A 113900-nucleotide genomic window follows, 5' to 3' on the forward strand; every position below is an offset into this window, starting at 1 on the left:
GGCATTACGACTACGCAAAAATGTTGTTTTATCAAGATGACGCCCGCACATTTGAACGCGTAATTACCTATTACCAATATGTTGCTAAAGCTCGTCAAAAAGAGATTGAAAGTTTTAGAAGCAATGTAGCAAGGCTTGAGGAAGTTAACGCTGAACTCGATGAAAAAGCGCAATCGCTTGCCGCTCTTAAAGAAGAGCAAGAAGGTCAGCGCGCGGTGCTCATAACGCGCCAAGCCGACCGTAAAAAAACACTCACAAAAATCAATAAAACTATAGCGTCGGAAAACCAAAGAATTGCTTCATTGCAGGCCGATGAAAAAGCCCTTAGAGATGCTATAGAGGCCGCGCGTATAGCCGCTGAACGAGCTGCAAGGAATGCGGAAGTATCTATGGACGGACTAGCGAAGCTCAAAGGAAAGTTAACGCCGCCAGTGAAAGGGAGAGTTCGAAAGCTATTTGGTAGCCGCCGCCAAGGGCAAGTATCTTGGAAAGGTATTATCATTGATGGTGCAGAAGGCGACCCTGTCAATAGCATCGCCCCTGGTAAAGTCCTCTACGCCGATTGGCTTCGTGGTTTCGGGTTGGTTGCTATTATTGACCATGGTAAAGGCTACATGAGCGTGTATGGGCACAATCAAGCTTTGCTTAAACAGGCTGGTGACGATGTTAGACGGGGCGAGCGAATAGCCCTTGTTGGGCGAAGTGGCGGTCAGGAATATCCTAACCTTTACTTTGAAATTCGCCACAAAGGTAAAGCCCTTAATCCAAGCTCGTGGCTAGACTGAGCGGTTGCCCAACCAGAGTGCGCGCGTGGGCTGGCGCTATTAAAATAACACTAAAGTCATCAGCAACGTTGAAACTGAACCAGTTGTTGGTATGCTAAGTTTGAGAGTTAAAAATAAAACACAGCTATGTGTATTGTGCGCTAAATAATAATGATGAAAAATGGATGTGATTTAGATGCTTTTGCGTCTGCTAACGCCTTGTATAATCTTTGTTTTATGCGGGCTTGTTAGCCCTTACGTCAAAGCAAAGTCAGACATAATAATAATTCTAGATGACCTGGGCTACAGGCCGTCCGATATCGCTGCTTTCTCTCTTCCTAAAGAAGTTACTTTTTCCATACTCCCACAAACGCCTTTGGCATCTGAAATAGCGCAGCGCGCTGAAAAAGAGGGCAGGGCGGTAATGCTGCATATGCCGATGCAGGCTCAAAATGGTAAAAATATGGGGCCCCTTGGGCTTTCAACTGATATGTACGCCGGTGCTATTACACACAATGTCCGCAGGGCAATGAAGAGCGTACCTAACGCGGTGGGTATCAACAACCATATGGGAAGTGCCTTTACCGGGCAGCGAGAGGCGATGGAAGCGTTACTTAAAGAGGTGAAGCGTCAGGGGCTATTCTTTGTCGACAGCCGAACGACAGTATTATCTAAAGGAAAGGAAATTGCCGAACAACTCGGTGTGCCTAACGCCAGTCGCCAAGTGTTCCTTGATCACCGCTTAGAGCCTGCGTTTTTATTACAGCAATTCAATGAGATGAAGCGTATTGCTAAGCGTGAAGGACGAGTTTTAGTTATAGGTCACCCTCATCCTGCCACCATAGACTTTTTGCAAACGCATTTACCACTACTTGAAAAAGAAGGCTTTAGCCTCGCCTCTGTGGCAGACTATTTTCCCGATGCACCGAAAGTGGCGAAGCAGTTTCCAAATGTGCATGAGCAAACCGCAGGGCTTTCACACCACATAATTGCCAGTAAAAACATTGCTGACAAAAATATTACTCTGAAAAATAATTTGGCTTTCACGAATAAAGTAAGTTCAGAAAACCTAGAGCACACTCGATATAGCACGCGAAAAGTGTCGCCAGAAATCACTGATGTTGCGCCAAAGGAATAGTTAACCCACTTACTTTCCCCCTTCATTAGTCTACTTTCGTCTCAATAAGATCAAAATTTAATGTGGGAACGTTTCGCATTTTTGCTAGTCTGTTATAATATAACGTCTCTGACAGTATTTTTGCGCACATATTCCGGCACGGTGGTATTTAGAGTAATGACTCCAATTGATGAGAATCCAACAAAACTAGACAAACTTGGCATTTGGGTGTCGAGCTTGTGTGCGTTGCATTGTCTCGCTCTACCTGTCTTGATCCCGCTATTACCTCTTGTAGGTTCAAGCTTTTTTGCGCAAGTGTGGTTCGAAAGAACCATTTTAACCTTCTCTTTAATTGTAGGCGCAGTGGCGTTGATTAGCGGTGCTGTCCGTTACCACGGTAAATACTACCCACTTATATTATTGTTCACAGGTGGCGCTATTTACTGGCATAAAGATATTTTTGGGCATCACTACGAACCATTTACCATCGCTCTCGGGGCAGCGCTTATCGTAGCCGGGCACTGGTTTAATATGCGTTTGTGCAGACAGTGTAAATGCTGCAAGAACACTGTATTTTCAGAGCATCTTTCTACCGAATTAAAATAAGCGTTACAACGTATTCAAAAAAACGAGCTCTGGGGTTAATTAAGACAGTGCCTTAAGGGCTGTATCGGGCACGTTAGTAAAGATACCTGTAACCCCCCATTCTCGTAGCATTAGCATATCCCTTGGTTCATCAACGGTATATACAAATACGTCAAACCCATCGCGTAGGGCCTCGTGTACAAAGCTCTTATCAACAGCATCTAAGGCAATATTAACCGAATAGGCGTTAAGTGCTCGGGCGCTGGCAGTACAGTCTAGTTCGTAACTTGCCGAGAGCGCTCCAATCTTAACCTTTGACCAGCGCTTTGCGATTGCATGAAGCCAATGGTGATTAAATGAGGATATAAGCAGCTTATCAACGTTAATACCGCTTTCTTGCACAGCCTGCTTTACGTCTTCAACCCAGCTATCGACATCGTTTAAGTGTTTAATTTCGATATTGCACCACTTATTATCAACAACACAATTTAGGGTTTCAGAAAGGGTTGGTATGCGCTCACCTTCGCCTATGTCCATTTCTCGAAGCGCTTGCCACGATGCATCTAACAGGTAACCCGGCTCGCGAGCACGACGTTTAAGGGTCCTGTCGTGGAAAACTACAATGCCGTCATCGTGCTGATAAGTGTCGAACTCAATACCATCTGCATGTTGCTCAAACGCTAACCTAAAGGCTTTAAGTGTATTTTCAGGTGCTGCTTTGCTGGCACCGCGGTGTGCAAAAATGAGCATAGGTACTAGCCCCTTCCATTATCAATACGCATTATTCATCGTTTGAACTGTGCAACTTATGGGTATTAAGCGTTTCATAAACTGACGCCGAGGTAATGAGTATGCCTCCTACTAGCGCACTCCAGCCAGGCGTTTCATTTAGCAAAATAATAGCGAGAAAAACGCCGTAAAGAGGCTGCATGCAGGCTATTAGAGAAAAAGTTTTTGCTCGTAAATGTCGCAGACTCGCTGCAATTAACGCATGGGGCAGGGCTGTAAATACGGTGCCTAATAGCAACAACATGAGCCATGAATTCGTTGAGGCAGAGGCAATGGCTTCACTTCCTACAGGCAGCATCAACACGCTAATAACTAAGGTTTGCCATGCCATCGCTTGTGCACCAGTATAATGCTTAAAGTGTTTGCGATGAATAAGGTTTCTAAACGAATACAAAATAGCAGAGGCAATGCCTATTAGAACGCCAAGCGTAATATCGTTCTCTAACGATGTTTCAGGCACAATTAGGTATACGCCAATGATCACCGTTAGCGTAGATAGGATATCCTGCCAAACCAGCCTTACTCGTTCGAAAAAAGGTTCGATAAGTACGGTAATTACAGGAAAGGTGAAAAGCGCAATCATGCCCACAGATACGCCGGCATACTGCATCGCCGCAAAGTAGGTAACCCAATGAAGCGCCATGAGTAAGCCTAAGCCAAGCGCAACGCCGTAATCTTTTCTGCTATTCAGCTTTATTTTATTTTTGGCCAGCTTTAGAAATGCAAATAGGGCAATGCATGCAAATACCGAGCGGACCAGGGTAATATCACTGGCACTAAGTGGTACAAGCCTAGAAAAAAGGGCCGTACCACCTAATAAAACAACCGTGAGGTGAAGCGAAATTAGGCTTTTTTTAACAGCATCCATAAATTAGCTGTCAGCGCCCTCTGAAGGTGTATCTTTCTTGGTTTCGCCAGCATTGTCATCAAACTCGTTGCTAGCTTGAACAGGAGTTTCGGTAGTTTGCTCTGGTGTAATAGCTTTTTGTGAAGACATTTTTGAAGCCATCGGCTCACCTAAGCGTGTCACCATGCCAGGGGCAATATCTTCGAAATCTATCATGTCTTTTTCGAAACAAACTACAATGGTTGAGCCTAGCTTAAAGCGCCCAAGTTCAGCCCCTTTTTCTAACTTAACCGCCGCTTCGCTATCAGTTTCATACGACCAGTGCTGGACCGTCTTACCTGTAGGTGGAGTCACCGTGCCAGCCCAAACCGTTTCGATACTCGCCACAATAGTAGCACCTACTAATACCATTGCCATTTTGCCCACCGGGGTGTCGAACAGCGCTACAACACGTTCGTTACGTGCGAAAAGGCCCGGAATATTTTGTGCAGTAAGCGGGTTGACCGAAAACAGTTCGCCCGGCACGTACAGCATGTCAGTTAGCGTACCTTCAATAGGCATATGGATTCTGTGATAGTCACGTGGCGCCAAGTAGACTGTTGCGAACTTGCCGTTTTTAAACGGTGCGGCAACATCAGGTTTTCCGCCTAGTAACGTGGTAAGGCTGAAGTCATGGCCTTTCGCTTGGAAAATGCTGTCGCTGCGGATATCGCCAAACTGGCTCACTGTGCCGTCAACAGCATGGATTAGCACATCGTCACTTTCATCGATAGTGCGCGCTTCTGGCTTAAGCGTACGAGTGAAGAATTTATTGAAGCTTCGGTAATGCTCGGGCTTTTCATGAAGAGCCTCGGTCATATCAACATTGTATTGCTTAATAAATAGCTTGATGAAAAAGGTTGTCACGCTACCCATCTCTGCTTCAGCGAGTTTACCCACAAGGCGAGAAAGCAAATGCTTAGGGGTAACGTATTGTAAATTAACTTTAAGCCAATCTAACACAAAATATCTCCGTTTCTTTTATGCAAACAATAACGCATTGCATAGATAGCGCTATTGTATAGTAAGTCGTAGTATTTAGAGCAACTTTAGGGTTATGAGTGCTTACACAAAAGCATAAGCACGGGTTTACTCTCGGTGAGTGTTATCGCGTTTTGTTTAAAACCGCTTATGCACCTGGGGGCTGACTATGGCTAGGACGCTGCTCTTCCATCGTGGTTAATATTCGGTGGTAGCTGTCAAAGCGTTCTGCACTGATTTTCCCTTCTTCAACCGCTTCTCTTAACAAGCAGCCCGGATCGTTTAAGTGCTTGCAGTCGCGAAATTTGCAGCCGCCTAAATAGTCTCTAAACTCAATAAAACCCCATGTGATACGCTCAACGGGAATATGCCACAGGCCAAACTCACGTACTCCTGGAGAATCAATTAAATCACCCCCAGCCGGTAAATGAAGCAGTTTAGCAGCGGTGGTGGTGTGTTGACCCAGCCCTGAGTTATCTGAGATATCACCGGTTAATTCATCGGCATCTGGCAGAACCTGGTTAATAAGGCTCGATTTACCAACGCCCGACTGCCCCACGAAAACGCTGATATTATCATTAAGGTATTCGTTAAGTGTATTAATACCCTCGCCAGTTTTACAGCTGGTAAACAGCACTTCGTAGCCTAGTTTTTCATAGGTTTTAAGCTGCTCTGTGACGGTTGCGCGTTCTTCATCGCTAAGCAGCTCTACTTTATTAAGTACAATAAGTGGCGTAATGCCAATATCTTCACAGGCCACCAAATAGCGGTCGATTATATTCAGTGAAAGAGAAGGTAAAATAGAGCTAACCACAATAATACGGTCGATATTCGCGGCAATGGGTTTGATACCGTCGTAATAATCGGGGCGAGTGAGCACGGAGTGCCTGTCTTTTACTATTTCGATAACACCTCTTACCCCCGACTCAGCATCATCCCCTTTGCTGAAAAAGACTTTGTCTCCGCACACTACAGAGTCGACTGTACGGCGAATATGGCAGCGGGAAACTTCGCCATTGGTATCTTCAACATCGGCATGTTTGCCGAAGCGGCCAATTACAGTACCGCTCTCTAACGCGCTTTCGTCCAGACTCGAAGCATCTTTAGCGCCGTGCTTTTCACGCAAGCGTTTGCTTCTGTTTGCTGCAACTTGTCGTTTCTGTCGTTGTGTAAGTTTTGGTTTTTTCGCCACGATTCTTTTCTAGTTTCACGTATACTATGTCAATAATACCGTTTGTAGGGCATGGTTGCCATGTCTGTAGCGCAAAGAGGAAAGTAATGAGTAAACACGACAGTAACCTTGTTTGGATAGACATGGAAATGACAGGGTTAGATCCTGAAACCTGCGTAGTTATGGAAATTGCCACCATAGTTACCGATGCACAGCTTAATATTTTGGCTGAAGGCCCCGTAATAGCGGTACATCAAAGTGATGACGTGTTAAACAACATGGACGAGTGGTGCACACGCGTTCACGGAGAAAGTGGGCTTACTGCGCGTTGCCGAGAGAGTAAAATAAGCGTAGAAGAAGCATCCGCACAGACTATTGCCTTTTTAGAGCAGTGGGTAGATGCAGGTAAATCACCACTGTGTGGAAACACCATTGGGCAAGACAGACGATTCATGGTTAAGTACATGCCCGAGCTTGAAGCTTACTTCCACTATAGAAATATTGATGTAAGTACAATAAAAGAGCTAACGCGCCGCTGGAAGCCTGAAGTTTTAGATGGTTTCGAAAAGAAAGGCGTACACTTAGCCTTAGATGATATTCGCGAGTCTATTGAAGAAATGCGCTATTATCGAGAGAAAGTGTTTACGATTTAAGCATTCGAGCATTGAGGTGCAAAAAAAGTAGAATTAAAGGTTGCGTTACCCCAAAATTTTTGTAAAATGCGCACCACTTCAAACGAAGTACCTCTTTTGTTGCGGGAATAGCTCAGTTGGTAGAGCACGACCTTGCCAAGGTCGGGGTCGCGAGTTCGAATCTCGTTTCCCGCTCCAAATTTTAAAAGCTGATAGTAAAATTTACTTTCAGTGGGCGTGAAAAGCGCGACCCCTAGTGGGCCCGCGACCGAGTGTCGGCCAGTTGGCAAATCTCGTTTCCCGCTCCAAATTCACTTACCATAGGTAAGTATCTATAAGATGCACAGCATCGACTCTATGCGGGAATAGCTCAGTTGGTAGAGCACGACCTTGCCAAGGTCGGGGTCGCGAGTTCGAATCTCGTTTCCCGCTCCAAATTTTTCAAACACCTCAAAAATTAAAACTTATCTAGTTTTTAAGTGCGACCACTTGATGGGCCCGCGACCGAGTGTCGGCCATTGCTTCGCAACGAGCTCAAATCTGTTTCCCGCTCCAAATTTTTTCTTCAGTATTCATATTTCATAATCGCATTTACTTTGTAAGTGAAAGCTATCTGAACTTTCTTCTTTGTTAATGCTCAACTACTAGGTGCTTTTATGGATGGATGCATTAATGGTAGACTCAAGGATTGATAGATATGAGCTTGAGAGGAGCAGTCTTACTCAAATAAGCCTGCCAAGCGCTTCTGATCTTCGTGCGCTTTTACTTTCACTTGGTATCAATGGGAGCTTGTTACTCGCGTTGGCATTCACCACAGAAAACGAGTCTATAAATCAGCAACACTTTCCACCTGTATTGCTAAAAGCAGTATTAGTAATGCCAACGAGTGCCCCTCAAAAGACCGACATTGATTCAGAACCAGTGAATGAGAAAGGTAGCGACCTAGAACATAGCGCTGCCATTGAAAAAACTAAAAAGGGTGAGAAAGTATCGAGCGCTAACAAAGTGGTTGGCAAAACTAAAGAACCACAGAAACTTTTGGTAAAAGAACCTTCACCACAATTTAAAGCAAGAACAAAAGAAACCAAGCTTAAAATTCGGGATGCCACACAAGATTATATCAATCGTTTGAACGCACAACGATTGCATGACATCGCTAATCAATCACCTTCAAACAAAACTCATTCGAATGTGAAAAGAAACCCTAAGCTTTCTAACTCCTCCAATACTGAAAACGAAGACTTTCTAAAAAGCATCGAAATAGTCCTTGATTGCAGTTCAATAAAAGGGAAGTTATTTAGCACCCTCAGTAAAAACAAGGGGGTTACTCTTAACGATCGTGACTTTCCCACGCTAGCGGGTGACGCAACTAAATCAGTTCAGGGTACCGTGAAGTGTCGAGACCACGGCAGTATTCAATTGCATATTGATAAGTATCTAAACAAGCTGCAATAGCTGTAATCTGCAAAATTATACCAAAGTATAAGTTTCTCGTTATGCCATTTTCCAGCACCGATTCTGTCTGCGTTCACGCACTATAATGAATCCTTATTCATCATTTTTTGCATCGTATTGGTGCGTAGCCGCCTAGATTTTAATCCGTATCTCGATAAACCTAGGACTTGTTGTGCCTTTTGCACGAAAATTGTGCAACTGGTAGCACTTTAATAAGTCTGTTTGAATATTAAATGGATTTTAGTGGGTAAATATGCATAATGCGCCGTTTTTTCGCGGTAGTTTCGCTAATTAGTCGCCTTTTGATAGGCACATAGTTTGCAGATCTACATGGTTTGCTAAACATAGTGTGTTAATTAAATAGGCTATGTAAAACGCATATCTCAGACATATAAAAAATAACCTTCGCTTTTAGACTCCTCAATAAGCGCCGGAAAGAGCGTACTGGAACGAAAAAGTATAATTGGAGAAACACACATGGCTTTTGGTTCATCAAAGCAAAACAATATTTCTGCACTAGCAATTGCAGTAGCATCTGCACTTACTGTTAGTGCATCTGCGGTTCAGGCTCAGGAAGAAGCCGCTGTTGAAGAGAAGGATGTCGAAAAAGTAGTTGTAACCGGTTCTCGCGTTGCCCAAGACTCCTCCCTGGAAGCAGCGAGCCCTGTTCTTGCCATTAATGCTGGTGATATCAAAACATCTGGTCAAATAGATTTAGGTGCCATGCTGCGTGAATCGCCTCAACTACAGGCGTCACTGCCGGGGTCTTTTTCTGCATTTAATGGAACCCCACTAGGAGCAAGCTTACTGGACTTACGTAATCTAGGTAGTGAGCGAACCTTGGTTATGGAGAACGGTCGACGACATGTTTCAGGTATTGAGGGTACGGGCTCTGTTGATGTAAATACCATCTCTACTGCTTTACTTAGAAACGTGGAAGTCCTCACTGGTGGTGCCTCAGCTGTTTACGGCGCTGATGCGGTAACCGGTGTTGTCAACTTTAATATGAGAAACGGAGCCTCGTTCGACGGGCTAGAGCTTCGCACTCAAACAGGTGTGACTGACGATGGTGATGCGAATGAATTCTTTTTATCATTGGCCAACGGCTTTTCTACAGATAAAGGTGATTTAGTATTCGCGGTTGAATACCAAGAAACCAGCCCAGTGTATGCTAGAGATAGAGACTTCGCAGGCTCTGGTCTATATACACAAGTAGCCAATACAGAGGCTACTCAGAGTGCATTTGGTATTGATTCACGCTTCAAGAATACTTGGGTGCCAGATTACAGACTTCCAATTTCAAGTGACAGAGGTGTAATTTCATTAACTGGCAGTGCGTTTGGGGATGTCGCTGGATCTGGCGGCGTGCTAGGTTGCGGCACTATCGGAACGTCCATGTTTCCAACGTGTCAGGTAGTGGGTGAAGACGGCACCTTACGTGCCTACAATCCCGGCGATGTTTATGCTGGACCTTTCGATGCGAGTGGTGGTGATGGTGTACCGGGTAGTCCCGACGCTGAACTTATCCTTCCAGAGTCTAAAAGAGTCTTAGTACAGGCAGTGTCAAATTACGAACTAAATGAATTCGTAAATTTCTTTGTAGATGCCAAATTCGTATTTAGCTCGACTAAAGAAACTAATCAGGTGAATGGTTTCAATGACGATATTCCAATCTCACTAGACAATCCGTATATTCCTGCAGCTCTACTGTCTCAAATTAATGAATTACAAGCAGAAGGTGAATCACCAAGCTTGGTAATGTCCCGCGATGTTCTTGATATAAACGCTAATTCAAACCCAGAAGCGGAACGTAAAACGTATCGTATTGTTACAGGCTTCGACGGTTATATCCCTAACACCGCTCTAGAGTACGAGGTTTTCTATAACTACGGTCGAACTGATGCCGACATTACTTCGAACTTGCGCATAGAAGACAGATACTTCGCCGCTATTGACGCTGTAACAGATCCAGCAACTGGCAATGTTGTTTGTCGCTCTGACCTAGACAGTTCTGCGCTTCCTCCTACGTCGCCGTTTCCATCTGCGAATGCGAATTTTGGATTCTTAACTTTCCAGCCTGGTGATGGTTCTTGTGTACCAGTGAATTTGTTTGGAAAGGATTCAATCAGCGCTGAAGCGGCTAACTTTATATTCCAACCTGGCACTGAGCAGAACGATATAACGCAAGAGAATTTCTTAGCAGTAGTATCGGGAGACTCTTCTGATTTATTCGAGCTTCCGGCAGGCCCTGTTATGTTTGCTCTTGGTTACGAATGGAGAAAAGAGTCAAGTACCTATACGCCAGATCCATACTCCGCAGCAGGCTTAACCTTTGGAACATTAGACTCTCGCAACGGCCCAACCAATCCTTCTGACGGTGAGTACGATGTTTCAGAATACTTTGTAGAAGCAACTATACCTTTACTAGAAGGTGTCGATTTCGCTGAGCGATTAGAGCTGCGCACTGCATACAGAAGCTCAGACTACGACCCATATGGTACGCATGACGCTTGGACGATAGGAACAGTATGGTCACCTGTTGATACATTTAGTATTCGAACGACCTTCTCTGAAGCGGTGCGGGTTCCCAACATTAATGAAGCCTTCGCACCTACATTTGCGGCTTCACTTGGTGCAGGAGATGACCCTTGTAACCAAAACTTAATTAGTGCGGGCTCTGAGTTCAGGGAGGCGAACTGTATTGCACTGATTGGCGACGCGGTAGCTGATGGCACTTATGATTCTACTAACTTCCTGTCAGCGTTTGTTTCTGGTTCAACGGGCGGTAACCCAGACCTTGATCCTGAAGAAGCAGAAACCATCACGATTGGTACAGTGTGGAGACCAGATACAGAGCTCGACGGTATGCTGGAAGGTTTAGTAGTGACACTAGACTACTATAATATTGAAATTGATGGCCTGATTGATAGCCTTACTGGTTTTGACATTGCATCTAACTGCGTAGACGCGCCAACAATCAACAACCAATTTTGTGACGCAATTGACCGTGATGCTACAAATGGATTTATCACAGATTTTCGTTCAGGGTTTATCAACCTTGCAGCGGTAGAGACATCTGGTATTGATTTCCGCGTAGATTATGGCTTTGAGTTGGCTAAATTAGTCGACACAGACGGAAGAATTGAATTCACAATCAACGGAACAAACTTCCTCAAAAATGATGAAGTAAGGGATGTGAGTGCACCTGACGAAGTCACTGATGTTCTTGGAACATTTGGGCGACCAGAGTGGATCGTAAACATGAGTGCAGACTATATAATTGGTGAACTCGTTGTTGGGTGGAGAGGACGCTACGAAGGAAGCCAGCTACTTCCAGGGCTAGAAAACCAGGATATCGAGAGTGATCCTGATTTTATCAGTCAAACTCACACTGGCTCTGCATTGGTGCATGATTTTTCTGTTTCATACACTTTTGAAGATAGCCTAGAAGTATATGGTGGTATCAACAACGCGTTTGAGGAAGATCCTTACCTTGGCACATTGTCGAGACCGGCAGGACCTAGAGGACGCTTCTTCTACCTAGGCGTAAATTACACAATGTAGCGTCTACACAGATATCAAAAGCAGCTTTTTTTAGCTGCTTTTTTTATATCTCTAAATAGGAATTTATTTGCATCACTACTTCGTTGAGATTATGTTAATGTAACTTCCTCTGGTCTAACCAGTGGCGCAGATTTAATAATCACTCGAAAGATAAAAAGCTCCCAACTATCAGCGTGAACAACTATGTCAAAGAATTACGTACTAAATACATATAACAAATTCCTTAAACTGCCCTTTGGCAAAAAGCTGTTTAGCTGGTATTCAGCCCGCAGAGCACCTTATTTCTCAACAGTTTCCCCCCTTATTACAGACATCAAACCTAACTACTGTGAAGTGCTTATTAAAAAGCGTAAAGGGGTAGAAAACCACATTGGTACGGTTCATGTCATTGCGATTTGTAATGGTTTAGAAATGGCCATGGGCTTTATGTGCGAAGCGTCAATCCCTAAAAACCTTAGGTGGATCCCAAAAGGTATGGAAGTAAAGTATCCGGCGAAAGCAGACTCAGATATTCGCTGTGTCGCCGAAGTGCCAGCAGATGCGTGGAAGCCTGGCGATTTACCCATTTCAGTTAAGGCGTATAACGCTGAAGGAACAGTGGTTGTAGATGGTACTATTACGGTTTGGGTAAGCGAAAAACGCTAAACTATGTCGCGTTATTTGAAGGTCGCTTTTGCGGCCTTTTTTTATGTCTGCTTTAAGGAGCAATATTAAGTTTTTACGACAGGCCTATTTCCAATTGACAGTATTCAAAAACACATCTAAGAATAACGTGGTAAGCGATTAAGGCGCTATATCGGAAGTCTATTTCATTCAACTATTAGCTGGCAGCCCTCTATTAATGTAACACGAGGGGCCGCAATGAAAGAGGTTAAGATGTCTGTAATCACAAAAGAAAAAATCACCAGAAAACCCTTCGCAGATAAGAAAAATTACCCTTACGGCTTTGCGCGTTCAGGAGATTTTTCAATTAACGAGAGCAAGCTTTTGCAAGGTTACGGAAGCTTGTTTGCTGCACTGGTTGACGGAAAGATCACGCCGGGAAACGACGAAGAACAAGCCTATCTAGCGTCGGCGCTTGGCCATCGCGAGCCCGCAACTTCTCAAGAAAAAGCGTGGTTAAAATACCAAGCGCGAATTAATAGACCAAAGACCGCTAGCATTTATGGCTCTAAGCGCCCATCTGCAGAAGAGGTTGACGATGATGAAGATATAAGCGATAACAGTGACATTGATATTAGCCTCGATGATTAAGGCTTTGCCTTCATTTACAAACGGTAGATAAAGGCGCTTTCTTTTCGCTCGTCATTTTTATTGTTCACACTGTTAATATTGTGTAAATAATTATCCTATTTTTTGTCAATTCAATACTGATGTCGAAATATTTATCCTAATTATTGCGAATATTGGGATATATATCTCACTTTTACGCAATTTGGTGTTTTATCTTCCTATTACCTTAGATATAGTCGGGGCATCGTCAACGTACGCTGACAAACCCCCCAACCCATTACAGGAGAAAGCACTGTGAAAATGATGTCGGGCGCAGCCATGGTGGTTGAAGCGCTAAAAGATGTAGGAGTGACACACGTGTTCGGTTACCCAGGTGGTGCCGTACTAGACATTTATGATGCGTTATTTGCGCAAGATGATGTCAAACACGTCCTCGTACGTCATGAACAGGCAGCCGCCCATATGGCGGATGGTTATGCACGTTCAACTGGCAAAACCGGCACAGTGCTCGTCACATCAGGTCCAGGTGCTACGAATACTATTACTGGTATCGCGACTGCCTATATGGACTCTATCCCGATGGTAATTTTATCGGGGCAGGTGCCTTCAAAGCATATTGGTGAAGATGCATTCCAAGAAACTGACATGGTAGGGTGTTCGCGTCCTATCGTTAAGCACAGTTTCTTGGTTAAGCGCGCGGTGGATATTCCAGAGGCGATTGCGAAAGCTTATTATATTGCCAATACAGGCCGTCCAGGGCCGGTGGTTGTAGATTTGCCAAAAGACATTGTTAACGTGGCTGAGGAACACCCTTATGTGTATCCTACCGACGTGACCATGCGCTCTTACAACCCAACCGAAAAGGGCCACCCTAAGCAGGTTAAGAAAGCGGTCGAGTCGCTACTTAAAGCAGAACGTCCAGTATTATATGTAGGTGGTGGTGCAGTAGCTTGCGACGCGTCAGAAAAAGTTATTGAGTTAGCTGAAAAGCTAAATTCTCCGGTAACTTGTACGCTGATGGGTCTTGGTGCTATGCCGGGAACACACAAGCAATTCATTGGTATGCTTGGTATGCATGGTACGCTTGAAGCGAACAAAACCATGCACAATGCCGACTGTATCATTGCGCTAGGTGCTCGTTTTGATGACCGTGTTACCAATAACGTTGATAAATTCTGCCCTCATGCAGATATTATCCATGTGGATATCGACCCTGCCTCAATCTCTAAAACCGTAAATGCACATATTCCAGTGGTGGGTTCGGTAGACAAAGTGCTTGATCAAATTTTAAGCCAGGTAAATAAGAAAGATTTATCTTCTCAAAGTGACAAGCTAGCCGACTGGTGGCAGCAAATTGAAACCTGGCGTTCTCGTGAATGCTTGAACTACGCGCAAGGCGAAGAGGTTATTAAGCCTCAGCGCGTTATCGAAGCCTTGTATAAGCATACCGACGGCAAGGCTTATGTAAGCTCAGATGTAGGTCAGCACCAAATGTTTGCTGCGCTTTATTACCCGTATGACAAACCGCGCCAGTGGATTAACTCTGGTGGTCTAGGCACCATGGGCTTTGGTTTGCCGGCGGCGATGGGCGTACAGTTTGCGCACCCAGGCTCAACGTCTGTGGTAGTAACAGGTGACGGCAGTATTCAAATGAATATCCAGGAGCTATCTACCTGTTTGCAATACAACTTGCCTATTAAAATTATCTCGTTGAATAACCGTGCGCTGGGTATGGTGCGTCAATGGCAAGATATGATTTATAAAGGGCGTCACTCACACTCTTACATGGATTCAATGCCAGACTTTGTAAAGTTAGCAGAAGCTTACGGGCACGTAGGCATTAAAGTAGACAAACTTGACGAGCTAGATGCGGCTATGGAGAAATGTTTCAGCTACACAGATCGCCTCGTGTTTATGGACATAGCAGTAGACCAAAACGAACACGTATATCCAATGCAAATTAAGTTTGGCGCAATGGATGACATGCGCTTAAGCAAGACGGAGCGAACCTGATGAAACGTATTATCTCAGTATTAATGGAAAACGCCCCAGGCGCACTATCACGTATCGTAGGGGTGTTCTCGCAACGTGGCTACAACGTAGATTCACTTTGTGTTGCACCCACTGATGACGAGAGCCTATCGCGCCTCACTATTATCACCCACGGCGACGACAAGGTTATCGAGCAAATCACTAAGCAAGTCAACAAGCTTATCGATGTGCTAAAAGTTGTTGATTTAACAGAAGGCACGCACATTGAACGTGAACTTATGTTGATTAAAGTGGCAACCCGCACTGAGTCTGTCAGAGCCGAGGTGAAGCGCAACGCAGATATTTTCCGTGCGCGCATTGTGGATGTGAACGTAAATAACTACACCATAGAGATCACGGGCACCTCTGATAAACTAGATGCGTTTGCCACCACTATGGGGCAATGCGCAGAAATTATCGAGTCATCGCGCACGGGCGTGTGTGGACTGGCACGAGGTGACAGGGCGCTGCGCCCCTAAGTTACACGGCGTTGCGGTAAAATGTTGAAAAAGCTGTCAATCTGACAGCTTTTTTTGTTATCGCCAATAAAAATGGTTACTGCAGTCTTATGCGCAGCTTTATCTAAATGAATAGATTATTGTTAAGGTAAGGATGGTGCTCTTAGCGCGTTTAGGTATCTTTCCCATAGTATGCCTCTACCCGAAGCGCTACGCCGTATGATGTTTTAAAGTCTTCGTTGCGCAGCCATAATACGAAAGGTTCCACTTCAAAAAATAGCCAATCGCGCAGCGTGTTGTTACGCCACCTAAAACCCGTGTATACCTCTTCTACGCGATAGTTAGGCTGACTAAGTCCTTCCACCAAAAAATGGGGAATAATGGCGTTATGTTGGTCTACAGAAAATAAATGGTGCACCTCGTGGCGCCACAGCCAGTCGTTCGTATCATCGCGGAAATAAAATCGGTTATTCTGTCTGACGAGGTGTTTTTTATTGATTTCGTATTGGAAGGCGACCCCAGCTTCTGCACCTAATCGGTCGCGAGTGTAATAGTAGAGCTCTGCATCATATAACATGGCCCACTGATTCGAAAAGGCAAGGGCATCTCTGTAACGTGTTTTTGCGTATAGCTGGTCCCGTCTACCTGCCCCAATTCTGTACGAGTAGTGTGAATCTTGCTCTGGTCTAAAGCGAAGCGCAATGGTGGTTCTGTCTCTATCGTTAGCATTAACATTACGCGCGGCACGAACAGTATTGTCTTGGTTCTCATCCTCATTATCACTAACTAATAAATCCACGCGTTCTTGGAGCGCAGGAAGCCTAACTCTTACGCGAAAGCGCAGATCCGTATCAGATAGCATTCCGCTTCTCGGCTCCCAAGCAAGCTGAATGCGGCCCTCTGCTCTGGCTTGTTTTTGCCCTTGCCCGTAGCTGTTGTCATCGCTCTCAAATAAACCGTCTAGCTGCTTTACCGTAAAGTCCATGGTATCAGTGAAGCTTCGCTGCCAAATATCGAACCAGGCGTTGGTGGGGGGAAGTGACGAAGGCGACAACGTTGTGTCGTCGGCAGACTTCTGACTTATTGCGCTTTCATACTCCCGATGTTGAATATTAAGTGCCGTGCTTTGTACACTGGTCGCATTTACGGGGGCGTTCACCGTGGGGGTACGGGGGACGGATGCTAGAGGGGTGGTGAGTAGCATATGGCAATAAGCCACAGTAAGGCATAGCATTACTCACTAACTCCTTGTAAAAATTAGAATAGTTGAATGTTTTAAGTATTCGTATTACGCATATACAGAGCATGGATTGTCACAGGCAAAACGTCAATCTTTATTCATTGACGTAAATATTCAGGTGAAAGCAATGGCCGGCAATGGCATACTGTCTCAATCGATGTTAGGGAGATTAATTTTATGGGTGGTATTAGTATTTGGCAGTTGCTGATTATATTGGTTATCGTAGTGCTTTTATTCGGTACTAAGCGACTTAAAGGCATCGGCACAGATTTAGGCGGTGCAATTAAAGGCTTCAAAAAAGCAGTCAGCGAAGAAGAAAAAGACGCAGACTTCGAACAAAAGAAGCAAGTTGAAGAAAAGTCAGCTGCAGAGCCTGTATCAACAGAGACGCAGAGCGACGTTAAAGAAAAATCCTAATGTTCGATATCGGCTTTTGGGAGCTATTGGTTGTTGGCGTATTGGCACTGCTTATTTTGGGGCCAGAAAGACTGCCAGGGGCCATGCGCTCAACCATCAATACAATTCGTAGTGTACGAAATGTAGCAACCGGCTTTAAGCAAGAAGTTGAGCATCAGTTGCGTGTGCACGAATTGCATGAGAATTTGAAAAAAGCAGAGCAACAAGGGCTTAAAGATCTTTCACCTGAACTTGAACAAAGTGTCGATGAGCTTAAAAAAGCTGCAGAGTCGGTTCAAGAACCTTACAAAAAGCAATAGATGTCTGACGCTAACAACCTAATTTCTCATTTAATTGAACTGCGCAGTCGTATTCTCAAAGCGCTTTTGAGTGTACTGGTTGTGTTTATTTGTCTAGCCGCATTTGCACAGGACCTTTACCAGCTATTAGCGATGCCGCTGCTTGAAACCCTGCCTGAAAATTCAAGTATGATTGCAACTGACGTTGCGTCACCTTTTTTCGCACCTTTCAAGCTAACGCTGGTGTTATCATTTTTTATTGCGATCCCCTATGTGCTGTACCAAGTGTGGGGCTTTGTGGCTCCCGGGTTATACCGCAATGAAAAGCGTCTAGTGGCACCGTTATTACTTTCAAGCACGCTACTTTTTTACGCAGGCATGGCTTTCGCCTATTTCGTGGTATTTCCGATAGCCTTTGCGTTTTTTACTAGTGTTGCGCCAGAGGGAGTAACGGTAAGTACGGACATCTCAAGCTATTTAAACTTCGTATTGAAACTGTTTTTCGCATTTGGGGTCTCATTCGAGATACCAATAGCCATTATTTTAATGTGTTGGACCGGGGTCACCGATGCTAAATCATTACGCGCCAAGCGCCCCTATGTGGTTGTTGGTGCTTTTGTTGTGGGTATGTTGCTAACCCCCCCTGATATTATCTCTCAAACACTATTAGCGATTCCCATGTGGCTGTTGTTCGAGGTTGGGGTCATTGTGGGTGGCTTTTACGCAGGCAAGAAACCTAGCGATGAAGTCTCAGAAGAGTCGCCTGACAACACATAAAAGTTATTAAAAGAAAGGAATAAAAATGAAAACACGACTACTTTCTCTTGCCACTTTATTGTGTGCTTTTAGCGCGTTTAACGCACATGCTGAATCAATCGGCGATGCAATGGAAACGTGCCGAAATACAGATAATAGTTTAAAGCGCTTAATGTGTTATGACCGGGTGGCTAAGTCACTCGATCAGTACGATGGTGTAAATGCACAAGTTAGTCAGGTGCAGGCCTACAAAGAGGCTAATCGCAATCAAGTTAGCCCTCGTCCTGGTGCAACCCCCGAGCGTGCTACGCCTCAACCAAAAAGTGAGTTTGGCTTAGAGCACAAGCGTGACTTAACCAAAGAAGCGTCTGAAATTGCGGTGAGTATTGACTCTCTTAAAAAGAACCTTCGCGATAAGTATGTCATTACATTTAGCGACGGTTCTGTATGGCAGCAAACTGATGATACCTATATGAAGCTTAAAGAAGGTCAACCCGTTGCGGTAGAGCGCGGATTGTTAGGTGCGTTCTTCTTAAGCGTAGAAGGGCTTAATAAGCGAATGAAAGTAAAACGCGTTAAGTAGATGCCTTGGTTCGATGCGGGTGTCAATTTGCTAGATAAGCGCTTTGACGCTGACGACATTATACAGCGGGCAAAAGATGCTGGCGTGGAAAAGCTCTGTATTATTACCACCCACCCTAATGAGTGGGACGTTGCCGTGTCTCTTTATAACCAATACCCCGATACGTGCTGTTACACAATTGGGGTACATCCTCACAACGCTAAAGACGCTACCCCGAACGACCTGGCACGGTTACGTGAGCTAGCCCAGCAAAAAGGGTGTGTAGCTATCGGTGAATGTGGGTTGGACTTTAATCGAAATTTCTCTCCCCAGCCTGTTCAGCTGTCGATTTTTGAAGCGCAGCTAAAAATAGCCGCAGATGTAAGCCTGCCAGTGTATCTGCATGAAAGAGACGCGTTTGACGAACAGCTGTCTCTTCTAACCCGATATATGCCAAATTTACAAGGCGGCATCGCTCACTGTTTCACCGGTAACGCCGAACAAGTAAAGCAGTATCTAGCCTTAGACCTATATATCGGTATTACGGGCTGGGTGTGTGATGAAAAACGGGGTGAAGCGTTACGAGAAGCCGTAAAGCACATTCCGCTTGAACGCCTTATATTAGAAACAGACGCGCCATATCTCTTTCCCAAAACATTGCGCCCGAGAAAGCGTAATAATGAACCCGCGTTTTTGCCTCACATTGCTAATCAATTAGGCGAATATCTGCAAGTTGAGACTGATAAATTGCGTATTAGCAGTTATGCTAATACTTGTGAGTTGTTTTCTCTCAGCTAACATAGGTTTATATGCAGACAAATTTGAAAGCGATGCGCAAATATGATGCGGGTCTCGTATTGATAACGATAGTCGCCGTTGTTGGCTTTATATCCGTGCTGCTTAACCTTTCTCCTTTTTCGAATACTACACCGAAATATTCACAGCTTACCTATTTGCAAGAAGGCGACGAGGAACCTCTAGATTTCGCGAATGTGTCGCAAAAGCCCATGAGTGATTGGCGCCCTGTTGCGTCCCCTGTTAATTTGGGAATGGACAGCAATGTACATTGGTTTTCAATGGTGGTTTCACCAACCCAAACCTCTGAAAGCCGTTTTTTGCTTCATATTGATTACCCATTATTAGATCACCTTGATGTTGCCGTATACAGCCAAATTGGCAGTAAACCTATAGTTACGTTTACTGGCGGTGACGCAATACCGTTTGTTAACCGCCCGGTTTCACACGTAAAACCATTGTTTCCGCTTCCTGAAAGTCTGCACTCCCAGCGAATTATCATTCGTGTTCAAACTTCCGGAACAATAAGGTTACCCATTCGGATATGGGAAGAAGCAGAATTTATTTCCTATACCTCAAGTAGAAATCTAGCGTTGGGAATCTTTTTTGGAATTCTCCTCGCAATGGGGGTCAGTAACGCTTTTTTAACGATTACGACGAGTAATACGTCCTTTCTATTTTACTCGGGTTATATTGTTAGTTTAGCGCTAACGTTGGCAACGCTTCACGGCTATGGTTTGGCCTATTTATGGCCAGACAGTACGTGGTTTCAGTCAAAAGCGATTATTGTTTTTGCTAATGCAACTATCATGTTCGCTACAATGTTTACGCGAAGGCTCTTGCCCATTACAACCTATAGTAAAAAGGCTGACAAAGTCGCTCAAACGATAAGTTGGGTTTGTGGTGTGAGTATCCTCGCGGGCCTAATTTTTCCCTATTCACTTATGGTGAAAGCGTTTTTACTGCTACTTACCCTTACCATAATTTTTACTATGTGGTTGGGCGTCTGGTTAACCCTGAAAGGGGTAGTGGTTGCCCGTTATTTTACTATCGCCTGGGGGTTTTTATTAGTTAGTGGTTTAAGTGCTAACTTAGATAACGTAAACATTATTCAGCTGCCTATTTCCTCAAACAACTTACTGATTATTGGCGGGGCTGTAGAGTCATTAATTTTGGCGCTCATTCTCGCGATTAATTACAGCCACAGTCGCGACGATTTAATAGACGCGCAGCAGTTTGCGCTTGAACAGGAAAAACAGGCTAGTACCGCGAAAGAAAGCCTGCTTGAAGTGCAAAAGCGCTACCAAGACGACTTGGAATATAAAGTTGAAGAGCGCACGCTAGAACTTGAAATTACGCTTCGAGAGCTTTCTGAAGTCAATCAAGAGCTTGAAAGACTCAATGCCATAGACCCGCTCACTGGGGCTCACAACCGCAGGCATTTTGATAAGCGCTTACGTTCAGAAGGTAGGCGCAGCCGTCGGGAACAAACACCACTGTCACTTGTTATTATCGACGTCGATCACTTCAAAAAAATCAATGACGAATATGGGCATGATGGGGGAGATGAGTGTTTAATTCATGTAACGAAAGTATTTCAACAACACATCCATCGCCCTACAGATGACTTGTGTCGCATAGGTGGTGAAGAGTTTGCCATTATCCTGCCTAATACCGATTTAGAAGGGGCTTTTCATGTTGCTGAAAACATGCGAAGCAGTCTTGAAGCATCGCCCCTTGAATACGAAAACGAAATGATTAACCTAACCGCCAGTGCCGGCGTATCTACCACAGTAATTGTGGGTGAAGATCACACGCAGCAATTGTTTAAGTTCACTGATGAGCTTTTATATGAAGCAAAAGCGGCAGGGCGTAATAAAGTAATACATAAACAATTACAGGAAAAATTATGACATCTTCACCTTTCCCTCATCGCCGAATGCGCAGACTTCGTGCTAAAGATGCATTGCGGGGGCTTGTGGCAGAGCATCACTTAACGAGTGATGATCTTATCTACCCTGTATTTGTGTTACCGGGAGACAATGCCCGTGAAGCAGTGCCTTCAATGCCGGGTGTGGAACGATTATCTGTCGACCTTCTTGTAGAGGAAGCGGCTAATTGGGTAAAGCTAGGCATCAAAACCCTTGCGCTATTTCCCGTTACCCCGATGAGCCTTAAAACAGAGTGCGCTAGCGAAGCCTTTAACCCACAAGGGCTTGCACAACAAGCAATAAGAGCGCTTAAAAAGGCGTATCCAGAGGTTATGTTGATGTCTGATATCGCGCTAGACCCATTTACTTCACACGGGCAAGATGGGCTGCTTGATGAAAGCGGCTATGTGATGAATGACGAAACCGTTGACGTGCTCATAAAACAGGCGCTCTCACATGCTGAAGCAGGAGCTGATATTGTGGCCCCATCAGATATGATGGACGGCCGAATAGGCAGTATTCGCAACGCGCTTGAGGAAGCAGGCCATATTAACACGTGTATCATGGCGTATTCTGCCAAGTATGCCTCTGCTTACTACGGGCCGTTTCGCGATGCGGTCGGTTCTGCAGCGAATATTAAAGGTGGCAATAAAAAGACCTATCAAATGGACCCTGCTAATACCAATGAAGCCTTGCATGAAATTGCACTAGATATTGAAGAAGGTGCAGACATGGTTATGGTAAAACCGGGTATGCCTTATTTAGACGTGGTTCGACGATGTAAAGATGAGTTCAAAGTGCCCACGTTCGCTTACCAAGTAAGCGGGGAATACGCTATGCACCAAGCGGCATTTGCCAATGGCTGGTTAAATGAGGACGCGGTTATTTTAGAATCGTTATTGGCGTTTAAGCGCGCAGGTGCAGACGGCATTCTAACGTACTTCGCGCCGCAAGCGGCAGCGTTACTTGCCAAGCAAAACGGTAATTAAAAGGGCTACTTGTAAGCCGAGTGCTAGACAGAAGACAAAAAGTAAAGGCGTGCTTAGCACGCCTTTATTGCAATTACCTTGATAGTAACTACTTACACACCAATTCGAAACCTGCTTTGTGTTGGAGCCAGCATTCGTTAGCGAGCTCAGCATTTATCAGAGGATGCGCTTTTAGCCAACCTTCAGGGAAAGTAAGTGTCCACTTATCTTCCTCGCATAATAAATTTACGTCGGGAATGTGTTTATTTTGACGGCGTAAACATAGCACCACGGCAATACGTAAAATTCGCAGTAACCCTTTTAGCATCGGGCGATAGTCAATGTGATATTTCTCGAAGGCGTCGATATCAACGGTTAATCGGTGCTGCGAAACTAAATCGCGAATAGCCGCTCTCTGAAGGCGAGTATAGCCGGGTAGGTCGATATGACTTAGGATGTATTCGCCGTGCTCGTGGTGACGTTTATACTCAATATGAAGGCCTATTTCATGTAGCTGTGCTGCGGCACCTAAAATAGTCTCAGTATCTAAATGACAAATGTTCTGTTGCGCGCAGAGCTGATGACACAGCGTTAGTGCTACATGACGAACCGAGTTAGCGTGGTTTTTATCAATGTGATAGCGGTGCTTCACCTGATTTAACGTTTGTTGGCGTCTATCGTTTTCAGTAACGTTATCCAACATACCGTAAATCAGGCCTTCGCGAAGTGCGCCACCAGAGATATTCATGTGCTTAATATGCAGCGCTTCAAATAAACTAATTAAAATTGCCAAACCAGAAGGAAATATGGCTTTTCTGTTTTCTTCTAGCCCTTCAATACTTAGGGTTTTGATGTCCCCGCACTCAATACACTGTTGTTCTAAGTGATACAAATAATCCAAGCGAATGGCATCACTAATCCCTTGTGCGACCAATATTTCAGTAATTGCTTGCGGCGTTCCAGACGCCCCTAAACAGTTTTCCCAGTCAAAGCATAAAAAAGTATCAGACACTTGGGCTATTAATGCATGAGCAGCTTTCTTGGCGTTTTCAAAATTGTTTTTGGTAATGGCACCGTCAGTGAAGTAACGCTCCATAAAGGTAACGCATCCCATATCCAGGCTCTTAAGGTGAATAGGCTGCATGTCATTACCAATAATGATCTCAGTGCTCGCGCCGCCAATATCAATAACTAAGCTATTGCCTTGGTTTGCCGAAGTGTAGGCCACGCCCAAATAAATTTGCCTTGCTTCTTCTTCGCCGCTAATTACTTCAAGCTTGTGATTGAGAATTTCTTCGGCTTTGCGAACAAATAAGTGTGCGTTAGTTGCAAGCCTAAGGGTGGCAGTTGCCACAATTTTGATGTTTGAAGGGGGGATATCCTGCAAGCGTTCCGAGAAGACTTGCAGGCACTGCCAGCCGCGTTCCATGCTCACGTCATCAAGTGCTAAATCATCGTCTAAGCCTGCGGCTAGACGCACTTTCTGTTTTATTTTCCCAATGATTTGAACACTGCCGTTAACGACATGGACAATCACCATGTGAAAACTATTAGAGCCTAAGTCTACGGCGGCATAATACTCGCCGTAGGTTTGTGCATCGTGCTGGAGTTCTGCCTGCATAAAATCTCGTTTCTTATTGGCTACCTTTACGCCTTGTTATTGCGCTCTGTTGTTGCGTTGCTGAGGCTTGCCACGCCCTCTACCGTTACCACGGCGCGCACTATTGCGATTGTTAGGCGTACGTCTTCTGCGTGGTTTAGGAGGGGTTACATCATCAAGAAGCGCGCTGCTGTCATAATCGGTGACAGGAATGGCATTTTGAATGTATTGCTCAATAGCAGGTAAGTTTAGTGCGTATTTTTCGCAAGCAAAACTAATTGCAATACCACTTTGTCCGGCACGACCAGTACGACCAATACGATGCACGTAGTCTTCCGCATCATCGGGTAGGTCATAATTGAACACGTGTGTCACCGCATCAATGTGTAGACCTCTAGCAGCAACGTCTGTCGCTACCAGAACATCTAACTTACCTTTGGTGAAGTCTTCTAAAATTCCAAGGCGTTTCTTTTGTGGTACATCGCCACTTAGTAAGCCAACGCGATGGCCGTCTGCGGTTAACCAATCAGTGACTTTCTCACAGCTGTGCTTGGTATTGGCGAAGACGATGGCTTTTTCAGGCCACTCTTCTTCAAGTAGCGTAAGAAGCAGCAGCATCTTGTCATCATCAGACGGATAGAAGAGCTCCTGAGAAACGCGTGTGGCAGTTGTTTGTTCGGGGGCTACCTGAACGTGGGTTGGATTATTCATGTGCTCATAGGCCAGTTCCTGAACGCGATAGCTCAGGGTTGCAGAGAACAACATGCTCAAACGCTCACCGGCAGGTGGCATACGGCGGAATAAAAAGCGGATATCTTTAATAAAGCCTAAGTCGAACATACGATCAGCTTCATCAAGTACGGCAACCTGAATATTTTTCAGGCTAAACACGTTCTGTTTGTAATAATCCAGAATGCGCCCCGTCGTACCAATTATAATATCCACCCCTTCTTCCAAAGTTTCACGTTGACTTTGGTATCCTTCGCCCCCATAAATCAAACCAAGCGACAATCCGGTATGCTCACTGAGCAGTTTGGCGTCGTTGTAAATTTGTACGGCGAGTTCTCTGGTTGGCGCCATGATAATAGCGCGTGGGCCATTTGATTTGCTGTTATCTGCATTTTCTGCTTTGCTTAGCAAATAGTGAAATGTAGCCACCAAAAAGGCAATGGTTTTACCGGTTCCAGTTTGAGCCTGACCTGCAATGTCGTGACCTTCCAATAAAGGAGGCAGTGCAAGTGCTTGAATTGGTGTACAATGTGAAAAATTAGCTGCCGCTAACGCGTCAACAACCTTGCCGTTAATCGGCAGGTCGGAAAAATGAGTATCAGTTAAGTGAGTAGGCATAGCTTATAGCTTATCAGTGCTTGCATTAAAAAACAGTTTCTATATAACACTTATGGTCGGGCTGAGACAAATCAGCGACAGACCAATAATGGAGAAAAGAATGAGCGACAAAATTATCCAGTTATCTGACGATAAATTCGAAGCAGATGTTATCAATGCTGAAGGTCCTGTACTGGTTGACTTCTGGGCCGAATGGTGTGGCCCGTGTAAAATGATCGCACCAATCTTAGAAGAAGTTGCGACCGAGTTTGATGGCAAGTTAACAGTTGGCAAGTTGAATGTCGATGAAAATAACGAAACTCCACCTAAATATGGTATTCGTGGTATTCCTACATTGCTACTTTTCAAAAACGGTAACGTTGCTGCAACGAAAGTTGGCGCGCTATCAAAAGCACAATTAACAGAGTTTCTTAACGAAAACCTTTAATTGATAGCAAATTGAAAGCCGGTGCTAATTATGCGCCGGTTTTTATTAACGCCACAGGTACTTACGTTTCATTTAAGAAGAGTAAGCAACAAATTATTTAACATTTCGGTGGTAAAACGCTGGACGTTGGTTAAATATAGTGCTAACTTTTCCTCAGCGCTCATCCGAGCAGCATTCTGCTTACACCCATATCCGGGTGATATCAAATCTAAACTAGAACAGAGTGACAATAAGTCCTGTAAGCGAAGTTCAAGCACAAAGACCCACCAGTATGAATTTAACTGAATTAAAGAACAAACCAATTAGCGAGTTGGTTAACCTGGCCGAGGAAATGGGCCTGGAAAACATGGCACGCGCCAGAAAACAAGACATCATTTTCTCGATCCTTAAGACGCACGCAAAAAGCGGTGAAGATATCTTTGGGGATGGGGTATTAGAAATTTTACAGGACGGTTTCGGCTTTTTACGCTCAGCTGATTCATCGTATCTAGCAGGCCCTGACGATATTTACGTATCGCCAAGCCAAATCCGACGCTTTAACCTGCGCACCGGTGATACGATTGCTGGAAAGATTCGTCCACCGAAAGACAGCGAACGTTATTTTGCGCTTCTAAAAATCCGCGAAGTTAACTTCGACAAGCCTGAAAACTCACGTAACAAAATCCTCTTTGAAAACCTTACACCGCTACACGCAGCAGATCGCTTGCGCATGGAGCGTGGTAACGGTTCGACCGAAGACATTACAGCACGTGTACTAGATTTGGCGTCACCTATCGGTAAAGGCCAACGTGGTCTTATCGTAGCGCCACCTAAAGCCGGTAAAACACTGCTTCTTCAAAATATTGCTCAGTCAATTGCTGCTAACCACCCCGATTGTGAGTTAATGGTATTGCTTATCGACGAGCGCCCGGAAGAAGTAACGGAGATGCACCGCCTTGTTCAAGGTGAAGTGGTTGCATCAACCTTCGATGAGCCAGCTAGCCGTCACGTACAAGTGGCAGAAATGGTTATCGAAAAAGCCAAACGTCTTGTTGAACACAAAAAAGACGTGGTTATTTTGCTCGACTCAATCACCCGTCTTGCGCGCGCATACAACACGGTTATTCCTTCATCGGGTAAAGTACTTACTGGTGGTGTTGACGCTAACGCGCTTCATAAACCAAAGCGTTTCTTCGGTGCTGCCCGTAACGTAGAAGAGGGCGGAAGTTTAACGATTATCGCCACTGCGCTTATCGATACCGGCTCTAAAATGGATGAAGTTATCTACGAAGAGTTTAAAGGTACAGGTAACATGGAACTACACCTTAACCGTAAGATTGCGGAAAAACGTGTATTCCCAGCTATCGACTTTAACCGCTCAGGTACCCGTCGAGAAGAGTTACTCACCGCGCAAGATGAACTACAAAAAATGTGGATCCTTCGCAAGATTGTTCACGAAATGTCTGAGATTGACGCGATGGACTTCCTTATTAGTAAGTTGTCGATGACCAAGACGAACAACGAGTTCTTCGACGCAATGCGCCGACAAAAGAGCTAGCTAATAAATTGATATACATTGAAAAGGCGCCTGTTGGCGCCTTTTTCGTTTCTTCTGTTTGTTATATGAGGCTCTTATACTTCCGTCTAATATCCACAGGCTGATTAATGGGGTACTTTCTGAGCGTATTAACCCATTAATTTATTCTCGCATTCGCTAGTACGGTGGTGTGTTCTTCCTCGAGATGATTTACTCTAACTAAAAAACATCAAAGGAAATATTTGTTATGTATCGGAAGTTACTATCGTTTGCTTTTTCAGGCCTTGTCTCTGTATCTGCTGCATGTGCTGCTCAAATCAATGTCGATAAGCTCGCGAATGACGTCGAACCTGATGTAATTAAATGGCGTCATCATTTCCATGAGTTTCCTGAACTGTCTAACCGAGAGTTCAAAACTGCTGAGTATGTTGCGAACTATCTCACTAGCTTGGGGTTAGACGTGCAAACTGGTGTTGCCAAAACCGGTGTAGTGGCTATCTTGGATTCTGGTAATCCTGGGCCCGTGGTAGCGTTACGTGCTGATATGGATGGGCTTCCAGTTAAAGAGCAAAATGATTTAGCCTACCGCTCACAGCAAATGGGTGAGTATAACGGCAAAGAAGTACCTGTAATGCATGCCTGTGGTCACGATACGCATATGGCTATGCTAATGGGGGCGGCGAAAATCCTTACCGGTATTAAAGGTGAGCTAAAAGGCAAAGTGAAATTCATTTTCCAGCCTGCTGAAGAAGGTGCGCCAGCTGGTGAAAAAGGCGGTGCTGAAGTGATGGTAGCGGAAGGGGTATTAAAGAACCCTGATGTTGATGCCATTTTCGGCCTTCACATTAACGCCAATACCGATGTGGGTAAAGTACGCTATAACGCGGGTGGTACTATGGCTGCTGTAGACCCGTTTAAAATTGTTATTCATGGTAAACAGGCGCATGGTGCTTATCCATGGAAAAGCGTAGATCCTGTCGTAACCGCTGCGCAAATGATCATGTCTATTCAAACCATAGTTAGTCGCGAATTAAAACTAATTGATGACGCCGCGGTGGTATCTATTGGTTCTATTCACGGTGGTAACCGCTCTAATATCATTCCAAATGAAGTGGAAATGGTAGGGACTATCCGCACGCTCAACAAAGCGGCCCGCGAGCATATATATGAGTCGCTGCCCCGCAAAGTAAACGCTATCGCTGAAAGCATGGGGGCGGAAGCTGAGCTTACGTTACCTTTAGATTACTCTTACCCAATTACCTATAACGACCCGGCGCTTACAAAAGCCATGCTGCCCACCATGCAGCGTACAGCAGGGGCGGAAAATACGCTGCTTTCTAAGCCGGTGACGGGCGCTGAAGACTTTTCATTCTTCCAAGAGCAAGTACCGGGTTTATATGTGTGGGTAGGAGGTAAACCATTAGATGTGTCTGAAGAAGCGAGTCCAGCACATCACACCCCTGAATTTTATGTTGATGATGAAGGTATGAAGTTAGGCGTAAAACTACTGACAAACTTCACGCTTGACTATATGGCTCAACACTAAGTGAAGCCGCCGGAGACATGCGTTGAAATTAGATAGTCTTTCGTTTTCCTTCTCATGGTCTCTGGCATTTCAAGTCGTTATAGCGTGCTTGCTGGGTGTTGGCCTCAACGCGCTTCAAGCACCTTTTGACAGTACAGGTATAGCGATTTTCGGGGTAGGTGTTGCGGTTTATTCTTCACTCCGATTTTCTCCATTTATCTCGGTACCTTTGGCACTGATTATTAGTGTTCCTCTGTGGCTTAATCACGGCAGCATTGTAGGTAAGGAAAGCCTAACGCTGTTGCCAATAGTGCTTAGCTTATTCGGTTACAATAAGTCCTTAAAGCAAGTGATAAGGGTAGGGGCCGGGTTCTGGTCGGTCGTTTTTTTACCTATTTTGCTTTTAGAGCATTCGCTCTACAACGGCGACAACATCAATATGTTGTTCTCTGGTGTCTTAGTGACTTGGGTGAGTGGGGTATTTGGTTTAATATCGGGCCACTTTGCATACTTGGCGATACACGGTCTTAGACGCCAAACTTCAAATAAATCAGAACGGGTTACTCTTCACTTTCTTTTTGGCTACTTTTTTTCTGGGTGTTTCTTTGTAGCATCTATGGCGGTGATCTATCTGTCAGTAACCTTATTTCAGCACCAGCAAGAACGACAAATTCACAGTTACATGGCGCAGCGTGTTGATGTGTTGGAGTTCCAACTTTCTAATTTTATCCGTCAGCATCAAAACGCGGTAACCAGCGCTGCGCAATTACTCTCTGGTGATGGTGGCGCGGTAAGTTTTGATAATGCGGCCACGACTAACCTAGCGGTATTAGCTTCACATAATCCCGAGTTTCTCACTTTTCTAATTGCCGATGAGAAGGGTGATATTACCCATGCTTATCCACCAAGTATGCTGGAAAAGGCCCGTGAAAGTGGCGTTCCGAATGTCGCTTATAGGCCATACTTTTATGAAGCCATGCAGTCAGGTAGCCCCTTTATTTCTAATGTGTTTCAAGGTAGAGGGTTTGGCAACGACCCAATTATTGCCTTATCTGCCCCCATTTTAGATAGCAAGGGAGTGCCTAAAGGAATCATTGAAGGGTCATTATCTTTAAAGAGTTTTTCTGCCATTGACAGTTTGAGCATAAATGGTTTTTTGATGCTAATAGAGGATCAAAAAGGTGAAGTTATTTATGCCTCTGAAGCGCTTGAAATAAAGCCATTAACAAAGGCGCCATTTTACCATTGTGAGCCCAATTGCGCCGTCGAAGTGGAAAATGGCCCTCAGAATAAGAATTGGCTAAGGTTCGCTGAAAACGTGTCCTTTGCCAATTGGAAGGTTAGCTATTACTTCGATAAGCGCCCGTTGCTGATGTCTATGAGCGGCTACTTGCTGAAAGACTTATTGCTGCTGTTAGCACTATCTGCATTTGGTACGTTTACTGGCTATGTGGTGGCAAAAATGGTGGGCGCCCCCATTCGTCGGCTTATTCGCTATATTGCTGCCTTTAACCCAGAGAAAAGAGGGGGTGAAAAAGCACCGCAACGTGCCCTGCATATACAAGAGTTATCTTCATTAAGCGATGAGTTTATGCATTTAGAATCTCGCTTACTCAATGCTTTTGAAGAGCTAAAAAGTGCCAAGGAAGTAGAGCAAGCACTCAATGTTGAGCTTGGCGAATTGAACCAGTCTTTAGAAGCCCGTATTGCCGAAAAAACCGATCATTTGGCAAAGGCGCTTAAAGAAGCCGAAGCAGCAAATGTGGCGAAAACACAGTTTTTAGCGAATATGAGCCACGAAATTAGAACGCCCATGAACGGCATTATCGGTTCTTGCGAATTAATGTTAGACAGCGAGTTGCCAGAGCATGTCGCAGCAAGAGCTAAAGTCATCTCCCGTTCGGCCGCCAACCTATTGATGATCCTTGACAGCATTTTAGATTATTCCAAAATCGAGTCGGGGAAAATGCGCATTGATATACAAAGCTGCGCCATTCGCGAGTTGCTTGAATCATCATGTGAACTTTATCGGCATTCTGCAAAGGCTAAAGAATATGACATTCATTTGAATGTGGATAGCGGTGTGCCAAAAGTCTTAGATATCGACGCAGGAAAGATTAGCCAGATAATTAATAACCTATTGAGCAACGCGGTGAAATTCACGAGCGAAGGAAGCGTTTCGGTTAACGTAAGCTATGCGCATCACGCCCTTAAGGTAGTGGTTTCCGATACGGGGGTAGGTATTGCGCCAGAAAAATTAGATCTAATCTTTGAACAGTTTGAGCAAGCCGACTCGACCACAACGCGACACTTTGGTGGTACCGGATTGGGCTTACCCATTTCAAAGGGCTTAATCGAATTGCTCGACGGACAACTTTTTGTGGAAAGCGAATTGGGTAAAGGTACGCGCTTTACGTTTCACATTCCTGCCGCTGTGGGCAAAGAAGAAGAGCATGAGCCGGACGTTGACATCGTTGACGTAAAGCCTAGTCTGCCAACTAACCTAAAAGTGCTGTTAGCTGAAGACAATGATATTAATGCAGAGATTGCCATGGATATGTTAAAGACGGCCAATATCAAGTGCATTAGAACGAAGAATGGGCTTGATACGATTAACGCGGAAAAGAAGTATGACTTTGATGTTATTTTAATGGATTGTCAGATGCCGGTAATGGACGGTTATGCAGCAACAACGCTTATTCGTAAAGAAGGGAAAAATAAAGATGCGATTATCATCGCACTTACTGCCAACGTGTTTGCAGAAGACAAAAATGCCTGCTTAGCAGCAGGCATGAATGCACATTTAAGTAAGCCTCTTAGTAAGCAGGCTTTATTTGACTGTATTGCCGGTGAGCTTGCTCGCGTTTGATGCTACATCGGTATCGTCAACAGGCGCGTCACTTACAAGTCGAAGCACTATGTAGCCGAGCAGTGCCGATACTAACGAACCTGATAATATACCCACTCGCTCATCGAATATCTGATTGATGCCTGTTTGCGCAAATGCGAGGCCGCCAATAAATAAACTCATCGTAAAGCCCACGCCGCACAGAAGTGCACAGCCATAGATGTGTTTAAAGTTGAGGTCTTTTGGTAATTTTGCCAGCTTGAGCTTAACCATGAGGTAGCAAAACCCAAAGACACCGATTTGTTTACCCACTACTAGGCCCAAAAATATGCCGAAAGTCACGGGGTGAAAAATACCTTCCGGGCTAATATTCCCAAAGCTAATACCTGCATTTGCAAACGCAAACAAGGGAAGGATTGCAAAGCTTACTAAGCCATTAAGCCCGTGCTCTAAGCGCGTAACGGGCGAATAAGATTCATCTTTTTCATCGCGCATGGGGATAAAGCCCGCAAGCACTACACCGGCGAGTGTCGCGTGCACGCCAGACTTAAGCATGGCGACCCACAATATCACGCCAACAAAGACATAAGCAGGTATATCTACCACGTTGCGTTTATTCATTTGCCACAGTAATAACAAACAACCAGCGGCAATGGCCAGCGCGCCTGTGGTAATGTTTTCGGTGTAAAACAGGGCAATTATCACAATGGCGCCAATGTCATCGATAATGGCAAGCGTGACCAAAAATACTTTAAGGCTTGTGGGTACGCGACTGCCTAACAGCGCTAAAATCCCCAAAGCAAACGCAATATCTGTGGCTGCAGGAATCGCCCACCCAGCAATAGCAACTGGGTTCTCCCAGTTAATGCCCACATAGATTAAAGCGGGTAATGCCATACCACCTATTGCGCCAGCGGCAGGCAGTATAATATCTTTGGGGTTGGCGAGTTCACCCTCGCACACTTCCCGTTTCAGCTCTAAGCCAACGTGAAAAAAGAACACAGCCATAAGGCCGTCATTAATCCACAGCAACAAGGGCTTATCGATTGCCCACGTACCCGCTGATATTTGAACGGGCATGCTTATCAACTGGTCGTAAATCACATCTAAGGGCGAGTTGGCAATGATAAGTGCCAGCAGAGTGGCACCCATAAGCAATATGCCGGGAGCTGCCTCACGATTTAGGAAGTCAGATACCACATCTTGTACCTCTTCTATTACCTCGTCGAGTACGTCAGGTTCATGTTTATCTGTCATCGATAACCTCTTACGCCTTGCTATTTAACTGCAAAATTTTGAACGCGCCTTGTGAAACGCAGAACATGCAATTCAGGCCAACATTTTTATGTAAATTAATTATCGTTAATACGGGCATTATTAACGGGATAGATCACCTCAAAGTGGTGTGGCGAAATTCAAAAGCTTAGCGATGAGTACTGTATTTGGCGGCATTTACGGTGGGATTTTGAACGGTTTTACGCTACAATCGCGGCCTTTCCAAAGTTGACCATTTTACCTACCCCGAGGATCTCTAGATGGCAAAAGTCGCGATTGTTATGGGTTCAACTTCAGACTGGCCTACTATGCAGCAGGCCGCAAAAATGCTGAAGTCGTTTGGTGTTGAATTTGAAGCGAAGGTGGTGTCGGCACATCGTACACCCAACTTGCTAGTAGAGTTTGCAGAGCATGCCGCTGATGAAGGTTTCAGCGCTATTATTGCTGGCGCAGGTGGTGCAGCGCACTTACCCGGTATGATTGCCGCGCATACACACTTACCTGTGTTCGGCTGCCCGGTTAAATCAAAAGCGTTAAACGGTTTAGATTCATTGCTTTCTATCGTTCAAATGCCTAAGGGCGTGGCGGTTGGAACATTGGCCATTGGTGAGGCCGGCGCGGCAAATGCGGGTCTTCTAGCTGCGCAGGTTGTTGCATTGCAAGATGAAAATGTTCGAGATGCAGTTATCGCCTTTAGAAAATCTCAAACCGATACAGTGCTGGCATCAAGTAACACATTGGAGCTAGATGAATGAGAGTAGTCGTTTACGGCGCAGGCCAACTTGCTCAAATGATGTACCTGGCGGGAAGCCCCTTAGGTATTGAGGTTCAAGCTGTGGACGTAAACAGCGATTCCGTTGTACATCCAGTCAGCAAATCAACGTTAGACACTACGCTTGCACAAGCGATCGAAGACGCAGACGCGTTGACAGTAGAATTTGAACACGTTCCTGAAAGGTTACTTGAAGAGGCGGCGAAGACGAATAAGTTGATGCCTAATATCGACAGTATCTTAGTAGGCGCTGACCGGGTTCGTGAGAAAAAACTGCTTGAAAGTATGCAGGTGGCTAACTGCGAGCACAAGATAGTGACGGATCTTTCACAGCTTGACGATTGCGTAAAGCAACTTGGCAGCAAGTTGATCTTAAAAGCAAGCCGCGATGGATACGATGGATACGGTCAGTGGCGTTTAACCGATGAGGCTGAATTACCGGCGCTTAAGCGTTCACTTCAGGGTCTAGACCTTGTAACCGTGCCTTTAGTGGTCGAAAAAATGGTAGCTTTTGACAGAGAGCTTTCTCTTATCGGTGTGCGCAATGCCGATGGCGACGTACGAACCTATCCGCTAGCAGAAAATTTACACCATCAAGGTCAACTGCATGTATCCGTTGCGCCAGCTACAAATGTCGACGACGCGTTGCAAGCTCAGGCTCACGATATTTTTGTGAAACTTGCCGACGGCATGGATTATGTTGGCGTATTAGCGGTAGAGCTGTTTCAAGTGGGAAACAAGCTATTAGTGAATGAACTTGCACCTCGGGTGCACAACTCTGGGCACTGGAGCCAGTCAGGCGCCGTAACCAGTCAGTTTGAAAATCACTTACGTGCCGTGTGTGGTTTACCCCTTGGCGATACATCAGCCATTGGCCCAAGCGCGATGGTTAACATCATAGGTTGCAGTAGTTTCTCACGCGACTTACTCAGCATTGATGGTAGTCATCTTCACTGGTACGGGAAATCTGTACGAGAAAAGCGCAAAATGGGCCACATTAATGTCACCACAAATAATTATGAAAGTTTAGGTGAAAAGCTCATGGCATTGAGTAATTATTTGCCGCTTGAGTACTTCCCGAAATTAGTTGGCGAAGCAACGCGATTAAAAGGTTGACACCCACGCGTTTATCGCTAGAATACGCATCCGCTGCTCAAGGCAGCGGGTTTTTAGTGTGCCGACTTAGCTCAGTTGGTAGAGCAACTGACTTGTAATCAGTAGGTCGCCAGTTCGATTCCGGCAGTCGGCACCATTTCCCTTTTTTCCCATGCCAATCCCACGTACACTAGTTCTGAACATTCATTCGGAGCGCACTGTATGTCATTTTTTTCCAAATCGCTAAAACCGTTATTTATCGTCACAGGCTTATTTTCTTTAAGCTTATCTGCGCTTTTTAGTGCTCATGCTAATGAACACGAAAACAAACATCAACATGACAAGCAGCATGTACACAATGAGCGCGCTGACGTAATGGTGATGAACGGTTACGCCAGAGCAACATTTGCCTTAGCAAAAACCGGTGCGGTGTACTTTACTTTGCATAACCAAAGCGACAGCGACAAAACCCTTGTTTCAGTGTCGGTGGCTAAAGAGGTCGCAGACGAAGCGCAAATTCACACGACCGTTATGGAAGGCGACATGATGAAAATGCGCGAGCTAACGGAAGGTGTAAAAATCAAGCCCGGTGAAATGGTGGCGTTTAAATCAGGCGGAAACCACATAATGCTACTAGGGTTAACAAAGGGATTGGCAGAAGGAAGTAATATTCCCATCACGTTATCGTTTGATAATGGGAGTGAACTCAAGCTGGTATTACCCGTCAAAAAAGACGAAGCAAAAGGGCATCACCACCATCATTAATAAAGCCGTCGATATAGAGGGCGAGTTACTCATCGATAATTGCGATGAGCACAATTAACTAAACCGTTAATCTAAATCAAAATTTCTGTAGTACTATTAAGTTATATTGTTTAGGTTCAAATATTGTACGGTCAACGAACTGGCCAATTCAAAACCTAAAAAGGTTTTAACGAAAAGGAGTGTGACATGAGCAAGATTGATATTGGTATTTCTGAGAGCGATCGTAACGCAGTAGCAGAAGGCCTTAAGAAGTTATTGGCTGATTCTTACACCTTATACTTGCAAACGCATAACTTTCACTGGAACGTAGAAGGTCCTCAGTTCCGTGAATTACACCTAATGTTTGAAGAGCATTATACTGAGCTTGCTGAAGCCGTGGATGAAATTGCAGAGCGTATTCGTACTTTAGGTGTTTCTGCACCAGGTACGTATAAGTCTTTTTCAGAGCTTAGCTCAATTGAAGAAGTAGAAGGTGTACCAGAAGCAACTGAAATGGTTCGCTTACTTACACATGCCCACGAGCAAGTTGTAAAAACCTGTCGCGAGTCATTAAAGCTAGCACAGGACGCAGACGATGAGTCATCAGCTGCTTTAATTGGCGACCGCATGCGAGTGCATGAAAAAACAGCTTGGATGCTTCGCGCGACACTGCCGAAATAACGTAAAAAGTAATTTTCGATCGTAGTTAATCGGGTTTATACGCTTATTTCTTGCTTAATCGCATGAAAGCGTGGATATAACACAAAGGGTACAGCAGCGCTGTGCCCTTTTTTGTATACTAGGCCGCTAAACAGAAACGCACGCTAAAAATAAAAACCGAATAAACACCGAGGCCCCAGCGATGAAATCATCAATTAGCGCGGTATTAAAGCGCAATCTAACGAGCACGTTAACCCGCTCTATTACCTTTGCATTAGCACTATCTGCAAGCCAGTCTCTTTTTGCTCACGAAGGCCATGAGCACGGTATCACCGACGAAAATATTACGGTAACCACCCTTGCTGAAGGGCTAGAACACCCCTGGGGGATGACCTTTCTGCCTAATGGCGACATGTTGGTCACAGAGCGCGCAGGGGGTATTCAGCGACTGACAAAAGACGGGAAGTTGTCAGGACGGTTAGCGAACGTGCCCAGGGTAGTAGCGCAAAATCAAGGCGGCATGCTTGATATCACTATCGACCCTGATTTTGCTAGCAACAACACCATTTACTTTTGTTTCAGCAAAGCCAGTGATGTAGAAGGTAAAACAGGTAGCAGCAGTAGTGTGGCAAAAGCCACGTTAACGAATACCGGGCTAGAAGATGTCAACGTGATATTTAGCGCCGATTCTATTGTTGATAACGGATTTCACTTTGGTTGTCGCCTAGAATTTGATGCCAATAAGTACCTATACGTTGCTATGGGCGATCGCTACAAATACATGAAGGAAGCGCAGAATACGGATAACCACTTTGGCAAAGTCGTGCGCATTAATCGCGATGGCAGCGCGGTAAAGGATAACCCGTTCACTGACGGCAACGCACCAGAAGTATTTAGCTATGGTCACCGCAATATCCAAGGCGTAACAATTCACCCTGACACCGGTGCTGTATGGGCAATGGAGCACGGTCCGAAAGGCGGTGACGAAATTAATATATTGGAAAATGGCGCGAACTACGGCTGGCCTGAAATTACCTATGGCATTGACTACAGCGGTGACATCATTAGTGATAAAACGCATATGGACGGCATGAAGCAGCCTTGGGTATATTGGGACCCATCCATAGCGCCAAGTGGATTAACTTTCTACCAAGGCGATATGTTTAAAGAGTGGAATGGTGATGTGCTGGTTGGTTCTTTGAAGTTCACTCACCTTCGCCGCATTCACGTAGCAGACGGTAAGCCGGGCGAGCAGTTTGAATATCTGCGCGACAACGGCGCACGTATTCGCGATGTGGAAGTTGGCCCTGAAGGTGCTATTTACCTGTTAACCGACGCACCAAATGGCAAAGTGTTGAAGCTCACTAAGTAGCTTTATACCGAAACCAATAAAGGCGCCCTTAGGCGCCTTTAAATGGTGAATGCACTATTTACCACCCTCATCTTTTTTATAGCGTTCAAACCACGCCATTATATTTCCTACTTTTTGTATTAAACGAGACGGACGGCTAGCAATACCGTGGGATGCACCAGGTATACGTACCATTGCCGCATCTATACCCTGCAGTTTCAACGCCTGATAATACTGTTCCGACTCACTTATCGGCGTTCGATAATCGGCTTCGCCGGTCAGTAGCATAGTTGGGGTAGTGACATTACCCACTAAGCTTAATGGGCTGCGTTTCCAAAGTTTATCAGCGATATTCCACGGCATATCCGCCATCCAGTATTGACTGAAAAACGGGTACGCGTCAGCGGTGAGTGCAAAGCTCACCCAATTGATAACGGGTTTAGCCACTACGGCAGCGCTGAAACGGTCGGTTTTACCAATAGACCAGGCTGTTAGCACACCGCCACCAGAGCCACCGGTAATAAATAGATTGTTAGCATCCACAAAGCCTTTATCAACGACTGCATCGACGACGTCCATAAGGTCGTTAAAGTCTTCCGAGGGATAGTTATGGTGAATAAGGTTCCCAAAGTCTTCACCGTAAGAGCTGCTGCCCCTTGGGTTCGACCAAACAACCACGTAACCCTGCGCTGCCATAAGCTGGATTTCCATCGCAAAATGAGGGCCATATGCGGCATGCGGTCCGCCGTGAATTTCTAAAATAAGCGGATACTTTTTACTACTATCAAAGCCGGGGGGTAAGGCCATCCATGCGTCAATAGGGCGCTCATCAACACTTGAAGCTACGGTGAGGTCTTGCACCTGCGCAAGCGCCTTATGACCCAAGGCGTCACTGTTCAAGTCGGTAAGTTTTGAGGCGCTTTTCCCTTTTCGATAAAGTGCTAAGTCGCCAGGCATGGTACGCGCTGCTGTGGTAAATACGATATCGCCTTTTTCGCTTAGGGCGAAGTCGCCAGAGGTATAAGGGCGGCCAAACGCTTGCCCACCAAGGGTAACCTCTAGCTTCTTAACCTTTCCTGTTAAGTTCACCGTTGCCAGCTTGGTTTCGCCATGATCAAGGTATGAAAACATCAGCCCTCGGCTGTCTTTACGCCACACAAACTTGCCCAAGCTTCTATCTAAAGATGAAGTAAGGCGCGTTATTTCACCGCTTTCTAGTTCAAGTACCAAAAGGTCACCGTTTTGATAAGAAAGCTTTCTATCATTTAGTTGGGTAAAAGCTAAATATTTACCATTTGGGCTTAACGTAGGTCTACTTTCAGGGCCCGCTATATCGGTAACCTGTTCAACCACTCCAGAGCTAACGTTGACCTTGTATATATCGCTAAACAGTGGGTTCAGCGCATAGTCTTCGCGCTGAGGTGAGGCAAAGTAAATCCAATCATTGTCTTTAGAAAAAGAAAGGGTACCGCCGCTAGGAAAGTGGCCTTTGGTCAACTGGCGCGGTGTACCACCATCAACAGGCAGCACATAGATTTGGTCGAAGCCTTCGCGCAAATAGCCTCTGCCATCGCCACGGTATTGAACGCTATCAATATACTTAGCGTTGTCTGCCCACTTTGCGCCCTTTGGCTTGCTCGGCATCGCGCTAAATAACGGCTTTTGTTTTTCTTCAGTAAATAACGTAAAGGCTAGGGCTTCACTGTCATGCGACCAGGTCAACTGACGAGGCGTTTCACTGGTGTTAGTTAAGCGCACCGACTGCATGGTATCTAAATAATAAAGATGTAGCTGAGCACGACCGTTTACCGATTTGGTATACGCCACCATTTTTCCATTTGGCGATAGCGTGGCTTGGGAAAGGTTTTCGTCTAAAGCGATAAACGGGCGGTGTTCACCTGTTTTTATGTTTACTTGCCACAGTCTGCTCTGCCGACTATCGGTCATAATATCCATGCTCTGGCGCGAATAAACCACGGTTTCTTTATCGATAAACTGCGGGCTGGCGACAAACTCTAGGTTGAATGTATCGTCGTAGGTGAGTGCATTAGCCGGTGAAGTATGGGTATCGGGTTGAGACCCTTGTAGTGCATTAGCTTGGCTAACACCCAAAAAGAGGAAAGATAATGCTGTTGAGGTTACCACCAGGCCTTTGCGAAAAGGGCGAGTGGAGAAACGTGACGCAAACATGACGGTTCCTTTATTATTGTTGTTGCGCGGGGCGCGATAGGTTAGGTATCTGTTACACTTAATTATTGAATTAATGGCATTGCCCTTCAACAGGGTACGCGACTAACCATATCGCTTTCGTTTCTTATATGTAAAGTATGTGCGGTAAAGCTTCCTATTTACATGTTAAAGCGAAATTTACGCTTTTGACTTACTCGCCCTTCAAACTGATTTTTCCAGTTAAGATGTCTTTAAACATCACCCAGTCGCCCATCAAGCTGTAAAGTGGGTGCTTGAACGTAGCGGGGCGGTTTTTTTCAAAAAAGAAGTGACCGACCCAAGCAAAGCCGTAACCTATAACAGGTATAAACCATAAAAGTGGCCAGTTAGCGGTATAAATTGCCAAAGCAATCACACCAATGACCAGCCATGAGCCAATAAAATGTAAGGTGCGGCAAGTTCCATCTTTATGTTCGTTTAAATAAAAAGGGTAAAACGCTTTAAATGAAGTGAAATGCGTGTTTTCGCTGGTTTGAGTCGTCATAAACCCCTCACGGAAAGGATGTGATATGTTAATTTTACATTAGGTTAACATTTTGTAGGGGTATTAATTGTCGCTAAAACGACAATGCGATGTTTCTATTCTGTCACAGTCAGTCTTATTCACTGACTACTAACCTTGTAATTTTAGCTCGACTGCCCCATATTCCTCACAATACAAGAAATTAAAGGCCTGCGTTATGGAAAATCTCGTTGCAAATAGCCAAGCAACTATTGTTGATATTACGGTAGAAAACTTTCAGCAAATCATAGTAGAGGCTTCTCAAGAGAAGCTGGTACTCATTGATTTTTGGGCTGACTGGTGTGAGTCGTGCAAAGATTTAATGCCTATTTTGGAAAAACTGGCCGGTGAATACAGCCAGCATCTAATATTGGCGAAAGTTGACTGTGAAGCGCAGCAAGAAGTAGCGGCGCAATTTGGTATCAGAAGCTTGCCTACAGTGATGGTAGTACAAAATGGTCAGCCAGTAGATGGCTTTGCTGGAGTGCAGCCTGAGCAGCAAATTCGAGAGATGCTAACAAAGTATCTGCCTAACCCTGAAGACGAGCTTCTCGCTACAGCAGGGAAAGCTATTCAGCAGGGAGAGTACGCCGAAGCATTGCCAGCAGCGAAAGAGGCACTTTCTCTTAATCCTGACAATGTAAACGCCAAGTACATGCTTATTGACTGCTACATTGAAACGGGGTCAATTGATACAGCAAAAGCACTGCTTGAGGATATTAAACTTGTTGACCAGGATTCACGGTATAAAAGCTTAGCGGGTAAAATTGAACTTGCAGAGCAAGCGGCAGATACGCCTGAAATTAGACAGCTTCAAGCTGCTGTTGAAGCAAACCCTGACGATCTTCAGCTTAAAATTGATTTAGCGATACAGCTACAGCAAGCGAATAAAGCACAAGACGCGCTAGCGCTGCTTTATAGCGTATTAAAAACAGAGTTAGGGTTTGGTGACGCTAGAAAGCTAATGATGGATATGATGAATGCGTTAGCAGATGGTGATCCGCTTAAATCCGAGTATCGCCGAAAAGTATATAGCCTGCTTTACTAAATAGACTTACTAATGCTTACAGCTATTGAATGCGCAACTGGCGACGTGAAAAGAACTAGGTGTTGGTAATAGGGGAAAACCCTTCTTTATGTAGCCAATTAAGCGCTTCAAAGTACTTTCGAAAGTATTCGCGCTCATAGTTTTTCCCTTTAAAATCGCGAGCCCTAGAAGGATGGGTTCGCTCTAACTGGGCGCGTTTTACCATTCCGCTATCTAAAACATACGCAGAGCGGGTTAAACCGTGTTCAATATTTACTTTGATTGAATCCGCTAAACGGGTTTGGCATTCAATGGTTGAGAGAACCCAGCGTCGTCCGTCCATCAAGGCTGCCCACGGTTCGCCATTGAAGCTACCGATAAGGTCGTGCATTTCTTCGATGAAGAACTCGGTGGTTTTCAAGTTCCACGCGCCTGTCGCAAACACTTCAAGCACATTACCTGAAATGTCCAGCGAGTAATTTCCGTATTTAGGGAAACGCATAAAATACCTTTTATGTTTGTCTTGGTGGTGTCGAGGATATCTACTCTCTCAAAAAACGACATCTACTTATAAGGTTATAGCAGAGTTATTTAAATTTGCACCCGGTCGGCAGCTATAAGAAATACCACTAAGCACACTAAATTGGGCAAAAGTATTTACACTTAATTTGTAAATAAATGTGATGGCCCGCTGCTAGATTCATGCGTAAAAAGCAGAAGTTTGATAGTGTTTAGTCGACTTTTATATTTGATACGGTTTTCACAGTGGTAATGACCATGGCATATCAGCAATTTTACTCAGGTTTTCTTAACGCGAACAAAAACAAACAACATTATGCTTGTCACAGTCATTATTTTTGGCCTGACTGCACACGCGACGCAATGCTAGCGTACTGGGATGATAGCGCTAAATACGTAGATGCAAAGTGGGGATATTTTTTTGAAACTCTAGTGCCAGAATTGCAGCAGCGCATAAGTCGTATTCTTAATACCGGCGCGCCTCAGCAAATTGTATTTGCGCCCAATACGCACGAGTTGCTCTATCGAATAATGAGTTGTATTGATAGTCGTACTCCATACAAAGTGGTCTCAACAGACAGTGAATTTCACAGCTTTCAACGTCAAGCTAGCCGAATGCAAGAGCAAGGTTTGATAGAGTTAGTGACGGTTCCGACTAAACCTTATGCTACGTTTACTTCACGCTTTAAAGCTGCCATAGCCGAGCACAATCCCGAAATTGTCTTTTTTAGTCAGGTTTTCTTTAACTCTGGATATGTGGTGGATGATGTTTCAGGCATTGTGAATAGCGTTTTAAATGACAACACCATCATAGTGGTCGATGGCTACCATGGCTTCATGGCGAAGCCTACTGACTTGGCTGACATCGCGCATCGTGCCTTTTATTTGTCCGGCAGTTATAAGTATGCACAGGCGGGAGAAGGCGCCTGCTTTGCTCATGTGCCTATTGTGTGTAATTTAAGGCCCGTTTACACAGGCTGGTTCGCTGAGTTTGGTGAACTGGACAAGCCTCGTAACACTGGGGGGCAAGAAAGCGTGCAGTACAGTGTAGATGGAATGCGTTTCGCCGGCGCAACCATGGACTTCACGTCATTATATAGGCTGAGAGCCGTGCTTCGCATGTTTGAAGAAAACGATATCAGCGTTGAGACAATTGACACCTATGTGATGGCAATGCAGCGTGCGTTTTTAGATAAACTTGCAGCGTGTAATCACCCGTTGCTTAACGAGCAGCATTTAGCCGTTAGCGATGCATCTAACAGGGGACATTTTCTTACTTTTGAACTCGATGACGCTAACATTACAAAGGCGCTGGCATTAACGCTTAAAGCTAACGATATTCTTACCGACTATCGCGGTAACCGTTTACGGTTTGGCTTTGGCCTTTACCACACTAGCGACTATATCGATTTGTCCGCCCTATCAAAAATGGCATAAAAACTTTGCTCACACACAATAGAGGATTGCTTCATGGAGTGGCTTTTACCCGCTTTTGCATTAGTGTTAATAATTGAGGGAATCGGCCCACTTCTTTTTCCTAACAAATGGCGCAACTATTTACTGCAAATAAGCCAGCAACCAAGTAATCAACTTCGCCAAATTGGAGGTGCGCTGGTCATCATTGGCGCGTTACTGCTGTTTTATTTTAGCTAAATGGCCGCTGCGTAACGTGGCGGTAAGCGGGTATTTTGCTGAAAATAATAGAGGCAATTGATAGACCGTTTGTTCAGGTTTTCAGTAGCACTGTAAATGGAATGCTTTATAAATTAGCATTTTAGACTGCTTTTTGAATTACGTTAAACACCAAGTAGCATTAGATTACGTTTACTGCATGTTATAAAACCTAGTGTACGTATCAAAAATAAAATTTAAATAGTCGCATTTTTGTTCGAGAAAAGGGGTGATCCTAGCCCTATAATTTTGTAGAATCCCCGCCTAATTTTCTTACACATATGATTCATGGCAAAGAACGTTGTGGTACTCGGCACTCAATGGGGTGACGAGGGTAAAGGCAAGGTCGTAGACCTACTCACTGATCGCGCAAAATATGTTGTTCGCTACCAAGGCGGGCACAATGCAGGTCACACTCTAGTAATCGACGGTGAAAAAACCGTACTTCACTTAATCCCATCAGGCATCCTACGCGATAATGTTACCTGTATTATTGGTAACGGTGTTGTGCTTAGCCCTGACGCACTAATGAAAGAAATGACTATGCTTGAAGAGCGTGGCGTTCCTGTGCGCGAGCGATTAAAGATTAGTGAAGCTTGTCCGCTTATTCTTCCTTATCACATTGCACTAGACGTAGCGCGCGAAAAAGCCCGTGGCGCAAAAGCAATTGGTACGACCGGTCGTGGTATCGGCCCGGCATATGAAGATAAAGTAGCCCGTCGCGGTTTGCGTGTTGGCGACTTATTTAACGCGGAAGACTTCGCAGCCAAGCTAAAAGAAGTACTAGACGTACATAACTTCACGCTTACGCAATACTATGGCGAAGAAGCTGTAGACTTCGAAGAAACCTTAAACGGTGCGATGGAAGTTGCTGACATTCTTAAAGCCATGGTGGTTGATGTCACCGACGAGCTAGATAAAGCGCATAAAGCTGGCCTTCCAATTATGTTTGAAGGTGCACAAGGTACGCTGCTAGACATCGATCACGGTACGTATCCTTATGTGACGTCTTCAAATACTACCGTGGGTGGCGTAGCAACAGGTGCAGGCTTCGGCCCACTTAAGCTAGATTACGTATTAGGTATTGTTAAAGCCTACACCACACGTGTGGGCTCAGGTCCTTTCCCCACTGAGCTTGATTGTGAAGTAGGTCAACATTTAGGTGTTAAAGGTCACGAGTTTGGCGCAACCACAGGCCGTAAACGCCGTACTGGTTGGTTCGATGCAGTCGCAATGAAGCGTGCAGTACAAATAAACTCTATCACCGGGTTCTGCCTAACTAAGCTTGACGTGCTAGACGGCCTTGAAAGCCTTCAAATTTGTGTTGGCTACAAAGACGCAGATGGTAACGTGAAAGACGTGCCTCCAATGGCCGCCGACGGTTACGATAAAGTAACGCCAGTTTATGAAGAAATGCCGGGCTGGACAGACAACACCTTTGGTGTAACTGAGTTTGAAGGGCTTCCACAAGCAGCGAAAAACTACATCAAGCGTCTTGAAGAGCTAACAGGTGTGCCAGTTGATATCGTTTCGACAGGCCCTGATAGAAACGAAACTATCGTTTTACGTAGCCCATACGACGCGTAATAGCGCCATCGTAATACCTTTAAAAGCCCAGTGTTCACTGGGCTTTTTTGATTCTCTTGGCTGCTTCTTTTGCGCTTTCCTATTCGCTATTCCTATCACTTCGCGTATGTGTTCGGCGCCTGCACTTTATATATAGAGATATGAATGTGCATGTGTCTTATTGCGCGTTGTGCACTTTCGCATTAAACATTAATTAACAATTTTGTTGCGTTGCTCGCGAACATCCCTATTAATATAAGATAGTATCAGTTAATAAATACGCTGCTATTCCTGCGAAAGAGTTTGATATGTGAATCAATCTTACGTGGGTTACGCTATTGGAGCCTTCTTATGCCAAATAGACCTTCTCTTCACGCCGTTGAATCAAGCGTATGCTTTGTTGACGTTGTTCACAAACTTAACGACAGTTTCGATACAGGGAAAACCCAGTCCCTTGAGTGGCGTAAAAGCCAGTTAAAGGCATTAGAAAATTTACTGAAAGACAATCAGCACGACATCTTACAGGCCCTTAAAAACGACTTGGGCAAATGTAAGACCGAAGCTATGGTGGCTGAACAAGGTTTCCTGCTTTCTGATATTAAGCATACGCTTAAGCACTTGGGCAAATGGGCCAAGCCTCGCAAGGTGTCTACACCCATGGTGGCATGGCCGGGTAAGAGCTTTCGAAAGCCTGAGCCCCTTGGTACTGTGCTTATTATAGGGGCGTGGAACTATCCACTACAGCTATTACTTGCCCCTTATATCGCCGCTATTGCAGCGGGTAACTGTGCGGTATTAAAACCTTCCGAACTGGCTGAAGAAACCTCGTCGCTGGTGGCTAAACTTATTCCTCAATATATGGATACTTCATGTGTAGCGGTTATTGAAGGCGGTAAAGACGAAGCCACGGCGCTGCTTGCGTGTAAATGGGATCATATTTTCTACACCGGTGGCGAAGCCGTAGGAAAAATAGTGATGAATGCTGCAGCTAGGCACCTCACTCCCGTTACATTAGAGCTTGGCGGTAAAAGCCCATGTTTTGTGGATAAAGATACTAACCTTACGGTTACGGCGCGTCGTTTAGTGTGGGGTAAATGGATGAATGCGGGGCAAACCTGTATTGCCCCTGACTATGTCATTGTAGAAAAAGACTTTGAGCAAAAGTTTATTGAAGCGGTTAAAAAAGAGCTTAAAAAGCAATATGGCAAAAAGCCGCTATTGTCACGAGATTACGGCAATATAATAAATCATCGTCACTTAAAGCGCCTAGAGAGCTATCTTGAAAATGTAAACGTGGTGTATGGCGGCGAGCTAGATGAAGCGCGCCCTGCGATGGCGCCCACCCTTGTACTAGAGCCATCGCTTGATAGCCCGTTGATGAAAGAAGAAATCTTTGGCCCAATTCTGCCTATCATCACGGTAGATAACATGGACGCGGGCATTAAGCTTGTTAACAGTAGGCCCAAGCCACTCGCGCTTTATGCCTTTAGCGACAAAGACAGTGTACTAGATAACATCATCAGTAAAACCAGTTCTGGTAGTGTATGTACTAACGACACTATGCTGTTTATGACTAACCCCGAGTTACCGTTTGGTGGTGTGGGTAATAGCGGCATGGGAAGCTACCATGGTCAAGCAGGGTTTGATACATTTAGCCATATCAAAACCATAATGAAGCGTTCTTTTGCGTTAGACGTGTTCTTTAGGTATGCGCCGTTTTCAAAGTTTAAGCTATCGTTGCTTAAGAAGTTTTTATAACAGGAGTTTTCATGGTCCAGCCCTTTCATCTTGCCATACCGGTCACTAATTTAACCGATGCAGAAGCGTTCTACGGTGAGTTGCTAGGTTGTGAAAAGGGCCGCAGTGATAGCCAGTGGATAGACTGGAATTTCTTCGGTCATCAACTAGTGACGCACTGCGTAGAGGTCATGCCGTCACCGCCTTCGTATAATGGGGTAGATGACCATGCCGTGCCCGTGCCGCATTTTGGCGTTGTTTTAACCATGAGTGATTGGCAAGCACTGGCAAATAAATTAGAAACAGCAAACACTGAGTTTGTTATTGCGCCCTATATTCGCTTTAAAGGAAAGCCGGGCGAACAGGCCACTATGTTTTTTAAAGACCCCTTCGGCAACGCCTTAGAGTTCAAAGCCTTTGCTGATATCAATCAGCTCTTTGCCACTAACAAAATATCATGAGAATCTTTTGAAAAAAGCATTATTGCTGGTAGATGTACAAAACGTCTACTACACCTGCCGTCAGGCCTATAAACGCAACTTTAATTACAACCGGTTTTGGCGCGAACTTAGCTATAACCTAGATATAGAACATGCCTTTGCCTACGCCATCGACAAGGGCGACAGCAAGCAGCGTGAATTTCAAAACATACTTCGCGCTATTGGGTTTGAGGTAAAGTTAAAGCCTTTTATTCAGCGCGCTGACGGCTCGGCGAAAGGCGACTGGGATGTAGGTATTACGGTAGATGCGCTAGAACACGCCAGTCAGGTTGATGAAATCATTCTGGTGTCAGGTGACGGTGATTTCGATATTCTGGTAAACGCGCTTAAAGAAAAAGGGAAAACCGTAACTGTGTACGGTGTTCCCGCATTAACGGCTGAAAGCATTCAAAAGGTAGCAACTCGATACGTACCCATTAACGGTGAACTCTTGCTTTAATGGGTAAGTAGGTGACGTGTTAGCTAAGAGAAAAGGCGGTTAGCGCCTTTTCTGTGTAAAGCCAGACGCTTTAGTAGGGCTGTACGATGCTTTTACCCCGGCCACTTTTTTCAGACGCGGCTTCCACACCCTCTTTAGTGCGTTTAATTAAATGCACATCACCAAAGCGTCGGTTATCAATGGTATAGCCCATGGCTTTAAGCTCGTTCACCGTAGCTTCGGTAAACCCGTTGTGCATACGAATGGTATCTTTCGGTAATAGCTGGTGGTGAAAACGCGGTGAATTCACGGCTTCTTCGGCGCTCATATCGTAAAGCAGGGCATTCAATAGCGATTGAGCAACTGACGATATAATGGTGGTACCACCTGGAGAGCCTGTAACAAGCACGACCTGGTCGCCTTTGGTCACAAGTGTAGGGGTCATAGAAGAAAGCATGCGCTTGTAGGGTTCAATGGCATTCGCTTCTCCGCCTACGGCGCCGAAGAAATTAGGCACACCAGGCTTTGCGCTAAAGTCATCCATTTCATCGTTCAACAAGAAGCCGGCGCCAGTTACAACAAGACCACTACCAAAAGTAAGGTTGATGGTTGTGGTATTGGCAACGGCGTTGCCCCATCTGTCCATAATCGAGAAGTGGGTAGTATCTTCGCTCTCTTTCAAGCCCGGCTTAATGCTTGGGGTATCAGAAATGCTGGCAGGCTGAATATCTGCTGCGCGTTCATTAATGTAGTTAGCGTCTGTGAGCGCTTTTACCGGAACACTAACAAAGTCAGGGTCGCCCATGTATTCAGCGCGATCGGCAAATACACGCTTGCCTATTTCAGACATAACGTGAATATATTCAGTGCTGTTTTGCGCAGGTAAATCGTGGGTTGCATCATAGGCTTCAAGCATGCCAATCCATTGTGCTACAGCCACGCCCCCTGAACTTGGCGGCGGTGCAGTAATTAACTCATAACCCTGCCAAGTCAGCTGAAGGGGCTTACGCCACACCGCTTTGTAGGCTTGCAAGTCATCATGGGTAATAAGGCCGCCATTTTGTTGCATAAAATCGACAATATGCGTGGCGACTTCGCCTTTGTAGAACCCATCTTTACCCTGCTGTTGAATCGCTTTTAGGGTTTCAGCTAGTTCAGGCTGCTTAAACGTGGTGCCTGCTTTGGCTTCTGAGAAATAATCACTGAAGTTACTTTTAATGCCTTTCTCCTGGGTTCGTGAAATATAGCGCGCAATGTTATTGGCTAACTTTTCGTGTACTACAAACCCGTTCTCGGCAAGGTCTACCGCAGGGGCAACAAGACGCTCCCAGTCTAAAGTGCCGTACTTCTTATGTGCTGCCCACATACCAGCGACAGTACCGGGAATACCTGATGCTTTCGCGCCAAATAAGGATTCATAAGGCTTTACGTTACCTGCTTGGTCTAAATACATATCGCGATGGGCGCTTTTCGGGGCCATTTCACGATAGTCGAGAAAGTCGGTGCTGTCTTCAAACTTGATGGTCATAAAGCCACCGCCGCCAACGTTACCGGCTTCTGGCAGGGTCACGGCTAAAACAAATTGCGCCGTAATAGCGGCATCTATTGCATTTCCGCCCTCTTTAAGCACCTGCATAGCGGCGTCGGCACTATAGCTGTCTGGCATGGCCACCGCAGGTTGGCTAAGACCTACGTCTGTATTGTTGGCGTTATCAATAATGGTGCTAGGAGCGTTTGAGCACGCCACCATCACTGAAATAACCGCTAAAATCATTATCCGTTTTATCATTTGAAAACTCCTTGCTACAAACTCGCTTTTCACATTCTGGGTATAAGCCCACTAACCCAGCATGACTAAACTTGCTATAAAATAGGCAATAAGCGTAAGGGCACCTGCAAACAGTGCATAGGGAAACTGGGTCTTAACGTGGGTGAGCACATCTGTACCTGCGGCAAGTGACGAGACGGCAGTGGTATCTGAAATAGGTGAACAGTGATCGCCAAAGATCCCACCCCCCAAAATAGCGCCAATTACCAAAGAAGGCGGTAAGCCTAAACTTTGAATAAGTGGTACGCCAATAGGAATAAGAATAGCAAACGTGCCCCATGAGGTTCCTGTGGTAAACGACATAATTGCGCCCGCAATAAATAGCATGGGAACAACTAGCATTAACGGAAGATACTCACCCACAATACCCGCAACAAACACACCCGTACCTAGTACCTTAAGGCTGTTGCCTAACGTTAACGACAATAACACTATGGTGACAAGGGGAAGTAGTTCACCCATCCCCTTAAAACCGATTTCTACCGCTTCTTTATGGGTGAAACGCTTGTGCAATAAAAGTAGTCCGTAGGCAATAGCGGTTGCAAGCGCTGTAGCATAGAGTACTGATTTACTGCCGCTGCCTTCAGATAACACGCCGTTCCCTGTCCAAAACATAAACCCAATCATACTTAGCACCATTATTACTAAAGGCACTAACATAAAGCGGGCTTTAGTCGCCGGCTCCGTTGTTTGGTTTACTTCAACCTGAGAGAGTGCTTTTTCTTCTTCAATCATAGGGCCGTGCACTTTGTCGGCTGATATGGTGTAAGCCACAATGAGCAAGGTGAAAATAGCGTAAAAGTTAAAAAATACGCTGCCCCATAAGATAGATGCAGAAGAGCCAGGTAATTCGTAAGCGTCAAGCAGGCTTAATATGAAAGCGCCCCAGCCATTCAGCAGAATTAAAATACAGACGGGAGCACTTGTAGAGTCAATAATATAAGCTAGGCGTGCGCGACTCATACCAAACCGATCAAACAAGCCTCTAGCAAAAATACCTGCGGTAAGCACGCTGAGGTTCGACTCTATAAAGACGGCAATACCAGTAAACATGGTTAAACCGCCCACTTGTTTGCGGCTTTTCGCCACCCCTTTATTTACGAGGTAGTTAACCGTAGCTGTTACCCCTCCTGAGTCGCGAATAAACGCCAGTAACGCGCCCACTAAAACCGAAAAAATAAGTACGCGAGTGTTGCCTGGACTCGCCGCGGTATCAACCACACGCTCTATGGCATTAATAGGGGCCATGTAGCTGGTTGCGATATCAGCATTTACCAGAATCAAGGCTTCAGCAGACAGTACGGCCAGCGCCAATGCTAAGATGACTTCTTTTTTCCAAAAAACGACGGCAATAGCCACAAGAGGGGGGATGACTGACATCCAATCCATACTTCTTTCCAAACTTAAATTTATGTGTGCCTAAACGGGTATGTCTACGTTGCGTAAGAGAGGGTGTGGTTTGCAAGTTCTATGTTGGCGAACAAGCTTCTCTCATTTATGCTAGCGTACCGTATTGTGCTTTGTGTTTCCAAGGATTAGATAAACATTGTTATTCCAGCAAGTTATTTGTAAAAAACACGTCTCTGTTATGGGGGAAATACGTATAGCCCTAGGCTTTTTAGCGATTACTTTTTTAGCGGGTATAACTTCTGCTCAGCCCTTAAGTGCTAACGCCCCGGTCAACTTAACCACAGGTAAGAGTTCCTCTATTCAAAAAGGGGGCGCACAAGGCGGTATACAGCAAAACGCAGATAGTCTTAGCACCATCAAGGCCATGCTGGGCCAAAAGATCATTTTAGATTTTCGCTATTTCTGCGAAGACGACACACCATCATCGCAATGCCGCACACCAATGACGAAAATCCCTGCAAGTTTGCTGGCACTATTAAGTGGTCACAACATTGGTGGCGTGATTCTGTTTTCAGAAAACATTGAAAATACCGAGCAGTTGATAACGCTAAATTACACTATGCAGCAGCATATGTTGAAAGTGGGCAAGCAACCATTATTTATCGCTATCGATCAAGAGGGCGGTAGGGTAGCGCGCCTGCCCTCAGACATGTTAGCGCCATTTGCCGGTAATATGGCAATTGGTGCGACGTTTCATCAACATGGCAGTACTTTTGCGCAACGCGTGGCTCGCCACATCGGTAAAACGCTCTTACCCCTTGGTATTAACACCAACTTTGCCCCATCAGTTGATATAAACAGCGAGCCGAAAAACCCGGTTATAAACGTGCGCAGTTTTTCAGAACATCCAGAGCAGGTTGCTGCGCTGGGCCAAACGTTTGTTGAAGCAATGCAGGGGACGGGCGTGATAAGTGCAATTAAGCATTTTCCAGGTCATGGCGACACGCATGTGGATAGTCACAGCGGTCTTCCACTGGTAAGTCATACCCGAGCACAAGCAATGACGGGTGATATTCTGCCGTTTTCTAATATTATTAGAAGTGCCACACCGCCGGCCATGGTAATGAGTGCACACATTCAGTATCCATCGTTAGACGATACCAAAATTACAGACAAGAACGGAAAGCGACAAATAGTTCCAGCGACTTTGTCGAAGAAGATATTAACCAACTTGCTTCGCAAGCAACTGGGGTATAAAGGTCTAATTGTTACTGACGCTCTAGATATGGCGGGTATTACACAGTTCTTCTCGCACGAAGAGGCTTTAGTTCGCGCATTTAGTGCGGGCGCGGATATTGCGCTTATGCCTTTCACTATAAGAAATAAAACGGATATAAATGCGTTTGTAAAGCTTCTCGACAATGTAGCAGTAAAACTCGCAGATAGCGCATTAGATACATCATCAGAAAGCGCTTTCTTGGTATCTTCATATAATCGTATTATCGAAGCAAAACAACGGTTTACGCTAGATGGTTTTATTTCCAAGCCGAAGGTCTGGTGGCTTGATGAAGCAAACGACAATGCATTGACTAATAACCCTAACAGTTTAAAAAACAAAGGAATTAGAATAGAGAAAGCGCTTTCTGAAGGTTCGGTGTCTGTGCTTTTCGGAAAAGAAAAACTACCGATAACATCAACGCGCTGGTTGGCGCTAATGCCGGATGCGGCGAGGTGTTTAGCATTTGAAGCCGCACTTGCACATGCTAGTTCTAAAAGCACCAATAAGCCTCTAGAGTTTGCTTGTTTACCCCTAACCGCGCTACCTAACACCCAATTAGCTATGGACCTATTACAGCAGGCTGAAGCTTTAATAGTAGGTAATATTAGCCCGCTTCACGCGACCTATGAGTTAGGTGGGTTTGATCTACCTGAGCATGTGAAGCGACGCGCGCGTGAAACTGAGGTGATGGCATTTAGTAAAAAGATAATGTCTGCTGCGAAAACACAAAATAAAACCGTAGTTTTTGCACCGCTACGTATGCCGTATAGTGCACAAGATGTTAAAAGCATGACAGATATTGCTATTGCCACATTCAGTTATGCCATTAGTGTAAGCGCCCAAGGTAGCAAAGAAGAAAACAAAGACGATCAAAAGGTTACCAGCTATAGTTTGAACGCACTAGCTGATGTTTTATTAGGAAACATGGCTGCTAAAGGCCGTTCACCCGTTTCGTTAGACTCACTTTCACTACAAAAGTAGAGCCTGTGAAGGCGTGAATTTAAAAGGTAAATCAAAGGTAAATTAAAGGGTACCTGGAAAGGTAACCTTAAAGGAAAAAATATGGATACAGAAAAATTATCAGACACTACACAGGTATCGCTAATTGATACTGTGTTAAGTGCGCTACTTCCATTTGCTCCTTTGCTCATTGCTATCGCTTTGGTGATAAGTGCGCTCATTGCACTGCATTATCTTTTGCTGGCAAAACAGGGCCACCTTACCAGTGAACAAAAACTGCCCCGCCAAGTAGGAATGTTGGTACTTACTATCGTTGGAGCTGTTATAATTGCGATGACCCTTCCTGTAAGTGAAAGCACACGAAATCAAGTGATCGCGCTTATTGGCGTACTAATTTCAGGGGTAATTGCGTTTTCTTCCACCACCATGGTGGGAAATTTGATGGCCGGAATAGTACTTCGTGTTAACCGCCCATTTAAAGTGGGAGACTTTATCAAGGTAGAAGGCTATAGCGGACGCGTTACCGAAATGGGTCTGCTGGATGTTGAAATTCAAACCGAAAGCAGAGAGCTTATTGCCTTTTCCAATACGCTGATGGTGAATTCGCCGGTCTCGGTTACTCGCGCCTCTGGCGCAATCGTTAGCGTAGATATTAGTTTAGGCTACGACATACATCACAGTATTATCGAAAAGCACCTGCTTATTGCGGCAGAAAATGCCAAATTGTCAGAGTCATTTGTGCAGGTGGTGGGGTTGGGCGATTTTTCGGTAAGTTATCGTATTTCTGGTTTACTTACCGAAGTGAAAAGCTTGCTAAGCGCTCGTTCAAGGCTGCATAAAGCCGTACTCGATGCACTGCATAATTCTGACATTGAAATTGTGTCGCCCAGCTTTATGAATCAGCGCCCTCAGCCTGATGGTTTGAAGATGATAGCTAAATCCCCTAGCCAAACTAAACAAGAGGAAACGTCTCCTGAAGACGTTATTTTTGACAAAGCTGAAGAGGCAGAGCAAAAAGAAAAGAGTAAAGAAACGCTGATGAAGAAAATTGCCGATATTGATGCAAAGATTGCAGAAAGTGACAGTGAAAGAAGGGATGAGCTTAAGCATCAAAAAGCCACAGCTGAAGCTGAGCTTACTATTTTGGTTGAAACAAAAAATGACGATGGTTAGCTTTCACTAACTTATTTAAAGTCTATTTTTATTGCTTTAGGGGTTGTGTGAGTATTTACTTACAAGTTGGCTTTTTTTGAATTTCTCCCTCTATTCTCACGAATGTTAGCCATCGCGAGATTTCTTTAACTCTTTGCGTTAGCGTAGCTAATTTGAACGTCATTCAATGTCTTGATAAAGAAGATACGCCGCTCTTTTTTCTCTGAACTCGCCTAACTCTTTCTGCCAACTTTGGCGAATTTTCTCGGGGGGCATGCCTGCTTGAATTTGAATTCTTAGCGCATCGGTACCGGCCAATTTGTCGAAGAATTCTGGGCGAGTAAAGAAGGTTTCATTTGAGCCGTCACTGTTGCTTACAGTGGTGTTATATTCAGAAAAGCGAGAATAGGCGTTTATCAAGGTTGTGATGTCTAAACCAGTAATAGGTGAATATTCTCGAATTGATAGCCCAGGGCTAAAGCTTTGTGACTTCGTAAAATTAGCTTTGGTATAATCAGCGTTAACAAATACGTGCGCACTTAACATAGAATTTTCATGCTTAGGGTGGGGCGCTGCACTATTTGCTTTTACCGGTACTTTAGTTTCACCTAACTTAACACGGGGGTGACCGATAAGCTGAAAAGGAAAATCAGTGCCGCGACCAATGCTGACATCGGTACCTTCGAAAAAGCACAGTGTCGGGTATAGTTTAATAGACAAATCGTTTGGCAAGTTAGGGCTAGGGGCTACCGGCAGTGAATAATGTGCAGAGCGTTTATAGTCTTCCATCGGTACAACGGTAAGTTTTGCATTGTTGTAGCTGCTCGCATCAATACCCAACCAACGTTCCCCCACAATCATTTGCGCAAGTTCACCTAAAGTCATGCCGTGAAGAACGGGAATAGGGTGCATACCAATGAAAGAAGAATATTCTGACGTCAACACCGGGCCGTCGACATAGCGACCGTTGGGGTTTGGTCTATCTAGCACGATAACGTCGATATTGCGCGCGAAGGCGGCTTCCATTACGTAGTGCAAAGTACTTAAATACGTATAGAAGCGTACGCCTACATCCTGAATATCGAAGACAATGACATCGATATTTTCCAGCATAGCAGGCGTTGGCTTTTTGGTTTTGCCGTAAAGAGAGTGAATAGGTAAACCCGTTTTAGCATCAATATCGCTATGTACCTTTTCACCTGCGCCTTTATTTCCTCTAAACCCGTGCTCGGGTGACATAATGCTTACCACGTTAATACTGCGGCGTAATAAGGCGTCCAGTAAATGCTGGTAGCGATGGTTTGCTTTAATCGAATTTGAATGCGCAGTTAAGCTGTTATTTGCTTCACCATTTTCAAATTCGCTTGCGGAAGAATACGTGGGCGAGGGAGGTAGATAACTATGTTCCTTAACCAAGGCACTTTGATTCACTACCAAGCTAACCCGCTTACCAACTAACAAAGGTAGGTACTTTGAGTAGCGTTCAGCCCCTACTGCTTGTTGGTCGGCGTTTAAATATTCGTTAGGCAACCTTTCTTGCTTGACGTCTCTACTGTTACTACTGCTTGTATATACATGTGTAGATAAGTTTTCTGGCGCGCATCCGGTAAGGAAAGCGAAAGTGGTCAGCAGGGACAGCGCAATAACAAATGCGCTTATCGTGTAACGTCTAACCTTTATGCTCGTATTGATTAACCCGAAAACTTTCATAGCAATAATCTACTTTAACTATTCGCTTTCATTTACCGCGTTACGCAAATAGCCATCGTTGGCGTTTAGCTGCGCGGCGGCCTGCTCGGCATTTTGCCCCGTTAATACCATTAAAATGGCAACTTTAGCTTTATTATCGCACCCACTAAGGGCTGTCAAAGCGGCATCTTCACTGCACTCGGTAGCCTGCATAACAATTCGTAGAGCACGTGCTTTAAGCTTTTCGTTTGTGGCATTTACATCTACCATTAAATTCTGATAGGTCTTACCAAGTTTGATCATGGTGCTCGTACTTATCATATTTAAAATAAGCTTTTGGGCGGTTCCCGACTTCATACGGGTGCTTCCGGTTAATACTTCTGGGCCAACGATTGGGCATATTGACGTATCCGCATTCTCAAAGATGGCTGCATTGGGGCTACACGCAATGGAACCGGTAAAGCAGCCCAGTGATCGTGCATATTCTAAAGCGCCACTTACATACGGAGTACGTCCACTGGCTGAAATGCCGATGACGGTATCTTTTTGACTAAGCGCGAGCGTTTGTAGGTCAGTCTTTCCCGCTTCAACGTTATCTTCAGCGCCTTCAACCGCGTGTTGTATTGCGCTTTCACCGCCTGCGATTACGCCAACGACTAAACTATCGGGGACGCTGAACGTAGGTCTACACTCTACCGCATCTAATATGCCTAACCGCCCGCTCGTGCCTGCGCCTATATATATAAGCCTTCCACCACTTTTAATACTTATTGTGGCTGCATCTACCGCTTTTGCGATGTGTGGAATTTCTTGCGCAACCGCCTGCGCGACTTTAGCGTCTTCATTGTTTATACAGCGTAAAATACCCACCGTACTCAGCGTATCTATATTCAGCGAGTCTGGATTCCTGCCTTCCGAGATAATCTTATTAAGAGACTGCGCTAGTTCATTAACGGTGGAATGAGTATGCTCAGCAGGCTCTGAAGTGCTGTTTGAAAGAGAAGGTGAAGTCGTAGATGGCTTGTGGGTAGACATTAAAAACCTTGAAGCAACGTAGTAATAAAATTGTGCGAAGCCAAAGCATAACGGTATTTTACCTTACAAGAAACCTTACGTTAGATTGCGCCTTTTTCAGCATTAATCTAGCACGCCTTTAAAGTTTCTCATGGTACACTTTCCGTTTACTCTTTCGATGACAATAAACATTTAAGGAACGTGTTTTTCTGTGAGCCGACAAACGCAAGCTATCATTCACGCTGACGCCCTTTTACACAACTTTAAAGCGCTTGCCGCGATAGCGCCATCAAGCCAGTCGATGGCGGTAGTGAAAGCCGATGCCTACGGGCATGGAGCCGTAAATGTAGCGCGTATTTTACAGCATGTATCGTCGCAATTCGCTGTAGCCATTATCGAAGAAGCCATAGCACTTCGCGATGCAGGTATAAGTGCGCCCGTGGTCGTATTAGAAGGGGCGCATCAGGCGAAAGAGTGTCAGATGGCGTTTCAGCATAATTGTATTTTGGTGATGCACTGCGAAGAACAACTTCAGTGGTTGAATAACTGCCCAGAAAACCAACGTCCTCACATTTGGCTTAAAGTGGATAGCGGCATGCACCGCTTAGGCTTTGCGATTTCCGACATTGAAGATATGACGAAAAAATATCGTCACCTCCTTAGCGAACAAACGGTCATCGCCACCCATTTCGCGTGTGCCGATGATGTGGATAACGGCTTTACCGCCTCGCAATTATCAGCATTTAAACGAGTAGCCGACGCTATTGGGTTACCTACTAGCGTTGCGAATTCCCCCGCTACCGTAAATTGGCCAGCAAGCCGCAACGCGTGGAACCGGTTAGGGGTAGGTGTATACGGCGGTGCGGTATCTACAGCTAACAATGTTGGTGTTGAGATTTACCCCGCTATGACGCTTCGCTCCAGTATACTTGCGGTGCGTACCATTGCTGCGGGCGAAGGGGTTGGCTACGGTCAAAGGTGGGTGGCATCTAAACCGAGTAAAATTGCAACTGTGGGAATTGGCTACGCAGACGGTTATCCAAGGCATTGTAAAAACAAAACCCCAGTGATGGTGCGTGGAAAACGGGCTTTTCTGGCGGGCCGGGTATCAATGGATATGATCACCATTGATGTTACCCACATCGATAATGTGAGTGTGGGTGATGAAGTCGAGCTGTGGGGGCAAAACGTGCCTATCCAGGAAGTCGCTGCGTGTGCAGATACCATCGACTATGAGTTAATGACACGGGTGTCGCAGCGCGTTCCCCGTATAGTAAAATATCTATAAGTTTCAACGTAGTGCCACTTTCCCTCTAAACTATATAAGTTTTAATTAAGCACTATTCATTAAAAGAATGAGACTTTTACCCCTGTCTTGAGTCTATACTAGCGTTGCTTAGATTCAGGATTGCAGTGAATGCTTCACTTCCAACTGTACTAAGCAACAACTCAAAAGTGAGGTTTGTATGCGTACTTCGTTTTCTCGTCCAAGAGTGAATCGTGGAGTAGTAAGTCGACCGTCAAGACCTGTTCAAAAGAAGCAATAGGGTTGCTGTAGGCGTATAGGAATACAAATAAAAGATACAAAAAAGCCCGGTGGGTGTGTCACTCACCGGGCTTTTTATTTGCGTTAGTTTAGCGTTAAGTAACGCAACCTTGCGGCGGGTTGGCTAACGGGCTTTCGCTTACCCGTTTTGCGCGCGTAACTCGCTGTTTAAATTATTGTCTAGCCCACTTCCTGATTTAGGCTCGGTGCGCTCACCTTCCACCTTTTTTGTATTGTTCTCTCCCTGTACTGGGAAATAACGCTCTGGTCTATGGTTAAGAGAAATGACCATATTAAGACAAAACGCGGCTAAGATAGAGATAAGGACTAAATGCCAAGCGATAAAGAAAAGCGCACAAAGCAATATGGTGCTGTCTACCGCCAGTTGGAACGTACCCGCTCTAATATTGAATCGCTGTTGTAGGAAAAACGCCATAATGCCAACGCCGCCAAGGCTCGAGCTATGACGGAACATCATCAGCATACCTACACCAATTAATATGCCGCCAAATACCGCAGCGAATATGGGGTTAACGTGACTAATATCTACAAACGCGGGTATTTGTTCGGTTAACACCGATACCGTGGTGACAGAAATAAAAGTGTTTATGGTGAATCGCTTGCTAATTTGCGTCCATGCCAATGTATAAAACGGCAAGTTGATAAGAAAGAACAGCAAGCCAAAATCCATATCGAAGGCATAAGTACCTAACAGGGCTAATCCTGCTGCGCCACCTACCATTAGATCTTGAGATTGGAATAGGTATACGCCAAAAGCAACAAACAAGCCGGCGCTTATCAGGGCGAAAACATCCTCGATGACACTGTGTTTTGTTTTTTGCATAAGAAGAAACTTGCGTTGAGAAGACACGGCGTAATTATACGTTTACAACCTCAAAGGTAACAGCGAGATGAAAAGTTAACTCAGTGCGATAAACAACCAGGGGTAAGTCTGTCTTTACGACTCTTAGCGTAGGGGTGAACAAGGTGTTGCGCCAATGTAAACGTTGCACCACGCTGGGTCATAGAAATGGTTAAGACATGCACTAACTGGCCGAAGACCGACTACTCCACATAAGAAAATACCACAATATCTTGTTTATTAAATTCAATATTGCACTGCATTATGCCTAAGTGGAGTGGACTATATGCCTCAATCTTGCTGCCATTTGCAACAAACGTGGTATCCCATAACAGCAATTCAGCAGTATCTAACTGACGTTCTACACTCTTTTTCAAAACCCCAGGCGTGAAATTATCGCATAGAATAATGACTTCCCGCCTCGCCTCAATCCAGTAAAATGTAATGGTGATCAGCAATGCGATAGCCGCTATTGCCACCACATCAGCAATAATGGAACGTTTCATGGCTTGCACGTATTGCATCTCCTTTACTTGTTAAGTTTACAACCGCTGCTCTGATAAACAGAAAGACACTAAGCGGCAATAGCGGCAGAAAATAAATTGAAAGTCGAACCTGTATAAAGCGATGTTACGCTGTTTGGATCAAGTCCCACTTATTGCCAAACTTATCTTTAAAGATAGCGACCGTACCATATACTTCTTCGCGAGGGGTCTCTAAAAACAACACGCCTTTGTTTCGCATGTCGTTAAAGTCTCGCCAAAAATCGTTTGTTTTTAAAATTAAAAACACTTTATCGGCCGCTTGATTGCCAATAAGCGCGCTTTCAACTTGGTTTTTCGCCTGTGTTAATAACAAACTAGCCGGGCTATTCGATGGCGTTACCAGCACAAATCGCGCGTCCTCACCGGTAACTTTATCTTCAGTTAATGTGAAATTTAGAACCGAAGTGAAATACGCAATGGCGCTGTCGTAGTCGTCAACGAAAAAGGTAATAGCAGAAAGGTGTTGAGTCATAAAATAGGTGTTAGCCCACAATTTTGAATAAATTAAATGTGAATACTACCTAAAAGGTGGCCGAGCTGAAATGGAGATTAACCGTTATAGCATAATGCTGAGCGATTTCCGTGAGCGCAATATTTTAAGCCACCATTTATGAACATTTTCTGCAAATGATCTTTTTGTAAGGTTTGCACAGTATAGTTAGTACTGAAGGATTTATTTTGGCGCACAGCCGCTTTAAACGTTCACGCCCCACTATTTACTTAGAGGCATGGTTTCGTTTAGGGTTCCCGCCAAAAGTTAAATACAGGAACAGTAATGAACAAGCTACTATCCGCATTTTCTTTAGTTTCATTGGCTACATGCACCGCAGGCCTCGCTAAAGCCGACGAGCTGCCGTTCAATTTGAGTGGACACGTTCGGGTAAATTACGGTCACCAAGACTGGCAACAACCTGAGTTTAGGGATGGGTTCGAGTTTGAGTCGTTCAAGCTTGGCGTATCAGGCGAATCAGACCAATTCAGCTACAAAGCAGAGTATCGCTGGTACGAAAACACCGATTTCGATACCGTTCGTTTTGCCGACCTTACCTATCACTTTGATGAGCAGACACAAATTACCGCGGGAATTACGCAAACACCGTTTGGTCTACAGCCCTTCGGCAGTAATAACTTTTGGTTCTCGGTGAATTACTACCTTGGCTTCGAAGATGACTATGATGCCGGGGTTAAAATAAATCACGATTGGGAGAACTGGGATTTCCAAGCCGCCTACTTCATGAATGATGAGTACAACGACGCGGCAGAGTTTGGGCGTTATTCCTTTGACGTGGCCGACGACGGCGAATACCGTAATAAAGAAGATGGCCAATATAACTTACGCGCAAATTACTCAGCGAACTTTATCCGTGGTGCTACCACTGATATTGGCGTGTCTTATCAATATGGCAACATTTTAAATTTAGATACCTTGGATGATGGAGATATGAGCGCCTATGCCGTTCACATGCGTCATACGCAAGGTGATGTAAAAGTGGAATTGCAGTATATCGATTATGAGTACGATTTGGCTGCGCCAGAGGGGCAAGCAGATGATCGCATCGCATTGTCGTCTTTTACTTTCCCATTCTTAGCGGCAGCTGACGGTAAAACGTACTCGGCAAACCTAGTTTACTCGGTACCGTATAAATTTACCCACATCGAGTCGCTCACCTGTTATTCAGAGTATAGTGTGGCAAAAGGCCAAGGTAGCGAAGGTAAAAATTCGTCTCAATGGATAAACGGGTGTAGCTTTGGTTGGGATAAATTGTTTGTATATGTAGATAGTATCCAAGGTAAAAATATGTGGTTTTCGGGCGGCCCTGGCGTCGGCCTAGATTTAGGCGGTCGACAGGAAACGACTCACCGTCTTAATATTAACCTTGGTATTTACTTCTAAACGAATAACAGGACTTTGACATGCGATTATTACTTATAGCGACATTTATATTAGCGCTAACACCTATGCAAAGTTTTGCCCACGCGTGGATGAAACTGCGAATAGCGACCACAGAGTACGCGCCTTATACGTCAACCGATATGCAGCACGATGGTTATATTAACCACATCATTGCTGATGCTTTTTTGGAAACCGGCGTGGTTGTTGAATTTGTATCTCTACCGTGGGAAGAGGCATTAGAAGCGACGCTAAACGGCGAGTACGACGCCATTTCTTACGGCAACTTTGTGCGCGCAAGGGAAGCTGAATTTTACCACAGTAACCCGATTACCGCAGAAAGCTTGGTGTTTTATGTGAATGCTGAAAAAGGCCCAGAGACGTGGTCGGAGTTAGGTGACTTAAAAGACCTTAAAATGGGGGTAACAGAAGGTTACCTTTACAATGATGAACTGGCTGCTTATATCCAAGACAATAAAAACGTTGTTGAAGCGCCTACCGATAAAAGCAACTTAGAAGCGTTGATAGAAGGCAGCATCGACGTGTTTCCCATCGATGAGTTAACCGGTTGGTATTTGTTGCAGCGAGACTTCAATACGGGTGATCGTCGCGACGTAATGTCTATCAAACCTTTTATTTCAACGGTGACTACCCATTTGTTAGTACCTAAAGGTGAAGGCGATAGTCAGCTTATTCTCTCTTTATTCAACAAAGGGCTAGAAGAGTTAACGCTAGACGGCAAACTTACCCGTTTTAAGCGATTGCTAAAAGAAGGTTACTATCAACACCCTCAAAAGAAAGTGAACTACGACAGACGCTAGTGTCACTCACTTATACCTTCAACAAATAAGCGTGATATAGGCTGTGTTCTTCAAGCAATTGCAGCCTGTATCGCGAACTTTGCTTCTAACCCTAGACTATCTTTCCTGATTTATATTTACCTGATATGGTTGACGGCTATTTTGTCACGCCCACCTAGAGGTTGCCTTGTTGTATTCAGCTGAAACGTCATTATTTGCCCGCTTTACTGCGCTATTAAAACTTCTTGGCCCAGGCGTACTTATGGCGACAGCAGCAGTGGGAGGGAGCCATTTAGTGGCATCTACCCAAGCGGGCGCGAAGTTTGGATGGCAATTGGCACTACTTATTTTAGTAGTTAACCTACTTAAATATCCCTTTTTTAGGGCGGGGGTCAGCTATACCATTAGCACTAAACAAACCCTACAGCAGGGCTATCTAGTCATGGGTAAGCGTTACCTAGCCATTGCCCTATGCTTAAATATTATCGCATCGGTAGTGAACGCCGCTGCCTTGTTACTGTTTGCGGCAAGTTTGTTGTCGTACTCTGTTCCTTTTGATATAGCCGTGACCTTATCTGCAAGCGTGGTGCTTGCACTCATCTTACTCATATTACTGGCAGGCCATTTTGAAGGGCTAGACAATATCGCAAAAGGCATTATGGGCATATTGGTTGTGGCAACAGTGGCTGTATTTATAGTGGCACTTAACAACTACACGCCAGCTATGGGGGCGCCGGTAGAGCAGCCTTCGCCATGGACTCTTGCTACCTTAGGCTTTCTAGTGGTAACCATGGGCTGGATGCCTGCGCCGATAGAAATATCGTCTATCACTTCTTTATGGTTAAAGCGTCAATGTGCTACCCAAGCTGTAACACCTAAAATAGCCTTGTTCGACTTTAATTTGGGGTATGCAGTCACTGTGCTTCTTGCTCTCTTATTTCTGGGGTTGGGGGCACTTATTTTATATGGCAGTGGTACGGAATTAAGTACAAGCGGCATTGGCTTTTCTCACCAACTTATCAGTATGTATTCATCAACTATTGGGCAGTGGGCCCATTGGCTTATCGCGCTGGTGGCATTTTTATGTATATTTGGCTCAGCGCTAACCGTGTACGACGGCTATGCACGTGTGGTGGCTGAAGCTATAGCTTTACTTTTTAACAAACAAAAAGCAGCGCGAAATACGCTAGTTACACCTGTGCTATTGTTCATGGCAGTTGCCAGCTTTATTATTGTTCTTTTCTTCAAGTCTGCCTTACTTGCAATGCTAGGTTTTGCGATGACACTAGCCTTTGTTACCACCCCCATGTTTGCCTGGCTTAACCACAAGTTAGTAGCTAGCACTCAATTACACCATGATGCGTCGCCCAATGTAGTGGTAAGAATGCTGAGCTATATTGGGCTAGCTTATCTGTTTGGCTTTCTCATCGTATTTGTGTGGTGGAAATGGTTCAGTTAGGCGCCTAGTCGCGGCCGCGCCTAGTAAATTAGTTTAATAACGCGTACTTAGACAACCTTTAATAAAAATCCTCCTCTATACTTTGTTCGACACTATTAAAGGAGGGCGTTATTCGGTGCCCAGCGATAAATTATTACCTTATTCTCTTTCAGCGATTTTTAAGCGATGTAAATCTAGCCTCATCGTGTGCCTGCTATGCACGGTAACCTGGGGGTGCACAGAAGCGTCTTCGGTCGCTGTAAAGTGGCATAACGCCTACGATATTGAAAGAGAGCTTCACTTGCTTGGGCAAGAGGAAGACCCACGCAAAATTTATAAGCGGCTTCGAAGCATTAAACAGCAAGCGTCACTACAACTTTCTCAATTGCGCGAGACAGGGCCACAAGATACTGTGTTTCGCGACTGGCTTGAATCGCTCCAAATAAGCCTCTCGCTTGCGCCTTTGCATAGCAATAAAATAGAAACGTGTAACGTGTGGCAAAAAGCCATGGAAGCGTCTTGGGGTGTGGAGCTGGTACAATTTAATGAACGAGCGAAACTCGTGTGGCGCGTAATGCTAGCCACCTGCAACGCGCGAGTTCGCTCCCTGTGATACGGTTAAACGCCAAAGCCTAACTGTTAGTCTATATAAACAGGGGCGTGGTGGTACGCAAAATTTGTTGCAGGCGCCCTTTATGCTTTTTTAACGAATTGGGCTGTAAGCATCATCTCACCGGCGCCATCAACCTTACAATCTAGCTGGTGGTCTTTCGCATCTTTTACGTGGCGAATTAAGGCTTTAGTACCAATTTTTAGTACCAGTGAGCTTCCTTTAACTTTTAAATCTTTTGCTAGCGTAATTTTATCGCCAGCCACTAAAGGAGTTCCGTTAAAATCTTTTGCAGATACCTCTTCTTCTACTTCGTTAGGGTTCCACTCGTGTCCACACTCGGGGCAAATGAGTAGAGACTGGTCTTCGTATACATATTCTGATTGGCAGTGGGGGCAAGGAGGTAACGACATCGTGAATTCTCTTAAAATACTGAGTTAAAATGCTCGGGTCATGAAATGGCTGTTAGGGTCTAGAACGTAGTTAGCAAAAGGGCCGCAGTCCACAAAACCAAACTTTTTATATAAGGTTCTGGCTGCCAAAAAGTATTCTTGTGTTCCCGTTTCCAAACTGACCGAGCTGAACCCCTTCATTTTCGCATGTTCTAAGGCAAAAAGTAATAACTGTGAAGCCACACCCGTCCCCCGAAACTGCTTGGCAGTGCGCATAGATTTCAACTCAGCGCAATTAGCATCAAGGGTTTTAATTGCCACACAGCCTGCAAGTTGCTGCTGCTTCCAACCGCTAAAAAACGTAATGTTTGAAGCTTTTAATGCGTTCACATCTAGAGCATGTACGCTTTCAGGTGGAGAAGTGGCGTACATATCCGATATATGCTCTTCTAAAAGGGCGAGTACTTCTCCCCCGCTAAGATCGTCAATAACAATCTTCATACATTTTTCACCATATTAAAAAAGCGCTCGTCTTCGCTTTCAATCACAAAGTTACCTCTTAAATACAGGTTAACCGCGGGACTGATTTTAAAAACGCGTAAAGATAGGGTATTTTTCTTTGCTTTTAAAGCAAGCCTCTGCGCTTCTTGAAGTGAAGCCATACCTATTCCTTTATTTTGTGCCCTACCTATAACCTGCAGGTCGCGCACCACACATGTACTCAAGTTGAAATGAAGGCGCATCACGCCTACTACCTCTTTATTGAGTAAAATGTCGTAGTTTTCCAAATCAGAAGTAACGCTTAGTACCTTATCTACCGTCCAATCAGGGGCGAACTGAGCGTAGTAAATGCGCATGTTTTCATAGGTAATGGCTGCCGCATGTGACAGGTTTGTAGTGGGTATGAAGGTAACGTCCATATTAGCTTTAGTTAAGTAGCGGGTGGTTGAAAAGTATTCTTCAGCTTACGTTATATTGTCAAACTTTCTCGTGCTTAAAGACTCACTTTTTCACAATGCCTATTACCGAAGAGTTAGCAGCGATAGTAATGAATGATACGAAAGCCACAACGTGAGCAAACGCATGTGTATGCGTCTCAGCGAACGCAGTGAGTGTATTTATTGGGTTGTTAGCTGCCATTGTTAAATTGAAAAGTGATAGCATATACGCTAGCATATAAATTATGAAAAAAGTAGTTATTGACACCAGTGTACTTATCAGCGCCCTGATTGGCAAAACAGGGCCAGCTCGAGAAGTGATACGGCAATGCTTGTTGGGTAGGTTAAAGCCGCTGATTAGCACGACCTTATTTTTGGAATACGAAACAGTAAGTAAGCGAGACAAAATCAAAGAGTTGTGCCCGCTTACCGAGGACGAAGTGAGCAATTTATTAGCAGCATTTTTTAGTGTTTGCGAATGGGTGCAGATACATTATTTGTGGCGACCAAATTTAAAAGACGAAGGCGATAATTTTCTCATTGAACTTGCAGTAGCAGGAAATGCTGAGAGCATTATTACGAATAACCTAAAAGATCTGCGAAATGCGGAATTACAATTTGAAGGTTTGAAAGTGTTAGCGCCAGAAGATTATTTGAGAGGAGTTTAATATGTCTACTCTAACTGTACGTTTACCAGACGATAAGCATAATCGATTGAAAGCTTTGGCTGCGCATAAAAAATTGAGCTTAAACAAATTAATAGAAGAGTTATCTACACAAGCGATAGCTGAATTTGATACAGAGGTAAGATTTAAGGCGATTGCTGCTACTGGAGACAAAAAGAAAGGTTTAGAACTTCTCGATAAGCTTGATTCACATTTTGGTAGCTAACGCTAAGCTTTGGGGCAGTGACGTAGCGGCATAATAGCGAAGCGCCGCTGCGTTACTGTCCCAGTGAACGAAGTGGAAGTGTTTAGCGCTTTGTTAGCTGCTTGTGCGTTCTAAAGACTGCGATTGCTCCAGTCTCTCAGCCAACCAAACCTTAATTATAGATTGGCGAGTAACGCCAACTCGACCGGCTTCTCTATCCAAGGAATCGACCATCCATTCCGGAATGTCCACGTTAATCCTTTTTTGTTTTTGCATTGGGCGTTTTGCTTTGGATAAATCTAAGTGCTGAAGGATTTCATCTCCACTCTCAAAATTTTCCTCGAAATTTTTAGCTTTCATATATTGCCACCTCTGACTTTCTAGCGCGCCGTACAGAAATAATTCGAATGTTTTTATTCCTATGAGTAATCACTGCTGTCCAGTGTTTGCCACCTATAAGACCAATAATGATATATCTAGGTTCATCCTCTGTTTTTGCTGGGATCTCCAAAAGCATTGGGTCATTCCAAAGCTTTTGGGCTTCAACAAAGTCGATTCCGTGTTTGGTGAAATTAGAATCACTTTTAGACTGGTCAAATTCGAAATTCTGCATGAGTAAAAATTATACCTTTTTAACTCATTCTGCAAGGGTGAAATTGAGGGGCAGCTAACTACCCACATAAGGGGCAGTAATACGTGGGCTAAAATCCGAGCGAAGCGACAGAGCCCACGTGTTATTGTCCTAGCGCACCTGCGAGCGGTTTAATTTGATTGTTAGGCGGTATGCAGATCTATTGGCTGGACGTTATCCAAGTTGATGTTTTGCTTTGCCTGCCAAAGTTCATAGTTGTCTTGCATACTAAGCCAACTCTCAGGGCTGCGCCCTAATACCTTTGATAACCTTAATGCCATTTCTGGCGTTACTGCACTTTTTCCCTTAACGACACGATTTAGTGTAGAAGCGGCTACACCAAGATGGGTTGCAAGTGTCCTGCAACTTATGCCGTGTGGCTCCATGTAAATGGACTCAATAAATTCACCGGGGTGTGGTGGGTTATGCATATTCATTAGTGATAATCCTCGTAATTTAAGATGTAAGCATTACCATCCGTGAACTCGAAAGTTACTCTCCAGTTACCGTTGACAGATATCGACCAAATGTTTGACCTTTCTCCTTTAAGTTGATGTAGAGAGAAGCCTGGCAAATTAATGTCATCAATATCTTGCGCGGTGTGAATAGCTGCTAACTGCATGCGAAGTTTTTTCGCGTGCTTAGTCTGTATGCCTGAAGTTTTCCCTTTTTCGAAAAACAGCTTCAGGCCCTTATGTTTAAATGACTTAATCATGAAAAGAGTGTAGCGTGTTGCGCAACGCGGTGCAACTTGGCGCCTACGTGTTTTTGTCCCAGCGAACGTAGTGAGCGAGTTTATGCGCTTGTTAAACCGACAATGATAGCCTAAAATGACCTAATTAAAGACCTTTTAGGAGACCGATATGGCGACGAGGATTTTGGCAGACGTGGCTGCAAGTATTACTGAACTAAAAGCAAACCCTATGAAAGTTGCGAGCAGTGCATATGGCGACCCTGTCGCTATATTGAATAGGAATGAACCCGCATTCTATTGTGTCCCAGCTGAGATTTACGAAAAAATGATGGATCGTTTGGAGGATCTGGAACTACTGCAGCTTGTTAAAGAAAGGCAAGGTGAAGAAAGCGTTTCGGTGAATTTGGATGACCTATAAATTAGAGTTTAAGAGCAGCGCCCTAAAAGAATGGAATAAGCTAGGTAGTACTTTGCAGCAGCAACTGAAAAAGAAATTAGCAGAGAGATTAAAAACACCACACGTAGCCCCAGATAGAGTGTTAGGTGCCGATAATGTTTATAAAATAAAATTACGTCAATCAGGATATAGGTTGGTGTATCAGGTACTTGATGACGTAGTTGTAGTTACAGTGCTTGCAGTGGGAAAACGTGAGAGAAATGAGGCTTACAAAAAAGCATTAAAGAGACTTGATGTTGAATAAGGGTTTAACTTTTAAATAAGGGGCGCCAGCGTGTGGGCTATAATCCGAACGGAGTGAGTTAGCCCGCATGGTAGTTTCCCAGCGACCGGAGGGAGTGGCTTGAGCGTCTTGCTAGCCGCGTTCGTGCCAATACCCTGGTTTTCGGTGGTTGTGCATAATAGCTACCACACTAATTTCCCTGTTTTCGATAATTTTATAAATAATAGAGTATGGGAACCTGCTTAAGACAAAGCGTCGATGAGTTTGCCCTATTTTTGTCCATGCCGATGGCAAAGAGCTAACTGAATCGATGGCTTCCTTGAGTTCTTGAGTAAATTCGTGACCCAAACCCAATGACTGTTCTTGATACCAATCAAACGACTCTTTTATTTCCCTTTTAACCTCTGGGTGAAAGGAAACAGGCAGCATCTTTTAATTAAGATCCTTTTCTATCTCTTCCCAACTAATGCTTTTTACCGCACCAGACTCTAGCTCTGCGCTGCGAGATTCTGCAAGTTTTACCCACTCGGATTCCACATCGCTATCAATCTTGGTATCCATAGCCGTTAAAAGACAGTGGGCAGCAAGTGCTTTCTCTTTAGTACTGAGTTGCTCGATATTTGCAAGCATCACTTTTAATGCATCAGACATAAAATAACTCCCATTGGGTATGATTTGATATTACCACTAAAAAAGAGAAGTGAAAGGCTGGATTTACAAGTAGCGGCTAACTTTTAAATAAGGGGCGCAGGCGCGTGGGCTATAATGCGAAGCAGCCCACGTGTATGCGACCCAGCGAACGAAGTGAGTGAGTTAATTGAGTTTGTTAGGTACGTTTATAAACATCGGAGCGATGCCCGACTTTTATCACCTGTACAACAAGCTCGTTTTCTCGGATTTCATAAATTATTCTATAAAGACCTTGCCGGATACGATACAAGTCGAGTCCACTAAGTTTAATTGCTCCATCCCTTCGCGGGTTTTCAGCTAATAAGTCAATTTTGGCGAGGATCTTTTTAACGTCCGACTTGGGAATTGCCCTAAAATCTTTTGCTACTGACTTCTTGAAAGTGACGCTATATTTTTCCATCAGCTTCCAAAGTGTTTAGCAAGTCCTCATAGGAGATTTCGGGCTCTTTGGCCCTTTGTCTTACCGCAGCCAAATCTTCTTGATCTTCTTTCATAAGGAGTCTTACTGCTTCATCAATCAGTTCTGATATTGAGGTATCTGATGATGCCGCCCGCAGTTTCAAAGCATTATGAATTGCTGGTTCGAAGTAGACGGTAGATCGTTTTGATAAAGTACTCATGAATAAGCCTCCATTTATGTAACATTAAAACATTATAGCGTTAAAATGTCAGTTGGGCTAATTTTGACTCAAGAGTACCTAACTTTTCAATAACGGGCGCAGACATGTGGGGCATAATGGCGTAGCCGCCCCGCGTGTTTGCGTCCCAGCGAACGCAGTGAGTGAGTTTATTGGCTTGATACTTATTGAGCCTTCTCCCCAGCTTAACCAATTTTATTGGCTAAGCTGGAAGGCGACCAAACCCAAAATGGAGAAGACTCAATGCAATTCTATACTAACTTACATCCTTTTTACTGCGGAATCGATCTTCATGCACGAATGCTTTATGTGTGCATCTTAGATGAACGCGGCGAGATACTGGTTCATAAGAAGATAAAGGATTCTCCCGAACAGCTTTTAAACCTTCTTGCACCCTACATCGGGAATATTGTGGTGGGCGCAGAATGTATGCATTGTTGGTACTGGCTCAGTGATTTTTGTGAACATCATAATATTGATTTCATCCTCGGCCACGCTCTCTACATGAAGGCTATTCATGGTGGTAAGACGAAGAACGATAAAATTGATGCGTATAAGATCGCCAAGTTAATGCGAGGTGGTAATTTTCCTTTGGCTTACGTTTATCCAAAGGAGAAGCGTGCTATTCGAGATTTGTTACGCAGACGAACGCACGCTATGCGCCATAGTGCCGAGTTAAAGGCATTTATAAAGAACGCGTTGTCACAGTACAACCTGCCAGTCCCTGATAAGTCAGACTTAAGCTACACCACAGGTCGCGATGCAATGCGTGGGTATTTCCCTAATCCACAAGTTCAACGCAGTATTGATATGAATCTACGATTGATTGAAGTTTACGACCATGAAGTCAGCAGCATTGAATGTCATGTTGAAAAGCTCACTAAGCATGATAATGGCAGAGACTACTATTTGCTGCGTTCATTACCTGGTGTCGGACGAGTTCTTGCGCTGACTATTCTTTACGAGATAGGCAGTATTCAGCGTTTCGACAGTGTTCAGAAGTTTGCGTCTTATTCTCGCCTAGTTAAATGCAAAGCAGAGTCAGCAGGTAAAAGCTACGGTACTCAGGGAAATAAAATTGGTAATGCGCATCTTAAGTGGGCGTTTTCTGAAGCAGCGGTACTTTTTCTAAAGGGTAATCCGCCTGCGCAGGCTTATTTAGCTAAGTTACAAAAGCGAATGAGCAAGGCAAAAGCACTATCGGCTTTGGCGCATAAACTCGGTCGTTGTATGTACTTTATGTTGAAGAATCAAACGGTATTCGACAGTGAACGATTTTTAGCAGGGTAAGTCGCACAGGCGGATGAGCTGAACATCTAACTGGTCGAATGGTGAGTATGGTGTTCATGGTTATTTAGGGGAATAACCTGTAAGGCATGAACTATACCAATGTCCACAGCCATGACGTTTTGATTAGACATCCGCCTGTTGCGCATCAATACCCTGAGCTAAATCGCTTGCACCTGAGCTGAGCCTGCCCCTAACTGGCGAAAACCTCTCAGCCACTACGTTTTGAATAGTGCCAGCGTCAGGTTAACCGATGAATGTCTAGTGCCCCTGTTCACGCCATGGAATGCACGGCAACAGGCAGCGATGAGATCGTACTAAGAGAGCCTCTATATGTGTTTGCCGCAGGTGATACCTGACGATGACCATGACAGATGAAGTTAGGAGGTTTAGCTTAGGGAGTTGGACTGACTGCTAGCGCAGCCAGCGAATAACTATTACCTATTGACAGGAGTTGGGCTCATATGTGTTATGTGACGTTTCAAGAACTCAGGTGCCAGGTCGGCACCATTCGGCCAAACCACTGTCTCTAATTCTGGGTCAACAGCAACTTTAGAGAAAAAAGAAGAGTCCTTTAGCGGTTCAAAGACACTGCCAGATAGTTTGTTTTCTAAATTGACTTCGCCAGCTGTACCATCGTCAAATGTTACCCATAGTTTAAAGCCGTCGAGATATTTTGCGTTTCTAACGTGAAGCATAGTTTTACTCCAATGGTGCAATGTAGTTTAACGGTTCGCCATTTTGAGCCTTGTGCCAATTCTCTTCTAGTTCGGCTCGATGCTCTGAAAGCCATTCCTGAACAAATTTCGTGGCTCTGTTAGGAAGCTCTCCTTCAAGTATTGAACCGTCAAAGGCAAAGAGTGCCTCGTAACCAGAATATTTAGCATGAAAATGGGGAGGATTATGGTCGTTAAAATACATTGCGATTATAATCCCATAGAACCGGCTAATTACGGGCATCGTTTGTTAGGCTCCTTTAAACGGCGTAAGTACTATTCTATACGGTTTATCGTGAAATGAAAAAGTGAGTCACATAAACTTCCAAATATGGGGCGCAAAATACGTGTGCAAAAATGGCGAAGCCGCGCACGTATTTGCGTCCCAACGAGCGGTAGCGAGTGCCATAATTTGTTTGTTATACATGTGACGAGAAAGCCTTGCTTTACTCGTTATCTTCATCGGAGCTAAATATGCCTCGGAAAAGTGCGGTAAGTGCACCAGACATTGTGTCTTCTATGAAGTCGTTTTTATGGTCAGGTTTGTTGGGATACTTTTTATTTAATTCTTCCATGCGTCTCGATTCAGCGCTGGAGCTAGCGCCATCAAGAAAATCCTTTGCTGCTTTGTCTGAAGTTGACGCACAGCCATTTAAAAAGGTACACAACAGTAGAGCCGCTACTAATTTAATCTTCATAATATCCTTTTCCTGAAAAGTGTATAACACCCAGCGAGCCTGCGAGCGGCTTAATGTGATTGTTATGCGCTATTGACTTACAACGCGCAAGTACCATAATTAGGTATATATTGGTACTTGGAGAAATCAGATGGCTAAAAACACCAGCATTACCCTTGGAGACCATTTTGATGGCTTTATTGCTAGCCAAATTCAAACTGGTCGGTATAGTTCAGCAAGTGAGGTGATTCGTTCAGCTCTTCGCTTGCTAGAAACACAGGAAACTAAATTAAACACTCTGCGTCAATTACTTGTAGCAGGTGAAGAAAGCGGTGAAACTGAATACGACCTTGAGCATCTGATATCAGAACTAGACGGCGAATTAAAAGATTGAAACCGTTTAAATTAACCGTACTAGCAAAATCAGATTTAAAAGATATCGCATTGTTTACGCAACGGAAATGGGGCCGAGAACAGCGTAATATATATCTTAAACAATTCGACGATTCATTTTGGATGTTGTCTGAAAATCCTGATATTGGTAAATGCTGCGACGAAATAAGAGATGGATACAGAAAATTTCCTCAAGGTAGCCATGTGATTTTCTACAAACAAACGGGCAGTCAGGAAATTCTGATCATAAGAATCCTTCATAAAAGTATGGATGTAAATCCTGTACGCTTTGGCGCATAACACTAAGCTTTGGGGCGCTAACATGGGGCTATAATCGCGAAGCGGCCCCGTGTTAGCGTCCCAGCGACCGGAGGGAGTGCCAACAGCGTTTTGTTAGGCGTACAACTTAGAGTACGCAGCTTTGCTGCCACCACTAGCCAATTAGGCCGCGCGTTTAAATTATTGAATTTAAGATAAAACAACCCTGTGTGAAAAGCCAGATGTTAACGACATTGGCGGATAAAAGAGCGAGTTTAAACAACTTGAGATGCAGAATGCTGGCGTTGCTGAGTTGACGAAAAGGGCGTTGCTAAAGCCGTTGAAACTACCGAAAAGTAAGCCGTAAAGACAACCTAGCGAAACGGCCTTAATGCGGGAATGTCACGACTTAACCAACTTTTTGAAACTGTAAGTAAATGACGCCTAACATTAAGCTAAGCGGCGCAGTTGCGTAGGGCATAATGGCGAAGCCGCCCCGCGTAAATGCGTCCGAGCGACCGAAGGGAGTGGTCTTTAGCGCTTTGTTATAAGCAAAGCCAGTTCCTTTGGTCTTTTTAAAAACTAATGAAGCCAGCATACGATTGATTGTTAACACAAACAAGCGAAACGACTGTGCAGTAATGTTTTTGATTTGATTGAAGCTAGCCGCCATTTGAGCTATCGAGTGTAATGGTGCTTGCTGGCTTAAAATAAGAACTTAGCGATAAAGCGCCTATTACACCACCTTTGAAGTGAAAGCGGCGGATTTAAACCTACCACAAGCCAGAGCGATGCTAATTAGAAAAGGTGAGGGCAGTTGTACTGATTTTTTAATTAAGCCAAACGAAGTTTAGGCTGACGCCTTATAACGCCCCAAGAAGGGGCAATAACACGTGGGCTATAATACGGAACGAAGTGACGGGAGCCCACGTGTTATTGTCCCGCTTACTTGGTTTGTTATATTTTTTTGCTTGAGCCATTGTTGGGGCCAATAAAAGCGCGGTTTGACTTGCCGCCATGACACACTGGTCGAGACCTGCGGGGGCTATGGTTACGATATTTCCCGGGCGCTAATGGCTTTACTTCTACGGTAGGCTGCGCCCTTTTAACTTGATGATTTGAAAAAACTCTAGCTTTCTGTTCCGCGATCTGAGTTTTGATGTTAGTGGGATTACTTTCGACAAGTTCTTCGATTTCTTTTTCTTCAACGAAAGGGGATAAAGTCAATTTAACTTTATGAGTTTGAGTGGCCTTAGTACTACCACCAACATCGAGCACAAAAAGTTTGGCACCAGCTTTCGCTTCAGCATCGAGTCCGAAGCTAACTTCAAGCTCTACATCACCCATTATAAAAAACGGGTCATTATCATTTACGGAATCCCGTAATTCTTTTTTTACGTCTTCAATAAACTCTTTAAGACTAATATTTCCTTTCATACGAAATCCCTAACTAAAAATATAACGCCCTGTTAACAGGCTAAATATAGTTGGCTAAAATAAGCGACGAAGGAGCAAAAGCCAACTGTATTTTGTCCTTGTTTAACAGCATGTTAGCTCTCGCTTTCACAAGCCTCAATGTCTTCTAACGGTTTTCTTCCTGCTTCACGAAGCAAGGTTAAAACTGACTCTCTATCATCATACAAATCTTCTAAGATTCTTTGGCTATAATGCTGTGCTGCTTCTACATCTTCTGCTGGTATTTCTTGCCATTCATCATGCAATACGTCATTTCCTAGAACTCTGATTTCATCGTGAGCCCTTCTTTTTCGTGCTTGAGTTATAACACCATCATCTGCAGCTGCTTCTATTTGTTTGTACAAATTTGATTCTTGTTTTGTTTTGTATCCGTTTGCTCTCATTGTTTTATCTAAAACAGAACGGAATAGCCCTGCTGCTGCTCGAAAACAATCGTTTTCCATACACCTTTCAGCTTCGATAAATTCACGTTGAATTCCTTCAGGAACAGAAGTAGGCAACTCTAATCTTTTTCTAGCTTCTGGTGTGAATCTGAGGAGTCTATTGTATTTTCCAGGGTACTTATAATCTCCACCGAATTTAATAACACCAAGAGCTCCCATACCACAGCCACCACACTGAAATAATCGGTAGCTAATTTGACAGTCGCTCCAATACCGATCTTTAAAGGGTTTTGTAATTGAGCCAAACTCACCGTGTTCGCCATACCAGGTAAAAGAGCTCAGTGCACCTGCACAATTAGGGCATCTCGCTACGATTGTTCCTTCATCTTCGTTTATCTGAGCCATAAAATTACTCCAATCCTTTAAAGAGAGCTAACATTAAGCTAAGCGGCGCAGTTGCGTGGGGCATAATGGCGAAGCCGCCCCGCGTAAATGCGTCCGAGCGACCGAAGGGAGTGATCTTAAGCGCCTTGTAATAAGCAAAGCCAGTACCTTTGGTCTTTTTAAAAACTGTTGAAGCCAGCATACGATTGATTGTTAACACAGACAAGCAAAACGACTGTGCAGTGATATTTTTGATTTTGCAGAAGCTAGCCGCCATCTGAGCTATCAAGTGTAATGGCGCTTGCAGGCTGAAAATAAGAACTAGAAGGTAAAGCGCCTATTACACCACCTTTGAATTGAAAGCGGCGGATTTAAACCTACCACAAGCCAGAGCGATGCTAATGAAAACAGGTGAGGGTAATTTTACTGGAATTTTTATATAGCCAAACGAAGTTTAGGCTGACGCCTTATAACACCCCAGCGAGCGAAGCGAGTGCCTTGAGTGGTTTGATACTTATTGAGCCTTCTCCCCAGCTTAACCAATTTTATTGGCTAAGCTGGAAGGCGACCAAACCCAAAATGGAGAAGACTCAATGCAATTCTATACTAACTTACATCCTTTTTACTGCGGAATCGATCTTCATGCACGAATGCTTTATGTGTGCATCTTAGATGAACGCGGCGAGATACTGGTTCATAAGAAGATAAAGGATTCTCCCGAACAGCTTTTAAACCTTCTTGCACCCTACATCGGGAATATTGTGGTGGGCGCAGAATGTATGCATTGTTGGTACTGGCTCAGTGATTTTTGTGAACATCATAATATTGATTTCATCCTCGGCCACGCTCTCTACATGAAGGCTATTCATGGTGGTAAGACGAAGAACGATAAAATTGATGCGTATAAGATCGCCAAGTTAATGCGAGGTGGTAATTTTCCTTTGGCTTACGTTTATCCAAAGGAGAAGCGTGCTATTCGAGATTTGTTACGCAGACGAACGCACGCTATGCGCCATAGTGCCGAGTTAAAGGCATTTATAAAGAACGCGTTGTCACAGTACAACCTGCCAGTCCCTGATAAGTCAGACTTAAGCTACACCACAGGTCGCGATGCAATGCGTGGGTATTTCCCTAATCCACAAGTTCAACGCAGTATTGATATGAATCTACGATTGATTGAAGTTTACGACCATGAAGTCAGCAGCATTGAATGTCATGTTGAAAAGCTCACTAAGCATGATAATGGCAGAGACTACTATTTGCTGCGTTCATTACCTGGTGTCGGACGAGTTCTTGCGCTGACTATTCTTTACGAGATAGGCAGTATTCAGCGTTTCGACAGTGTTCAGAAGTTTGCGTCTTATTCTCGCCTAGTTAAATGCAAAGCAGAGTCAGCAGGTAAAAGCTACGGTACTCAGGGAAATAAAATTGGTAATGCGCATCTTAAGTGGGCGTTTTCTGAAGCAGCGGTACTTTTTCTAAAGGGTAATCCGCCTGCGCAGGCTTATTTAGCTAAGTTACAAAAGCGAATGAGCAAGGCAAAAGCACTATCGGCTTTGGCGCATAAACTCGGTCGTTGTATGTACTTTATGTTGAAGAATCAAACGGTATTCGACAGTGAACGATTTTTAGCAGGGTAAGTCGCACAGGCGGATGAGCTGAACATCTAACTGGTCGAATGGTGAGTATGGTGTTCATGGTTATTTAGGGGAATAACCTGTAAGGCATGAACTATACCAATGTCCACAGCCATGACGTTTTGATTAGACATCCGCCTGTTGCGCATCAATACCCTGAGCTAAATCGCTTGCACCTGAGCTGAGCCTGCCCCTAACTGGCGAAAACCTCTCAGCCACTACGTTTTGAATAGTGCCAGCGTCAGGTTAACCGATGAATGTCTAGTGCCCCTGTTCACGCCATGGAATGCACGGCAACAGGCAGCGATGAGATCGTACTAAGAGAGCCTCTATATGTGTTTGCCGCAGGTGATACCTGACGATGACCATGACAGATGAAGTTAGGAGGTTTAGCTTAGGGAGTTGGACTGACTGCTAGCGCAGCCAGCGAATAACTATTACCTATTGACAGGAGTTGGGCTCATATGTGTTAGGCGTACAACTGAAAGTACGCAGCTTTGCTGCCACCACTAGCCGATTAGCCAGCTTGTTTAAATTATTGAAAATAAGATAAAACAACCCTGTGCGAAAAGCCAGATGTTAACGGCATTGCTGGATAAAAGAGCGAGTTTAGAAAGCTGGTGATGTTGAATGTTGGCGTTGCGATGTTGATGAAAAGCCCGTTGCTAAAGCCGTTGAAACAACCGAGAAAGCTAGCCGCGAACACGACCTAGCGAAACAACCTTGATGCTGGAATGTCACGTTTGAACCCACATTTTAATGCTGTAAGTAAATGACGCCTAACTTCCAAATATGGGGCGCAAACACGTGTGCAACAATGGCGAAGCCGCGCACGTGTTTGCGTCCCAGCGAGCGGCAGCGAGTGCCATAATTTGTTTGTTATGTGACTTTACCCTAAATAAGAGCATGCTTTTTGTACTTTTTAACAAACACTTTAGCTTCTGCCAACGTTGAAGGGTAAGAAACGTTGCAATAGCTATTTTTGATAGGCCTGATTTTTTGAAAATAGAAACCATGGTGGACGAGGTATGCCACCTTTTTCCATTGGGCGATATCAGACTTTTTTGGTGCTTTGAAATGCCGGCCTAAATTATAAGTAACACCACCACAAGAAACACACTGGCCGTGCAATGGATAATCGCATGGCGCACCAGGAAAGCTACGTTGAAAAGAGGTTTTGCAGTCGAGGCAAGCATACGCCATAGAATACTTACCACTTGAAAAAGAAGCTTTGTCTGGTTTGACTGGTTTAGTTCTGTAACCAGAATCCCATCTCAGTGCTTTTTTAGTATTTCTATCCATGAATATCCTGAGCCACATAACTTTTAAATAAGGGGCGCAGGAATGTGGGGCATAATGGCGAAGCCGCCCCGCATGTATGCGTCCCAACGAACGAAGTGAGTGACTTAATTTTTTTGTTATGTGACTTTGCCAATACAGAGTACCTAAGTTTTATGGAATTTAAAAACTGGATATATGGCAACCAGAGCGAACATAAAAAACACTTCGAAGGCCAGAAGCCCACTAATTGCTATTAAGATAATGTTAAGCGCTAACTGTTTATTGGACATATCAAAGTACCTACGCAACCAGTCTATTTCACTGAGCAGATAGAAAAAAATGACGAATGCAAAAGTACAACTAGCTAAAACATTGAGCTTGAAAACACAAGGAAGTATGAAGAAGCAACTATATAAAAAAAGGACCAATAACTGTATCTTAGGAAGTTGCAGTCTGTCTTCATTAGTCATTAGATGATTCTATTCCCTTAGTCACATAACGGCCCGCATAACGGGCAAAAATACGTAGGCTATAATACTGAGCGAAGCGAAAGGAGCCTACGTGTTTTTGTCCCAGCGAGATAATTGGACTCCCCAACCTAATAGGTTGGTCTAACATTTACGTTGTCACACACAAAGGTTAGATAGGAGTCCATCTATGTATAATATGCTCACTGGTGTAGATTTAGCAAAAAAAGAGATCCAGGTTTGTGTCGCCAAATCGAATAAGATAGTTCGTAATATGCCGATGACGCCCACTGCTTTTTCTAATTGGCTAGCCACTCAAAAACCAATGACAGTTGTTTTTGAAGCGTGTGCGACGTCAAATTATTGGTATCAATGTGCGCGTGAATACGGGCATGATGCCCGTTTAATATCAGCTAAGCTTGTATCGAATATTCGTCAAAACCAAAAGACTGATAAGAACGATGCTGAAGCGGTTTTACAGGCATCACAACTTAGTAACGTGAATTTTATTAGCGGGAAGTCTAAGGAGCAGCAGGAGCTTCAATCACTTGTCCGTATGCATCAACTATCAGTAAAGCATAAAGTTGCTTACGGGAATCAACTCTGTTCGTTACTTTTAGAGTTCAACATTAAGTTGTCACCAACAGATGCGGGTTTGAACAGTGCAATACAGTCGATATTGGAAGATGCAGAAAATGGATTTAGCGCGATATTCAGAGAGGCATTACACACGGCATGGCATCAATATCTCAAGAGTATAGAGCTCGTAAAACACTACGAAAAGAGTGTAGCTAGAGCCAGCAGAGCATCAGAAGCTTGCAAAAATCTCATGAAGATAGAAGGTGTTGGCCCGACAAATGCGGTTAACCTGTACATAGCGCTAGGTTGTTGTGAGTTAGGCGTTTTCAAAAAAGCCCGAGACGCTGCTGCGTGTATCGGTTTAACGCCAATACAACATTCTTCAGGTGGTAAAGTGCGTTTGGGGTCTATAGGTAAAAATATACGGAACTCGTCATTGCGCGCTAACTTGGTCGCAGGTGCGATGTCAGCAATAAACCAGGCGGTTAAACGTGATTCGCGAACGAAGAAAGATGAATGGATTAAAGGGCTAGTAGAGCGGAGAGGTAAACGTTGTGCAGCTGTAGCGCTGGCCAACAAAACAGTTAGAACAGCATTTTCGTTGCTACGCAACGGAACTGATTACAAAGCAGAGCTATTATCTGCTTAGTTTAGTTTTAAGTTAACAACTAAATGCGCCATACAAGATAAAAATCAGCTTGGTAAGCCAGTGCTGCGCTCAGGGAATAAAAGCCCGCCAGCGAGATGTGGCATCAAGTTCGCGTAAATATCATAGAGCCGGGATAGCTTCCCATTATGAGCTCGTACATAAGCACGCATTACATCTTGAACGGTAAAAATAGTTGTTGACTATGGGGAGTCCACATAAGCGCAGCGAGTGTTAATGCGTTTGTTAGCTGCCACGCCCCTATTAACCCTGCATTACACGTGACAAAAATTCAAACGGGTCGCCAATGTGATAGTCCCAAGTTCCATTTATAAGGAAATAAAACGACGCACCTAAGGTTGCAAGCAACACGACTTGTCCAATACGAATGACGTATTGTGGTGTAATTGGTTTCTCTACTTTATCACTAAAAAAATGAATGAAGTCCAGCATTAAGCCGAAAGTTAATAAAAGAGAAAAGGCTAAGAAAAAACCAGAAAACCGTGATGTTTGGTCCAAGACTAAGAAATAATCTGTTAGCGCGACCCACCAACATAGACAAATTCCGGAAAATGCTGCGGCGGGCGTGTAGTCGGTTGATTTACGAAATTCAAAAGAACTTATCTTGTTACTACCCGCTCCATAGGCAATCCAAATGAAGAATAATAAATAAAATACAAAAGAGCGTTCGTCATGCCTTTTGATGTCGAAAACTACAAAGCTTAAAAATAAAACGATGGCTAAAATGAGAACAAAATGAATGAAGTTTGTTTTATCTAACGAACTTTTGTTTACGTATTTTTCCAAAATAGCCTCTATTGCCTCCATGCTGGCAGCTAACTTTTCAATAACGGGCGCAGACATGTGGGGCATAATGGCGAAGCCGCCCCGCGTGTATGCGTCCCAGCGAACGAAGTGAGTGTGTTGATTGAGTTGTTATATGCGTACAATTTAAAACCTTTTACACATCCACTTTAATAAAAACAAACCCTAGCTACATAGAGGATGATATTTGTTTTAGGTAATTATTTATTTGCCCATCGGTAACAATAGAACCACCCAACAGGTGGAATCAAGAAGTTGAGCAAGAAGGCGTAAATGGCAACCAACCCGATATTGTCAGCCTTTCCTTTAGCAAATTTGATGGTAAGAAAAATTACAACTAAAGCGAGGATGAAGAGTGCTTGCCCCCAAAATGTAGCGTTTAGATTCATAGAATTCCTTATTGATGAGCTTCCTGAAAAGCATATAACTTTTAAATAAGGGGCGCAGGCATGTGGGGCATAATGGCGAAGCCGCCCCACGTGTATGCGTCCCAGCGAACGAAGTGAGTGCGTTTATTGGGTTGTTAGGTGCGCTCACGCTAAGACCCCATTTAGCAGCATACTAGGCATAAAAAAGTAAAAAGCCAATAAGCCCGAACTTGTAAATAGAAGTGCGACGGCACAAAAAGAAGCTTGAACTAAAAAGAAGGAAGGTTTAGCGGATGCACTATGCCTAAGAGCTACTAATGAGGTTTTTAAACATTCTTTAATCGCTTGGTATTTAGTTGAGAACCAAGAAATGATAGGGGCTAGGCTAGCAAAAACGAGAGCAAATGCGATTTCCACACCGCCTAATTGAACTAAGAAGGCTATCTCGGGCAAAACCGCCGCTGCAACAACCATTGCGATACCGATAACTGCGCGTTGTAGATTAGTTAATTCATTCCATGATTTCATAAATTTTCCTTTTAGCACCTAACTTTTAAATAAGGGGCGCAGACATGTGGGGCATAATGGCGAAGCCGCCCCGCGTGTATGCGTCCCAGCCTGCGTAGCAGGCGACTTGATTTTTTTGTTAGGCATGTTCGTCCACAACCTTCAGTTGCGATATGTCCATTACCCTTACATGTGTTTGGTAATAGTATTTACCAGTAGGTTTGCCATCTGATAAAAATGCAATCTTAACCCGCTGAGCCTTACCATTAACTACTATTGCTTTATTTAAAAAATATTCCTGCGGCGGCATCCCATATTTAGCTGATAATTGTGAAATTACTTTTGGGTGTAAAGCGACGGTTACTGCTCTCTGATCGCGATAGTCTTTTTCAGTATTTAAATAGACATATTGCCCTTGGCTACCAGTTGCGACTATTTGAAGAGTGTATTGACCAGGAACACCTTTGGGCGCTGAATCTGCCGCGGCCTTTATTATTTCCATCGGATCTGAGAATGTAGATGTAGTGTGCGAGGTTGTGGAAGTGCAACCAGCGAGTAAGAAGATAAAAGCTAAAACAACATTTTTCATAATTTATTTCCTTATAAATGCCTAACACCCCACTAAGGGGCGCTAACACATGGGCTAAAATTAGGAACGAAGTGACGCAGCCCATGTGTTAGCGTCCCAGCGAGCAGCGCGAGTGCCTTTAGTGTTTTGTTAGTTGCCTAGCCGAAAATATTAGCATATGTCACATATAGCCCAAACGCGATATAGCCTAAAGATATAATGGCGTTGAGAAACCAAACAAAGCGCCAAAACAAACCTTTAAAGTTAAAAGTCTTTCGTATTTTAGGACTTAGTAGCGCAACTGTCGAAGTGATAGAGCCCAAAGCTGAGGAACAAAATAGTGGAAGCACTATAAACATTAATAAGAGGCCAGCAGCACCCGCAGATGCCCCGCTTGAGTCAGGTTCTATTGGAGCTAAGATCCAATACGATAAGCAGACCGATATAAATAAAGATAATAAACTAAGTAATTGAAGGCTTCTCATATGACCCTTGGCAACTAACACCCGCATAACGGGCAATAACACGTAGGCTAAAATTGGAGCGAAGCGGCTGAGCCTACGTGTTATTGTCCCAGCGAGCTTGCAAGCGAGTTAATGCGCTTGTTAGGTCTGTTGCCCGTTTAGTGTGTCCAGTGTTGAGCCAAATGACGGGTTAAATGTACGAGCATAACCCAATTCTACGACATCAATTTCTTTGGTTGCCACATGTGCTTTATCATTGGCATCAACGACTGCTATTTTAATCTTCGTTTTGCCATTTTTTTCTTTAGGATAACTTGCTCCCCAGCATTCTTGCTGTTCGAAGTAGATCACACCATTAACAACTCTGCCTTCGGTTAGGTAGGTATTTGCAGCTATTCCAGTCAGAGAGTTTCCTTGGAGCAAAAAAGGGAATACTTTAATCTTGTCCCCGATCTCGCAATGAAAATCCTCTAATGCTGCAGTTTGAAAGTCTAGCCAAAACCAGCCCAACCTGTATTTAAACCACTCTTTGCGGAATGGTTTTATATCCCAATGGTATCCGACCTTAACATATTTAATTTCAGAAGGAGCGCTTCCAATATTTGCAACGCTTAAATACAGAGCAATGGCTGTTTTATGTGTTGGTATTCCGTTGTCTAAGTGTCCTGTAATAGTCGTTGTTGTGAACGTTGGGCCAGGTATTAGCGATAATTTGAACCTTGGCTTTTTCTGAAGAGCGCGAAATATTCCGCTAATCCATCCGAATAGAAGTGTTAAAAGGAATATTATGACGGCTAAAACGCCTTGGTTATCGTTTAACCATTTCAGAGACGAAGTGTAAAATTCCATTTTGAAGACCTAACTTTTAAATAAGGGGCGCATACACATGGGCTATAATGCGAAGCAGCCCACGTGTACGCGTCCCAACGAACGAAGTGAGTGACTTAATATTTTTGTTAGGTGCCATCAATGCAATCCAAAAGCTAACTCGAATAGATTGAGAACACTGGGTATATCCCAAGCCCATGTACCTTGTGTAAAGAAATAGCGTGTTGCAGCCATATAAAGCAGGCCGAAAAGAACCCAAACTGCTACTTTGAATGCCATTAGCTTCTCATCAGATACAAAGCGCGTTTCTGCCCTTTTTGTGAGCTCTCCGTTCACAGCCATTGCATTCAGTATTGTTATTAAAATAATGAAGCCAGTGTATTTGGACACTACTTCTGGAGTTTTATAGTCGATTATCGCTAACCAGCAAACAAAAAAAACCATCCCGAATGGGCCAACTATTTCATAATTAGTTTCTTTTTTCTCGTCGCCAAAAGACCAGTATTGCATGTTTAGTTGGTTAGTTTGAAAGTAATATATGGCTCCAATAAATCCAGCAATAAGTAATGATTGGGCCCTTTGAGTATCACTGGAAAAATCGAAAATGAATAGCATCAACACAAATGCGATGAGCAAAAATGCAAGATGAAAAAATTCTTTTATGTTAAACAGTGGCTCAGACTTCATTGGCACCTAACTTTTAAATAAGGGGCGCAGGCACGTAGGGCATAATGGCGAAGCCGCCCTGCGTGTATGCGTCCCAGCGAACGCAGTGAGTGACTTAATTTTTTTGTTAGGCGACTATTTACCAACCGCTTTCACAAGAGTATCTACAGCTTCTTTAGCTGCGACATGAATATTTCTAAGTGTTTCAATGATTTCGCCACTATATTCTGGCCTATCGATAAAAAGCCATGTTTCGACAGGCAGGTCCAATTCTCTCAAGAATACATCTGTAGTTGGCGGCACTATTCGTTGCAGATCCTCTGCCTTATACTTACCCAATGGCCAAACCACATCCTTTTTACAGCGACCAAAACCACCATTGACAATTGAGTTTGGAAAGTCTGGCACTTGCTGTTGAACGCTTACACTATTAATTCGAGTGAAATTACCAGCAGGCACAGGAAATTTGTGCTTATCATCAATATTTATTTCATGAAGTAGGCACAGAAAACGGTTCCCAGTATTTCCGAGATGGCAATTTAATGATTTTAAAGCCAGAAAAAAGGTGTCTCCTAATGAGTGGCCCAACCTTGATTTTATAGTTTGCTCTAAACTTTCTTCGTCTTTAGATATAGGAAAATAAACTGCTTTATGTTTTTCAGGTGGAATTGCAGGCGATATAAGCTCCCAATACAATTGATCTAACGCAGACCGTATATTGTGGAGTGCTTCACCACACCGAATAACTAGTTTCTTCAAAGACAAATCGTGTTTTAATGCGAACAAAGCTCTAGTTCTGTTGAAGAAATCAGTTTCAAGTGCATAACCAAAAGGCGGATTTTGAAGCAAATATTGGTTAATTTCTCTAATTTGTTCGTCAGCTCTTTCTAACTTTAAATATGCATTTTCTGCAATGGTCATATAATACTTCCTTGTCGTTAGCCTAGTCGCCTAACTTTTAAATAAGGGGCGCTGGCACGTGGGGCATAATAACGAAGTGGCCCCGCGTGTTAGCGTCCCAACGAGCGCCAGCGAGTGACTTTATTTTTTTGTTATACCCCATTGCTACCTTACTGACTAATTTTATAGTGAAAAATGTAACCGCAGTCTGAATAGGTAACAGCAAATGACAATTCCTCTATTAGCTCCTTGCCAACCATAGCGCGCACGGTGGACTCATCGGTGGTACTAATTGGAAGTATAAATTCATTTGATGCGACACCATTTCCTTTGAAGAGTCTGACACCGGTGAATTGATACTCGTTAAACTCTATGGGGAAAGCTATATCCAATATTATAGAAGTGCCATTGTCTTTGCGGCTATCAAAGACTTGAGATTTCCAGCTGACAAAATCCTGCTCGGTTTGAACTGGAGGTTTCTGACAGGCAAGCGCCTCAAATACTGAGCACAATAAAAAAACAAAAGTTAGTATTTTCATGGGGTATAACTTCCAAATATGGGGCGTAAATACGTGTGCAATAATGGCGAAGCCGCGCACGTGTTTGCGTCCCAGCGAGCGGCAGCGAGTGCCATAATTTGTTTGTTAGGCCACATATCCACGTTGTTTTAAAAAACCAATTGCGCCACATGTAATGCCAGTAAAAACACCGATTATTCCATACCAAAGCCCAGCCTCCCCAAGTGGTAATGTGTTATGCACTACTGAATAGGTGATTGCCGAATATGAACAGACTAAACCTATACCAGCACCACTATAACCATAAATTACGCTATTCTGATTTTGAGGTGTTTTTGATGAAATCGGCATAAGCTTTTCTGCTGGGATATTTAATGCGGCAGAAAGCGCTAATTTGGTTTCTAATGAAGAAGTACCTGAATTTTCGGCACGTTGGACTGTTCTTAAGCTGAGTCCAGAAGCTGTAGCGAGCTTTTCCTGTGACCACGACTTTTCGAGTCGGAGTGCTTTTACTAAATCTGAGTTAATCATTTCTTCCATTTTTATGCTCCTTTAAAAAGAGCATTTAGTTTTCCATTTTAGTTGATGCAACGGCTACGTCATAGATATGACAAACAACCGCCAAAGGTCAAATTTGGGCCTAACTTTCCAATAACGGGCGCAGGCATGTGGGGCATAATGGCGAAGCCGCCCCGCATGTATGCGTCCCAGCGAACGTAGTGAGTGAGTTTATTGGCTTGTTAGGTTTTGGTGGTTCTGTATACATAGNAGANNCNNAGCAATCACTAGCCCCCACAACATGCTATTTGAAATATACAAACCAAAGTAAAACAAGTCGGAACCTAAAAAGCCTTCTCTTGGTAGAGTCGCATAGAAGTCATTAATTGGAAATAGTAAAAGCTCTACAAATGAAGCCCAGAAAGTTGCGATTCTATTCAAATAGTCGGGAGTTTCATCACTAAATCCATAGCCAAATGAAACAGTTAAAAGGGCAAATAAATTAACACCAGTAAAGACTGAATGTATCAAAGTCCATTTCAAAAAAAGCTTCATAAAAACCTAACTTCCAAATATGGGGCGCAAACACGTGTGCAATAATGGCGAAGCCGCGCACGTGTTTGCGTCTCAGCGAGCGGCAGCGAGTGACATAATTTGTTTGTTAGGTTGCGGTCTATATACCAGAGTAAATGACTTCAACATTATGAGCCTTATATCTTTGAGTGTCGTCAGTGTAGACTTTTATTAACACTGCACAATCATATAGAAAATAACGTACACAGTTATAATTTTTATCTTTAGGAGACGCATCAAATAGCCCTAAGTCACTATCGTAGTGATAGCCAATGTTTAGCTTATTTAAAGAAATTTCTATTTTTTCTAGTGAGTCTCCCACCTTTAAAGCGCTACTCAGTTCTTTATCAATTTCTGAGGCAGTTATCCCTCCAATATTTTTTTGGCAATAGCTCAGTAAAAATATTATTGGTACCAAGAAAACCAGAAATTTCTTCATAGCAACCTAACTTTTAAATAAGGGGCGCAGGCACGTGGGGCATAATGGCGAAGCCGCCCTGCGTGTATGCGTCCCAGCCCGCGAAGCGGGCGAACTTAATTTTTTTGTTATACCTGTTCTTCTGCGGAGAGCGATTTGCTCCATTTGCAAACCTCTCCTTTGCTATTTGCAAAAATCCTATCTTCCACATGTAAACTATCCCAAACTGCTGCGCATTCCAACTTAACGCAATCTTCCAGGTTAGCAGGAGTTTCGATACCATTGCAGTATGTTGAGAATGACTTATTGATTGAGTCAAATTTATAAAATGTGTGCGATCTGCCGAACAGTTTGTGACTATTTAGTTTCCCGACTTTAGGCCAGCCTTTCTTACCCAGTGCATATTTCATAACCCAGACAATAAAAATAGAATCATTAAAAAGATCCGAAAACTGAGTTTGGCGAGATTTAAATGTTCTATTACTGAATGCTACAAGCGGAGATTCTAGAACTAAGCCGTATGAAAAGGAATTATCTGGTAGGCGGATTTCCACTACTTTTCCTAATTCGAAATTACTAGCCAAATTGAGGTTCCTTCAAAAGGTATAACTTTTAAATAAGGGGCGCAGGCGCGTGGGCTATAATGCGTAGCAGCCCACGTGTATGCGTCCCAGCGAACGAAGTGAGTGGCTTAATTTTTTTGTTATGTGCCGCTGTAATAATTTTCAGTCCACCCTATCAAAGGCATAAACTTTTCGACTTTCAATTTTTGCCCAACTATACATGAACGCTGGCAAACAATGTTTACTATATTGCCATTATTCAGTCTTACAGATGCTTGGTATATATTGGACTTATTGCGGCCCGAAATGTTCGTATTATCCCAAACCGAAATAACTTCACCTTGATAAGTTTCAATTAAACGACCACGTATAAAAATTTGGTCAACAAATAGATAAAGCCCAATTAAAAATGTGATTGATATAATTGAATACTTAACTATGGTTTTCGATTTCAACTAAAATCCTCAAGGCACATAACTTTAAGCTAAGCGGCGCAGTTGCGTGGGGCATAATGGCGAAGCCGCCCCGCGTAAATGTGACGTGCTCCAATAGATTCACACACCCAGTTAAGAGATAATTATCTCAACTGGAGTGTATATGAAAACCCGAAAAAGCTACTCGAAAGAATTCAAACTGGATGCGGTGAGTCTGGTTACAGAACAAAATTACAAGATTACTGAGGCTGCTCGCAGTCTTGGTATCAGTGCCAATATGTTAGGCCGCTGGCTTAAAGAGCAAGAATCAGAAGGGGCTCACGCATTTCGTGGCAATGGTAAGTTGACGCCCGAGCAGGAAGAAATTCGCCAACTGCGAGCAGAGAATAAGCGCCTGAAAATGGAGAAAGAGATCTTAAAAAAGGCAACGGTCTTCTTTGCCAAAGAAACCAAGTAAAATACGGTTTCATCACCCAACATAAGAAGACCTGGCCGATTAGCCTGATGTGCGAGATTCTTGGTGTCAGTCGCTGTAATTACTATAGTGCCGTGCGACGCAAGGAACACATTGAACCGGATCCGCAACATGATGAGTTAATTGAGTGGGTACAGAAAGTAGCAGATGCCAGTGACTTTACCTATGGCGTAAGACGTATGAAACGCGCGTTGAATTCGCTTGGTTATCCGGTTGGAAAACAGCGAACGAGAGCCTTGATGAAAGAAGCTGGAGTGAGCGTCAGACGACGTAGAAAATACAAAGTCACGACTAACAGCGACCATCAGCAACCTGTCTTCGATAACGTGCTGTCACGCGACTTTGATGCTCAAAAGCCAGACCAGGCGTATGTCTCTGACATTACCTACATCTGGACGCAAGAAGGCTGGCTGTATCTGGCCGTAGTGATTGACTTATTCTCACGAAAAATCGTGGGCTGGAGTATGGCATCGCGGATGAATGCCCAGCTTGTGTGTGATGCCTTAACGATGGCTTTGTGGCAACGTAAACCTAAAGTGGGCCTGATACATCATTCGGATCGCGGCTCTCAATACGCAAGCCGACAATTTAGACAGTTACTGACGCAATACAAGGTAACAGGTAGCATGAGCAGGAAAGGTGATTGTTGGGACAATGCCGTCGTAGAAAGCTTCTTCGGCACATTGAAACAAGAGCGAGTGCAGTGGCGTCACTACCAGAGTCGCCGTGCTGCCCAGCAGGATATTCTGCAATACATCACTATGTTTTATAACAGTCAGCGAATGCACTCATATCTGGATTACAAGAGTCCAAATCAATATGAGGCTGACATGGCTAACTTACAAAAAGCGGCTTAACTGGGTTGTGTGATTTTGGTTGACCACGTCAATGCGTCCGAACGACCGAAGGGAGTGACTTAAGCGCTTTGTTAGAAGCAGAGCCTGTTCCCTTGGCCTTTTTAAAAACTAATAAAGCCAGCATACGATTGATTATTAACACAAACAAGTAAAACAACAGCGCAGTGATGGTATTGATTTGACTGAAGCAAGCTGCCATTCGAGCCGACAAACGCAATGGCGCTTACTGATTCAAAATAAGAGCTAGTCGATAAAGCGCCTATTGCGCAACCTTTGAAGTTAATGCGGCGAAGTTAAAACCACTTAAAGCCGTAGCGATTTTTGAAACAGCAGGCGAGGGAAGTTGAACTGATATTTTTATAAAGCCAAGCGTAGTCTAGGCTGACGCCTTCTAACTTTCCGATAACGGGCGGAGACATGTGGGGCATAATGGCGCAGCCGCCCCGCGTGTATGCGTCCCAGCGAACGCAGTGAGTGAGTTTATTGAGTTGTTATGTTGCACAGCCCAATACGGCCTATTTTTCATTAAAAACCATTTGCTTAAAGCATGCTATTGCTTTTTTAACATCCTTGAAACTTTGCAGTTCAAAGCGATACCCACGTTCAAAATAGAATACTTCAATTTCACTACGTGCATCATAGATACAGAAGCCTTCGTAAGACGGAAGGGTGTCTATTGCATAGATTGACTCGTTCACGCCACGAGCAATCATTTCTTTTTTCAGTTCTTGGAGTTCAATTCTCATCGTGCTACATAACTTGTAAATAAGGGGCGCAGACGCGTGGGCTATAATGCGAAGCAGCCCACGTGTATGCGTCCCAGCGAACGAAGTGAGTGACTTAATTTTTTTGTTAGGTGCGTTTATGAAAAATGACACAGGCCTGCCTTTTTAATGTAAGGCGCTAAAGCCGCTATCGTTTTGTTGTCACGATACCAAACAATGTAAGTATAATCCCATTCCTCTGAGATAACGCATTCTAGTTCTGGAACTACAAACTGATAAAACTGTGAAGAGTCTTTATTCAATGATTGTTCATAGCTATCAAGAACAGCTGAAACGTTGGTAATTTTAGTTAGAGTTTCAGTGTTGCAATTTACCTTTTGAATTTGAAACTTACTTTCTAAAAGAACTAAGAAGTTGTGGAATCTTTGCCACTCATGCTCAGTGACCGAATCCAGTTTGTGCTGGTTGTTTTTACCAAGCCAACCACCAGACCATAAGGAAATGTATTCCTTTTGAAATTCCGACTTTACTTCCGAATCCTGAAAATATTTGTGATACATGGTTTTACTTGAAGCACCTAACTTCCAAATATGGGGCGCAAACACGTGTGCAATAATGGCGAAGCCGCGCACGTGTTTGCGTCCCAGCGAGCGGCAGCGAGTGACATAATTTGTTTGTTATAAGCCACTGTTAAAACTGCCTTGTTTAGATTTTTTATAGTTTAACCACATTGTAACGGAAAGAACAAAGCCACCGAGCAGTATGAGAAGAGCGTTATTGGTTTGTGTTGACTGAAGTACTGGCAAAAACGTGTTGAGCCATAATGGAAAAAAGAAAGCAAAAGGAATGACTACACAAATAAAAGCAGCAAAAAAGAAATAGCAGAGTGCATTGTTGGCTAGCCCTGATGGCGTTGGCCAGCCGAAGCGAAGGTTTAACGACTTGTGGCCTTTAACCAACAAGTTTAATGCAGCCAAATATAGGGCCACGCCTATTATAAAAAAGAATATTTTCATGGCCTTAATCTGGCTTATAACTTTTAAATAAGGGGCGCAGGCATGTGGGGCATAATGGCGAAGCCGCCCCGCATGTATGCGTCCCAGCGAACGGAGTGAGTGGCTTAATTTTTTTGTTAGGTGCATGTAGATACATCCTAGCTTTCCCTGCCAAGATAAGCCCTTAAAGAAGAAATTAAACCGTCATTATTGAATGTTACAACGTCAACGACAAAAAGTACTTCTGTTTGATTGACTACAATCTTGAGCTCTCCAGAGACCGAATTATCGTTTTCCATAATGTTTAAGATTTCGATTTCTAAACTTGAAGCGTTGTCAAAATTCTTCTGAGTTTCCGATATGGCGACAGTTTTACCATGAACAGAAATTTTCCAATCTCTCAGATGAATATCGGGAGCAAAAAGGTTCGAAATCGCTTCAATATCTTTGTTTTGATAGCTGAGAAGGTAAGATTTAAATTTTTCTGAATTATTCATTTCCAATCCTTAGAAGCACCTAACACCCGCATAACGGGCAAAAATACGTAGGCTATAATACCGAGCGAAGCGAAGGGAGCCTACGTGTTTTTGTCCCCAGCGAGATAATTGGACTCCCCAACCTAATAGGTTGGTCTAACATTTACGTTGTCACACACAAAGGTTAGATAGGAGTCCATCTATGTATAATATGCTCACTGGTGTAGATTTAGCAAAAAAAGAGATCCAGGTTTGTGTCGCCAAATCGAATAAGATAGTTCGTAATATGCCGATGACGCCCACTGCTTTTTCTAATTGGCTAGCCACTCAAAAACCAATGACAGTTGTTTTTGAAGCGTGTGCGACGTCAAATTATTGGTATCAATGTGCGCGTGAATACGGGCATGATGCCCGTTTAATATCAGCTAAGCTTGTATCGAATATTCGTCAAAACCAAAAGACTGATAAGAACGATGCTGAAGCGGTTTTACAGGCATCACAACTTAGTAACGTGAATTTTATTAGCGGGAAGTCTAAGGAGCAGCAGGAGCTTCAATCACTTGTCCGTATGCATCAACTATCAGTAAAGCATAAAGTTGCTTACGGGAATCAACTCTGTTCGTTACTTTTAGAGTTCAACATTAAGTTGTCACCAACAGATGCGGGTTTGAACAGTGCAATACAGTCGATATTGGAAGATGCAGAAAATGGATTTAGCGCGATATTCAGAGAGGCATTACACACGGCATGGCATCAATATCTCAAGAGTATAGAGCTCGTAAAACACTACGAAAAGAGTGTAGCTAGAGCCAGCAGAGCATCAGAAGCTTGCAAAAATCTCATGAAGATAGAAGGTGTTGGCCCGACAAATGCGGTTAACCTGTACATAGCGCTAGGTTGTTGTGAGTTAGGCGTTTTCAAAAAAGCCCGAGACGCTGCTGCGTGTATCGGTTTAACGCCAATACAACATTCTTCAGGTGGTAAAGTGCGTTTGGGGTCTATAGGTAAAAATATACGGAACTCGTCATTGCGCGCTAACTTGGTCGCAGGTGCGATGTCAGCAATAAACCAGGCGGTTAAACGTGATTCGCGAACGAAGAAAGATGAATGGATTAAAGGGCTAGTAGAGCGGAGAGGTAAACGTTGTGCAGCTGTAGCGCTGGCCAACAAAACAGTTAGAACAGCATTTTCGTTGCTACGCAACGGAACTGATTACAAAGCAGAGCTATTATCTGCTTAGTTTAGTTTTAAGTTAACAACTAAATGCGCCATACAAGATAAAAATCAGCTTGGTAAGCCAGTGCTGCGCTCAGGGAATAAAAGCCCGCCAGCGAGATGTGGCATCAAGTTCGCGTAAATATCATAGAGCCGGGATAGCTTCCCATTATGAGCTCGTACATAAGCACGCATTACATCTTGAACGGTAAAAATAGTTGTTGACTATGGGGAGTCCACATAAGCGCAGCGAGTGTTAATGCGTTTGTTATGTGACCTTAGCTCGCCGTTTAATGTAAAACACTGTTACACCTAAACACAAAAGCCACGCTATAAACTTTAACAAGAACACAAAAGCAAACCAGATAGGCCTGTTTCCAAATGAAACTGTATCAGTTACCCGCAGATTTTGTATTTCTAGATTGATTATTGCGCCCAGTAATTGATGACCTAACCAAATCACTAGAAAAAGAGAAATAAGAAACCAGAGTAGATTAACAGTTCCTAATTTTTCGAGCTTCATCGATTTCCCTTGGGCACATAACTTTCCAATAACGGGCGCAGACATGTGGGGCATAATGGCGAAGCCGCCCCGCGTGTATGCGTCCCAGCGAACGTAGTGAGTGTGTTGATTGGGTTGTTATATGCGTTCATGTACATCCTTGAACGCTCTCGTCATTAAAAATATGCCAAGCCCTGATAGCAACCCAATAACATTACTTACGATAAAAATACCACTTTCATTACTTAGTAGAGGGATAATATAAACTGTAGCAGGGATTGCCACTATATTTGCAGTTAGGATGATGATTAGACCCACTTTGAAAAATGTAGATGCTTTAGTTTTTTGTTTACGGATAACAAAAAATGAAATGAGTATGAAAAGAATAAAACTGATATTAACTAATAAAGTCGGTATCAAAACATCCATTTAATTACCTCTTTCCGGAAGAGCATATAACTTCCCACTAAGGGGCGATAACACATGGGCTAAAATTAGGAACGAAGTGACGCAGCCCATGTGTTTGCGTCCCAGCGAGCGGAGCGAGAGCCTTGAGTGGTTTGTTATGTGCCTCCCACTAAGACCTCCATACTGTCTTTACCGTACATACATGTATACCTTATTTTCATGTTTATCTTATTTCTTATTATTTGCGTAACTTTTTCATCAAATTCTTCAATAACGGGGTTTATTTGAAGAAGTCGCTTCTCAAAGCCAGCTTTGTAAGTTGTACCTTTCGTAGGTAAGTGAAACTCAAAGTTAAACATCTTTTCAAATGGATCGACCTGGAGCTCTTCGAAGATTTTCTGGTATGGTTCTTCATAAGGGTTTTCGATAACTTTGTCATTGTAGTGGATACTGAATGACTCGATAACTGCTGGTCCCAACCCTTGATTTTCCAGTGTATAAAGGAGTCCGTCTCGAGTGTCAGTGTTAACTTGAAGCTTTGGTTTAACTGATAATCGATTATGTTTTCTAGTTAAATATCCCTGCCATACGGCCACACCCATAGCTGAGAGTGCTATTACAACAGAAGAGAGAGCGAAAAGCTCAGATAAGTCCATTGATATCATTCCAATTATTAGCACGTACCAGCTTATTATTTATGCACTAATGCCTATTAATGATAAGACTGCGACAATTACACCAATAATAGCAACAACAACCGCAGCAAAGCCTAACCACCAGTTTCTTTGATTTTTCCTCCGTTCATATTCAAACATGAGCCAACTAAATGGACTGCCATTGTCATAACCGACGAATTGAGATTCTCGTATGGCATTTTCCAAGTGCTTTGTTTTTAATTTTTTAATAACTTTAGGGTTACGAGTTCCAAGATCTCGATAGATATCTTGAGTTCGTTCACTTAATGATTCCCACGCTCCCATTAAAACTCCATCGTTTCTTGCTCAAAGCACATAACTTTTAAATAAGGGGCGCAGGCATGTGGGCTAAAATCCGAACGAAGTGAGCAGCCCACATGTTTGCGTCCCAGCCTGCGCAGTAGGCGAGCTTGATTTTTTTGTTATGTTTTGTTTTTAAAAACAACATACCGAAATATTAAAGTCTGAACCGAAGCAATTACGCCAAGTATCCAAGGGCCGTTAGTAGTGCCACTTACCAGTGAAAAGGTAACTGGTAAAACCATGTAAAACAAATAGTTTGTTTTTTTGTACTTACAAGCCAGCCAGTGAACTGGAAACCCGATAATTAACCAGCCTGCTATAGATACCAGTAGGAAAACTCCAATATAGAGCGAAAAAGTTGCTATTAATCCAGGGATTTCGGAACTTTGTAAGTTATCTGCGCCGATAAGAAAGATCGCTGGCAACAGTAAACTAGATGTCAGCAAGCTCCTTACTATTGCTTTATCCCAATCACCTAAGTACACCTGTTCCCCTGAAAAACATAACTTTTAAATAAGGGGCGATAACACGTAGGGCATAATAGCGAAGCGGCCCTGCGTGTTAGCGTCCCAGTGGGCTTTAGCCCACGACTTAATTTTTTTGTTATGTGCTACTTTGTTCTTCAAAAGAGAACCCCTTAAAAACAACCTTGAAGATAGAGCCTGAACGCATTTCAATTATATGGTTGTAAGCGTCGCCAGCGATACTAATGCGATGATCCAATATATCTCCATGGAAAGTGTCGTTTGGGTTAAAACTATTTTCTGAACTTAAGAACTCATAGGCGACAACATCTGAATAGATTAACACTAGTGTTCTATCATGTTGTTGACCAAGTAGCTTTAATGTCACTCTTAACGAGCATTCAAATGGCCGTGTATTGTTTCTAAGTTCTTCTATACACAGCGAAGATACCCATGAATCGTGAAGTGATTGAGGGTGATTCAATTCGTAGTGATCTTCGTTTGATGCAAAAGAAAATAGCTCTGGAGGCATAGACTTCCTGTTTGCCTTAATTGAATCCATATAATCGTCGAAGCTAATATTCATTACACAGTACTTTCCTTGGCACATAACAATTTAATCGTTCCCTAAACGGGGCGATTTAACGAACCAGAACGGGGTTTTTGTCCGTTTGGTTATAAATATGATTAAACCATAACCTATCGATAGGATTAGTAAAATACGTTTTTGGTGTATTTTACTCAAAAGCTAAAAACACCAAATCGGGTTGCAGGTGAATTTGGGATATTTCGTGAGTGCCTTTGCAACAAAACAGGCACTAAAGTCAGTTATCTCGTTGCGATTTATCAAATAGACTTCTTTTATTTTGGAGTCGAATATGAAGTCTCAGTTTATTAAATCCCTGTACGAGCACATGATGCTCAAGCGCTATGCAAAGCGTACTATACAAACCTACATAAACTGGATTTCAGATTACATTCGTTTTCACAAATTTCAGCACCCGAAAGATCTCGACGTGTTGCATGTTGAAGCATACCTTACTCATCTATCTACCAAGCGAAAAAATGCGCGGTCTACACAAGCCACAGCACTTAATGCATTGGTCTTCCTGTACAACAAGTATTTAGAACAGCCACTCCCTTCTGACATGAATTTTGTAGGAAGCGGAAGGGAAAGAAAGCTGCCAGTTGTGCTAACCCAGTTAGAAGTAAAAGCATTGCTTGGTAGGGTGCCTACCCATCATTACTTAGCAGTAGCACTTCTTTATGGCAGTGGCCTTCGATTAATGGAGTGCGTGCGTCTTAGAACGGGAGATATAGACTTCGACTACAAGTGTGTGAGGATTTGGTTTGGGAAAGGGGGCAAGCATCGAGTGGTAACACTGTCAGAATCACTTATCCCACTTTTAAAAAATCATATCAGTGAAAGTGAAAAACTTTTGCAACGAGATTTGATGGTGCCAGACTTTGCTGGTGCTTGGATTCCACATGGGTTGAGGAAAAAGTATCAACAGCGCAATAAAACGCTGGAATGGCAGTATTTGTTCCCTGCATCAAAGTTAAGTATCGATCCAGAAAGCAAGCTATTACGGCGTCATCATATAGATGAAAAACAGATACAACGCGCGGTAAGTCGTGCTTCAAGTGATGCGGGAATAATCAAGCATGTTACGCCTCACACGCTTCGTCATTCATTTGCTACTCATTTACTGCAATCTGGCGCAGACATCAGAACGGTGCAAGACCAACTAGGTCATGCCGATGTTAGAACCACTCAAATTTATACCCATATACTTCAACAAGGAGCGAATGGTGTCGTCAGCCCACTTTCTAATTTAGCGTTTTAGTTTTTTGTTCACGGAAAACAAAAAAGGGCCCGAAGGCCCTTTTCAAAATTTAGCTTTAAAAGCGCTAATTTAAACGCTTATACACGCTCAAATACGGTAGCAATACCTTGGCCTAAACCAATACACATAGTCGCTAAGCCTAGGCTTACGTCTTGTGATTCCATTAGGTTGATAAGCGTACCTGAGATACGTGAACCAGAACAACCTAGCGGGTGACCAAGTGCAATAGCACCACCGTTAAGGTTAATCTTAGTATCTAGGTGGTCCATCCAACCTAGTTGCTTAATGCACGATAGTGCCTGTGCAGCGAACGCTTCGTTAAACTCAGCAAGTTCAATATCGTCCATAGTTAGGCCAGCGCGCTTAAGGGCTTTTTGTGTTGCTGGCACTGGGCCGTAGCCCATAATTGCCGCATCACAACCCGCCACAGCCATCGAGCGAATTTTCGCACGTGGCGTTAGGCCAAGTGCTTTCGCACGGTCTGCTGACATAAGTAGCATACCTGATGCACCGTCAGACAACGCAGAAGACGTACCCGCAGTTACGGTTCCGTTTACTGGGTCAAACACTGGGCGAAGCGCCGCCATGCTCTCAGCAGTACTCTCTGGGCGTACTACTTCATCGTAGTCAATTAGCTTTAATACGCCGTTTGCATCGTGACCTTCAACAGGCACAATCTCGTTAGCCCAGCGGCCTTCAAGGTGTGCTTTGTGCGCTAGCTGATGCGAACGTGCGCCAAAAGCGTCTTGTTGCTCACGAGTAATACCATTTTGACGGCCAAGTAGCTCGGCTGTCATACCCATCATACCCGACGCTTTCGCTGTGTACTTGGCAAGACCTGGGTGGAAGTCGATGTTGTAGTTCATCGGTACGTGACCCATGTGCTCAACACCACCAATCATGTAAATGTCACCACGGCCGCTCATGATGCCGCTTGTTGCATCGTGAAGGGCTTGCATTGATGAACCACATAAACGGTTAACCGTTACCGCGCCCGTTGTGCGTGGAATTTTTGTGAGTAGTTGCGCGTTACGTGCAACGTTGAAGCCTTGTTCTTTAGTTTGCTGAACACAGCCCCAAATGATGTCTTCAATTTCCGCTGGATTTACGCCAGGGTTACGCTCTAGTAGCGCGGTCATTAGTGCTGCAGATAGGTCTTCTGCACGCACATTTTTGAAAACACCGTTTTTTGAACGACCCATTGGGGTACGTACGCAATCGATTACGACCACTTCTTTCATTAGTTTTTCCTCCGGGTCTTATGCGAAATAGGATTTACCAGAAGCGGCCATTTCACGAACGCCATCTGAAATCTGATAAATTGGACCAAGTTCAGCGTACTTGTCTGCCATAGCAACAAAGTTCGCCAAGCCAATGGTTTCAATCCAACGGAAAATACCACCGCGGAATGGAGGGAAACCTAAGCCGTAAAGTAGCGCCATGTCTGCTTCAGCTGCGCTATCTACAATGCCTTCTTCTAGGCAGCGAATTGCTTCGTTTGCCATAGGGATCATAAGGCGTGCAATAATGTCGTCAGCTTCAAAGTCTGTCTTCTCAGCTACGTGGGGCGCCATTAGTGCATATGCTTCTTCAGCAGGTGTTTTCTTAGGCTTACCGCGCTTATCAACACCGTAGTTGTAGAAACCTTTACCGTTTTTCTGACCTAAACGCTCTTCTTTGTAGAACAGGGTTACTGGGTCGTTGTCTAGGCGAGCCATACGCTCTGGAATACCTGCTGCCATTACGTCTGCTGCATGATCGCCTGTGTCGATACCTACAACGTCCATTAGGTAAGCCGGGCCCATTGGCCAGCCGAAGATTTTTTCCATTACTTTATCAACAGCAACAAAGTCAGCGCCGTCGATAAGTAGCTTACTGAAGCCCGCAAAGTATGGGAACAATACGCGGTTTACCAAGAACCCTGGGCAGTCATTAACCACAATAGGGGTTTTGCCCATTTTAAGGGTAGCGGCTACTACTGCATTGATGGTTTCTTCTGACGTTTTTTCGCCACGAATAATTTCAACAAGCGGCATGCGGTGCACTGGGTTGAAGAAGTGCATACCACAGAAGCGCTCTGGCTTGTCTAAGCTTTTAGCTAGCTGATTGATAGAGATAGTAGAAGTGTTTGAAGTGATGATAGCGTCGTCCGCTACATTGTCTTCTACTTCTTTAAGTACAATACCTTTTACTTTCGGGTTTTCTACAACCGCTTCAATAACAAGGTCTGCATCTTTAAGCGTGCTGTACTCAAGGGTAGGTGTAATTGCGTTAAGCGTTTGCGCCATTTTAGTCGCATCAACTTTACCGCGCTTCATACCTTTACCAAGAATTTTGGCGGCTTCTGAAAGACCAAGGTCTAGTGCACCTTGGTTAATGTCTTTCATGATAACTGGCGTGCCTTTCACGGCGCTTTGGTATGCAATACCGCCGCCCATGATACCTGCACCTAGTACAGCGTTAAGCTTAGATTGCTTAGTGGCTGCTTTCGCCTGCTTTTTACCTTTACCTTTAACCAGCTGGTCGGCAAGGAAAATACCAATTTGCGCTTTCGCTGCGTCGGTTTTTGCAAGCGCTACAAAGCCTTCGTTTTCAAGCTTAAGTGCACCGTCACGGTCTAGTACAGAAGCTTTTTGCACTGTCTCAACCATTTTGTGAGGAGCTGGGTAGTGTTTGCCAGCTTGGGCAAATACCATGGCTTGAGCAGTACTGAAGCTCATCATAGCTTCGTTTTTGTTTAGCTGTAGCGGGGCTTTCTTAACTGCACGACGTGCTTGCCAGTCAAACTTACCGTCAGCGGCGTCTTTCACCATTGAAAGCGCACCTTCAACTAGCGCCTCTGGTGCTACAACCGCATCAACTGCACCTTCAGCAAGGGCTTTCGCGCCTTTTCTGTCGCGGCCAGTGGTCATCCACTCAAGGGCGTTATCTGCACCTATTAAGCGAGGAAGGCGAACCGTGCCACCAAAACCAGGCATAAGGCCTAGCTTAACTTCTGGTAAACCGATTGAAGCTGTTGTGTCTGCAATACGCATGTCACACGCCAATGCCATCTCACAACCACCACCTAGCGCAAAGCCATTAACAGCAGCAATGGTAGGGAAAGGTAGGTCTTCGAAGCGGTCGAATACTTGTGACGTATTGGCAACCCACTGTAGTACTTCAGCATCGTCCATAGCGAAAAGACCAGTGAACTCGGTGATATCTGCACCTACGATAAATGCAGGTTTTGCACTGCGTACTACTAAGCCTTTTACATCGCCTTTAGCAAGTAGGGCTTGGGTTGCTTCGTCAAGTTCGCTCACTGTTTGGCGGTCGAACTTGTTTACTGAACCTTCGGCGTCGAATACCAGCTCAGCAAAGCCGTCATCTAACAGGCTGACGGAAAGACTTTTGCCTGTGTATATCATTATCATCTCCTTCGGCATTGGCCAGGATGTTAGTGAAGTAATCCAACTAATTTGTAGGGTCGTATGCATTCACTAACGCGTTAGGGTGGCTAGATTCTTTACAAAGCCACACAAAATTTCAACAAAAAATCAAACAAGCGTTTCAATTTGTCTAAGGTAGTGGTCCGATGACTTAAATTCAAGTGCAAATATCGAATTCAAGCTTCATTTCGGCATTGGTGGTTGTATAATGAGCGTTATTGGCGCAAAGCGCCAATCCAGCAAAAGAATAATCTAAAATCATGTCAACTATGTTTGTAAAGCATAGCTAACGACAGCTGGCACAACATCTTCTTTGGCAAGGAGCCAAGGCTGAAAATTTCCCTTTGTTTGTCAAACAAACCTAGTGGGTCAGTCGCAATGCTGCTTTTTCAGCAACATTTTACAATCAGCTCGATTAGGCAAAGTCGCCAGCGCTCATAAGCGTTCGAGTGTAGAGCAGGGTAGGAGTTCTATTGTGTCTGGTTTTTATTTTAGTGCTAAGTTGCGTCAGCGAGCGTTGACAGTCAACGTCAAATTTATCGCCACTGTGGTGGGCGCGATAGTATGTTCGGTGTTGTCTATAGCCGCCAACGCATCACAATCCTTATCCTTGCCCGAAGATATTTACAAGGAAGAAAGAGCGCGATATCTCGAAGTCGAAAAAAAGCTGTTAACTTATTCTAAGCGCAGGGTCCGAAATCTCGACAACGACATATATGAGCTGGCCGAATACCCCCTATACCCCTATTTATTGAGGCTTAAGCTAGACCGCACCATGTCCATTAGGACGAAGCGTGAAGTGAAGCAATTTTTAGCCGATTTTAATGGTCAACCCGTAAGTTATGGCCTGCGTTATAAATGGCTTAACTACTTAGCTAAAAATAACTACCGCAGTACATTTTTAGATAATTACCGCCCGGGCATGGGGGCAAGGCTTACCTGTATTGCGCTGAACTACCGGTTAAAAGAAGGGGAGAGCGAGCAGGTTCTGTTACAAGAAGTCAATGCACTGTGGCTTCATGGTCAGTCTCAGCCTGATGAATGCGACCCGCTTTTTGCAAAGTGGAAGAAAGCGGGCATGATGACGCCAGAAATGGTCATCAAGCGAATTGAAATTGCCGCAAAAGAGGGGAATAGAAGTATTATTTCCTACCTTAAGCGGCAACTTCCGAGCAATAAGCAGTATTTAGCTGATGCGTGGTTGTCAGTAACCCGCGATACCAGCCGAGTAAGTAAAACCGCTTTGTTTCCGCTGAAACATGCTTCGCACGAAGCCAACATTATTGTATGGGCGGTAGAAAAACTTGCGTGGAGAAATCCGGATTTAGCGAGTCAGGTTTATTCGCGCTACAACAATAAGAAGGTCTTTTCACAAGCGCAACAGCATATGATGCGACGAGCTATTGCGCTTAGCTATACATTAGACCGCTTACCTCAAGCCCATCATTGGCTTGAACTCGCTGACGTAGATGGCGCTAGCGATGACGTTAAGTTATGGCACATTTCTCACTTATTGCGCACGAATAAATGGCAGGAAGTGGTAGATGTTATTAACAGCGCACCGGCAAGTTTGCAGCAAGAAGAAAACTACCGTTATTGGAAGGCGAGAGCGTTAGAAGCGCTAGGTCAAAGCATGCAGGCAACGGTGCTATACAAAGAATTAGCTCAAGAGCGTCATTATTATGGTTTTATGGCCAGTGCGCATATAGGTGAAATTCCTTCTCTTGCTCATTCGCCAGCACCTAGAGATACCGCTGCCATCGCCAGTGTAGCTAAAACCCCAGCCACCATGCGTGCAGTTGAGTTCTTTAGACTAGACCGAACCACAGAGGCCCGCAGAGAGTGGTATTACTTGCTTTCTCATTTACCTGAAGCGAAAGTGACCGATGCAGGGATTTTAGCCTATGAGTGGGGACTTTACGATCAGGCCATTACCAGTTTTGCACGCAGTGGCTATTGGGATGACGTGGAGCGTCGCTTTCCGTTAGCGTTTAGCGATGTATTTAGCAAAAAATCTCAGGCTTACAGCATTTCAAAATCCTTTGCTATGGCTATTGCTCGTCGAGAAAGTTCGTTTAGAAGTGACGCTATTTCACCTGTAGGTGCAGCAGGGCTTATGCAGCTTATGCCGGGCACAGCACGCTATGTAGCAAAAGAAAAAGTAAGCCGAAGTGAATTGTTCAAAGTAAACGACAATGTTGAATACGGCGTACAGTACCTGCGTTACTTGATGGATAAGCTTAACAATAACCCCGTATTGGTTTCGGCATCTTATAATGCGGGGTGGCGCAAAGTGTTGGAATGGCTACCCGCTAATGAAGCCTTACCCGTGGACATTTGGATTGAGAACATTCCCTACAAAGAAACCCGAGCCTATGTGAAAGCGGTAATGGCCTATCAGCATATTTATGACCAGCAGTTAGGTGGAAACGAGAATATTTTCCCTCAACTTACCCGCGATATGATCCCTTCTGCAGAAGCGGTAAGTACACATCCGGTAACGGGCACTTTGCAGCTAGCGCCGCGATAGCAACATGCCGTTAGGGCGAGCTTAGGCGCGCCTTAGCGTAAATGAAAGCGTATCGGTCTGAGCCAGTATGCATGTCATGCTGGCCTCGTGTTACACTAGTGGATCTAACGACTAAAATGATAAGAGGGGCTATGTCGCAACATCAAGCAACCTACCAACAGCATATAGAAGAGCTACAATCGCGTACCCGAGAGGCACTACAGCGAGAAGGGCTAGACGGATTAGTAATTCATTCGGGGCAGGGCAAGCGCCTTTTCTTAGATGACAACCATTATCCGTTTAAGGTAAACCCGCAGTTTAAAGCGTGGCTTCCGGTTATTGATAACCCTAACTGCTGGCTGGTGGTTAACGGTGTAGATAAGCCTACGCTTATTTTCTATCGCCCTGAAGACTTCTGGCACAAAGTGCCACCTGAACCAAACGACTTCTGGACAGACAGTTTCGATATTAAGTTGCTTCAGCAAGCCGATGCGGTGGAAAAGTTTTTACCCTACGACAAGCGTCGCTTTGCTTATGTGGGCGAATATATTGAAGTAGCGAAAGCGTTGGGCTTTGAGAATGTAAACCCAGATCGCGTATTGCACTATTTGCATTATCAACGCGCCTACAAAACCGACTACGAGCTAGATTGCATGCGCGAGGCCAATAAGCTTGCTGTAGCTGGCCACAAAGCTGCTGAACAAGCTTTCCGTGAAGGTAAAAGCGAATTCGATATCAACCTTGCCTATGCAATGGCGAGCCGGCAGGGCGATAACGATGTGCCATATACCAGCATTGTAGCGCTAAATGAACATGCCTCGATTTTGCATTACATGCAGTGTGATACGGTGGCACCAAAAGAGTCTCGTTCATTTTTGATTGATGCGGGAGCTAACTATAACGGCTATGCGGCTGATATTACCCGTACCTACAGTCAAAACGACGTTCAAAATTCAGCGATGTTCCGCGACCTTATACAGGCGGTAGATAAAGTTACGTTAACTTTAGTCGACTCGTTAAAGCCTGGTGTCGCCTACACCGACATTCATCTACTGGCGCATGATGGTATTGCGCAAATTCTTCACGACACAGGCATGGTAAATTTAACGCCGCCTGAAATAGTGGAAATGGGTATAACGCGCACCTTCTTCCCTCATGGCATCGGTCACTTCTTAGGGCTACAAGTGCACGATGTAGGCGGGCTGGTAAATGACGACCGCGGTACGCCTAAGCCTGCGCCTGATGATCATCCGTTCTTGCGCTGCACGCGCATGGTAGAAGCCCGACAGGTGTTCACCATCGAGCCTGGCTTGTATTTCATCGAGAGCTTATTGCGCGACCTAAAAGCAACGCCTGCGTCTAAGTTTATCAACTGGGATACCATTGATGCTTACAAACCATTTGGCGGTATTCGTATTGAAGACAATATTATTGTGCACCGCGATAAAAACGAGAATATGACCCGAGATTTAGATTTAAACTAATAGGTTAATCTGTATCTCGTTGTTAGCGAGTAAAAATAGTCATAGTGTTATTAAAGAGCAGCTTAAAGCTGTTCTTTTTCGTTAAGCTCGTCAGCTTTTAAGTAATAAGAACGAAGTCATCAGGTGATAACCGTTAGCTTGTGACGGCAGTCACTATTTGAATGAAAAGCTGAGATGTGGCGTATTTGTATTAAGCGCATTGGGTTAGCAATTGGTCGTTAACTTTGTTTTTTATGTAAACCATTGATGCTGCAATAAGTAAACAATGTTAGAAAGTTTAAATAGTTGAAAGGAGTCTCTATGCCACAAGGCAACATTGTAGGTTTACTCATCATGGCAACGGTAGCTGGGCTTGCGATGCCCGCTGGCGCCATTTTAGCCACTTATCAAGGTATTCAGCCCAAGTGGCTAGAGAAAGAGTTACGCCACGGCATTTTGGCGTTAGGAGCCGGCGCGCTTATCTCAGCGGTAGGGCTGGTGCTTGTGCCCGAGGGCATCAAAGATGTGTCTGTCTTTGCCGCTATCGCGTGTTTTGTTGGCGGTGCGCTCGCATTCATGGCACTAGATATTTATTTGGCCAAGAAGCAAACGGCGGGCAGCCAGCTAGCCGCCATGCTTAGCGATTTTGTGCCCGAATCTATCGCTCTTGGCACCACCGCAGCTTTAGGTGGCGGCACTATGTTGCTAGGGCTTTTGATAGCCGTTCAAAATTTACCCGAAGGCTTTAATGCCTACAGAGAAATGCTGCCTAAAAATAAACAGCGCAGTACAAAGCTTATTTTGCTGTTCATAGGTATGGCCTTACTAGGCCCTCTGTTTAGTCTTGTGGGCTTTTATTACTTGGCGCAGTTTCCTGTGATTATGAGTGGCATTATGCTCTTTGCCGCAGGGGGAATTCTATATTCGGTATTTCAGGATATTGCCCCGCAAATCCGCATGGAAAATCATTGGCTTCCACCCCTTGGCGGTATTCTTGGTTTCTTAGTGGGGATGATAGGTTTTATGCTTGAAGGCTAACTTGTTAAAAGTAGGTTTAGCCTAAACATCGCTGTAATGCTTAGTTAATGCAGAAAAAATGTTTACTGAAACGGCTTGCCAGAGCACAAGAAACATTCTGTGTGCCAATAAGTCTACAAGCCCATGTTTTATATTTTGTTTAGGTCTCCCCAACAAAAAAGGCGTGTTGATTACAACACGCCTTCGTACCTTACTTATCGATAACTAGCTTGTACGCTCAATTGAAATATGCGCCAGCGCAATCAGCGCTTCTTTGTATTTAGAGTCTTCAATAGCGCTTAAGCTATCAATGGCCATCTGCACTTCCTTTTGCGCACATTGGCGTGTGTAGTCTAATGCGCCGGTTTCTTCCATGATGCCTTGAATTCGCGTCAAATGTGGTAGGCCATTGCTTTGCTCAATCGCTTCTTGAATAAGTGCTTTGTCGCTATCATTCGTAGCGTGCCACATGGCGTAAAGCAGCGGAAGGGTAGGTTTACCCTCTGCTAAGTCGTCGCCAGCATTTTTACCCATTTCTTCACTATCAGCCATGTAGTCAAGAATATCATCGGCTAATTGAAAGGCTGTACCTAAATGCTTGCCGTACTCTTGCATCGCACGCTCAATGTGCTCGTTTTGCTCGGTAAGTACTGCGGCTAATTGTGTTGCGGCCTCAAATAATCGAGCAGTTTTTCCGTAAATAACATCAAAATAACGGGCTTCGGTAGTGCCGGCATCGTTACAGTTCATCAACTGTAATACTTCACCTTCAGCAATTTGATTTGTGGCTTCCGATAATATTTCCATAACGCGCATGCGTTTAAGACTTACCATCATTTGGAAAGAACGAGTATATAAAAAGTCGCCTACCAGTACCGATGCTTGATTACCAAAAATCGCGTTAGCGGTTTCACGGCCGCGGCGCATGGTTGACTCGTCCACTACGTCATCGTGAAGTAGCGTGGCAGTGTGAATAAACTCTACTATCGCCGCTAAGGTGTGATGTTCGTTGTTATCAATGCCCATGGCTCGAGCGCTTAATACGGTAAGAAGTGGGCGTAAGCGTTTGCCGCCGCTGTTTACGATGTAAAAACCAAGCTGATTAATAAGGGCTACTTCAGAGTCGACTTGTTGTTGAATCAGCTGATTAACCGCCTGCATATCATCATTAGACAGGGCGCGGATTTGGTCTATATCCATAGGCATGGCAATAAATACTTACTCTTACGTCTTGGGCAATTATTGGAGGCGATTGTACCTTAATCACCCGTACTATCCACCAAATTGTCTTAAAAAATGACGGCTTAACGCATTTACGTGTAATTCCTGAAATACGCTCAATAGATTTATACAATTTCTAGGGTTTTATCTAATAGGCTAATCCGCACCACTTCGATGTGTTCATGCCACATTTACCCTCTCATATTTAGAATTATAGGTACTCTCATCAATTTTTCCTGCCAAAGGGTTATTTCAGAACATTTTTGGGTGACGATGTAATGGATAGGCGCCAATTTTTATTATTAGAAACGCAATTGTCAGAAGAACACAAGCGCGGATCGCTTTTGGGATCGTTTTATTTTTAGACCCGATCATAATCCGATCTTTCTCTCAGATCAGGCTTATTTATGGTCTAAAACGTGGGTAGAACGCTGCGCTCAACGTCTTATTCCAACGCATAAGTCGCGTGGTAACATTGTCGTTTATTCAAATTTTTTTCTATTTTTTGCTGGTTTAGGTGCATTTCAAGCTGCATCAAATAGGCAATTGGGGCATAATTCTGCCCATGTTGGAAAAATAATCTATTTTTCTGCGAATCGGGGTTGTGATTTACGGATGTTTCACGTACAATTCGCGCCCTGTTTTTTGAATTGAAGCGTCAGTGGACGCAGAGCGGAGTTAACTATGTACGCGGTTTTCCAAAGTGGCGGTAAACAACACCGTGTGGCCGAAGGCCAAACCGTTCGTCTTGAAAAAATCGAAGTAGCCCCAGGCGAAACGGTTGAATTTGACAAAGTTTTAATGGTAAGCAACGGTGACGACGTAAAAATCGGCACACCAATCGTTGCTGGTGGTAAGGTGACTGCTGAGGTTGTTACACACGGTCGTGGCGATAAAGTAAAAATCGTTAAGTTCCGTCGTCGTAAGCACTCTCGTAAGCAAGCGGGTCACCGTCAGTGGTTCACAGAAGTGAAAATCACTGGTATCAACGCATAATAGGAGCACGAACACATGGCACACAAAAAAGCTGGTGGTAGTACCAAAAACGGTCGTGATTCAGAGAGTAAACGCCTAGGTGTTAAACGCTTTGGTGGCGAATCTGTTCTTGCTGGTAACATCATTGTTCGTCAACGTGGTACTCGTTTCCACGCTGGTGACAACATGGGTATCGGCAAAGACCACACGTTGTTTGCACTAAAAGACGGTAAAGTTCAGTTCGACGTTAAAGGACCGAAAAACCGTAAATTTGTAAGCATCGTAGCTGAGTAAGCGCGAAAGCTTCTCGCCGAACAGGCTTAGAAAAACCCCGCGCAAGCGGGGTTTTTTGTTTTGTGAAACCTTTCTTTCTTTTTCTGTTCATAATTAAGTAGCACTGAAATCTAGTGTATCGTTGATACTGCGTAAGGTTTTACATTTCAATTTTTAGAATTCTGGTTACACATAAAAGCGCCGACGCGCGATTTGGTGTAAACTTAGTATTCGCAGTAAACAAGTTAATAACCCACGGCTTTGAAGCCCGGAGTGATAAATGAAATTTGTAGATGAAGCTGAAATTCGCGTTGAAGCCGGAGATGGCGGCAACGGTGTAATTGGCTTTAGAAGGGAAAAATACGTACCTAAAGGCGGCCCGGATGGAGGCGACGGTGGTGACGGCGGCAGTGTATTTTTACAGGCCGATGAAAACCTAAATACATTGATCGATTATCGCTTTGAGCGCTTTCACCGCGCTGAACGTGGCCAAAATGGTCAAGGTAGCAACTGTATCGGTAAAAAAGGTCAAGACCTTACGGTTATGGTTCCGGTAGGTACACGCGCCACCGACAGCGATACGGGTGAGGTGTTGGGCGACCTTACACGCCACGGTCAGAAGCTTAAAGTAGCCCAAGGTGGTTTCCACGGTTTGGGTAATACGCGATTTAAAAGCAGTACTAACCGCGCACCTCGTCAAAAGACCAATGGCACACCAGGTGAAATTCGCAACCTTAAGCTAGAGCTTATGCTTCTTGCAGATGTTGGCTTACTGGGCATGCCAAATGCGGGTAAATCTACATTCATTCGCTCTGTCTCTGCCGCTAAGCCCAAAGTGGCTGATTACCCATTCACGACGCTTGTGCCTAACTTAGGTGTGGTACGTCAAGACGCGCAACGAAGCTTTGTTGTCGCTGACATTCCAGGCTTGATAGAAGGCGCAGCAGACGGCGCTGGCTTAGGTATCCGCTTCTTAAAGCACTTAGAACGCTGTCGCATATTACTTCACGTTGTCGATATTTTCCCCGTCGATGAAACAGATCCAGCGGACAATGCCAAGGCGATTATTGAAGAGCTCGAAAAATATAGCCCTAAATTGGCCCAAAAGCCTCGCTGGTTAGTGTTTAACAAAGTTGACTTACTGCTTGAAGAAGAAGTAGAAGAACGCTGTCAGCACGTTATTGATGCGCTAGGTTGGGAAGGGCCGGTGTACCAAATCTCAGCGTTCCAAAAGATGAACCTAGACCCGCTTTGTAACGATGTTATGGACTTCATCGAAACCCTTCCCGCTGAAACTGAGCAGGAAGAAGAGAAGAAAGAAGTCGAATTCAAGTGGGATACGTACCATAAGAATACCCTTGAAGCTCACGATGAGTTTGAAGACGACTTAGGTGATGATCTCGATGATGATGATTGGGATGAAGACGACTACGACGTAGAAGTTGAGTATCGTCGCTAAGCGATCAGCAGAGTCGTTACCTCTTATGTTGCTTAATAGCGCGTAACAATTCGCTTTGAAAATATAAAAGCTCGCACTTTATAGTTGCGAGCTTTTTTTTGTGTGGAAGCGAAACAATCTACCTTTACACATTTTTTTGCTGAACTTGATATACTGCAGCCGCTTTAAAATAACCGCAGCTTTGAAGGTATAAAAATGAAAATAGCAATGATTGCAGCGATGGCCCAAAATCGAATTATTGGTGTTGATAATGACATGCCGTGGCATTTGCCAGCTGACCTTAAACATTTTAAAGCAATTACTTTGGGCAAAGCAGTAATTATGGGGCGTAAGACGTACCAGTCGATAGGGCGCGCTTTGCCTGGCAGGCCAAATATCGTTATCACTAACAATGCAGACTACAGCTTATCTGATGCGACCGTGGTTGATTCGCCAGAGTCAGCACTAGAAGTGGCGAAAGCACTAAGTGTTGATAGCGACGAAATAATGATCATTGGCGGAGGGACTATCTATCAGGCTTTCCTAGATAAAGCTGATACCCTGTATTTGACCTACATCGACCTTTCGGTAGACGGAGACACTCAGTTTCCAGATTATGAAGCCGTAGGAACATGGCGCGAAGTATCTCGTGAGGAAAACGACCCCGATGAAAAAAACAAACATGCTTATACGTTTGTCACGCTTAGTCGAGATAAATAGTAGGGCTATAAGCCTATTGTTGTTGGCTTCGTTAAATTAGCAAGCGCACTAAATGCACTCGAGTCGTTAGCTTAACTTTTTTCAGCACAAAATAAAAAATGCCAGCGTTGCGATACCTTAGACTATCGGGTATTGCAACGCTGGCATTTTAGTTTCATTTTTATGAAGCGTTCAGTCGCTACTTCATTTGGTCGAACAGATTCTCTAATGAAAGCCCCTGATGGCCCAGCATATCGCGAAGACGGCGTAGTGCTTCTACTTGAATCTGACGAACACGCTCACGTGTTAGGCCAATTTCTGCACCAACATCTTCCAACGTCGATGGCTCGTATCCCATAAGCCCAAAACGGCGTGCGAGTACTTCGCGTTGTTTAGGGTTAAGTTCTTCAAGCCAGGTAATAATATTACTTTTGATGTCTGAGTCTTGAAGGCTCTCTTCAGGGCTGAACTCTTTTTCATCAGCAATAATGTCGAGCAAAGCTTTGTCATTTTCTCCGCCAATAGGCGTATCAACAGAGGTAATGCGTTCGTTTAGTCGAAGCATCTTTGTGACATCTTCTACAGGCTTGTCTAGTGCCGCTGCAATTTCTTCTGCAGTAGGCTCATGATCTAACTTTTGAGAAAGTTCACGTGAAGCGCGTAAATAAACATTGAGTTCTTTAACCACATGAATGGGCAAACGGATAGTACGCGTTTGATTCATGATGGCGCGTTCGATGGTTTGTCGAATCCACCACGTGGCGTATGTGGAAAAGCGGAACCCGCGTTCAGGGTCGAACTTTTCGACAGCGCGAATAAGCCCTAAATTACCTTCTTCAATTAAATCAAGAAGTGCCAACCCACGATTATTGTAACGGCGTGCAATCTTAACGACTAGGCGCAGGTTACTTACAATCATACGTTTACGAGAGGCCTCGCAGCCTTTCAGTGAGCGGCGCGCAAAATAAACTTCTTCTTCTGCGGTTAGCAGTGGTGAAAATCCAATCTCGCCTAGATAAAGCTGTGTTGCATCTAGGTTTTTAGGTTGGTCGTCCTGACTGAAAATGGCGTCGTCATTTTCTAGTTCAGCGTCGTTGGTCAAGGCTTCGTCAGCTTTCATATCAGCTGGCATGTCGATGACTTCTAAGTCATCTTGAGATTTTGATTCTAAGGCTTTATTTGACTTACCCATTGTGAATCTCCTGCTACAAGGTTTACCCTATGACGTTTCTCCTTTTTCCTTTCTTATTGTTATTTATTTTTATTATTTTAATACTGGCAGGTATTTCATCGGGTCTAAAGATTTCCCTCGATATCTAACTTCAAAGTGAAGTTTGACCGAATTTGTGCCGCTATCACCCATGGTCGCTATTTGCTGCCCCGCTGACACCCACTCTCGTTCTTTAACTAAAATAGTATCGTTGTAGGCATAAGCACTTAGGAAGGTATCTGTGTGTTTAATAATAACCAGATTACCGTAACCTCTAAGTGCGCTCCCTGAATAAACAACTTTTCCATCTGCTGCTGCTACAACTTTACTGCCTTTAGCACCAGCGATATCAATTCCTTTGTTGCCTGACTCTGACTTACTGAAAGTACCGACTAACTTACCTTCTGCAGGCCATATCCACCTTTGAACCTTGTCTGGAAAACTATTTAACACCCGTTTTTTGACGTTTGTCGACGGTTTCTTGACACTGCTAACGTTTTGTGGCTTAACAACTTTTTCACTTTTACGATACGCTTGTGGCGTGGGGCGGTCAACCAAACTTTTGTCTACATTCGGTGAGGTCGGACCTGCTGACCTTTTGGTCTGTGGCTTAGGTATAATGCGGTCTGTAGCTAAGTTTGCGGGCGGGGTAACCTTTAATATTTGCCCGGGGAAAATAGTATAAGGCGCTGATAATTGGTTGTATTTTGCCAAGTCGCGGTAGTCGTTTCCCGTATACCAAGCCACAGCGTAAAGGGTATCACCGCGCTGCACTTTATAGGTTTTCTTTGTATATTCTTCGCTGCCGTCTGAAACCTGGCTATTTAATAAAATAACAGGGGCCGGTGCAGTTCGCCCTGCACAGCCTCCCAGAAGTACACTTACATATAAGAATAATGTTAAATAAAACCGATGCCTATGCATGTCATCGCAAGATTAAATAGGCAATTACAGCGAGGATAACTACGGCCCAACCGAGAACTTCTACATACTGCCTAAGCTTTTGTTCCATGGCTGTGCCGCCCCATCTCATTAGCGCTGCAACTAAGAAGAAGCGAGCGCCTCGACCTATTGCTGATGCTAAAACAAACGGTAAAAACGCCATTTGCAAAAAGCCTGCACTTACGGTGAATATCTTATAGGGAATAGGCGAGAACCCCGCAAGGAAAACCACCCACACGCCATAATCTTTAAACCATTGCATAGCGGTTTCAATTTTATGGGAGTAGCCCCACTGTTCAATTAAAGGCGCAAGCCACGCATCGAAAGCAAAATAGCCCAACCAGTATCCCGCGATACCGCCGAATATCGACGCAATCGTTGTGATAAATGCAAAGCGCCATGCTTTTTCTGGCTGCGAAAGCGCCATTGGCGCTAGCATTACGTCAGGAGGAATGGGGAAGAATACTGATTCAGAGAAGCTTAACCCACCTAAATATTTAGTTGCGTGGCGATGCCTCGCCCAGCGTAATGCCATGTCATAACATGGCTCAAAAAGCTTCACATTAGCTCTCCTGCTACAAGGGGAACAAATCGTACCGATTCAATGGTAGATGTTTTTAGTTCACCTTCAATCCTGTCTATACACAATAACGATTGTTGCTCGTTACCTACGGGAATAATGAGCCGCCCGCCTTCTTTGAGCTGATCGCACAAATCTTGCGGTAAACTTGCCGCTGCGGCGGTTACGATAATGGCATCGTAGGGGCCTTTCGACGCCCAGCCTTTCCAACCATCGCCGTGTTTCATTGCAATATTGTGAAGGTCAAGTTGATTCATACGACGCTTAGCCTGAAACTGCAATGTTTTAATTCGCTCGACGCTGAACACCTTGGCAAAAAGCTGCGCAAGAATAGCCGTTTGATAGCCAGAACCCGTACCTATTTCCAGTACTTTTTCCGGCTTATTGGGGCTATCTAGCAGCAACTCAGTCATTTTAGCAACAATGT

The 113900-nt window shown here is 44.2% G+C and carries 121 protein-coding genes and 3 tRNA genes (2 of these 124 only partly in view); 62 read left to right on the forward strand and 62 right to left on the reverse strand.

The window, feature by feature from the left end; genetic code table 11:
• From MADE_RS02585 to MADE_RS02595, 3 genes are all read left to right on the forward strand, one after another.
• Positions 1 to 785: the 3' portion of a murein hydrolase activator EnvC family protein gene (locus MADE_RS02585; RefSeq protein WP_012517049.1), read on the forward strand. The gene continues 379 nt to the left of window position 1, outside the view; only the last 785 of its 1164 coding nucleotides appear in the window; the start codon falls outside the window, past its left edge; the stop codon is at positions 783 to 785.
• Between the two features lie 175 nt (positions 786 to 960).
• Positions 961 to 1902 (forward strand): divergent polysaccharide deacetylase family protein, encoded by a 942-nt coding sequence (locus MADE_RS02590; RefSeq protein ID WP_012517050.1) that lies wholly within the window; start codon positions 961 to 963, stop codon positions 1900 to 1902.
• Between the two features lie 156 nt (positions 1903 to 2058).
• Positions 2059 to 2487, forward strand: coding sequence for a MerC domain-containing protein (locus MADE_RS02595; RefSeq protein WP_012517051.1), 429 nt, complete (start codon positions 2059 to 2061; stop codon positions 2485 to 2487).
• Between the two features lie 39 nt (positions 2488 to 2526).
• On the opposite strand, the gene MADE_RS02600 is transcribed toward MADE_RS02595, so the two are convergent.
• The 4 genes from MADE_RS02600 to rsgA form a co-directional block, all read right to left on the reverse strand.
• A complete protein-coding gene (locus MADE_RS02600) occupies positions 2527 to 3216 on the reverse strand; it encodes a glycerophosphodiester phosphodiesterase (RefSeq protein WP_012517052.1) in 690 nt (229 codons plus the stop codon).
• Positions 3217 to 3247: 31 nt separating this feature from the next.
• A complete protein-coding gene (locus MADE_RS02605; RefSeq protein WP_012517053.1) occupies positions 3248 to 4123 on the reverse strand; it encodes a DMT family transporter in 876 nt (291 codons plus the stop codon).
• A gap of 3 nt (positions 4124 to 4126) precedes the next feature.
• Complete coding sequence (gene asd, locus MADE_RS02610) at positions 4127 to 5104, reverse strand: archaetidylserine decarboxylase (protein WP_012517054.1); 978 nt, start codon at positions 5102 to 5104, stop codon at positions 4127 to 4129.
• Positions 5105 to 5270: 166 nt separating this feature from the next.
• Complete coding sequence (gene rsgA, locus MADE_RS02615; RefSeq protein WP_012517055.1) at positions 5271 to 6314, reverse strand: small ribosomal subunit biogenesis GTPase RsgA; 1044 nt, start codon at positions 6312 to 6314, stop codon at positions 5271 to 5273.
• An 86-nt stretch (positions 6315 to 6400) separates the two neighbouring features.
• Between rsgA and orn the strand changes: the two genes are divergently transcribed.
• From orn to ilvN, 9 genes are all read left to right on the forward strand, one after another.
• Positions 6401 to 6946 carry an oligoribonuclease gene (orn, locus tag MADE_RS02620; RefSeq protein WP_012517056.1) on the forward strand — a complete coding sequence of 182 codons (546 nt, stop codon included), beginning with the start codon at positions 6401 to 6403 and terminating at the stop codon, positions 6944 to 6946.
• A 101-nt stretch (positions 6947 to 7047) separates the two neighbouring features.
• Positions 7048 to 7123, forward strand: a tRNA-Gly gene (locus MADE_RS02625).
• A 161-nt stretch (positions 7124 to 7284) separates the two neighbouring features.
• Positions 7285 to 7360, forward strand: a tRNA-Gly gene (locus tag MADE_RS02630).
• Positions 7361 to 7597: 237 nt separating this feature from the next.
• Positions 7598 to 8380, forward strand: a complete 783-nt coding sequence (locus tag MADE_RS02635; RefSeq protein ID WP_232363013.1) for a hypothetical protein — start codon at positions 7598 to 7600, stop codon at positions 8378 to 8380.
• Positions 8381 to 8857: 477 nt separating this feature from the next.
• Positions 8858 to 11944 (forward strand): TonB-dependent receptor domain-containing protein, encoded by a 3087-nt coding sequence (locus MADE_RS02640; RefSeq protein ID WP_012517058.1) that lies wholly within the window; start codon positions 8858 to 8860, stop codon positions 11942 to 11944.
• Between the two features lie 183 nt (positions 11945 to 12127).
• A complete protein-coding gene (locus MADE_RS02645) occupies positions 12128 to 12589 on the forward strand; it encodes a hotdog fold domain-containing protein (protein ID WP_012517059.1) in 462 nt (153 codons plus the stop codon).
• Between the two features lie 231 nt (positions 12590 to 12820).
• The gene (locus tag MADE_RS02650) at positions 12821 to 13198 is read left to right on the forward strand and encodes a MaoP family protein (protein WP_012517060.1); all 378 of its coding nucleotides are present in this window, start codon (positions 12821 to 12823) and stop codon (positions 13196 to 13198) included.
• A 273-nt stretch (positions 13199 to 13471) separates the two neighbouring features.
• Positions 13472 to 15190, forward strand: a complete 1719-nt coding sequence (locus MADE_RS02655) for an acetolactate synthase 3 large subunit (protein WP_012517061.1) — start codon at positions 13472 to 13474, stop codon at positions 15188 to 15190.
• Entirely contained in the window at positions 15190 to 15687 is a 498-nt protein-coding gene (gene ilvN, locus MADE_RS02660; RefSeq protein WP_012517062.1) for an acetolactate synthase small subunit, read from the forward strand. The genes MADE_RS02655 and ilvN overlap by 1 nt, the downstream gene beginning before the upstream one ends.
• 151 nt (positions 15688 to 15838) lie before the next feature.
• Here ilvN and MADE_RS02665 read toward each other — a convergent pair whose 3' ends face one another.
• On the reverse strand, positions 15839 to 16900 hold the full coding sequence (locus MADE_RS02665) for a hypothetical protein (RefSeq protein WP_012517063.1): 1062 nt from the start codon (positions 16898 to 16900) through the stop codon (positions 15839 to 15841).
• 183 nt (positions 16901 to 17083) lie between these two features.
• Between MADE_RS02665 and tatA the strand changes: the two genes are divergently transcribed.
• From tatA to hemB, 7 genes are read left to right on the forward strand one after another with little or no spacing between them, the layout of a single operon-like run.
• Entirely contained in the window at positions 17084 to 17323 is a 240-nt protein-coding gene (tatA, locus tag MADE_RS02670; RefSeq protein WP_012517065.1) for a Sec-independent protein translocase subunit TatA, read from the forward strand.
• Positions 17323 to 17622 (forward strand): Sec-independent protein translocase protein TatB, encoded by a 300-nt coding sequence (gene tatB, locus MADE_RS02675; RefSeq protein WP_012517066.1) that lies wholly within the window; start codon positions 17323 to 17325, stop codon positions 17620 to 17622. The genes tatA and tatB overlap by 1 nt, the downstream gene beginning before the upstream one ends.
• Entirely contained in the window at positions 17623 to 18378 is a 756-nt protein-coding gene (tatC, locus tag MADE_RS02680; RefSeq protein ID WP_012517067.1) for a twin-arginine translocase subunit TatC, read from the forward strand.
• Positions 18379 to 18403: 25 nt separating this feature from the next.
• Positions 18404 to 18940, forward strand: coding sequence for a hypothetical protein (locus MADE_RS02685; protein WP_012517068.1), 537 nt, complete (start codon positions 18404 to 18406; stop codon positions 18938 to 18940).
• Positions 18941 to 19717 (forward strand): TatD family hydrolase, encoded by a 777-nt coding sequence (locus MADE_RS02690; RefSeq protein WP_012517069.1) that lies wholly within the window; start codon positions 18941 to 18943, stop codon positions 19715 to 19717. It abuts the gene before it with no gap.
• Between the two features lie 11 nt (positions 19718 to 19728).
• The gene (locus MADE_RS02695; RefSeq protein WP_012517070.1) at positions 19729 to 21627 is read left to right on the forward strand and encodes a sensor domain-containing diguanylate cyclase; all 1899 of its coding nucleotides are present in this window, start codon (positions 19729 to 19731) and stop codon (positions 21625 to 21627) included.
• Positions 21624 to 22634, forward strand: coding sequence for a porphobilinogen synthase (gene hemB / locus MADE_RS02700; protein ID WP_012517071.1), 1011 nt, complete (start codon positions 21624 to 21626; stop codon positions 22632 to 22634). The genes MADE_RS02695 and hemB overlap by 4 nt, the downstream gene beginning before the upstream one ends.
• 88 nt (positions 22635 to 22722) lie before the next feature.
• Here the strand turns inward: hemB and MADE_RS02705 are convergent, their stop codons facing one another.
• Together MADE_RS02705 and rhlB are read right to left on the reverse strand one after the other, a co-directional pair.
• On the reverse strand, positions 22723 to 24234 hold the full coding sequence (locus MADE_RS02705) for a Ppx/GppA phosphatase family protein (protein WP_012517072.1): 1512 nt from the start codon (positions 24232 to 24234) through the stop codon (positions 22723 to 22725).
• A 36-nt stretch (positions 24235 to 24270) separates the two neighbouring features.
• Positions 24271 to 25560: an ATP-dependent RNA helicase RhlB gene (gene rhlB, locus MADE_RS02710; protein WP_012517073.1), complete on the reverse strand. Its 1290-nt coding sequence runs from the start codon at positions 25558 to 25560 to the stop codon at positions 24271 to 24273.
• A gap of 100 nt (positions 25561 to 25660) precedes the next feature.
• Here rhlB and trxA (MADE_RS02715) point away from each other — a divergent pair, with 100 nt between their 5' ends.
• The 4 genes from trxA (MADE_RS02715) to MADE_RS02730 all read left to right on the forward strand — a co-directional run bounded on the left by trxA (MADE_RS02715) (position 25661) and on the right by MADE_RS02730 (position 31897).
• A complete protein-coding gene (gene trxA, locus MADE_RS02715; protein WP_012517074.1) occupies positions 25661 to 25987 on the forward strand; it encodes a thioredoxin TrxA in 327 nt (108 codons plus the stop codon).
• Positions 25988 to 26258: 271 nt separating this feature from the next.
• On the forward strand, positions 26259 to 27524 hold the full coding sequence (gene rho, locus MADE_RS02720; RefSeq protein ID WP_012517075.1) for a transcription termination factor Rho: 1266 nt from the start codon (positions 26259 to 26261) through the stop codon (positions 27522 to 27524).
• Between the two features lie 226 nt (positions 27525 to 27750).
• Positions 27751 to 29049: an amidohydrolase gene (locus MADE_RS02725; protein WP_012517076.1), complete on the forward strand. Its 1299-nt coding sequence runs from the start codon at positions 27751 to 27753 to the stop codon at positions 29047 to 29049.
• A gap of 22 nt (positions 29050 to 29071) precedes the next feature.
• Positions 29072 to 31897: an ATP-binding protein gene (locus MADE_RS02730; protein ID WP_012517077.1), complete on the forward strand. Its 2826-nt coding sequence runs from the start codon at positions 29072 to 29074 to the stop codon at positions 31895 to 31897.
• On the opposite strand, the gene nhaA is transcribed toward MADE_RS02730, so the two are convergent.
• On the reverse strand, positions 31859 to 33133 hold the full coding sequence (nhaA, locus tag MADE_RS02735) for a Na+/H+ antiporter NhaA (RefSeq protein ID WP_012517078.1): 1275 nt from the start codon (positions 33131 to 33133) through the stop codon (positions 31859 to 31861). The two genes, MADE_RS02730 and nhaA, sit on opposite strands and share 39 nt — an antisense overlap.
• Before the next feature lie 278 nt (positions 33134 to 33411).
• Here nhaA and purE point away from each other — a divergent pair, with 278 nt between their 5' ends.
• From purE to MADE_RS02765, 6 genes are all read left to right on the forward strand, one after another.
• Positions 33412 to 33906: a 5-(carboxyamino)imidazole ribonucleotide mutase gene (gene purE / locus MADE_RS02740; protein WP_012517079.1), complete on the forward strand. Its 495-nt coding sequence runs from the start codon at positions 33412 to 33414 to the stop codon at positions 33904 to 33906.
• Positions 33903 to 35039, forward strand: a complete 1137-nt coding sequence (locus tag MADE_RS02745) for a 5-(carboxyamino)imidazole ribonucleotide synthase (RefSeq protein ID WP_012517080.1) — start codon at positions 33903 to 33905, stop codon at positions 35037 to 35039. The genes purE and MADE_RS02745 overlap by 4 nt, the downstream gene beginning before the upstream one ends.
• Positions 35040 to 35099: 60 nt before the next feature.
• Positions 35100 to 35175 (forward strand) — tRNA-Thr (locus MADE_RS02750).
• A gap of 65 nt (positions 35176 to 35240) precedes the next feature.
• Positions 35241 to 35783 (forward strand): copper chaperone PCu(A)C, encoded by a 543-nt coding sequence (locus tag MADE_RS02755; RefSeq protein ID WP_012517081.1) that lies wholly within the window; start codon positions 35241 to 35243, stop codon positions 35781 to 35783.
• 186 nt (positions 35784 to 35969) lie between these two features.
• Entirely contained in the window at positions 35970 to 36443 is a 474-nt protein-coding gene (locus MADE_RS02760; protein ID WP_012517082.1) for a Dps family protein, read from the forward strand.
• Positions 36444 to 36624: 181 nt separating this feature from the next.
• Positions 36625 to 37794, forward strand: coding sequence for a PQQ-dependent sugar dehydrogenase (locus MADE_RS02765; protein ID WP_012517083.1), 1170 nt, complete (start codon positions 36625 to 36627; stop codon positions 37792 to 37794).
• A 54-nt stretch (positions 37795 to 37848) separates the two neighbouring features.
• Here MADE_RS02765 and MADE_RS02770 read toward each other — a convergent pair whose 3' ends face one another.
• The gene (locus tag MADE_RS02770) at positions 37849 to 39963 is read right to left on the reverse strand and encodes a S9 family peptidase (protein ID WP_012517084.1); all 2115 of its coding nucleotides are present in this window, start codon (positions 39961 to 39963) and stop codon (positions 37849 to 37851) included.
• A gap of 190 nt (positions 39964 to 40153) precedes the next feature.
• A complete protein-coding gene (locus tag MADE_RS02775; RefSeq protein ID WP_012517085.1) occupies positions 40154 to 40486 on the reverse strand; it encodes an Mpo1-like protein in 333 nt (110 codons plus the stop codon).
• A gap of 196 nt (positions 40487 to 40682) precedes the next feature.
• Between MADE_RS02775 and trxA (MADE_RS02780) the strand changes: the two genes are divergently transcribed.
• Positions 40683 to 41552 (forward strand): thioredoxin, encoded by an 870-nt coding sequence (gene trxA, locus MADE_RS02780; RefSeq protein ID WP_012517086.1) that lies wholly within the window; start codon positions 40683 to 40685, stop codon positions 41550 to 41552.
• Between the two features lie 55 nt (positions 41553 to 41607).
• On the opposite strand, the gene MADE_RS02785 is transcribed toward trxA (MADE_RS02780), so the two are convergent.
• A complete protein-coding gene (locus MADE_RS02785; RefSeq protein ID WP_012517087.1) occupies positions 41608 to 42033 on the reverse strand; it encodes a hypothetical protein in 426 nt (141 codons plus the stop codon).
• Positions 42034 to 42308: 275 nt separating this feature from the next.
• Between MADE_RS02785 and MADE_RS02790 the strand changes: the two genes are divergently transcribed.
• From MADE_RS02790 to MADE_RS02815, 6 genes are all read left to right on the forward strand, one after another.
• A complete protein-coding gene (locus MADE_RS02790) occupies positions 42309 to 43487 on the forward strand; it encodes an aminotransferase class V-fold PLP-dependent enzyme (protein ID WP_012517088.1) in 1179 nt (392 codons plus the stop codon).
• Between the two features lie 33 nt (positions 43488 to 43520).
• Entirely contained in the window at positions 43521 to 43703 is a 183-nt protein-coding gene (locus tag MADE_RS02795; protein ID WP_012517089.1) for a DUF2065 domain-containing protein, read from the forward strand.
• Between the two features lie 306 nt (positions 43704 to 44009).
• Positions 44010 to 45308 (forward strand): adenylosuccinate synthase, encoded by a 1299-nt coding sequence (locus tag MADE_RS02800; protein WP_012517090.1) that lies wholly within the window; start codon positions 44010 to 44012, stop codon positions 45306 to 45308.
• A 330-nt stretch (positions 45309 to 45638) separates the two neighbouring features.
• Positions 45639 to 47045: an aldehyde dehydrogenase family protein gene (locus MADE_RS02805; RefSeq protein ID WP_012517091.1), complete on the forward strand. Its 1407-nt coding sequence runs from the start codon at positions 45639 to 45641 to the stop codon at positions 47043 to 47045.
• Positions 47046 to 47056: 11 nt separating this feature from the next.
• The gene (locus tag MADE_RS02810; RefSeq protein WP_012517092.1) at positions 47057 to 47485 is read left to right on the forward strand and encodes a VOC family protein; all 429 of its coding nucleotides are present in this window, start codon (positions 47057 to 47059) and stop codon (positions 47483 to 47485) included.
• Positions 47486 to 47492: 7 nt separating this feature from the next.
• Positions 47493 to 47963: a LabA-like NYN domain-containing protein gene (locus MADE_RS02815; RefSeq protein WP_012517093.1), complete on the forward strand. Its 471-nt coding sequence runs from the start codon at positions 47493 to 47495 to the stop codon at positions 47961 to 47963.
• Positions 47964 to 48033: 70 nt separating this feature from the next.
• Here MADE_RS02815 and ggt read toward each other — a convergent pair whose 3' ends face one another.
• Positions 48034 to 49731: a gamma-glutamyltransferase gene (gene ggt, locus MADE_RS02820; RefSeq protein WP_012517094.1), complete on the reverse strand. Its 1698-nt coding sequence runs from the start codon at positions 49729 to 49731 to the stop codon at positions 48034 to 48036.
• A 51-nt stretch (positions 49732 to 49782) separates the two neighbouring features.
• Complete coding sequence (locus MADE_RS02825) at positions 49783 to 51159, reverse strand: Na+/H+ antiporter NhaC family protein (protein ID WP_012517095.1); 1377 nt, start codon at positions 51157 to 51159, stop codon at positions 49783 to 49785.
• A gap of 199 nt (positions 51160 to 51358) precedes the next feature.
• On the opposite strand from MADE_RS02825, the gene MADE_RS02830 reads away from it, so the two are divergent.
• Together MADE_RS02830 and MADE_RS02835 are read left to right on the forward strand one after the other, a co-directional pair.
• On the forward strand, positions 51359 to 53380 hold the full coding sequence (locus MADE_RS02830) for a glycoside hydrolase family 3 N-terminal domain-containing protein (RefSeq protein WP_232363094.1): 2022 nt from the start codon (positions 51359 to 51361) through the stop codon (positions 53378 to 53380).
• Between the two features lie 81 nt (positions 53381 to 53461).
• Positions 53462 to 54532, forward strand: a complete 1071-nt coding sequence (locus tag MADE_RS02835) for a mechanosensitive ion channel family protein (protein WP_012517097.1) — start codon at positions 53462 to 53464, stop codon at positions 54530 to 54532.
• A gap of 159 nt (positions 54533 to 54691) precedes the next feature.
• On the opposite strand, the gene MADE_RS02840 is transcribed toward MADE_RS02835, so the two are convergent.
• Together MADE_RS02840 and murQ are read right to left on the reverse strand one after the other, a co-directional pair.
• On the reverse strand, positions 54692 to 56221 hold the full coding sequence (locus tag MADE_RS02840; RefSeq protein WP_012517098.1) for an exo-beta-N-acetylmuramidase NamZ family protein: 1530 nt from the start codon (positions 56219 to 56221) through the stop codon (positions 54692 to 54694).
• A gap of 18 nt (positions 56222 to 56239) precedes the next feature.
• A complete protein-coding gene (gene murQ / locus MADE_RS02845; RefSeq protein WP_012517099.1) occupies positions 56240 to 57235 on the reverse strand; it encodes an N-acetylmuramic acid 6-phosphate etherase in 996 nt (331 codons plus the stop codon).
• A gap of 190 nt (positions 57236 to 57425) precedes the next feature.
• On the opposite strand from murQ, the gene alr reads away from it, so the two are divergent.
• Complete coding sequence (gene alr, locus MADE_RS02850) at positions 57426 to 58502, forward strand: alanine racemase (protein WP_012517100.1); 1077 nt, start codon at positions 57426 to 57428, stop codon at positions 58500 to 58502.
• A gap of 397 nt (positions 58503 to 58899) precedes the next feature.
• Here alr and MADE_RS02855 read toward each other — a convergent pair whose 3' ends face one another.
• The 3 genes from MADE_RS02855 to MADE_RS02865 form a co-directional block, all read right to left on the reverse strand.
• Positions 58900 to 59604, reverse strand: coding sequence for a YitT family protein (locus MADE_RS02855; protein ID WP_012517101.1), 705 nt, complete (start codon positions 59602 to 59604; stop codon positions 58900 to 58902).
• Positions 59605 to 59825: 221 nt separating this feature from the next.
• Positions 59826 to 60137: a hypothetical protein gene (locus tag MADE_RS02860; RefSeq protein ID WP_012517102.1), complete on the reverse strand. Its 312-nt coding sequence runs from the start codon at positions 60135 to 60137 to the stop codon at positions 59826 to 59828.
• A gap of 115 nt (positions 60138 to 60252) precedes the next feature.
• On the reverse strand, positions 60253 to 60639 hold the full coding sequence (locus MADE_RS02865; RefSeq protein ID WP_012517103.1) for a VOC family protein: 387 nt from the start codon (positions 60637 to 60639) through the stop codon (positions 60253 to 60255).
• A gap of 303 nt (positions 60640 to 60942) precedes the next feature.
• Here MADE_RS02865 and MADE_RS02870 point away from each other — a divergent pair, with 303 nt between their 5' ends.
• The 4 genes from MADE_RS02870 (at position 60943) to MADE_RS02885 (ending at position 64909) form a co-directional block, all read left to right on the forward strand.
• On the forward strand, positions 60943 to 62061 hold the full coding sequence (locus MADE_RS02870) for a TonB-dependent receptor (protein WP_012517104.1): 1119 nt from the start codon (positions 60943 to 60945) through the stop codon (positions 62059 to 62061).
• A 20-nt stretch (positions 62062 to 62081) separates the two neighbouring features.
• A complete protein-coding gene (locus MADE_RS02875) occupies positions 62082 to 62879 on the forward strand; it encodes a substrate-binding periplasmic protein (protein WP_012517105.1) in 798 nt (265 codons plus the stop codon).
• A 166-nt stretch (positions 62880 to 63045) separates the two neighbouring features.
• Entirely contained in the window at positions 63046 to 64317 is a 1272-nt protein-coding gene (locus MADE_RS02880) for an NRAMP family divalent metal transporter (RefSeq protein WP_041912748.1), read from the forward strand.
• A 115-nt stretch (positions 64318 to 64432) separates the two neighbouring features.
• Positions 64433 to 64909 (forward strand): hypothetical protein, encoded by a 477-nt coding sequence (locus tag MADE_RS02885; protein WP_012517107.1) that lies wholly within the window; start codon positions 64433 to 64435, stop codon positions 64907 to 64909.
• A gap of 80 nt (positions 64910 to 64989) precedes the next feature.
• Here the strand turns inward: MADE_RS02885 and MADE_RS02890 are convergent, their stop codons facing one another.
• Genes MADE_RS02890 through MADE_RS02900 form a run of 3 tightly spaced genes read right to left on the reverse strand, consistent with a single transcriptional unit; the run spans position 64990 to position 66218 of the window.
• Positions 64990 to 65319, reverse strand: coding sequence for a zinc ribbon domain-containing protein YjdM (locus MADE_RS02890; protein ID WP_012517108.1), 330 nt, complete (start codon positions 65317 to 65319; stop codon positions 64990 to 64992).
• 24 nt (positions 65320 to 65343) lie between these two features.
• The gene (locus MADE_RS02895; protein ID WP_012517109.1) at positions 65344 to 65799 is read right to left on the reverse strand and encodes a GNAT family N-acetyltransferase; all 456 of its coding nucleotides are present in this window, start codon (positions 65797 to 65799) and stop codon (positions 65344 to 65346) included.
• A complete protein-coding gene (locus MADE_RS02900; protein WP_012517110.1) occupies positions 65796 to 66218 on the reverse strand; it encodes an N-acetyltransferase in 423 nt (140 codons plus the stop codon). Before MADE_RS02900 ends, MADE_RS02895 begins: the two co-directional genes overlap by 4 nt.
• A 263-nt stretch (positions 66219 to 66481) precedes the next feature.
• On the opposite strand from MADE_RS02900, the gene MADE_RS02905 reads away from it, so the two are divergent.
• Both MADE_RS02905 and MADE_RS02910 read left to right on the forward strand, forming a co-directional pair.
• The gene (locus MADE_RS02905; protein WP_012517111.1) at positions 66482 to 66904 is read left to right on the forward strand and encodes a putative toxin-antitoxin system toxin component, PIN family; all 423 of its coding nucleotides are present in this window, start codon (positions 66482 to 66484) and stop codon (positions 66902 to 66904) included.
• 1 nt (position 66905) lies between these two features.
• Entirely contained in the window at positions 66906 to 67127 is a 222-nt protein-coding gene (locus MADE_RS02910) for a toxin-antitoxin system HicB family antitoxin (RefSeq protein WP_012517112.1), read from the forward strand.
• A 93-nt stretch (positions 67128 to 67220) separates the two neighbouring features.
• Here MADE_RS02910 and brnA read toward each other — a convergent pair whose 3' ends face one another.
• The 4 genes from brnA to MADE_RS02930 form a co-directional block, all read right to left on the reverse strand.
• Complete coding sequence (gene brnA, locus MADE_RS02915) at positions 67221 to 67466, reverse strand: type II toxin-antitoxin system BrnA family antitoxin (RefSeq protein WP_012517113.1); 246 nt, start codon at positions 67464 to 67466, stop codon at positions 67221 to 67223.
• Positions 67456 to 67719: a BrnT family toxin gene (locus MADE_RS02920; RefSeq protein WP_012517114.1), complete on the reverse strand. Its 264-nt coding sequence runs from the start codon at positions 67717 to 67719 to the stop codon at positions 67456 to 67458. Before MADE_RS02920 ends, brnA begins: the two co-directional genes overlap by 11 nt.
• A 161-nt stretch (positions 67720 to 67880) precedes the next feature.
• The gene (locus tag MADE_RS02925; RefSeq protein ID WP_012517115.1) at positions 67881 to 68174 is read right to left on the reverse strand and encodes a HigA family addiction module antitoxin; all 294 of its coding nucleotides are present in this window, start codon (positions 68172 to 68174) and stop codon (positions 67881 to 67883) included.
• Positions 68174 to 68452: a type II toxin-antitoxin system RelE/ParE family toxin gene (locus tag MADE_RS02930; RefSeq protein WP_012517116.1), complete on the reverse strand. Its 279-nt coding sequence runs from the start codon at positions 68450 to 68452 to the stop codon at positions 68174 to 68176. The genes MADE_RS02925 and MADE_RS02930 overlap by 1 nt, the downstream gene beginning before the upstream one ends.
• Before the next feature lie 148 nt (positions 68453 to 68600).
• On the opposite strand from MADE_RS02930, the gene MADE_RS02935 reads away from it, so the two are divergent.
• Both MADE_RS02935 and MADE_RS02940 read left to right on the forward strand, forming a co-directional pair.
• The gene (locus tag MADE_RS02935; RefSeq protein WP_012517117.1) at positions 68601 to 68849 is read left to right on the forward strand and encodes a type II toxin-antitoxin system Phd/YefM family antitoxin; all 249 of its coding nucleotides are present in this window, start codon (positions 68601 to 68603) and stop codon (positions 68847 to 68849) included.
• Positions 68839 to 69132, forward strand: a complete 294-nt coding sequence (locus MADE_RS02940; protein ID WP_012517118.1) for a type II toxin-antitoxin system RelE family toxin — start codon at positions 68839 to 68841, stop codon at positions 69130 to 69132. Before MADE_RS02935 ends, MADE_RS02940 begins: the two co-directional genes overlap by 11 nt.
• A 111-nt stretch (positions 69133 to 69243) precedes the next feature.
• On the opposite strand, the gene MADE_RS02945 is transcribed toward MADE_RS02940, so the two are convergent.
• The 4 genes from MADE_RS02945 to MADE_RS02960 all read right to left on the reverse strand — a co-directional run bounded on the left by MADE_RS02945 (position 69244) and on the right by MADE_RS02960 (position 70421).
• Positions 69244 to 69540, reverse strand: coding sequence for a type II toxin-antitoxin system RelE/ParE family toxin (locus MADE_RS02945; RefSeq protein ID WP_012517119.1), 297 nt, complete (start codon positions 69538 to 69540; stop codon positions 69244 to 69246).
• Between the two features lie 3 nt (positions 69541 to 69543).
• A complete protein-coding gene (locus tag MADE_RS02950) occupies positions 69544 to 69762 on the reverse strand; it encodes an addiction module protein (protein ID WP_012517120.1) in 219 nt (72 codons plus the stop codon).
• Between the two features lie 175 nt (positions 69763 to 69937).
• On the reverse strand, positions 69938 to 70201 hold the full coding sequence (locus tag MADE_RS02955) for a type II toxin-antitoxin system RelE family toxin (protein ID WP_012517121.1): 264 nt from the start codon (positions 70199 to 70201) through the stop codon (positions 69938 to 69940).
• Positions 70188 to 70421: a ribbon-helix-helix domain-containing protein gene (locus tag MADE_RS02960; RefSeq protein ID WP_012517122.1), complete on the reverse strand. Its 234-nt coding sequence runs from the start codon at positions 70419 to 70421 to the stop codon at positions 70188 to 70190. Before MADE_RS02960 ends, MADE_RS02955 begins: the two co-directional genes overlap by 14 nt.
• A gap of 261 nt (positions 70422 to 70682) precedes the next feature.
• Here MADE_RS02960 and MADE_RS02965 point away from each other — a divergent pair, with 261 nt between their 5' ends.
• The gene (locus MADE_RS02965) at positions 70683 to 71729 is read left to right on the forward strand and encodes an IS110 family RNA-guided transposase (protein ID WP_012517123.1); all 1047 of its coding nucleotides are present in this window, start codon (positions 70683 to 70685) and stop codon (positions 71727 to 71729) included.
• A gap of 434 nt (positions 71730 to 72163) precedes the next feature.
• On the opposite strand, the gene MADE_RS02970 is transcribed toward MADE_RS02965, so the two are convergent.
• The 3 genes from MADE_RS02970 to MADE_RS02980 all read right to left on the reverse strand — a co-directional run bounded on the left by MADE_RS02970 (position 72164) and on the right by MADE_RS02980 (position 73140).
• Complete coding sequence (locus MADE_RS02970; protein WP_012517124.1) at positions 72164 to 72424, reverse strand: DUF2442 domain-containing protein; 261 nt, start codon at positions 72422 to 72424, stop codon at positions 72164 to 72166.
• 4 nt (positions 72425 to 72428) lie between these two features.
• Positions 72429 to 72686, reverse strand: a complete 258-nt coding sequence (locus MADE_RS02975; protein ID WP_012517125.1) for a DUF4160 domain-containing protein — start codon at positions 72684 to 72686, stop codon at positions 72429 to 72431.
• A 202-nt stretch (positions 72687 to 72888) separates the two neighbouring features.
• Complete coding sequence (locus MADE_RS02980; protein WP_012517126.1) at positions 72889 to 73140, reverse strand: hypothetical protein; 252 nt, start codon at positions 73138 to 73140, stop codon at positions 72889 to 72891.
• A gap of 130 nt (positions 73141 to 73270) precedes the next feature.
• On the opposite strand from MADE_RS02980, the gene MADE_RS02985 reads away from it, so the two are divergent.
• The gene (locus MADE_RS02985) at positions 73271 to 73513 is read left to right on the forward strand and encodes a type II toxin-antitoxin system ParD family antitoxin (protein WP_012517127.1); all 243 of its coding nucleotides are present in this window, start codon (positions 73271 to 73273) and stop codon (positions 73511 to 73513) included.
• A complete protein-coding gene (locus MADE_RS02990; RefSeq protein ID WP_012517128.1) occupies positions 73510 to 73812 on the forward strand; it encodes a type II toxin-antitoxin system RelE/ParE family toxin in 303 nt (100 codons plus the stop codon). The genes MADE_RS02985 and MADE_RS02990 overlap by 4 nt, the downstream gene beginning before the upstream one ends.
• A 367-nt stretch (positions 73813 to 74179) precedes the next feature.
• Here MADE_RS02990 and MADE_RS02995 read toward each other — a convergent pair whose 3' ends face one another.
• The 3 genes from MADE_RS02995 to MADE_RS19950 form a co-directional block, all read right to left on the reverse strand.
• The gene (locus tag MADE_RS02995) at positions 74180 to 74443 is read right to left on the reverse strand and encodes a hypothetical protein (protein WP_012517129.1); all 264 of its coding nucleotides are present in this window, start codon (positions 74441 to 74443) and stop codon (positions 74180 to 74182) included.
• 284 nt (positions 74444 to 74727) lie between these two features.
• The gene (locus MADE_RS19945; RefSeq protein WP_012517130.1) at positions 74728 to 75207 is read right to left on the reverse strand and encodes a trypco2 family protein; all 480 of its coding nucleotides are present in this window, start codon (positions 75205 to 75207) and stop codon (positions 74728 to 74730) included.
• Between the two features lie 113 nt (positions 75208 to 75320).
• Positions 75321 to 76034 carry a DUF4145 domain-containing protein gene (locus tag MADE_RS19950; RefSeq protein WP_012517131.1) on the reverse strand — a complete coding sequence of 238 codons (714 nt, stop codon included), beginning with the start codon at positions 76032 to 76034 and terminating at the stop codon, positions 75321 to 75323.
• Between the two features lie 572 nt (positions 76035 to 76606).
• Here MADE_RS19950 and MADE_RS03015 point away from each other — a divergent pair.
• Positions 76607 to 77653, forward strand: a complete 1047-nt coding sequence (locus MADE_RS03015) for an IS110 family RNA-guided transposase (protein ID WP_012517123.1) — start codon at positions 76607 to 76609, stop codon at positions 77651 to 77653.
• 891 nt (positions 77654 to 78544) lie between these two features.
• On the opposite strand, the gene MADE_RS03020 is transcribed toward MADE_RS03015, so the two are convergent.
• Positions 78545 to 78952, reverse strand: coding sequence for a hypothetical protein (locus tag MADE_RS03020; protein WP_012517134.1), 408 nt, complete (start codon positions 78950 to 78952; stop codon positions 78545 to 78547).
• A gap of 636 nt (positions 78953 to 79588) precedes the next feature.
• Here MADE_RS03020 and MADE_RS03030 point away from each other — a divergent pair.
• Complete coding sequence (locus tag MADE_RS03030) at positions 79589 to 80626, forward strand: IS110 family RNA-guided transposase (RefSeq protein WP_012517136.1); 1038 nt, start codon at positions 79589 to 79591, stop codon at positions 80624 to 80626.
• Positions 80627 to 80887: 261 nt separating this feature from the next.
• Here the strand turns inward: MADE_RS03030 and MADE_RS03035 are convergent, their stop codons facing one another.
• The 11 genes from MADE_RS03035 to MADE_RS03095 all read right to left on the reverse strand — a co-directional run bounded on the left by MADE_RS03035 (position 80888) and on the right by MADE_RS03095 (position 88340).
• Complete coding sequence (locus MADE_RS03035) at positions 80888 to 81451, reverse strand: hypothetical protein (protein WP_232363095.1); 564 nt, start codon at positions 81449 to 81451, stop codon at positions 80888 to 80890.
• Between the two features lie 197 nt (positions 81452 to 81648).
• Positions 81649 to 81837, reverse strand: a complete 189-nt coding sequence (locus MADE_RS03040) for a hypothetical protein (RefSeq protein WP_012517138.1) — start codon at positions 81835 to 81837, stop codon at positions 81649 to 81651.
• Between the two features lie 144 nt (positions 81838 to 81981).
• On the reverse strand, positions 81982 to 82344 hold the full coding sequence (locus tag MADE_RS03045; RefSeq protein ID WP_012517139.1) for a hypothetical protein: 363 nt from the start codon (positions 82342 to 82344) through the stop codon (positions 81982 to 81984).
• Positions 82345 to 82462: 118 nt separating this feature from the next.
• Positions 82463 to 82912, reverse strand: a complete 450-nt coding sequence (locus tag MADE_RS03050) for a hypothetical protein (protein ID WP_012517140.1) — start codon at positions 82910 to 82912, stop codon at positions 82463 to 82465.
• Positions 82913 to 83496: 584 nt separating this feature from the next.
• A complete protein-coding gene (locus tag MADE_RS03060) occupies positions 83497 to 84204 on the reverse strand; it encodes a hypothetical protein (protein ID WP_012517142.1) in 708 nt (235 codons plus the stop codon).
• 117 nt (positions 84205 to 84321) lie between these two features.
• Positions 84322 to 84870, reverse strand: a complete 549-nt coding sequence (locus MADE_RS03065; protein ID WP_012517143.1) for a hypothetical protein — start codon at positions 84868 to 84870, stop codon at positions 84322 to 84324.
• A 114-nt stretch (positions 84871 to 84984) separates the two neighbouring features.
• The gene (locus MADE_RS03070) at positions 84985 to 85770 is read right to left on the reverse strand and encodes a hypothetical protein (protein WP_012517144.1); all 786 of its coding nucleotides are present in this window, start codon (positions 85768 to 85770) and stop codon (positions 84985 to 84987) included.
• 149 nt (positions 85771 to 85919) lie between these two features.
• Positions 85920 to 86288, reverse strand: a complete 369-nt coding sequence (locus MADE_RS03075; protein ID WP_012517145.1) for a hypothetical protein — start codon at positions 86286 to 86288, stop codon at positions 85920 to 85922.
• A gap of 105 nt (positions 86289 to 86393) precedes the next feature.
• Positions 86394 to 86807, reverse strand: coding sequence for a helix-turn-helix transcriptional regulator (locus MADE_RS03080; RefSeq protein WP_012517146.1), 414 nt, complete (start codon positions 86805 to 86807; stop codon positions 86394 to 86396).
• Between the two features lie 631 nt (positions 86808 to 87438).
• The gene (locus MADE_RS03090) at positions 87439 to 87777 is read right to left on the reverse strand and encodes a hypothetical protein (protein ID WP_020744876.1); all 339 of its coding nucleotides are present in this window, start codon (positions 87775 to 87777) and stop codon (positions 87439 to 87441) included.
• Positions 87778 to 87884: 107 nt separating this feature from the next.
• On the reverse strand, positions 87885 to 88340 hold the full coding sequence (locus tag MADE_RS03095) for an Imm26 family immunity protein (RefSeq protein WP_012517148.1): 456 nt from the start codon (positions 88338 to 88340) through the stop codon (positions 87885 to 87887).
• A gap of 576 nt (positions 88341 to 88916) precedes the next feature.
• Between MADE_RS03095 and MADE_RS03110 the strand changes: the two genes are divergently transcribed.
• Positions 88917 to 90085, forward strand: a protein-coding gene (locus MADE_RS03110) for an IS3-like element ISAma1 family transposase (RefSeq protein ID WP_085929700.1) whose coding sequence is annotated in 2 segments (ribosomal slippage) — positions 88917 to 89166 and positions 89166 to 90085 — 1170 coding nt in all. Because the reading frame shifts where the segments join, the coding sequence is not laid out codon by codon here.
• Between the two features lie 515 nt (positions 90086 to 90600).
• Here the strand turns inward: MADE_RS03110 and MADE_RS20650 are convergent.
• The 4 genes from MADE_RS20650 to MADE_RS03130 all read right to left on the reverse strand — a co-directional run bounded on the left by MADE_RS20650 (position 90601) and on the right by MADE_RS03130 (position 92302).
• Positions 90601 to 90831 carry a hypothetical protein gene (locus tag MADE_RS20650; protein WP_167539666.1) on the reverse strand — a complete coding sequence of 77 codons (231 nt, stop codon included), beginning with the start codon at positions 90829 to 90831 and terminating at the stop codon, positions 90601 to 90603.
• 116 nt (positions 90832 to 90947) lie between these two features.
• A complete protein-coding gene (locus MADE_RS03120) occupies positions 90948 to 91442 on the reverse strand; it encodes a hypothetical protein (protein WP_012517153.1) in 495 nt (164 codons plus the stop codon).
• Positions 91443 to 91487: 45 nt separating this feature from the next.
• Complete coding sequence (locus MADE_RS20485) at positions 91488 to 91787, reverse strand: hypothetical protein (RefSeq protein WP_148291021.1); 300 nt, start codon at positions 91785 to 91787, stop codon at positions 91488 to 91490.
• Between the two features lie 176 nt (positions 91788 to 91963).
• Positions 91964 to 92302 (reverse strand): nuclear transport factor 2 family protein, encoded by a 339-nt coding sequence (locus MADE_RS03130; protein WP_012517155.1) that lies wholly within the window; start codon positions 92300 to 92302, stop codon positions 91964 to 91966.
• A gap of 181 nt (positions 92303 to 92483) precedes the next feature.
• Here MADE_RS03130 and MADE_RS03135 point away from each other — a divergent pair, with 181 nt between their 5' ends.
• Positions 92484 to 93521 carry an IS110 family RNA-guided transposase gene (locus MADE_RS03135; protein WP_012517136.1) on the forward strand — a complete coding sequence of 346 codons (1038 nt, stop codon included), beginning with the start codon at positions 92484 to 92486 and terminating at the stop codon, positions 93519 to 93521.
• A 1040-nt stretch (positions 93522 to 94561) separates the two neighbouring features.
• On the opposite strand, the gene MADE_RS03150 is transcribed toward MADE_RS03135, so the two are convergent.
• The 4 genes from MADE_RS03150 to MADE_RS03165 form a co-directional block, all read right to left on the reverse strand.
• Positions 94562 to 95062 carry a hypothetical protein gene (locus MADE_RS03150; protein ID WP_012517158.1) on the reverse strand — a complete coding sequence of 167 codons (501 nt, stop codon included), beginning with the start codon at positions 95060 to 95062 and terminating at the stop codon, positions 94562 to 94564.
• Between the two features lie 39 nt (positions 95063 to 95101).
• A complete protein-coding gene (locus MADE_RS03155) occupies positions 95102 to 95386 on the reverse strand; it encodes a hypothetical protein (RefSeq protein WP_012517159.1) in 285 nt (94 codons plus the stop codon).
• Positions 95387 to 95523: 137 nt separating this feature from the next.
• Positions 95524 to 95889, reverse strand: coding sequence for a hypothetical protein (locus MADE_RS03160; protein WP_020744878.1), 366 nt, complete (start codon positions 95887 to 95889; stop codon positions 95524 to 95526).
• A 118-nt stretch (positions 95890 to 96007) separates the two neighbouring features.
• Positions 96008 to 96454 carry a hypothetical protein gene (locus MADE_RS03165; RefSeq protein WP_012517161.1) on the reverse strand — a complete coding sequence of 149 codons (447 nt, stop codon included), beginning with the start codon at positions 96452 to 96454 and terminating at the stop codon, positions 96008 to 96010.
• Between the two features lie 292 nt (positions 96455 to 96746).
• Here MADE_RS03165 and MADE_RS03170 point away from each other — a divergent pair, with 292 nt between their 5' ends.
• Entirely contained in the window at positions 96747 to 97715 is a 969-nt protein-coding gene (locus tag MADE_RS03170) for an integron integrase (RefSeq protein ID WP_012517162.1), read from the forward strand.
• Positions 97716 to 97792: 77 nt separating this feature from the next.
• On the opposite strand, the gene fadA is transcribed toward MADE_RS03170, so the two are convergent.
• Both fadA and fadB read right to left on the reverse strand, forming a co-directional pair.
• The gene (gene fadA / locus MADE_RS03175; RefSeq protein WP_012517163.1) at positions 97793 to 98956 is read right to left on the reverse strand and encodes an acetyl-CoA C-acyltransferase FadA; all 1164 of its coding nucleotides are present in this window, start codon (positions 98954 to 98956) and stop codon (positions 97793 to 97795) included.
• Positions 98957 to 98974: 18 nt separating this feature from the next.
• Positions 98975 to 101125, reverse strand: a complete 2151-nt coding sequence (gene fadB, locus MADE_RS03180; RefSeq protein ID WP_012517164.1) for a fatty acid oxidation complex subunit alpha FadB — start codon at positions 101123 to 101125, stop codon at positions 98975 to 98977.
• A 496-nt stretch (positions 101126 to 101621) separates the two neighbouring features.
• Between fadB and MADE_RS03185 the strand changes: the two genes are divergently transcribed.
• From MADE_RS03185 to MADE_RS03195, 3 genes are all read left to right on the forward strand, one after another.
• Complete coding sequence (locus MADE_RS03185; RefSeq protein WP_012517165.1) at positions 101622 to 103676, forward strand: transglycosylase SLT domain-containing protein; 2055 nt, start codon at positions 101622 to 101624, stop codon at positions 103674 to 103676.
• Between the two features lie 131 nt (positions 103677 to 103807).
• On the forward strand, positions 103808 to 105139 hold the full coding sequence (gene pepQ / locus MADE_RS03190; RefSeq protein ID WP_012517166.1) for a Xaa-Pro dipeptidase: 1332 nt from the start codon (positions 103808 to 103810) through the stop codon (positions 105137 to 105139).
• Between the two features lie 300 nt (positions 105140 to 105439).
• Entirely contained in the window at positions 105440 to 106156 is a 717-nt protein-coding gene (locus MADE_RS03195; RefSeq protein ID WP_012517167.1) for a ZIP family metal transporter, read from the forward strand.
• A gap of 204 nt (positions 106157 to 106360) precedes the next feature.
• Here MADE_RS03195 and ispB read toward each other — a convergent pair whose 3' ends face one another.
• Complete coding sequence (ispB, locus tag MADE_RS03200; protein WP_012517168.1) at positions 106361 to 107335, reverse strand: octaprenyl diphosphate synthase; 975 nt, start codon at positions 107333 to 107335, stop codon at positions 106361 to 106363.
• A 705-nt stretch (positions 107336 to 108040) separates the two neighbouring features.
• Here ispB and rplU point away from each other — a divergent pair.
• The 4 genes from rplU to folA all read left to right on the forward strand — a co-directional run bounded on the left by rplU (position 108041) and on the right by folA (position 110762).
• A complete protein-coding gene (gene rplU / locus MADE_RS03205) occupies positions 108041 to 108352 on the forward strand; it encodes a 50S ribosomal protein L21 (protein WP_012517169.1) in 312 nt (103 codons plus the stop codon).
• A 15-nt stretch (positions 108353 to 108367) separates the two neighbouring features.
• A complete protein-coding gene (gene rpmA, locus MADE_RS03210; protein ID WP_012517170.1) occupies positions 108368 to 108625 on the forward strand; it encodes a 50S ribosomal protein L27 in 258 nt (85 codons plus the stop codon).
• Positions 108626 to 108884: 259 nt separating this feature from the next.
• The gene (cgtA, locus tag MADE_RS03215; protein ID WP_012517171.1) at positions 108885 to 110063 is read left to right on the forward strand and encodes an Obg family GTPase CgtA; all 1179 of its coding nucleotides are present in this window, start codon (positions 108885 to 108887) and stop codon (positions 110061 to 110063) included.
• A 195-nt stretch (positions 110064 to 110258) separates the two neighbouring features.
• Entirely contained in the window at positions 110259 to 110762 is a 504-nt protein-coding gene (gene folA / locus MADE_RS03220) for a type 3 dihydrofolate reductase (RefSeq protein WP_012517172.1), read from the forward strand.
• A 178-nt stretch (positions 110763 to 110940) separates the two neighbouring features.
• On the opposite strand, the gene rpoS is transcribed toward folA, so the two are convergent.
• The 4 genes from rpoS to MADE_RS03240 all read right to left on the reverse strand — a co-directional run.
• Entirely contained in the window at positions 110941 to 111933 is a 993-nt protein-coding gene (rpoS, locus tag MADE_RS03225) for an RNA polymerase sigma factor RpoS (protein ID WP_012517173.1), read from the reverse strand.
• A gap of 72 nt (positions 111934 to 112005) precedes the next feature.
• Positions 112006 to 112875: a peptidoglycan DD-metalloendopeptidase family protein gene (locus MADE_RS03230; RefSeq protein WP_012517174.1), complete on the reverse strand. Its 870-nt coding sequence runs from the start codon at positions 112873 to 112875 to the stop codon at positions 112006 to 112008.
• 1 nt (position 112876) lies between these two features.
• Entirely contained in the window at positions 112877 to 113455 is a 579-nt protein-coding gene (locus tag MADE_RS03235; RefSeq protein WP_012517175.1) for a YqaA family protein, read from the reverse strand.
• Positions 113452 to 113900: the 3' portion of a protein-L-isoaspartate(D-aspartate) O-methyltransferase gene (locus MADE_RS03240; RefSeq protein WP_012517176.1), read on the reverse strand. It continues 187 nt past the right edge of the window; 449 of the gene's 636 nt are visible here — the last part of the coding sequence; its start codon lies off the right edge, out of view; the stop codon is at positions 113452 to 113454. The genes MADE_RS03235 and MADE_RS03240 overlap by 4 nt, the downstream gene beginning before the upstream one ends.

Source organism: Alteromonas mediterranea DE, assembly GCF_000020585.3.
Lineage (GTDB): Bacteria > Pseudomonadota > Gammaproteobacteria > Enterobacterales > Alteromonadaceae > Alteromonas > Alteromonas mediterranea.

What these genes read in the sequence shown, in the direction of transcription:
- MADE_RS02590 (WP_012517050.1), top strand. Translation starts at nt 961, where the DNA reads ATGCTTTTGCGTCTGCTAACGCCTTGTATAATCTTTGTTTTATGCGGG.
- MADE_RS02595 (WP_012517051.1), top strand. Translation starts at nt 2,059, where the DNA reads ATGACTCCAATTGATGAGAATCCAACAAAACTAGACAAACTTGGCATT.
- MADE_RS02600 (WP_012517052.1), bottom strand. Translation starts at nt 3,216, where the DNA reads ATGCTCATTTTTGCACACCGCGGTGCCAGCAAAGCAGCACCTGAAAAT.
- MADE_RS02605 (WP_012517053.1), bottom strand. Translation starts at nt 4,123, where the DNA reads ATGGATGCTGTTAAAAAAAGCCTAATTTCGCTTCACCTCACGGTTGTT.
- orn (WP_012517056.1), top strand. Translation starts at nt 6,401, where the DNA reads ATGAGTAAACACGACAGTAACCTTGTTTGGATAGACATGGAAATGACA.
- MADE_RS02635 (WP_232363013.1), top strand. Translation starts at nt 7,598, where the DNA reads ATGGTAGACTCAAGGATTGATAGATATGAGCTTGAGAGGAGCAGTCTT.
- MADE_RS02640 (WP_012517058.1), top strand. Translation starts at nt 8,858, where the DNA reads ATGGCTTTTGGTTCATCAAAGCAAAACAATATTTCTGCACTAGCAATT.
- MADE_RS02645 (WP_012517059.1), top strand. Translation starts at nt 12,128, where the DNA reads ATGTCAAAGAATTACGTACTAAATACATATAACAAATTCCTTAAACTG.
- MADE_RS02650 (WP_012517060.1), top strand. Translation starts at nt 12,821, where the DNA reads ATGTCTGTAATCACAAAAGAAAAAATCACCAGAAAACCCTTCGCAGAT.
- ilvN (WP_012517062.1), top strand. Translation starts at nt 15,190, where the DNA reads ATGAAACGTATTATCTCAGTATTAATGGAAAACGCCCCAGGCGCACTA.
- MADE_RS02665 (WP_012517063.1), bottom strand. Translation starts at nt 16,900, where the DNA reads ATGCTATGCCTTACTGTGGCTTATTGCCATATGCTACTCACCACCCCT.
- tatA (WP_012517065.1), top strand. Translation starts at nt 17,084, where the DNA reads ATGGGTGGTATTAGTATTTGGCAGTTGCTGATTATATTGGTTATCGTA.
- tatB (WP_012517066.1), top strand. Translation starts at nt 17,323, where the DNA reads ATGTTCGATATCGGCTTTTGGGAGCTATTGGTTGTTGGCGTATTGGCA.
- tatC (WP_012517067.1), top strand. Translation starts at nt 17,623, where the DNA reads ATGTCTGACGCTAACAACCTAATTTCTCATTTAATTGAACTGCGCAGT.
- MADE_RS02685 (WP_012517068.1), top strand. Translation starts at nt 18,404, where the DNA reads ATGAAAACACGACTACTTTCTCTTGCCACTTTATTGTGTGCTTTTAGC.
- MADE_RS02690 (WP_012517069.1), top strand. Translation starts at nt 18,941, where the DNA reads ATGCCTTGGTTCGATGCGGGTGTCAATTTGCTAGATAAGCGCTTTGAC.
- MADE_RS02695 (WP_012517070.1), top strand. Translation starts at nt 19,729, where the DNA reads ATGCAGACAAATTTGAAAGCGATGCGCAAATATGATGCGGGTCTCGTA.
- hemB (WP_012517071.1), top strand. Translation starts at nt 21,624, where the DNA reads ATGACATCTTCACCTTTCCCTCATCGCCGAATGCGCAGACTTCGTGCT.
- MADE_RS02705 (WP_012517072.1), bottom strand. Translation starts at nt 24,234, where the DNA reads ATGCAGGCAGAACTCCAGCACGATGCACAAACCTACGGCGAGTATTAT.
- rhlB (WP_012517073.1), bottom strand. Translation starts at nt 25,560, where the DNA reads ATGCCTACTCACTTAACTGATACTCATTTTTCCGACCTGCCGATTAAC.
- trxA (WP_012517074.1), top strand. Translation starts at nt 25,661, where the DNA reads ATGAGCGACAAAATTATCCAGTTATCTGACGATAAATTCGAAGCAGAT.
- rho (WP_012517075.1), top strand. Translation starts at nt 26,259, where the DNA reads ATGAATTTAACTGAATTAAAGAACAAACCAATTAGCGAGTTGGTTAAC.
- MADE_RS02725 (WP_012517076.1), top strand. Translation starts at nt 27,751, where the DNA reads ATGTATCGGAAGTTACTATCGTTTGCTTTTTCAGGCCTTGTCTCTGTA.
- nhaA (WP_012517078.1), bottom strand. Translation starts at nt 33,133, where the DNA reads ATGACAGATAAACATGAACCTGACGTACTCGACGAGGTAATAGAAGAG.
- purE (WP_012517079.1), top strand. Translation starts at nt 33,412, where the DNA reads ATGGCAAAAGTCGCGATTGTTATGGGTTCAACTTCAGACTGGCCTACT.
- MADE_RS02745 (WP_012517080.1), top strand. Translation starts at nt 33,903, where the DNA reads ATGAGAGTAGTCGTTTACGGCGCAGGCCAACTTGCTCAAATGATGTAC.
- MADE_RS02755 (WP_012517081.1), top strand. Translation starts at nt 35,241, where the DNA reads ATGTCATTTTTTTCCAAATCGCTAAAACCGTTATTTATCGTCACAGGC.
- MADE_RS02760 (WP_012517082.1), top strand. Translation starts at nt 35,970, where the DNA reads ATGAGCAAGATTGATATTGGTATTTCTGAGAGCGATCGTAACGCAGTA.
- MADE_RS02765 (WP_012517083.1), top strand. Translation starts at nt 36,625, where the DNA reads ATGAAATCATCAATTAGCGCGGTATTAAAGCGCAATCTAACGAGCACG.
- MADE_RS02770 (WP_012517084.1), bottom strand. Translation starts at nt 39,963, where the DNA reads ATGTTTGCGTCACGTTTCTCCACTCGCCCTTTTCGCAAAGGCCTGGTG.
- MADE_RS02775 (WP_012517085.1), bottom strand. Translation starts at nt 40,486, where the DNA reads ATGACGACTCAAACCAGCGAAAACACGCATTTCACTTCATTTAAAGCG.
- trxA (WP_012517086.1), top strand. Translation starts at nt 40,683, where the DNA reads ATGGAAAATCTCGTTGCAAATAGCCAAGCAACTATTGTTGATATTACG.
- MADE_RS02785 (WP_012517087.1), bottom strand. Translation starts at nt 42,033, where the DNA reads ATGCGTTTCCCTAAATACGGAAATTACTCGCTGGACATTTCAGGTAAT.
- MADE_RS02790 (WP_012517088.1), top strand. Translation starts at nt 42,309, where the DNA reads ATGGCATATCAGCAATTTTACTCAGGTTTTCTTAACGCGAACAAAAAC.
- MADE_RS02795 (WP_012517089.1), top strand. Translation starts at nt 43,521, where the DNA reads ATGGAGTGGCTTTTACCCGCTTTTGCATTAGTGTTAATAATTGAGGGA.
- MADE_RS02800 (WP_012517090.1), top strand. Translation starts at nt 44,010, where the DNA reads ATGGCAAAGAACGTTGTGGTACTCGGCACTCAATGGGGTGACGAGGGT.
- MADE_RS02805 (WP_012517091.1), top strand. Translation starts at nt 45,639, where the DNA reads ATGCCAAATAGACCTTCTCTTCACGCCGTTGAATCAAGCGTATGCTTT.
- MADE_RS02810 (WP_012517092.1), top strand. Translation starts at nt 47,057, where the DNA reads ATGGTCCAGCCCTTTCATCTTGCCATACCGGTCACTAATTTAACCGAT.
- ggt (WP_012517094.1), bottom strand. Translation starts at nt 49,731, where the DNA reads ATGATAAAACGGATAATGATTTTAGCGGTTATTTCAGTGATGGTGGCG.
- MADE_RS02825 (WP_012517095.1), bottom strand. Translation starts at nt 51,159, where the DNA reads ATGGATTGGATGTCAGTCATCCCCCCTCTTGTGGCTATTGCCGTCGTT.
- MADE_RS02830 (WP_232363094.1), top strand. Translation starts at nt 51,359, where the DNA reads ATGGGGGAAATACGTATAGCCCTAGGCTTTTTAGCGATTACTTTTTTA.
- MADE_RS02835 (WP_012517097.1), top strand. Translation starts at nt 53,462, where the DNA reads ATGGATACAGAAAAATTATCAGACACTACACAGGTATCGCTAATTGAT.
- MADE_RS02840 (WP_012517098.1), bottom strand. Translation starts at nt 56,221, where the DNA reads ATGAAAGTTTTCGGGTTAATCAATACGAGCATAAAGGTTAGACGTTAC.
- murQ (WP_012517099.1), bottom strand. Translation starts at nt 57,235, where the DNA reads ATGTCTACCCACAAGCCATCTACGACTTCACCTTCTCTTTCAAACAGC.
- MADE_RS02855 (WP_012517101.1), bottom strand. Translation starts at nt 59,604, where the DNA reads ATGCAAAAAACAAAACACAGTGTCATCGAGGATGTTTTCGCCCTGATA.
- MADE_RS02865 (WP_012517103.1), bottom strand. Translation starts at nt 60,639, where the DNA reads ATGACTCAACACCTTTCTGCTATTACCTTTTTCGTTGACGACTACGAC.
- MADE_RS02870 (WP_012517104.1), top strand. Translation starts at nt 60,943, where the DNA reads ATGAACAAGCTACTATCCGCATTTTCTTTAGTTTCATTGGCTACATGC.
- MADE_RS02875 (WP_012517105.1), top strand. Translation starts at nt 62,082, where the DNA reads ATGCGATTATTACTTATAGCGACATTTATATTAGCGCTAACACCTATG.
- MADE_RS02890 (WP_012517108.1), bottom strand. Translation starts at nt 65,319, where the DNA reads ATGTCGTTACCTCCTTGCCCCCACTGCCAATCAGAATATGTATACGAA.
- MADE_RS02895 (WP_012517109.1), bottom strand. Translation starts at nt 65,799, where the DNA reads ATGAAGATTGTTATTGACGATCTTAGCGGGGGAGAAGTACTCGCCCTT.
- MADE_RS02900 (WP_012517110.1), bottom strand. Translation starts at nt 66,218, where the DNA reads ATGGACGTTACCTTCATACCCACTACAAACCTGTCACATGCGGCAGCC.
- MADE_RS02905 (WP_012517111.1), top strand. Translation starts at nt 66,482, where the DNA reads ATGAAAAAAGTAGTTATTGACACCAGTGTACTTATCAGCGCCCTGATT.
- MADE_RS02910 (WP_012517112.1), top strand. Translation starts at nt 66,906, where the DNA reads ATGTCTACTCTAACTGTACGTTTACCAGACGATAAGCATAATCGATTG.
- brnA (WP_012517113.1), bottom strand. Translation starts at nt 67,466, where the DNA reads ATGAAAGCTAAAAATTTCGAGGAAAATTTTGAGAGTGGAGATGAAATC.
- MADE_RS02920 (WP_012517114.1), bottom strand. Translation starts at nt 67,719, where the DNA reads ATGCAGAATTTCGAATTTGACCAGTCTAAAAGTGATTCTAATTTCACC.
- MADE_RS02925 (WP_012517115.1), bottom strand. Translation starts at nt 68,174, where the DNA reads ATGAATATGCATAACCCACCACACCCCGGTGAATTTATTGAGTCCATT.
- MADE_RS02930 (WP_012517116.1), bottom strand. Translation starts at nt 68,452, where the DNA reads ATGATTAAGTCATTTAAACATAAGGGCCTGAAGCTGTTTTTCGAAAAA.
- MADE_RS02935 (WP_012517117.1), top strand. Translation starts at nt 68,601, where the DNA reads ATGGCGACGAGGATTTTGGCAGACGTGGCTGCAAGTATTACTGAACTA.
- MADE_RS02940 (WP_012517118.1), top strand. Translation starts at nt 68,839, where the DNA reads ATGACCTATAAATTAGAGTTTAAGAGCAGCGCCCTAAAAGAATGGAAT.
- MADE_RS02945 (WP_012517119.1), bottom strand. Translation starts at nt 69,540, where the DNA reads ATGCTGCCTGTTTCCTTTCACCCAGAGGTTAAAAGGGAAATAAAAGAG.
- MADE_RS02950 (WP_012517120.1), bottom strand. Translation starts at nt 69,762, where the DNA reads ATGTCTGATGCATTAAAAGTGATGCTTGCAAATATCGAGCAACTCAGT.
- MADE_RS02955 (WP_012517121.1), bottom strand. Translation starts at nt 70,201, where the DNA reads ATGGAAAAATATAGCGTCACTTTCAAGAAGTCAGTAGCAAAAGATTTT.
- MADE_RS02960 (WP_012517122.1), bottom strand. Translation starts at nt 70,421, where the DNA reads ATGAGTACTTTATCAAAACGATCTACCGTCTACTTCGAACCAGCAATT.
- MADE_RS02965 (WP_012517123.1), top strand. Translation starts at nt 70,683, where the DNA reads ATGCAATTCTATACTAACTTACATCCTTTTTACTGCGGAATCGATCTT.
- MADE_RS02970 (WP_012517124.1), bottom strand. Translation starts at nt 72,424, where the DNA reads ATGCTTCACGTTAGAAACGCAAAATATCTCGACGGCTTTAAACTATGG.
- MADE_RS02975 (WP_012517125.1), bottom strand. Translation starts at nt 72,686, where the DNA reads ATGCCCGTAATTAGCCGGTTCTATGGGATTATAATCGCAATGTATTTT.
- MADE_RS02980 (WP_012517126.1), bottom strand. Translation starts at nt 73,140, where the DNA reads ATGAAGATTAAATTAGTAGCGGCTCTACTGTTGTGTACCTTTTTAAAT.
- MADE_RS02985 (WP_012517127.1), top strand. Translation starts at nt 73,271, where the DNA reads ATGGCTAAAAACACCAGCATTACCCTTGGAGACCATTTTGATGGCTTT.
- MADE_RS02995 (WP_012517129.1), bottom strand. Translation starts at nt 74,443, where the DNA reads ATGGCGGCTAGCTTCAATCAAATCAAAAACATTACTGCACAGTCGTTT.
- MADE_RS19945 (WP_012517130.1), bottom strand. Translation starts at nt 75,207, where the DNA reads ATGAAAGGAAATATTAGTCTTAAAGAGTTTATTGAAGACGTAAAAAAA.
- MADE_RS19950 (WP_012517131.1), bottom strand. Translation starts at nt 76,034, where the DNA reads ATGGCTCAGATAAACGAAGATGAAGGAACAATCGTAGCGAGATGCCCT.
- MADE_RS03015 (WP_012517123.1), top strand. Translation starts at nt 76,607, where the DNA reads ATGCAATTCTATACTAACTTACATCCTTTTTACTGCGGAATCGATCTT.
- MADE_RS03020 (WP_012517134.1), bottom strand. Translation starts at nt 78,952, where the DNA reads ATGGATAGAAATACTAAAAAAGCACTGAGATGGGATTCTGGTTACAGA.
- MADE_RS03030 (WP_012517136.1), top strand. Translation starts at nt 79,589, where the DNA reads ATGTATAATATGCTCACTGGTGTAGATTTAGCAAAAAAAGAGATCCAG.
- MADE_RS03035 (WP_232363095.1), bottom strand. Translation starts at nt 81,451, where the DNA reads ATGGAGGCAATAGAGGCTATTTTGGAAAAATACGTAAACAAAAGTTCG.
- MADE_RS03040 (WP_012517138.1), bottom strand. Translation starts at nt 81,837, where the DNA reads ATGAATCTAAACGCTACATTTTGGGGGCAAGCACTCTTCATCCTCGCT.
- MADE_RS03045 (WP_012517139.1), bottom strand. Translation starts at nt 82,344, where the DNA reads ATGAAATCATGGAATGAATTAACTAATCTACAACGCGCAGTTATCGGT.
- MADE_RS03050 (WP_012517140.1), bottom strand. Translation starts at nt 82,912, where the DNA reads ATGAAAAATGTTGTTTTAGCTTTTATCTTCTTACTCGCTGGTTGCACT.
- MADE_RS03060 (WP_012517142.1), bottom strand. Translation starts at nt 84,204, where the DNA reads ATGGAATTTTACACTTCGTCTCTGAAATGGTTAAACGATAACCAAGGC.
- MADE_RS03065 (WP_012517143.1), bottom strand. Translation starts at nt 84,870, where the DNA reads ATGAAGTCTGAGCCACTGTTTAACATAAAAGAATTTTTTCATCTTGCA.
- MADE_RS03070 (WP_012517144.1), bottom strand. Translation starts at nt 85,770, where the DNA reads ATGACCATTGCAGAAAATGCATATTTAAAGTTAGAAAGAGCTGACGAA.
- MADE_RS03075 (WP_012517145.1), bottom strand. Translation starts at nt 86,288, where the DNA reads ATGAAAATACTAACTTTTGTTTTTTTATTGTGCTCAGTATTTGAGGCG.
- MADE_RS03080 (WP_012517146.1), bottom strand. Translation starts at nt 86,807, where the DNA reads ATGGAAGAAATGATTAACTCAGATTTAGTAAAAGCACTCCGACTCGAA.
- MADE_RS03090 (WP_020744876.1), bottom strand. Translation starts at nt 87,777, where the DNA reads ATGAAGAAATTTCTGGTTTTCTTGGTACCAATAATATTTTTACTGAGC.
- MADE_RS20650 (WP_167539666.1), bottom strand. Translation starts at nt 90,831, where the DNA reads ATGAGAATTGAACTCCAAGAACTGAAAAAAGAAATGATTGCTCGTGGC.
- MADE_RS03130 (WP_012517155.1), bottom strand. Translation starts at nt 92,302, where the DNA reads ATGAATAATTCAGAAAAATTTAAATCTTACCTTCTCAGCTATCAAAAC.
- MADE_RS03135 (WP_012517136.1), top strand. Translation starts at nt 92,484, where the DNA reads ATGTATAATATGCTCACTGGTGTAGATTTAGCAAAAAAAGAGATCCAG.
- MADE_RS03150 (WP_012517158.1), bottom strand. Translation starts at nt 95,062, where the DNA reads ATGGACTTATCTGAGCTTTTCGCTCTCTCTTCTGTTGTAATAGCACTC.
- MADE_RS03155 (WP_012517159.1), bottom strand. Translation starts at nt 95,386, where the DNA reads ATGGGAGCGTGGGAATCATTAAGTGAACGAACTCAAGATATCTATCGA.
- MADE_RS03165 (WP_012517161.1), bottom strand. Translation starts at nt 96,454, where the DNA reads ATGAATATTAGCTTCGACGATTATATGGATTCAATTAAGGCAAACAGG.
- MADE_RS03170 (WP_012517162.1), top strand. Translation starts at nt 96,747, where the DNA reads ATGAAGTCTCAGTTTATTAAATCCCTGTACGAGCACATGATGCTCAAG.
- fadA (WP_012517163.1), bottom strand. Translation starts at nt 98,956, where the DNA reads ATGAAAGAAGTGGTCGTAATCGATTGCGTACGTACCCCAATGGGTCGT.
- fadB (WP_012517164.1), bottom strand. Translation starts at nt 101,125, where the DNA reads ATGATATACACAGGCAAAAGTCTTTCCGTCAGCCTGTTAGATGACGGC.
- pepQ (WP_012517166.1), top strand. Translation starts at nt 103,808, where the DNA reads ATGTCGCAACATCAAGCAACCTACCAACAGCATATAGAAGAGCTACAA.
- MADE_RS03195 (WP_012517167.1), top strand. Translation starts at nt 105,440, where the DNA reads ATGCCACAAGGCAACATTGTAGGTTTACTCATCATGGCAACGGTAGCT.
- ispB (WP_012517168.1), bottom strand. Translation starts at nt 107,335, where the DNA reads ATGGATATAGACCAAATCCGCGCCCTGTCTAATGATGATATGCAGGCG.
- rplU (WP_012517169.1), top strand. Translation starts at nt 108,041, where the DNA reads ATGTACGCGGTTTTCCAAAGTGGCGGTAAACAACACCGTGTGGCCGAA.
- rpmA (WP_012517170.1), top strand. Translation starts at nt 108,368, where the DNA reads ATGGCACACAAAAAAGCTGGTGGTAGTACCAAAAACGGTCGTGATTCA.
- cgtA (WP_012517171.1), top strand. Translation starts at nt 108,885, where the DNA reads ATGAAATTTGTAGATGAAGCTGAAATTCGCGTTGAAGCCGGAGATGGC.
- folA (WP_012517172.1), top strand. Translation starts at nt 110,259, where the DNA reads ATGAAAATAGCAATGATTGCAGCGATGGCCCAAAATCGAATTATTGGT.
- rpoS (WP_012517173.1), bottom strand. Translation starts at nt 111,933, where the DNA reads ATGGGTAAGTCAAATAAAGCCTTAGAATCAAAATCTCAAGATGACTTA.
- MADE_RS03230 (WP_012517174.1), bottom strand. Translation starts at nt 112,875, where the DNA reads ATGCATAGGCATCGGTTTTATTTAACATTATTCTTATATGTAAGTGTA.